Raw genomic sequence first — 110,132 nt, 5'->3', positions numbered from 1 at the left:
TTCGCGAGCTTTCAGCCTCCCTACCACAACCCGCTCGTGCATGAGCTGCGCCGCGCGCCGGACGCGCCTCCGGGGTCGGAGCAGCTGCTGCGCCTGTCGCTGGAGCTGCTGCTGCTCAGCCAGATCCGCAAGAGCGGCGATCCGTTGCGCCAGGGGGGCGCGCCCGCGATCCAGCCGCTGCCGTCGGAAGGCGCGGACGCGATGGAGCGGCTGGAGGCGTTCGTCGCCGAGCGCATCGGGCTCGGCGAGACTCCGACGCTCGACGACCTGTGCCGCGCCGCCCATCTCGGCCGCAGCCGGCTGCGCGAGCTGACGCAGCAGCATGTCGGGACCGGGCCGATGGAGCTCGTGCGCCGGCTGCGGCTCGACGCAGCCAAGTCGATGATCCGCGAGCGGCGCTACAGCCTCACCGAGATCGCCGACCGTCTCGGCTACTCGAGCCTCCACTACTTCTCGCGCGACTTCAAGCGCCTGACCGGCATGGCGCCGTCCGAGTACGGACGCACCGCCCTGGCCGCCGCAGGCCTGCTCGCGCAGCCGGGACCGGCGAAGCTCTGACCTTGGAAAGGAGCAATCGGAATGGGACCTCATTTTTGGAGAGCCTACGGCATCTGGATTTTTCCCGCCTTCGTGCTGATCGTGCTCGCCGCCGGGTGGCTGAACGGAGATAGGGCATCGACAAAAGAAACGTTCGAATGGCTGACCGACTACGCGGCGCCATGGATCATCATCGTGCTGCTGCTCGTGCTCATCCGCCGTCTGCCTCGGCGCTGAGCCATGCTGAAACGAAGCCCGCCTCCAGCTGGAGGCGGGCTTCGTTTTTCAGTTGCGAATGGAACCGGCTCTATTCCGCCGGAGGCGTGAACGAGCGGTTCGCGAACTCGGCGTCCAGCATGTAGAAGGCGTTGCTGTCGGACTCGATCCGCTTGAGCTTTTGGATGATGCCGTCGAAGAGGGCTTCCTCCTCTACCTGCTCGTCGATGAACCACTTCAGGAAGTAGATCGTCGCGTGCTCGCGCTCGTCGAGCGCCAGGTCGGCCAGATGGTAGAAGTTTTTCGTATTCTGCTGCTCGTGCCGGTAGCCGTGCTCGAATACGTCCAGCATCGAATCGTACTCGTTCTTCGGCTCGCGCAGAGCCTGCAGCGTGGCGCGGCGGCCGCGGTCGTTGAGGAACTTGTAGATCTTCATCGCATGGAAGCGCTCCTCCTCGGCCTGAACGAGGAAAAAGTTGGAGAAGCCCTCCAGGCTTTGGCCGGAGCAGTACGCCGCCATGGCGAGATACACATGGGCGGAGTAGAACTCGAAGTTCATCTGGTCGTTGAGCGAAGCGGCTAGCTGGTCATTCATCGGAATTCCTCCTTGGATGCGGATAGGGCTAGTTTCGGCGCTCCTTCTCGACCCGCTCCAGCACGCGCCGGGCCAGCTTCTTGGGCTTGCCGGCCTGCACGACGCGGCCCTTGACGACGGCGAAGCAGCGCTCGCGGCACAGCCGGCAGCTGCCGAGGCAGGGCGACTTGCGCAGCTCGATGCCGGGCTCGTCCTTGAGCCTGCGGTAGGCGGGCTTGGACAGGAGCTTCAGGTTGCGCCGGCAAAACCGGATCTTCACTTGGCTCCGCCGCGGAACTTGCGGCTGTGGACGCGCGCTTCCTCCGGCGTGGTGACCCGATTGCGGCCCCATTCCAGCAGGATGCGGTCGATATAGGTGAAATGCAGCTTGCCCGCGAACACGGCCTCGCGCAGCGCGAAGCGGATCAGCTCGTCGCTGTAGCGGTCCTGGTCCAGCCACATGCTGATGCGCTCGCACTCCATCGGGGAGAGCGGACGGCCGAATTCCTGCTCGAACACCGAGAACAGGTCCGTCGCGGCGGCAGCGGCAGCCGGACGCGGACTCGGCGCCGCCGATGCGGAGACGGACGCGGAACGGTCCGCCTCCGCCGTCCACTCGGCCGCGCGCTCCAGCCAGCCCTGCCAGTTGTAGCGCTCGTAGCGGATGCCGCTGACGCTGTCGAGCGTCTCGTCGATGCGCAGGAAGCCTTCCTTCATGAGGCGGCCGAGCTGCTGCTGCACCGAGCGCGGCGAGATGCCGAGGCGCGTGGCAAGCTCCTCCGGCGTCGGAAAGTCATTGCGCTCCGTATCGCGGAACGCCATCAGCTGCAGCAGCAGCATGAAGTCCGCGTCTCCGAGCCCCAGCTCGCGATAGGAGCGGAGCAGCAGCGCCGGCAGGAAGACGCCTCCCTCGCCCATGACACGGGCGAGCGCCTCGGCATGGGCGCCGCTGCCGCTGACGCTGCTGCCCCGGTCGCCAGGCCGCATCAAGGATACAGCCGGTAGAGCGTGCGCGGGAACGCGATCGTCTCGCGCACATGCTCCAGCCCGCAGATCCAGGCGACCGTCCGCTCCAGGCCGAGGCCGAAGCCGGAATGCGGCACGGTGCCGTACGTGCGCAGGTCCATGTACCATTGGTACGCCTCGAGCGGCAGGTTATGCTCCTCGAAGCGCTGCGCCATCAGCTCCGGGTCGTCGATCCGCTGCGAGCCGCCGATGATCTCGCCATAGCCTTCCGGCGCGATCATGTCGGCGCACAGCACGACCTCCGGACGGTTCGGGTCCGGCTTCATGTAGAACGACTTGATCGAGGCCGGATAATGCGTGATGAACACCGGACGGTCATGCGCCTGGGCGATCGCCGTCTCGTGCGGAGCGCCGAAGTCCTCTCCCCACGGCACTTCGAAGCCGTTGCTGTTGAGGAAGTCGATCGCCTCGTCGTACGTGATGCGAGGGAACGGCGCCTGGATCGCCTCCAGCTTGGAGATGTCGCGCTCCAGCGTCGTCAGCTCCGGACGGCAGTTGTTCACGACGCTCTGGACGACATGGGCGACGAACTGCTCCTGGATGCGCAGCGACTGCTCGAGGTCGACGAACGCCATTTCCGGCTCGATCATCCAGAACTCGATCAGATGGCGGCGCGTCTTGGACTTCTCGGCGCGGAACGTCGGGCCGAAGCTGTACACCTTGCCGAGCGCCATCGCCGCCGCTTCCATGTACAGCTGTCCGCTTTGCGTCAGGTAGGCGTCCTCGTCGAAATATTTCGTATGGAACAGGTTCGTCGTGCCTTCCGCCGACGTCGGCGTGAGGATCGGCGGATCGACCTGCGTGAAGCCGTTCGTATCGAAGTATTCATTGACCGCGCGCTTGATCTCGGCGCGGATCGTCAGCACGGCGCGCTGCTTGGGCGAGCGCAGCCACAGATGGCGGTGGTCCATCAGGAAGTCGACGCCATGCTCCTTGGGCGTGATCGGGTATTCCTGGGTCACCTGGATAATCTCGATGCCTTCGACGACGAGCTCGTAGCCGGACGGGCTGCGCGGCTCCTCCTTGACGAGGCCGGTCACGTACAGGGAGCTTTCCTGCGTCAGCTTGCCCGCCTGCTCCCAGGTGTCCTCGCTCACCTCGGTCTTGGCGACGACGCCCTGGATGAAGCCGGTGCCGTCCCGCAGCTGCAGGAAGGCGATCTTGCCGCTGGAGCGCTTGCGCTGCAGCCATGCGCCGATGCGCACGCTTTGGCCGACATGGCCGGATACTTCTCGGATGGTGACGAGGGAATCATTCATAATGGCGGTTGGCCCCTTTCGTGTGGATGGATCTGAAATGGATCAGGCCTGCTCCGCTCCGCGCTGACGGGCCAGCTTGAACGTGTCGCGGGCGATGAGCAGCTCCTCGTTGGTCGGCACGACCATGACGGCCACGGACGAGTCCGGCGTCGAGATGACCCGCGCCTCCTTGCTGCGCTGGGCGTTGAGCTCCTTGTCCAGCTTGATGCCGAGGAACGTCAGGCCGTCGCACACATGCTCGCGCAGGACGACGGAGTTCTCGCCGACGCCGGCCGTGAACAGCAGCACGTCGATGCCGTTCATCGCCGCCGCATAGGCGCCGATGTACTTTTTGACCCGGTAGGCGTACATCTCGAAGGCGAGCTTCGCGTTTTTGTCGCCGTCGAACATCGCCTCCGTGATCTCGCGCATGTCGCTGCTGAGCCCGGAGATGGCGAGCAGGCCGCTATGCTTGTTGAGCATCGAGTTGACCTCGGAAAGGGTCAGGTCTTCCTTGTTCATCGTGTACGGCACGATCGCCGGATCGAGATCGCCGCTGCGCGTGCCCATCATGAGGCCCTCGAGCGGCGTCATGCCCATGCTCGTGTCGAACGACTTGCCGTGCAGGATCGCCGTCGCGCTCGCGCCGTTGCCGATATGGCAGCTGACGAGCTTGAGCTCCTCCAGCGGACGGCCAAGCACCTCGGCGGCGCGCTCGCTGACGTAGGCGTGGCTCGTCCCGTGGAAGCCGTAGCGGCGGATCGCATGGCGCTTGTACAGCACCATCGGCACCGGATACAGGTACGACTGCTGCGGCATCGTCTGATGGAACGCCGTGTCGAACACGACGGCCTGCGTGACGCCCGGCAGCACCGCCTCGACGGCCGTGATGCCCATCATATGGGCCGGGTTATGCAGCGGCGCCAGGTCGAACAGCTTGCGGATCTCCAGCTTCGTCTCCGGCGTGACGACGGCGGATTCCTTGAACGCCTCGCCGCCGTGCACGACGCGGTGGCCGACGGCGTCGATCTCCTGCACCGAGCTCAGCACGCCGTGCTCGGGATGGGTGAGCATGTCCAGCACGCGCTTGATCGCGCTCGTATGCTCCAGGATCTCGTCGACGATCCGCACCTCGGGACGGCCCTCCGGCTCATGGGTGACGATCGAGGAGTCCATGCCGATCCGCTCGACGCGCCCGCTCGCGAGCACGGACTCGTCCTTCATGTCGTAAAGCTGGTACTTCAGCGAGCTGCTGCCCGCATTGATGACGAGAATGTTCATACGCGGTCACCGTCCTCATCGTAAGTGAAGAAGCCCGCGCCGCTCTTGACGCCGAGCTGTCCGCCCCGCACCATCTTCTTGAGAATGAACGACGGGCGGTATTTCAGCTCGCCGTACTCGCGGAACATCGACTCCAGCGCGGCATGCACGGAGTCGAGGCCGAAGCGGTCGGCCATCTCGAACGGTCCGTGCTGGAACGAGTAGCCGATCCGCATCGCGCTGTCGATGTCGTCGACCGACGCGACGCCCTCCTCGAGGATGTGCAGCGCCTCGTTGATGAACAGGCAGATGAGCCGCGTCGTGATGAAGCCCGGCGACTCGAACACCATGACGCCCTTCTTGTCGATCACCTGCTCGACGAAGCCCTTGGTCGACTTGAACGTCGCGTCCGACGTGCGCAGGCCGCGCACGATCTCAACGAGATCGACCTTGAACACCGGATAGACGAAGTGCATGCCGATGACGCGCTCCGGATGCGCCGCCGCGCTCGCCAGCTCCGTCAGCGACAGCGTCGACGTATTGCTCGCGAGGATGACGTCCGGCGGGCAGGCGCGGTCCGCCGCGGCGATGATCGCCTTCTTGCGCTCCAGGTCCTCGGTGATCGTCTCTATGATGAGCTCGCATTGGGAGAAGTCGCTCATGTCCGACACTCCGTGGATGCGGTTCAGGATCAGCTTCTTCTCCGCCTGCGTCAGCGCCCATTTCTCGATCTGCTTGTCCAGGCTGATCTCGATGCTGCGAAGTCCCTGCTCCAGCTTGGCCGGCGTAAGCTCCATGAGGAATACGTCCATGCCTTTGTACGCAAGCATTTCGGCGATGCTCTGGCCCATCGTGCCGGCACCGATGACACCGATCTTTCTAAAATTCACAGTAGGTCCGCTCCAATCTGAAAAGCCTCTATTCTCTCTAAAGCCGCCCCTTATTATACCTTTCCAAGGGGCTGCTGCACAATGTTCCCGAATCTGTATTTTGCACAATCCGGTGACCGAAAATCCGCGCCGCTGCTGGATTTTTATGCGTCAGCGCGGCGATGGGAAGTCACAGATCCGCCCTAATCGGACCCGGTCTGGCGCATTCCTGGCCGCATCGCTCGGCCGCTGCCCGAGCGCCTCCCCAGACAGCATAAAAGACGGGCCGGCGGCCCGTCTGTGATGGATGTATCCATAGGTCAAGCGACGTTGCCGACGGCTCAGGCGCCGACGAGCTGCTCCTCGCGCAGCAGCTCGCGGAACTGCTCGCCGCCAAGCGTCTCTTTTTCGATCAGGATGGCGAGGCTATGCTCGAACAGAGGGCGGCGCGAGCCGAGCAGCTCCTTGGTGCGCGCCATCAGCCCCTCCAGCACCCCGCCGGTAATCTGCGCCCAGCGGTCCGGCGTCAGCATCCGGTCCTCGACGATGCCGGCCTCGGTGAGCCCGCACTCGACCATCGTGCGCACGATGCTCAGCGCCTGGTCGAAGTCGCCCTTGGAGCCCGTGCTGCGCCCGCCGTAGAACATCTCCTCTGCGGCGGCGCCGGCAAGCGCGATCATGATCTGCGACTCCAGGTAGTCCTTCGTGTAGAGGTAATGGTCCTGCGCGGGATTGTGGCGCACGTAGCCGAGCGCCCCTCCGCGCGGCGAGAGCGCGACCTGCGACACGCTGCCCGGACGCACCAGCTCGGCGGCGATGGCATGTCCGAGCTCGTGGATCGCGACCCGCTCCCGCTCCTCCTTGGTGGACTCGCGGTCCGTCTTCTCGCCCATCATCACCTTGTCGATCGCCATCGACAGATGCTCCTGGCGCACGGACTCGCTGCTCTCGCGCATCGCATAGATCGCCGCCTCGTTCAGCACGCTCTCCAGCTGCGCGCCGGAGAAGCCGAACGACTCCTCGGCGATCTTGTCGAGGCTGACCGCCTCGTCGAGCGGTTTGTTCTTGGCATGGATGGTTAAGATATGAAGACGGCCTTTTTTGTCCGGCAGCTCGACGCCGATATGGCGGTCGAAGCGGCCCGGACGCAGCAAGGCGGAGTCGAGCATCTCCTTGCGGTTAGTCGCCGCCATGATGAGGATGCGCGGGGCGTCGTTCGTATGGATGCCGTCCATCTCGGTCAGCAGCTGGTTGAGCGTCTGGTCGTACTCGCGGTGCTGGCCGCCGTCGCGCTTGCCGCCGATGACGTCGATCTCGTCGATGAAGATGACGGCGTTTTTCTTGCCGGCCTTCTGCGCTTTTTTGCGCGCGTCCTTGAACAGGTCGCGGATGCGGCCCGCGCCGACGCCGACGTACATCTCGACGAACTCGCTGCCCGAGGCGGCGAGATAGACCGAATCCGTATACTGCGCCGCCGCCTTGGCCATCAGCGTCTTGCCGGTGCCCGGAGGGCCGGTGAGCAGGATGCCCTTGAGCGGACGGATGCCGAGCTTGCTGATCTCCTCATGCTTGACCAGAAAGTCGAGCGCCTCGATCAGCTCGACCTTGGCGCGGTCCTGGCCGCCGATATCGTCGAAGGAAAAAGGCTTGGACGTCTTGACCGTCGCGTCCCGCCTGCCGCCTGCCGCCGCGAGCTGCCCCTTGGAGCGCAGCGCGAAGAACAGCACGCCGACGAGCGACAGGGCAAGCAGCAGCGGCACGACATTGACGCCGCGGAACAGCAGAAAGGCCAGCAGAGCGGTCAAAAAGCCGGCGCCGATCTCGGCGCTGTACTTAGGCATTGGGCCATACCCCCATCGTCTCGCCCGCGCGGGGCATAATGACATACTTCGTATCCGTGCCGTACTCCAGCGTCACATAAACGTTCGCCTGATCCATGGAAGACTTCGCCCGAAGTCCTTCATGGCTTTTTTGCATGGCCGCCAGCGCGTCGGGGATGCGGGAGTACTCCCGGTTCTCCATCGCTTCGGCGATCGTGAACAGCTGGCTCGACCAGATCTCCTCCAGCTTCGGACTCGTCGGCCCGTCGACCTGCAGCACCAGCTTGCGGGAGCCGATGACCGAGGCGCCTTGACGCGAGATCTGCTCATATATGGTTCGAAGGTCGGCTCCGCCGTTCAGCGTGAGCTTGACCGTGACGACATCCTGGCTAAGGGAGGGTTGGGCGGATGACACGCCCGGCAGCGCTTGTACGGCTTTGCTGAGCGGACGTTCGACAGCGGTCTGCTGATAGGCGTACCAGCCTCCGAACAGCAGCGCGGCCGACACGGCGACAGTGGCGAGAAAAGGCAGCAGCCTCCATTTGATCAAAGCAAAAAGCCCCCTTTAGGATCGAAGCGGCCAGCGGACTGGCCGTCCTCATGCGTATTCGCGCCTTGTGATGGCTTCTAGTATATCACAATTGCTATACGATGAGTATATCACTTCGACTTTGATAGAGGGCAGGCAAATGTGAACAAATCAGGAAGAACGTTTGGCGGTCAAGGAATACGTGGCTCGCTCGGCGCCGGTCTTGAAGTCGTAGAACTCGTAAAAGTAGCGCAGCTGGTCCGTTGTCCGGGAGTAGTACGCTTCCCATGCCGGCGAGCCCTGATGCCAGGCCGGACGGACATGGAGCAGCTTGGCGTCCGGCTTCGCCGCGAGCAGCTTGGCGCGGATGTCCGCCTCCGTCGCGCTCTCCGCCGCATTCTCGGCATAGGGAGCCCGCTCGGGCAGCAGCCAGACGACGAGCTGGCGGCCTTCGGCGGTGCTGCCGCGCACGATCCAAAGCGGCTCGTCCCACACATACTTCTCGGCGGAGGCGACTTCCGTCAGCCCCGCCTGCTCCTTGGCCAAGCTCGCCGCCTGCGCCTCGCCTTGCCAGACCGGCTGCTGGATGCTCCGCAGCTCGGCATGGATCAGCGCCAGCAGCAGGATCAGCGCCAGCACGGCGATGACCGTCCAGCCCCGGCGGGTAAAGTACCAGCGAGGGCTGCGGCTGCGGGCCATCAGGCCCCGGCGAGCCTGCGGTAGCAGGCTTCGGCTTCAGCCAGGATCTTCTCCTCGTCGAGCAGCAGGCAGACGCCGCCCTGCACGACCTGGCGTCCGTCGACCCAGACGTCGCGCACGTCGCGTCCCGAAGCGGAATAGACGAGATGGGAGACGATGTCCGTGCGCGGGTAGAAATGCGGCTGGTCGGCGTCCAGCGAGATGAAGTCGGCCTTGAGTCCCGCCTTCAGCGCGCCGAGCTCCGGCTGCCGGATCGTCGCCGCGCCGCCGAGCGTCGCGAGCTGAAGCGCCTGCATCGCCGGCACGACGGTCGGGTCGCCGCTGACGCCCTTGTGGACGAGCGCGGCGAGCCGGATCTCGTCGAACAGGTCGAGATTGTTGTTGCTCGCCGCGCTGTCCGTGCCGAGCGAGACGGCGACGCCGGCCTTCAGCAGCTCCGGCACGCGGGCCACGCCGCTCGCGAGCTTCAGGTTGCTGGCCGGATTGTGAGAGACGGCGACGCCGCGCTCGGCGAGCAGCGCGATCTCCTCGTCCGTCAGATGCACCGCATGGGCGACGAAGCTCGGACGGGAGAACAGGCCGAGACGGTCGAGATGCGCCACCGGGCGCAGGCCGTACTCGCGCAAGTTCTGCTCGACCTCGGCGCGCGTCTCCGACATATGCGTATGCATCGGCAGGTCGAGATCATGCGCCGCCTGCACGAACGCTTCGATGAACGCCGGCGGGCATGTATACGGCGCATGCGGGCTCATCATCGTCGCGATGCGGCCGTCCGCCGCGCCGTTCCAGTCCTTGGCGAACTGGACCGCCTCCGCCAGCTTCTCGCGCTGTACCTCTTCCGGGCAAAGGCCGATCGCGCCGCGCATCAGCACGCCGCGCATGCCGGAGCGCTCCACGACCTGGGCGACCTGGTCCATCCGGTCGTACATGTCGACGAATGTCGTCGTGCCGCTTTTGAGCATCTCCAGCACGGCCAGCGAGGTGCCCCACTTTACGTCGACGTCCGTAAATTTCGCTTCCATCGGCCACATGTAGTCCTGCAGCCACGTCTGCAGCGCCTCGTCGTCCGAGAAGCCGCGCAGCAGCGACATCGCCGCGTGGCCATGCGTGTTGATCAGTCCCGGCATGTAGACGCGCCGGCTGCCGTCGATCCGCACGGAGATCGCGTCGGCCTCCTGCGGACGCTCTTCTCCGATATAGACGATGCGGTCGCCGTCGACGACCATATGGCCGCGCACGACCGGCTGGGCTTCGTCCATCGTCACGAACGTCCCGTTTTCAATCCACCATTTGCTCATGTTCATCCGTCCCGTCTTTATCCATATAGTAGGCCAAGCTCAGCAGCTGCGTCGTGAAGTCGGCGTAGTGGATCCGCACCTTGTCCGGAGCCTTGAGCACGACCGGCGCGAAGTTGAGGATGCCCGTCACGCCCGCCTCGATGAAGCGGTCGGCGACGTTTTGCGCCTCCGCGGCCGGCACCGTGATGATGCCGATCTGGATGCCGTCCTCCCGCACCTTGTCCCGCAGCCGCTCGATCGGCAGCACCTCGAGCCGGTTGATCCGCATGCCGATCTTGGCGGGGCTCGCGTCGAACACGGCCGTGATCTTCATGTTGTCCTTGAGGTAGCTGCTGTAGTTGCACAGCGCATGGCCGAGGTTGCCCGCTCCTGCGAGCGCGACCTTCATCGGCTGGTCGAGCTTCAGGATGCCGCGGATCTTCTCGATCAGATAGTTGACGTCGTACCCGACGCCTTTGCGTCCGAACTCCCCGAAGTAAGCCAGATCCTTGCGGATCTGGGCGGGATTGAGATCGAGCTTGCGCCCGAGCTCCTGGCTGCTGACGGTCTGCACGTCGCGCACATGCAGGTCGTTCAGCACCTGCAGATAGACCGGCAGCCGCCGCACGACCGCTTCGGATATCGGTTTGCCCTGCTTGCTCATGGCTGCTCGGCCCCCTTCGCTTCGTCCTGCAGCCATTCCCTCATGCGGGAAGTGAACTGCTCGGCATGCATCGTTTCAATTTTAGGCCCTGGCAGCGAATAGAGGAAGTGCTTTCCATAAAAGGTATCGATGACGCGCGTATCGTACAGCAGCACGATGCCTTTGTCGCGGGACGTGCGGATGAGCCGGCCGAAGCCTTGCTTGAAGCGGATGACCGCCTGCGGCACCGACAGCTTCATGAACGGATTGTGGCCCGCCTCCTGCAGCAGCTCCGCCTTGGCCTCCTGCAGCGGATGGTTCGGCGGCTGGAACGGCAGCCTCACGATCGCCAGGCAGACGAGCGCGTCGCCGGGAATGTCCACGCCTTCCCAGAAGCTGCTCGTGCCGAGCAGCACCGACGCCGGCTGCTGGCGGAACAGCCGCGTCAGCTTGCTGCGGTTGCTGCTGTCCACTCCCTGGCCGAGCACCTGGATGCCCGCTCCGGCTAGCGCTTCCTTGAGCGGCTCGTACACTTCCTTCAGCATCCGGTAGCTGGTGAACAGGACGAGCATCCGTCCGCCCGTCTCGACCGCCGCAGCGGCCAGCGAGCCGAGCAGCTTGTCCATGTAGGCCGGATCGGCAGCCGCTCCCTTTACCTTGGGAAAGTCGCGCGGGATCATGACGAGCGCCTGCGAGCGGTACTGGAACGGCGAAGGCAGCTGCACCGTGCGCGCCTGGCGCTCGTCGCCAAGCTTCAAGCCGAACTGCTCGGCGGCGTACTGGAACGTCTTCTGCACGGTCAGCGTCGCCGACGTGATGACGACGCTTTTTTTGCTGTCGAAAAAATGCTCCCTGATCTGCGAGCTCACGTCCGCCGGCACCGTATGGAGCTGCACGCTTTTGGTGCGCGCGCTCTGATAGGACTCGATCCAGTATACCATCTCCGGCTTGTCCGCCCGCACGAACACCTTGAGCTCGTCGCGGATGCGCCCGGCGTCCTTGACCGCTCCGGCAAGATCGGTGATCATGCCCTGCAGCGACAGGTCGTCCAGCTTGTCCTTCATGTCCGAGCTCATCTTGTCCAGCACCTTGACGACCTGGTTCATCTCCTTGAAGAACAGCGATTCCTCGAACTCGATCGCTTCCCAAGCTTTGGGGAGCGCGCCGGGCTTGAGCCGCAGGATCGTCTGTCCCGCCTCGGCCGCGCCGCCTCCAGCGCTCGGCGAAGCGAGCGCCTGCAGCAGCTCGAACAGCTTTTCCCACGTATCCTTGAGCGAGCCGAAGCGCGGGATGACCTCGTCGAGCTGCTCCGTCCATTTGGCGACCTCGTCGGCATCCTCGCCCTGGATCTGCATCCGCAGCTGGGGCAGCAGGCCGTTCCTCGAATCCTTGGCCAGCCGGTTCGCCAGGTTGAGGAAGCCGTAGAAACCGAGCTGCTGTCCCAGATGCTTGCCGGCCACCTCCTCGAGCTGATGGCCCTCGTCGATGACGAGGTATTCGTAGGACGGCAGCAGCCGGTGGTCAGCGCGGATGTCGGTGAACAGCAGCGAATGGTTCGTGATGACGATGTCGGCGAGGTTCGACTCCTGCTTGGCCCGGTGGTAGAAGCAGCGCTTGAACCACGGACAGGCGCGGTTCAGGCAGGAATCCGCATCGCTTGAGACCGTGTTCCAGAACTCCGCGCCGCGGTTGCCGAAGTTCAGCTCCTCCTGGTCGCCCGTCTCCGTCTCGCCGAGCCAGACGAGCATCTGCGAGGCGGTCTGCCGCTCCTCGCTGCCCGCCGCCAGCTCCAGCGTTTGCAGCCGCGTCTCGAACTTGCGCAGGCACATGTAGTTGCCCCGGCCCTTGAAGACGCTTGCGCGGAACTTGAACGGCAGCACGTCGCGCAGCAGCGGCAGGTCGCGTTGGCGCAGCTGCTCCTGCAGATTGATCGTGTGCGTGCTTATAACGATCTTGCGCTCGTTTTTGATTCCGAAATAGAGCGAAGGAATGAGATAGCCGAGCGATTTGCCCGTGCCGGTGCCGGCTTCGATCAGCAGATGCCGGCTGTTCTCGAAGGCGTCGTTCACTTCGCGGAACATCGTCGTCTGCGCCTCGCGCTCCTCGTAGTCGGGAAACAGCGTCTCGAAGCCGGCCTTGACCATCTCCAGGTAATCCTCGAAGCTGGCGTCCGCAAGCGGGTTGGCCTGCTCCTCCTCGCGGGCAGGCTCCTCCTCGGTCCAGTCCCCGGCCGACATCGCCACGCCGCGATAGTACTTGTGGGAGTCCGTATCGAGCGCGGAGCGGAGCTGCTTGGCTTCAAGCTCGAGCGCCAGCAGCCAGCCGAGATCGCTGTCCCGGATGAAGGAGGCCAGATGCTCGACGGTCAGCAGCGGCAGCGATCGGAGCTTCTTCAAGCACTCCGAGAACAGGATCGCCGTCGCCATCGCATCGCTGTCCGCCCGGTGATGCTGGTCGTGGCGGATGCCGAACTGCTCCGATACGGCTCCGAGCTGATACGACGGCAGCGAAGGGAACAGCATCCGCAGCAGCTCGACCGTGTCAAGCCTGCGGCCGGCGAACGGCGAATAGCCGGCGCGGTCGAGCGCCATATTAAGGAAGCCGGCGTCGAAGCCGACATTATGTCCGACCAGCACGGCATCGTCCAGCAGCGGGATCAGCTCGAGCAGCAGCTCGTCCGGCTCCGGAGCGTCCCGCACCATCTCGTCGTCGATGCCCGTCAGCTGGGTGATGAAGGCAGGGATCCCCCTGCTCGGACGCACGAAAGAGCTCAGTGTCTGTACGACATTGAACTCTTCGTCCATCAGCACGAGGCCGATTTGTATGAGATCATCTTCCGAGGCGTTCGTCCCGGTCGTTTCCACGTCGAGTACCGCATAATTCATTGACAGCCGATCTTCCTCTCCGATCAAGTCAGCTCCGCGCTTCCGAAATAAAGGGATAAGGGCCCATGCGCCTGATGGCATGACTTGAGGTTGATAGCCGGATCCTCGAAGCTCGGATCCATCTTGAGCGCTTGACGGAACAGCCGTTCCGCAAGCTCCATGTTGAGCCGCACCGCCTGGATGCAGCCTAGCGCGTTGAAGCTGATCGCCTGCCAGCGCGGATGCTCCGTCAGCGTGGCGAGCAGCTTAAAGTGCAGCTCCGCGTCGTTCCACTGCTTCGTGTGCATGAGCGACATCGCCAAGTACAGGCGAGCCAGATTGCATTCCGGGGCGAGCCGCACCGCATCCGCGAAATGGCGGATCGCCTGGGGGAACATGAACAGGTTGAAATAGCCTTGGCCCTTGGCGACGCATGCCGCGAGCTCCTCGTCCGACACTGGCTCCGACATGCCGGCAGCCGGGGGCAGCAGTCCCGTGTCGGCCTGCGGCTGCTGCCCCGGGGCTGCGGGCTGCTTTGAGCCGCCAGAGCCCGGAGGCTCCTGCATGAGCGGCAGCTGGGCCTTGGCGAAGCGGGAAGCGGCGGCTTCGCCCCCTCGGCTGCGGCCGGACTGCGGCTCGCTCGCGCGAGACAGGCCGGACAGGCCGCCGCCGAGGCCTGCGGCTGCGGCCTCTTGCGGATAGGCGTCCTGGAAGTCCGCCAGCTTTTCCTCGAAGGCCAGCCATTCCTCGATGAATTGATCGCTTGCCGCGCGAAGGTGGATCAGCTGCTTCAGCAGCTGCTCGCGCTCGTTCGGACTGCAGCCGGGACAGCGAAGCATGATGTCGTCCAGCATCTCGTTCATGACGGCAAACATCGGCTCAAACATCCGTTCACACCGCCTTCGGCTATGGAATGAGGGGAAAGGAATCGTCATAAATGCGCGGCTGCGAAGCCGTACCCTCATTCTGCTTCCGAAGCGCCCCCCCTATACCCGGCGGCGGCAGTTCCCTGAGGCGGACGCATCAGGAAGCTCGCTTATCGAATAACGGCGTGCACCTCGTGATCCATCACCTCGGCCGGCCGGTTGTCCTCGTTCAAAATGACGACGCGCGGCCGATAGGTCCGGGCTTCCGCTTCTTCCATCGAAGCGTAGGAAATGATGATGATCTTGTCGCCGGGCTGCACGAGCCGGGCGGCGGCGCCGTTCAGGCAGATGACCCCGCTGGCTCGCGGTCCCGGAATGACGTAAGTCTCCAGACGGGCGCCGTTGTTGTTGTTGACGATCTGGACCTTTTCGTTGGCCCACAGATCGGCCGCTTCCATCAGGTCCTCGTCGATCGTGATGCTGCCCACATAGTTCAGGTTCGCTTCCGTCACGGTCGCGCGGTGCAGCTTGGATTTCATCATGGTGCGTTGCATCGGGTTCAGGCTCCCTTCTTGGGAAATATCGCGTTGTCGATGAGCCGGGTGCCGCCGAATTTGACCGCGAGCGCCAGCAGCGCTTCCGACTGCCCGAGCGCGGCGCTCAGCGGCTGCTCCGGAGGGATCGCGGCGAGCGACGGGTACAGCCGCAGCTCGGCGTAGTCGATGTCGGCGAGCGGCGAGCGCAAGATCGCTTCGCGCGCGCGGCGCTGCAGCTCGCCGGCCGTCATGCCCGGCTCCGACGCCCACTGCTTCGCCTTGTCCAGCGTGCGCGACAGCACGAGCGCCTCGGCGCGCTGCTCCGGCGACAGGTAGACGTTGCGCGAGCTGAGCGCAAGTCCGTCCGGCTCGCGCAGCGTCGGGCAAGGCACGATCTCGACGTCGAAGTTCAGGTCGTCGGCCATCTGACGCACGACGGCGACCTGCTGCGCGTCCTTGAGGCCGAAATAGGCCTTCGTCGGAGCGACGAGGTGGAACAGCTTGGCGACGACCGTGCCGACGCCGTCGAAGTGGCCCGGCCGGGAGGCGCCGCATAGCGCCTCTGTCACGTCGCTGACGAGCACTCGCGTCAGCGGACGTCGAGGATACATCTCCTCGACGCTCGGCATGAATACGATGTCCGCCCCTTCGCGGCGCGCGACCTCGAGATCGCGGGCCTCGTCGCGCGGATAGCGGTCCAGATCCTCCGTCGGCCCGAACTGCAGCGGGTTGACGAAGATCGACAGCACCGTCAGCCCGTTTTCCGCAGCGCTGCGGCGGATGAGGCTGCCGTGGCCGTCATGCAGATAGCCCATCGTCGGCACGAGGCCCGTCTGCAGGCCGGGCGCGCGCTCGCGGCGCTCGCGCAGCAGCCCTTTCAGCTCGGCTACCGTGCGCGCGACGATCGGCGCCTTCGGCTTCGCTTCCGTCAGCACGCTCATTTGGAGCCTCCTCCATAAACGGCAGCCGGCTGCGCGGCGGACACGCCGAACGTATGCTCCTCCGTCGGGAAGCGGCGAGCCTTCACGTCCTCGACAAAGCCGCCGAGCGCCTCGCGGATCTGCGTGCCGACATCGGCATACGTCTTGACGAACTTCTTGGGCGTATAGGGCGAGGCATATTGAATGACGTCGTGGTAGACGAGCACCTGGCCGTCGCAGCCGGCGCCGGCGCCGATGCCGATCGTCGGGATGTCGAGCCGGCGCGAGATGTCCTCGGCCAGCGGCCCGAGCACGAGCTCCAGCACGACCGCATAAGCGCCGGCCTGCTGCAGCGCGAGCGCGTCGTCCAGCAGCCGGGCCGCTTCAGCCTCGAGCTTGCCTTGAATTTTGTAGCCGCCCATCTGGTGGACCGACTGCGGCGTCAGGCCGATATGGCCGATGACGGGGATGCCGGCATCGACGCAAGCCTTCACATGCTCGGCCACCTCGGCGCCTCCCTCGATCTTGACCGAGTGGGCATGCCCTTCCTGCATGAGCCGCGCCGCTCCCTGCAGCGTATGCTCGCGGCTGATCCGCGCCGTCATGAACGGCATGTCGACGATGCGGAACGTATTCGCCGCCCCGCGGGCGACGGATCGCGCATGATAAATCATATCTTCCAGCGTGACCGGCACGGTCGTGTCGTATCCGAGCACGACATTGCCCAGCGAGTCGCCGACCAGCAATGTGTCGACTCCCGCTTCCTCGGCCAGCTTGGCGGAAGGATAATCGTACGCCGTCAGCATCGTGATCGGCACGCCCTCTCTTTTCATCCGCTGCAGCTTGGTTGTCGTCAACGCTTGTTTCATGTTCGTTTTCCCCTTTCGGAACCTCTTGGCTTAGTGTGAACACAAAAAAACCTTTTAGCCTCTGCTAAAAAGTCCAGCCCGAAAAAGGATGTCCTGCCGGCAGCGCTCCTCTCGCCGTCACGGTCCGTCATGCGGCTCCGCGCGCCGAGCTCTCGCTCCCGCGTTCATGCCTTCTTATGAAGCAGCAGACTTGTGGAGCCGTCTGCCCGGCTGCGCCAGTGCGGTTCCGGCCTATCGGCCCTTGATACCGCCTGGTCACACCCAGTATAGCAGATCGAGCCGCATGCGTAAACGAAGGCCGAAGGCGCTTGCACGGCGATCACGCCCGGATCGGCTCGCCCATCTGGGCCGAGAACAGCGTCCGCTCCGAACCGTCCGCCATCCGGACGATCAGCGCGCCGGACTCATGCAGGCCGAGCGGAGTCGCGACGATGTCGCCCTGCGGCGTGCGGAGCTCCGTCTCGCGATGCAGCGAGACCGACAGCGCCTCCCAGAGCGTCCGCACCAAGCCGAAGCCTTCGGCCAAATAGAGCCGGTACAGCCGCTCCCACTCGAGCAGGAACGCCGCCGCCAGGGCGCCGCGCGAAAAGCTGCGGCCGGCGGCCATGCGCAGCGAGACGGCCTTGTCCAGCAGCTCCGGCGGATAGTCGGCCTCGCTCAGGTTGACGCTGATGCCGATGCCGGCCACGACATGCCGGAGCCGCTCGTCCTCGGCGGCCGACTCCAGCAGGATGCCGCTCAGCTTGCGGCCGTCGACGAGCAGGTCGTTCGGCCACTTGATGCCGATATCGAGCCCGGTCTCCGCGCGCAGCGTCCGGCAGAGCGCGACCGCGGCCAGCAGCGTCAGCTGCGGCGCGCTGCCGACCGGCAGCTGCGGCCGCAGGATCAGGCTCATCCAGAGCCCTTTGCCGTACGGCGACACCCAGCCCCGGCCCATGCGCCCGCGGCCGCTCAGCTGCTGCTCGGCGATGACGAGCGTGCCTTCCTCGGCGCCTTGCTGCGCGAGCTGCTGGGCGACGTTCTGCGTCGAGTCGATCTTGTCCAGCACGACAAGCCTGCGGCCGAAGCTCTCCGTCCGCAGCTGCGCGCCGATCGACTCCGCATCCAGCGGCTCGGGACGGCCGACGAGCCGGTAGCCGAGCTTGCGCGAGGCTTCGAACTCCACGCCCTGGTCCTGCAGCCGGCGGATGCCTTTCCATACCGCGGTCCGGCTGACGCCGAGCTCGCGGCTCACCTCCTCGCCGGAGCGAAAGCGCTCGCCCGATTCCTCGAACAGCTCCAGCAGCCTTTCCAGATCCATGTCCCTACTCTCCTTCCATCCAGGAAACAGCCAGCTTCGCCAGCGCTTCCGTCTCGTTCGGCGCCTCGCCGAGCATGACCGCCTCCAGCAGCCGCTTCAGCAGCGGCCCCAGCCAAGGCCCGGGCCGGCGGCCGAGCTGCCGCTGCAGCAGCCGGCCGTCGATCGCCAGCTCCTTGAGCGTGCGGGCGGGCAGCTGCTCCAGCCAGCCGCTCAGGAGGGCGGCTGGCGGCGCCGCGCCGGCGGGAAACAGCTGCGGCGCCAGGCCGGCCCGCTCCGCCGCGGCAAGAAACGCCAGCCCCTCGCGGACCGGCTCCTCGCCAAGCTCCAGCACGAGCCGCGCCAAGCCGTCCCGCTGCGGATCGCGGCCGAGCCGCTGCACGCCCGCATGGAACGCCAGCACGGCGGCAAGCCGCTCCTGGCGGGCCAAGCTGAACCGCAGCGTCGCAAAGCTCATCTTCGCTTCGTCCGCGAAGCCTTGCATCGCCTGATCTGCCGTCAGTCCCAGCAGCAGATGCAGCGCCGCCCAGCCGTCGTCCGGCCGCTGCAGCCGGCTCGCCGCCTGCAGCGGCGCGGCCAGTCCGCGTCCATGCGCAGAGCAGGCGCCAGCCGCCCGCGCCAGCGCCGGAATCGGTTCCTTGAATCGATCCGCCAGCCCCGACGCGGCCAGCAGCGCCGCCCCGCGGGCAAGCCCGCCGCCGGCCAGCAGCTTGTCCAGCTCGGCGCCGACCCGCTCCATCGCGATCAGCCGCATTCCTTCGCGCCCGGCCTTCAGCCCGCGCCAGGCGGACGGAGCGAAGCTCAGCCCGTAGACGGCGGCGAAGCGGATGCCGCGCAGCAGCCGCAAGGCATCCTCGGCGAAGCGTTCCTCAGCCGCGCCGACCGCTCTCAGCGTCCGGTTCCGCAAATCCGCTTGGCCTCCGAACGGATCGGTCAGCCTTCCGCTCCGATCCATCGCCATCGCGTTGATAGTGAAGTCCCGCCGCCGCAGATCCTCCTCCAGGCTGCGAACGAACCGGACCTCGTCCGGCCGCCTCGCATCGCCGTACTCGCCGTCCGTCCGGAAGGTCGTCAGCTCGTAAAGCCGTCCGCCGTGCCGGACGGTCACCGTCCCGTGCCGCAGTCCCGTCGGAATCGCATCGGGAAACAGCTCCATCGCCTCCTCCGGCGTCGCCGAGGAGGCGATGTCCACGTCATGCAAAGGCAGGCCGAGCAGCAGGTCGCGCACGCACCCGCCGACGAAGACCGCTTGGAAGCCGGCCTCCTCGAGCCGAAGCAGCACCGGCAGCGCCGCTTGCATCTGCGGATCGAGCGGGATGGCTCCGCCTTTCATCCGCGGCAAGCCTGCATCGGGAGCTCCGCCTCGAGTCCGAGCACCCGGTAATAGATCTTTTCGTATTCGAGCGTGATCCGGTCGTTGCAAAATTCCTCGCAGGAGCGCTTGATGCACGCCTCGCGGAACTGCTCATACATCGCCTCGTTCGTCAGCAGGCGGACGGCGTTGCGGGCCATGTCCGCCGTATCTCCGACCGGCGACAGGAATCCGGTCCGCTCATGCGCCACAAGCTCGGGGATGCCGCCTGCGGTCGAGCCGATCGTCGGGACGCCGCATCCCATCGCCTCGAGGGCGACGAGCCCGAAGCTTTCCTTTTCGGACGGCAGCAGCAGCAGGTCGGCGAGCGAGATGATCTGCGCCACATCCTCCTGCTTGCCGAGGAAATGGACGCGGTCCTCCAGCCCCATCTCCTGAATCTGAAACTGGATTCGCGACAGTTCAGGCCCTTCTCCGACCAAAAGCAGCTTCGAGGGGACATGCTCATTGACGCGGCGGAAAATATCAATGACGTCTCCGACGCGCTTGACCGGACGGAAATTGGAAATATGCATGAGGATCTTTTCATGCGGCAAGGCGTAGTCATCCCGCATCGAGCCCGTGTCTCGCGGGTAGTAGACGCGCTTGTCGACGAAGTTGTACGTCAGGTCGATATCACGCGTAATGTCCATCAGCTCGCGCGTCTCGCGGATGAGATCCTTGGATACGGCGGTGACGGCGTCGCTTTCGTTGATCGCGAGGCGGATCAGGCTTTTCAGCGACTCGTCTTGGGCCAGCACCGTAATGTCGGTCCCGTGCAGCGTCGTCACCGTCTTCAGGCCGGAGCCGTTCATCATCTGCTTGGCGAGGAAGGCGCATACGGCATGCGGCACCGCATAATGCACATGCAGCAGATCCAGGTTCTGCATCGCGGCGACCTGGGCCATCTTGCTGGCGAGGCTCAGATCGTACGGCGGATAGCGGAAAACGTAATACTGGTTGACCTCGACCTCGTGATAGAAGATGTTCTTGTGGAACTGGCCGAGGCGGAACGGAATGCTGTGCGTGATGAAATGGATTTCATGCCCTTTTTCCGCGAGCAGCTTGCCGAGCTCGGTCGCCACGACCCCGGATCCGCCGAGGGTCGGATAGCACGTGATGCCGATCTTCAGTTTTCTGGACATGATCGTTCCTCCTAGGTGAAGCCGGAACCGGGTCCGGGTCCGGCTTCGGCGTGGATGCCTGATGCTATCATTGTATTCGCGGCTCGGAGCCATTAATCATCAAGCTTCGAGAAAGCTCGACACCGGATGCGGGCGCTTCAGCGCGAAGCCTTCCGCATAGCGGCAGCCGGCGGCTTGTCCCGTCAAATAATCGCGGTACTCGACCCGCTGCACGTATCCCTGCGTCAGCGGCGTCTCGACGCGGTCGCCGCCGGCAGCTTCGAACTGCGAGCGATAGGCGGCCAGAGCGTCGAGCTTGGTCCCGATCTCCGCCGTGACGTCGACCGTCAGGGCGATATCGCGCTGGTCGTTGATGTAGTAATAGACGAGCCGCTCCACCTGGACCGGAGGCAGCTCCGGCATGCAGCGGCGCAGCTTGGCGTTGAATACGGCTTCCTCGACGATCGCGCTGCATGCGTTGTGGTCGGGGTGGCGGTCCTGCCAGTACGGCGCGAAGACGACGCGCGGCCGGCGGAGCCGAATCTCGCGGACGACGGCGGCGATCTGCTCCGCGTCCCCCGTCAGGCCGCGGTCCGGCAAGCCGAGGCAGCCCCGATAGGCCAAGCCCAGGATGCGGGAAGCCTCCGCCGCCTCCTCGGCGCGCAGCACCGGATCTCCGTTCGAGCTCATCTCGCTGCGCGTCAGGTCGCAGACGCCGACGCGCCACCCTTGCCGGGCATGGAGGGCGATCGTGCCGCCCATGCCGATCTCGGCATCGTCCGCGTGGGCGCCGAATACGAGCAGATCGACTTGACTCTGTTGAGCGTCCATCCGCTTACTCCGGCTTGTACTTGTGCACGAGCTCGCGCCAGGCGAAGTCTCCGCGCATCATCGACTTGACGAGCAGCTCGGCGGTCGCGATGTTCGTCGCCACCGGGATGCCTTGCACGTCGCACAGGCGAAGCAAGGCGGTAATGTCCGGCTCATGCGGCTGAGCCATGAGCGGATCGCGCAGGAAGATGATGAGATCAAGCTCATCCTCCGCGACAAGCGCTCCGATCTGCTGGTCCCCGCCGAGCGGGCCGCTCATGAAGCGCTTGATTTGCAGGCTCGTCTTTTCCATGATGCGGGAGCCCGTCGTCCCGGTGGAATACAGCTTGGCGTTTTTGAACGCCTCCTCGTAGGCGGTGACGAAGTTGACCATTTCGTCCTTTTTGCGGTCATGCGCGATGAATGCGATTTGCAGCATCTATTCCAGCTCCTTTACGGCCTGACAGGCTGAAGTTTTCCAGGAATCGTTCCTTAGTCGTCCATGATATGCTCGAAGCCGTACACCATGCCCTCGTAGGTCATTACTTTGCGGACGGCATGCGCGACGCCCGGCATGTAGCCGGCGCGGTCATAGGAGTCGTGGCGGATTTTGAGCGACTGTCCGAACGCTCCGAAGACGACCTCCTGCTGGGCGAACACGCCCGGAAGACGCACGCTGTGGATGCGGAACCCGTCGTAATAGCCGCCGCGCGAGCCCTCGATCGTCTCCTCCTCGCTCGGATTGCCTTGCCGCAGCTCCTTGCGGGCGGCGGAGATGAGCTCGGCCGTCTTGATCGACGTTCCGGACGGAGCGTCAAGCTTCTGGTCGCCATGATATTCAATGATTTCGAGATGCGGGAAGTATTTAGCCGCCTCGGCGGCGAATTTCATCATCAGGATGGCTCCGATCGAAAAGTTCGGCGCGATCAGCCCGCCGATCTTCTGCTGCTTGCACAGCTCGTCCAGCTCTTCGATCTGGGCTGGCGTGAAGCCGGTGGCGCCGACGACCGGCCGGACGCCGCGCGTGATCGCTTCCAGCGTGTTGGCGTATACGGCCTGCGGCACGGTGAAGTCGACGAGCACGTCGATGTCGGCGGAGGACAGCATCGCCTCGAGCGTAGGCACGACCTTGACGCCGGCCTCGTCCAGGCCGACCAGGCGTCCCGCGTCGACGGCGCCTGCGGATGGAGACATCGCGCCGGCCAGCTGAAGCCCTTCCTCCTGCAGCACCAGCTTGACGGCTTCGCGGCCCATGCGGCCGGATGCGCCGGCCACCGCGACTTTGATTGGGGTTGACATTGATGATCACCTCGGTTCAGAAATAAAAGGCGGCAGGGACGGTCAATCCCTCCCTCGCCGCCTCAGCATCCGCTTGAGCTGACGATTCAGCTGCCTCGCTTCCTCCATCGCCGGCTCCAGGCGGCAAGCCTCTGCCGCGAGCAGCCGCGCTTCCTGCAGCCGGCCGAGCTGCATGCAGCAGACCGCGGCGAGATAGCAGGCCTCGGCCTGAAGCGGGTCGAGGATGCGGGCCTCCTGCAGGAACTCCATCGCTTCCGACGCGGAGCCCGACTCGGAGGCCATGATCAGCTTGGCGTCGGATACGAGCCGCCTCGCCTCGACGACGTCCAGATGATAGCGGTATTCCTCATGGTCCGGCTTCAGCTCGCATGCCTTGGCCGCATGCTGGAGAGCCAGCTCCCACCGTCCGCTCCGAGCGCAGGAGACCGAGCACTTATAATGAAAGGAAGCGTTCCGAGGCTCCAGCTGGATGGCCTGCAGGAACCACTCGATCGCTCCATCGAAATCGCCGTTCAAGATGCATTCATACGCTTTTTTGATGCAGCCTTCCCCGTCCATCCGCCCACCTTCCTTGCGCTAGGGTGATGGTAACAGCATATGCCCGGGGCTTTATTGCGGTTCGCCGTTTTTGCGCGTCCAGCGGTCGGCGTCGCGCGTATTGAATTTGTGCATGACGGCGTCATGCGCCTTCGTCAGGTCGATGTCCAGCGAGTTGGCGAAGCAGTTCAGGATGAACAGAATGTCGCCCAGCTCCATTTCGATGGAGTTGTCCGCCTCGTCCGGCTTTTTCGGCTTCTCGCCGTACGTATGGTTCACTTCTCGCGCCAGCTCGCCGACTTCCTCCGCCAGTCTCGCCACGAGCGACAGCGGGCTGAAGTAGCCTTCTTTGAATTGGCCTATGTAGCGGTCTACCTCGCGCTGGATTTCAGCGAGGGATTTTTCGTCCATGCGGCTGTCCCCTTTTTGCAACGTATCTTTACCTATGTTATCCTAAAGCAGTTTTGAACACAATATAGGGAAAGCCGCATGAGGCTGCCCGCTCAGACCGCTGAAGCCAAGGAGAAAACCGCCATGTCCAATCTTGCCTACCGCTATTTGTACAAGTCCATCCTCCCCGTCCTGCTCGGAACCGCCATCTATGCCTTCGGCCTGCAGTATTTCCTGCTGCCCAACCAGCTCATGGAGGGCGGCGTCACCGGCATCGCCGTCCTGCTCAACTACGCGTTCGGGTGGAAGCTGTCCATTACGACGCTGCTGCTCAACATTCCGCTCTTCTTCGTGGGACTGCGCATCCTCGGACGGCTGCCGATGGTCATGACGATCGTCGGCACCGTCAGCCTCTCGCTGTTCCTGTTCATTTTCGAAAGGGGCATCGAGTCGGGCTGGATCGAGCCGTTCTACGCCGAGCATGACCTCATTCTCGCCGCGCTGTACGCAGGCGTGACGCTCGGCGGCGGCCTCGGCATCGTCTTCCGCTTCGGTGGCACGACCGGCGGCGTCGACATCGCCGCCCGCATCATCAACCGCGCCAAGGGCTGGAGCATGGGCCAGATCATCCTGTCATTCGACGCGATCATCATCGGCATCTCGCTTCTTTACATCCCGAAGCAGAACGTGCTGTACACGCTTGTCGCCGTCTTCATCGCCTCCAAGCTGATCGACTTCATCCAGGAGGGCGCCTATGCCGCCAAGGCATTTTCGATCATCAGCGAAAAAGGCGATGAGATCGCCGAGCGCATTACGGTCGAGCTCGAGCGCGGAGTGACGCTCATTCCCGCCGTCGGCGCCTATTCCAAGGTGCAGCGCAACATGCTCTATTGCGTCGTCTCCCGCAGCGAGATCCGCTCGCTGCGCCTCATCGTGAAGACGATCGACCCGCGCGCCTTCATCGTCATCAGCGACGTCCACGACGTGCTCGGCGAGGGCTTCAAGGAAGAGGCGTAGCCGCTGCGGCTCTCTCCTCCCCTCTAGAGCATCAAGCCAAAAAGCCCTTCCGTCTGCGCAGACGGAAGGGCTTTTTGATGTCGAGCCGTCATTTGCGGACGACTCCGTTGCGGCTCGGACGCTCCGGCCGCGCCGGGAGCACGATGACGCCATGCTGCCCTTGCCGATAGTTCGACCAGCCGACGTACGTGAGCAAGGCGCAGATGAGCGGCACGATCGTATAAATCAGCCATCCTCCGCCAGAGTGCGGGGGCAGCGGATGAGGAAGCGCATCGGCAGCAAGATAGCCGCCCTCCCCGCCGCTCGCCAGGAACAGCCGATCCGCGGCGGCCGACAACGACTCGAACGACTGCACGGCCCAGCCCGTCCGGGTCCCGTCATGCGAGGTCAGCAGCCGCGAGCTGTAGGCGATGCTGTCCCGCATCGCTTCGGTCAACGCCTTGTCCCTCATCAACAGAGCGGAAGGCTCGACCAGCTCCCAATGCTGCTGGAGCGTCTTCATCCGCGCCTCCGCCGTGCCGGTCCCGGACGCGCCCGACGTCGTCCAAGCGATGACGAGCTGGCGCGCGTCCTCCTTGAGAACCGGCCGGTACTGCAGCCAGAGCGCGTCGTCGCCGCCGGTCAGGCTGTCCGCGGCCAGGCGAAGCTTGGATGCCGCCGCCAGCAGCCGATCCGCTTCCGATCGGCGGCTCGCTGCCGCCTCCGCCTCGAGGAGCGCCTCGTCGACGGCGATCCATCCGAGCTCGCCGCCGCTTTGCCGCAGCGTCTTGTCTCCGGCGGCAGCTCCTGCATCCCGCAGCGTATAAAAGATGCCGTTGCGATCCGCGGCCATGACCGAGTCATACAGCCGCTCGGCAGCCGTCTGGAACTTCTCCTGCTTGGCGCGAAGGCGCAGCTCGTCCTCGCTCGCGGCGGAGGTCTGGCTAGCTGCCGCTGCCGCCGCCGCCAGCGCCGCGCCGTGCAGCAGAAGGGCAGCCGCCAAGCCCGCTGTCAGCGCCGCCCACCATCGTCTTGACATGCTTATCCCTCCCTGTCTGTCCTACTCTATGCGAGGACAGGCAGGTTTATGATGGCGGATCGGCGCAGCATGAATTTCGTCAGCGGTCCCGTCCGGCATGCCCCCGCCGCAGCAAGGCCAGTCCGAGCATCGTGACGAGGAAGCTGAACAAGGTCAGGCCGACCGTGAACGTGCGGACCTCGGGCACATGGTCGTAAAGCGGCGCCGGCAAATAAGGGAAGATGCCGAACGTGTAATCGTTGTAGTCGTTGAGCAGCAGCCAGCCGAGCGCGAATGCCGCGGCGGCTCTGCGGAAGCGGAAGAAAGGCAGGTACAGCAGCGCTTCGACCGCCATCCCGAGATGGGATGCCATCAGCATGTAATGCTGCGGCTCCAGCGGCTCGCCTTGGGCTGCGCCGGCCACGATCATCGAGACCGCCCAGATGCCGTACTTGATCGAAGTGACGACGCCGAGCGCCTCGATTCCCGAGCGCAGCAGACGCGCTCCGCGCCCCGGAGATGCAGGCGGAAACAGCAGATAGAGCAGCGCCAGCGTGAAAAACAGGCTGGCGGTCGGACTGTCGGGCACGAAGACGATCTGCCACCACGGGTGTCCATCGCTGACGGTCTGCTCGAGCTGATGGGCGTACCAATAATAGCCGTAGACGGTCCCGAGCGCGTTGACGACGAACAGCGTCCACAGGAACGGCCGATACAGCAAAAGGCTGCGGTCCAGCTTGATTCCCATCGTATGTTCCTCCTTTGATGCCGGAATCGGTACAGAAAAGACCTGACTGCCGTAGGACAGTCAGGTCTCTCGCTCTGCCGAGGCTTATTCGCCGGCAGCCTTTTGCTTCGCCAGCCAGTCGGCCAGCGTGTTGATCTCTTCGGAGGAGAGCTGCTCGCCGAACGGCGGCATGTTGCCTTTGCCGTTCGTGACGATGTCGGCCAGCTCTTCCTTCGTCAGCAGGTCGCCGACGCCATGCAGCGAAGGAATCTTCGCTCCGGCTTGGCCTTTGAGGTCCGTGCCGTGGCATTGGAGGCAGCCTGCCTTTTCCATGATCGCCTTGACGTCCGCGTTGTCCGCGTCGACGAGCGCGACCTCTTCGACCGGCTTCGTCGCCGAAGGCGGCTCCTTGCCGGACATTGCCGCCTCGCGCGCTTCTTCCTCGCGGGTGATGTGCTCCGGCACGGTGCCTGTCACCTCGAGCTCATGCTGGTAGAAGTCCCAGCTCACCTTGGTGAGGTAGAAGCAAGCGACGAGCGAGAGCAGCATGAGCGCGCTCGCGATCGGACGGCGGTAGAAGCGGCGCTCCTTGCCGGTGTCCAGGAACGGCGCCAGCATGAGCGAGCCGAACGCGACGCCGGGAATGCCGACGACGCCCCAAGCGACATAATCGCCGGATACCCAAGGATACTTGAGCAGCTGGTACAGGAACAGGAAGTACCAGTCCGGGATCGGAATGAACGCCGAGTTGGTCGGGTCCGCCGGATAGCCGAGCGGAGCCGGGTGAGCGATCGTCAGGACGAGGAATCCGACCAGGACGACGCAGCCGACCATCCATTCCTTCAGCAGGAAGTTCGGAATGAACGCTTCCGAGCGGCCGGGGAAGGACGTGTAGTCGGGCGGCACCGCTACAGCTCCGGAAGGCTTGCGCACCCGGGAGTCGCCGACATAGACGACTTTTTCGTTTTTGTTTCCGTGCGCCATTTTGGTCCCTCCTATCGGTTATAGAGGACCCGCGATGCCTTGCTTGCGGATCATCAAGAAGTGCGCGGCCAGCAAAGCCAGCAGGGCGCCAGGCAGGAAGAACACGTGAATCGCGAAGAAGCGGGTGAGCGTCGTCGCTCCTACGATCTCTCCGCCCTGCAGGAAGATTTTGATATACTCCCCGATGTAAGGAACGGAGTCCGCGATCTGGATGCCGACCTTGGTTGCGAAGTAAGCCTTGTTGTCCCACGGCAGCAGATAGCCCGTAAAGCCGAGGCCGAGCATGATGAAGAAGATCAGCACGCCTACGACCCAGTTCATCTCGCGAGGCGCCTTGTAGGAGCCCGTAAAGAAGACACGCAGCGTATGTAGGAACATCATGACGATGACGAGGCTCGCGCCCCAGTGGTGCATGCCGCGTACGATGGAGCCGAACGGCACCTTGTGCTGCAGGTAGTCGACGCTGGCATAGGCATTGATGATGTCCGGCACATAATACATCGTCAAGAACATGCCGGAAAGGATCTGGATGACCGTGATGAAGAACGTCAGTCCTCCGAAGCAGTAGACGAAAGCGGAGAAGTGATGCGCCGGGTTGACATGCTCCGGTACTTCATGGTCCGCTACATCCCGCCACAGCGGCGTTACGTCAAGACGCTCGTCGATCCAGTTGTATACGCTTTTAAACATCGGAACTAACGCCTCCCATTAAACCCGCGTGTTGGGGATGATGTCGCCCAAGTAGACGAAACCGTTCTCGATCTTGACCTGGTACTCGTCAAGCGGAGCCGGCGCCACGCTCAGGTTTTTGCCATCTACCGTGTAATGCGCGCCGTGGCAAGGACACACATATTGATTAGCAGTCGTCGTGTTCCAGCCGATCGTGCAGCCGAGATGCTTGCACACCGGCGAAAGGGCGAAAATCTTGCCGTTGTCGTCCTTCATGATCCAGGCCGCCTGCTCGGGATCGCTTACATACCAAGCATCCACCTGATGGATCTTGAACTTGAATTCGGTCGGCTCGCCGACCTTCACCTTGCTCTCTTCCACGACCTTCACGAAACTGCCGCCCGCGCGCTTCTCCAAGAGGGGATCAACGGCGAACCGGATCATCGGCAGCACGGCGCCGCCTGCCATGAAAGCAGTTGCTCCTCCGAGGGTGTACGCGAGAAACTGCCTGCGGGACATTTCCTTGCGTTTTACGGGAGTATGCGCGGTCTCCTGATACTCGTGATTACTCATCTGTTCAACCCCCTTTGCAACCATTTCGGATGCCTTGTCCGCCAGACATTCCGTGTCGAACCAAGCAATTCCTATCATACGTCAGTCGTATAGGAGCGTCAAGAATTTGGAAGTTCAATGTTCAAAAATCGCTCCCATGTTTGTTGCTAATTTGTCACAATTGCCCCTGCTTTCGACACGCGCAGTTAACAATCATTCCCTGAGACATGGTTTCCCCCAAACGCGCCGTCTCTATACGCGCTCGAAGCCCTTCCTTTGCTCTTTGATCAGGCGTTCCAGAGCCGGCGGATCTCGCTGCGGATGCGCTCCGCGTCCGGCAGGCTGCCGTCCTCGCCCGGCCCGATCGTCAGATCGGCTTCAGCCAGCCCGTCCAGCCGCAGCGCCGCCGAAGCCGCCACCACATAGCGGAAGCCCGCCTTCTTCAGGTTCGCGACGAGCGGGCCGAGCGCCGCCGCGCTCTCCTCGCTGCCGTATTGAACGGCCGGATAAGCGATGATCCGTCCTCGGAACGGGACCTCGATCGCATCCATCACGTCGCGCAGCTTTTCGAGCGCGGCCGCGGCCTGCCATGGATTCTCGACTCCGCTCAGCCCCGTCACCGGCAGCAGGCAGGTATCGACAAACGGCTGCAGCTCGGGCCACCGCGAAGGCTCGATTTCGCTGAATTTCATCTTGCACCTCCTTTAGCGCCATAACCTTTACTATGGTACCTTCTAAAGGCGCGTTTGCCAAGCGCACGAACCCCCCGCCGGTCCGGCGTACCGGATCGGCGGGGGCATGGGCGCGCCGACGTCGTCAGCGCTGCAGCGTATTCCATTGGGCAGCCAGCTTCTCAAATCCTTCCTTGTCGCCGGATTCCAAAGCATTGTCGATCGCCGCGTAGATCTTTTCCTTTCGAAACCGGATCATCGCCTCGTCCAGCAGCATCTCCGCGGCCAGCCCGAGCATGACCTCGTAATTCGCCTTCATTTTGTCCATCGGATGCACCTCCGCAAATTTGTGCACCTATACCTTCCTCGCTGCAGTTCGTGCCGGTAGTGCCGCCAGGTATAGAATCGACGCCAACCTATCGCCGCGATCTCCATCTATCGTATTCTTCCTAGCGGCGGCCGGGAGAGGCTGATGACCCGCCAGCTAGAATAATATGCTCTTGCCTGCCCGTGCTAGAGAGGCGGAACGGCGCCGGCTTCGATCCGCAGCACGTCTCCGTGCTCCACGCTCACCCCGGCGACGATCGCCCGGCCGAGCCGAGTCATGCGCAGCACCGTCCCCCGCTGCTCCTCCTCGCCGATCCGCAGCAAGCCGAGATGAAGCATCATCATGAGGATGCGGGAATCCATGACCGCCTCTGCCGTATCGTAGTAGTAAGGCTTCACATACGGAATCAGCACCTCCCGCAAGGAATCCGCCGTCACCCAGCGGTCAGCCAGCTCGTCGACCCAATGGACCATCGGCGCCAGATTGGGAACCGGGCCTTTGTACAGCCGCAGCCAGAACCGATAGAGCTGCTCCGTGCCGAAAGGCTGTGCTCCGAGCAGCGCCGCCTCGCCGAGCGGCGTGAGCAGAAGCTCGCTTTCGGTCTCCTCGAGCCACTTATTATAGAAGCAAAAATCGTAGACGAGCGAGAAGCGCTCCGGATATTCGCGGAAACGGCGGCCGTAGCCGAACCTCCACGCCGCTTTGGCCGGCGGCTCCTCCCGCACGCCGAAGCTCTCCATCGCCTGCAGCATGCTGCGGCGGTGCATGTAGCCCTCCCGCGTCAGCGGCACCTCATGGTGACGCACGTACGAAAGCAGCGCTTTGACGTCGCCCGCGAGCAGCTCCTGCTCGTCCCGGTATACCGGCGGCTCGTCCGTAAACACGAGCCGTTCGGCGAACTTCCGCTTGAGCGTCTGGCGGAAGCGATCCTTGAGATCCTTCGGCACGCGGAACAAATACCGGTCGGGTCCCGATATGCCGTTGAACAGCCATCCGTAATGCTTGAAGCGGACGATCATGTCCCGGGGCCCTTCCGGCTCCGCCGGCGGCTTGCCTTTTTTGGCGCGTCCCTTGGCCCGGCCTTGGGCCGGCTCGCTGGCCGGCTCCAGCCCGTCGCGGCTCGACTGCACTCTGGCGATCAGCTCCTCGAGGCTGAACTGCTCCCGGCTGTCGAAAATCAAGGAGTTGATGAATCTCAGCTCCTCCAGCTTCATGCTGCCGATCTGGGCGTCGAAGCCTTCGCGCGAGCCGGCTTTTGAGAGAATCGCTTGAATCAGCTCATGCTTGGAGTTGCCGTTGCAGCGGCAGTCGTACACTTGCGCGATCCGGCTCAGCTGGGCGATGTCCGCATAGCCCAGCATATCGGAGAAATTCATCTCTCGTCCCTCCTTCTATCGGCCCTGTTCCCTTCTAGCTGCTTTTTGTACTACCATTATGGGACGATTCGGAAGGTTTAAGACGTGCCGGACAACAAAAAAACCCGCCGGTTCGGCGGGTTCTTCGGGTCAAGCCTTTTCTTGCAGATGAAGCGTGCAGTTATGCAGCAGCGACTTCCACCCTGCTTCTCCGTGCTCGAGGACGGAGAAGCACATATTGTTCAGGTAAGGCTGATCGAGCCCTTCGACCATCACTCCGAGCATCTGAGCGAGGAAGCTTCCATGCGTGACGGCGAGCAGTCGGCCCTCGGGCATCCGCGCCGTATAGGCTTGCAGAAATGCCGCCGCCCGCAGGCGGACGCTCTCGTCGCTCTCCACTCCGGCTTCCGGATGCGTCCGCCACTCCGGCCCCCACGCCGCCAAGCGCTCTTCCTCCAGCGTGCCCTCGATCTGGCCGAAGCTGCGCTCGATGAGCAAGGGCTCCGGCTCCAGCAGCGGAATCCCGAGCTTGTCCGCGATGATTCGTCCCGTTTCGGCTGCGCGCGAGAGGCCGCTCGTGACGACGGCGTCCCAGCTCTGCTCCTCGCCTGCCAGCCGGTTCGCGAGCAGCAGCGCCTGGCGCTTGCCTTCGTCGTTCAGCGGAATATCGGTGATGCCTTGAATGCGGCCTAACGCGTTCCAATCGGTACGGCCGTGACGGATCAGACCCAGTTTCATCGTCTTGCCTTCCTTCCTGCTGCAATATCGTCCGGACTGAGTATAACAAAAGTATAACAAAAAAACCGGCCGCGAAGCAGCCGGAGTGCGTCATTTTCGATTGCGGGACAGCCACCCCATCATGAGCATCGTCATGACGAGCCCCAGCATGGATAAGATAATCCAGTATTGGGGCGTGCGGGGAACGAGGCTCAGCAGCAGCGGATCGCTGACCGTGGCGACGGGAATGTCGCCCGAGATCGACGCTTTGAAGACGGGAGAGGAAGAAGCGTTCGCCGTATCCATGATGCCCTTGGTCTCGTCGGACTGTCCTCGGCCGAGAAGCACGTACAGCAGGCTCGTGCAGAACATCGCCAGGCACGCCGCCACGGCGGCGGACAGCCTGGGTCCGAAGGAGCGGCTCAACGAAAACCGTCTTTTCAGCGTCCAATCCATATGGTCCTCGGCGTAGATCCGGTCCATGACCGTCCGATTGACTTCCTCAGCCCTTTCGGACATTTCATGCTCTTCCATATCGGACAGTTCCTGGATGAGCCGCTCGCTCTCCGCCCAAAGCTCGTATTCCTGCCTGCAGGCTATGCAATGCTTCAAATGCAGGTCGACAGACTGCTTCAATGGCTCGCCATCCGGCAAATCCCAATAAAGCGCCAGCGCATCCTGCACTTCTTCGCATTTCATCGCAGCTTCATCCCTTCGAACGCTTCGCTCTCCGTTTCTTCGAAGTAGGGTTCCAGCTGGATCTTGACGCTGCCCCGGGCGCGGAACAACAACGATTTGACCGAACTGACGGTCCCGCCCAGAACATCGGCAATCTCCTGATAGTCCAATCCTTCATATTCGCGCAGGATGAGCGCAGAGCGCTGCTTTTCCGGAAGGGCGTTGATCGCTTCCCGGACAAGAGCCATCCGCTCTCCCTGGAGCAGCCTCTGCTCCGGAGCGGCGTCCAAAGGAGCGGTCGGCATGATGCCGCTCTCCTCCAAAGGAATATGTACGCTGCGCTGCTTGCGAAGCTCGCTCAGCACCGTATTGCGCGCAATCGTGTACAGCCAGGTGGAGAACTGCGCGTCCACCTCGCGGAACGAATGCAGGCTGCGGTAAGCTTTGTAGAAGGTCTCGGAGCAGAGGTCCTCCGCGACGAGCTCCATCTTGGTGCTTCTGAGCATGTGAAGGATAAAGGCCATGATCTTGCGCTGGTAACGCCTCATAAGTTCGGAATAGAGCTCTACATTTCCATGTTTGATTTGCCGGATCAGATCGGAATCATCCATGACAGGCGGCTTTACCTCCTCACCTGCAGCGATTTCCGTCCGGCATTTAATTGTACCGGAACGGATGCAGAAAGTTGCGCTGCCGCGCCAAAAAAGAAAGAAGAATGAACATGCGACGTTAAAGTGTATTTCGGCATCCCGCAAAGCATTCTGAAGACTACTATTTCGCCAGCCGACGCCAAATTCCTGCTGGCTTCGACATCATGGGTGATTACCCAAAACTTGGATGCCCGCAAACTCTTCGTATTGTATCATGGGGGGCGCGAAAGGAATCGAATATGAGGAACTTCTAAGAAAAGGCAAGCTCAAAACAAAAAGCCGCCCGAGAGGACGGCCCGCACAAGACGTGCGATGGAGTTGGATAGGAGTGGAGAGAAACCATACTGTACTTTTATTATATGTATCCGTTTTCAATCTGTCAATAAGCGTTTTCATTTTGTTCGAAAAAAGTTTGAAGCGGTTTCATGATGGCAGCGCGCCTAAAACGAAGCGCCCTCTGCCGGGCGGCAGAAGGCGCTTTCGTATGGAAGGGACGAGGCCGAGAGGCGGCGATTCTCTGGCGTCGCCGCCCGCCCCGGCACGGGCCCACTTGGACCGGTGCTGCCACTTGGACCGGAGGCCGCCGCTTGGACCGGTGCCGCCGCTTGGACCGGTGCCGCCGCTTGGACCGGACGCCGCCGACGGATCAGCTCTTGACCGTATACCCCAGCTGCTCAAGCGCATCGAGCGCCTGGTCGAGATCCCCTTGGGTGCGGAAGCTGAGGCGCAGCACGCCGGGAACATCCATCCGGCTCTCGATAATCTGCAGATTGCTCAGGTTGATCCGGCGGTTGCCGAGCTCCGTCGCGATCTTGCCGATGATGCCGGGATGATCGGGCACGTCCATGTAGCATTCGTAAATGGACTGGAGCACGCCCTTGCGGCGCTCCGGCAGGCTGCTGCGGAATGCTCCCGCGGCGCGGAACGCATCGCTGATCGCCTCGCCGTCCTGCTTGCGCAGGATGTCCGCGAGCCGTTCCAGCTCTTCTCCCCACTCCTGCAGCAGCCGCAGCACGACGCTGCGGTTTGCCAGCAGAATATCCCGCCAGACGACCGGATCGCTTGAGGCGATGCGCGTGATGTCGCGGAAGCCCCCGGCCGCCAGCATCGCGTAAGCCTCGTTGGACTCGTTGTAGCGGCGCACCTGGTTGACGAGGCCGGCCGCGATCAGATGCGGCAGATGGCTGATCGCTCCGACGATCTCGTCATGCTCCGAAGGATTCATATGGACGATTTTGGCACGGGTGTGGCCGAGCAGCTCCGTCAGCCGCTCGACCGCATCGGCCGGCGTGCCGGCCTCCGGGGTGAGCACGTAATAGGCGTTCTCGAACAGGATCGGGCTGGCCGCCTCCACCCCGGCGCGCTCGGACCCGGCCATCGGGTGGCCGCCGATGAACACGGCGCCATGCCAGTCGATGGCGGAGACGGCTTCGGCGACGCCGGACTTCGTGCTGCCGACGTCCGTGACGACGCAGCCCGGCTGCAGCGGCATGAGGCTGATGCGGCGAGCGTAATCGGCGAGCATGCCGACCGGCACGCACAGGAAGATGAAGTGCGCCCCCCGCACCGCATCCTCGAGCGAGGTCGTAGCCTCGTCTACGACGCCCAGCTTGACATACTTGTCGGCCGACTCTTGACGATAGGAATAACCCGTTACGTGCAGGCCGGGCTGTCCTTTGAAGCACAAGGCGAGCGAGCCTCCGATGAGGCCCGCTCCGATAATGGCGATTTTGGTCATCGATTTACTGTTGCACCGTCGCTTCCTTCAGCACTTCCTCCAAGGCGGCGACAAACTTGACGTTGTCGTCCGCCGTGCCGATCGATACGCGCAAGCGGTTCGGATACTTGGACCATCCGGCGCGCGTAATGAAGCCGCGGCGCAGCAGCCGGTCGAACGCCTCGCGGGACGGCATGCCGACGTCGACGAGGACGAAGTTGGCCTGCGTCGGGAAGTAGGCCAGCCCGAGCCGGTCGAACTCGCTCTGAAGGTAGTCGCGCTGGCGGAGATTGTTCTCGCGGCAGCTGTCGACGAACGCCTGGTCGGACAGGGCGGCCTTGGCCGCGGCCTGCGACACGCGCGCCGTATTGAACGGCTCGCGCACGAGGTTGATCGCATGGATGACGTCCGGATGGGCGATGCCGTAGCCGATCCGCAGCGCGGCGAGTCCGTAGATCTTGGAGAACGTGCGCAGCGAGACGAGGTTCGGATAGCGCTCCAGCAGCCGGATGCTGTCCGGATAGTCCGGATCGTCGACGAAGTGGCAGTACGCCTCGTCAAGCACGCAGAGCACGGACGCCGGCAGCGCGTCGAGGAAGGAGACGAGCTCCCGCTCGCTCACGATCGTGCCGGTCGGATTGTTCGGCGAGCAGATCCAGACGATCTTGGTGCGGTCGGTGACCGCGGCCAGCATCGCCGGCAGATCCTGCTTGCCGTCCACGAGCGGCACCTCGACGATGACGGCGTTCTCGACGACCGCGTTGTGCCGGTACTGCGAGAACGTCAGATCGGCCATGACCGTCTCGTCTCCCGGCTCGAGGAACGAACGAGCGAGCATGAGGATGATCTCGTCGGCGCCGTTGCCCCAGATCAGCTGCTCCGGCTGAACGCCGAGATGGGCGGCGGTCGCCGCCGTCAGCTCGACGCTTGCCCCGTCCGGGTAGATGTTGCTGTTTTCGATCTCGGTCAGGATCGCCTGCTTGGCCAGCGGCGAGCTGCCGTAAGGGTTCTCGTTGGAGGCCAGCTTGATGACCTCGCTGAGGCCGAGCTCTCTCTTGACGTCGTCCACCGGCTTGCCCGGCTGGTAGACGGGCAGATCCACGATATGGCGTTTCGTATTCATGGTTCACCTCATAAAAAAGTAAAGTCCGCTTCCCGCGTCATGCCCTCTATTGTCTCACAGTTTCCGGGAAGTTGGAAGCACTTTAAAGCGGTGCACCAAGTCAGCCGCGCAGGGAGGCGACGAAGCGGCCGATCTGCGCGATTCCGTCGCGGTACGTCGACGGCTCGGCAAGCAGCGGCAGCGCCTCTTCGACCTGCCGCACGATCGCGCTCCCGACGATGACGCCGTCGGCATGGCGGCTCATCCGCTCGACCTGGTCGCGGCTGCTGATGCCGAAGCCGACCGCGATCGGCACCGGCGCCGCCTCGCGCACCGACTGCAAAAATTCCTCGATGCCGCTGTGGAATTCGCTGCGCATGCCCGTCACGCCGAGCGAGCTGACGCAGTAGACGAACCCTTGCGCGCTTGCGGCGATCCGCTGCACGCGCGCCTTGGACGTCGGCGCGACAAGCGGAATGAGGTGGATGCCGGCCTCGGCGGCCATTTCCCGCACCTCTCCGTCCTCCTCGATCGGCAGGTCCGGGATGATGAGGCCGCTGATGCCCTTGTCATGGAGGAGCGTGAAGAACCGCTCCAGCCCGTACTGCAGGATCGGGTTGAAATAGCTGAACAGGATGAACGGCATGCGGCAGCCGGCTTCCCGGGCGCGCTCAGCCACCAGGACGCAGCCCTCGAGCGTCACCGGTCCGCGCAGCGCTCGCTCCGATGCCTGCTGAATGACCGGTCCGTCGGCCAGCGGGTCGGAATAGGGAACGCCCAGCTCGACCATGTCGGCGCCGCTGCGCTCCAGCTCGAGCACGATGTCGACCGTCGCGTCCAGGCTCGGATCGCCCGTCGTGACGAACGGAATGAGCGCCGCGCGGCCCTCGGCCTTCAGCGCCGCGAACACTTCGTCAATGCGATTCATTCGGCTTCCCCCCCAGATATCCCATGATGGCTTCTACGTCCTTGTCGCCGCGGCCCGACAGCGAGACGACGATCGTCTTGTCCTTGGGCAGCGTCGGGGCGAGCTTCATGACCTGCGCGATCGCGTGGGCCGACTCCAGCGCCGGGATGATGCCTTCCGTGCGGCTCAGCAGCTGCAGCGCTTCGAGCGCTTCCGCGTCCGTGACCGGAACGTACTCCGCCCGTCCGGAATCCTTGAGGTAGGAGTGCTCCGGTCCGATGCCCGGATAGTCGAGTCCGGCGGAAATCGAGTGGGCCGGCAGCACCTGGCCGCTGTCGTCCTGCAGCACGTAGCTGAGCGAGCCTTGGAACACGCCATGCCGTCCGAGCGTCATCGTCGCCGCATGCTCGTCGGTGTCGACGCCGCGTCCCGCCGCCTCGACGCCGATCAGCTGGACCGATTCGTCGCCGACGAACGGATAGAAGATACCCATCGCGTTGCTGCCCCCTCCGACAGCGGCGACGACGTAATCCGGCAGCCGCCCTTCGTCCCGCAGGACCTGCTCGCGCGCCTCGTCGCCGATGATGCGCTGGAAGTCGCGCACCATCATCGGATATGGATGCGGACCGGTGACGGAGCCGAGGATGTAGTAGGTGTCGTCGACATGGCTCACCCAGTAGCGGAGCGTCTCGTTGCAGGCGTCCTTGAGCGTGCGCGTGCCCGACAGCACCGGCACGACCTCGGCGCCGAGCAGCTGCATGCGGAATACGTTGAGCTGCTGGCGCTTCGTATCCTCCTCGCCCATGAACACCTTGCACTCGAGCCCGAGCAGCGCGGCGATCGTCGCCGATGCGACGCCATGCTGTCCGGCCCCCGTCTCGGCGATGATCTTCTTTTTGCCCATGCGCTTCGCCAGCACGCCTTGGCCGATCGTATTGTTGATCTTATGGGCGCCGGTATGGTTGAGGTCCTCTCGCTTGAGCAGGATCTTCGCGCCTCCGAGATGGCTCGTCAGCCGCTCGGCGTAGTAGAGCGAGGTCGGCCTTCCCGAATATTTATGGAGCAGATAGCGGACCTCTTCCTGGAAGCCGGGGTCCTTGGAGTAGTGCTTGTAGGCTTCCTCCAGCTCGAAGAGCGCGTTCATCAGCGTCTCGGGCACGTACCTCCCCCCGAACTTGCCGAAGCGTCCATTCTCATCAGGTACCTGATTCATCGCTGCTTCACCCTTTCCGTAAATGACCGGATCCGTTCCGGCGACTTCTGTCCATCCTGCTCCACTCCGCTCGAGACGTCAATTCCGTCCGGCGAGTAGCCGTCGATCAGCTCGCGCACATTGTCCGGATGCAGCCCGCCTGCCGCCAGCAGCGGCAAGCCGGCGGCGGCGGCGGCCTCCGCATAGCCGGGGATCATTTCCCAGTCGAACGTGCGGCCGGTGCCGCCCCCTGCCGTATCGAGCAGCAGGCCGCGGACGCCCGCGTCCGCATAACGCGCGACTTCCGCGGCGGCCGCCTCCGGGCCGGCGGCCAGCCGTCCCGCGTGCAGCGCCTTCCAGACGGGAAGCCCGGCGGCCTCCGCGGCGGCGAGGCATGCCTCCGGGCTCTCCGAGCCGTGCAGCTGCACGAGGTCGAGTCCCGCCTCCTTCGCCGCCTCGGCCAGCTCCGACGCCGGCGCGTTCACGAACACGCCGACAGCCAGCGGAGCGGGGCGTCCCGCTTCCTTCGCCGCGGCCTTCATCGCGGCGATGAGCCGCGCCGCCTCCGCCGCAGCGACCTGGCGCCGGCTCGGCGCGAACACGAAGCCGGCGTAATCGACCGGGAGCTGCCCGAGCAGCCTGGCGGTCGCCTCGTCCCGGATGCCGCAAATCTTGAGCAGCGGAGCGGATGAGCCCTGGCCCGGAGCGGCGCCGCAATCGCGCCCTGCAGGAGCGCTCATCGGACGCGCACCGGTCCGAGCAGCCGCTCGACCGCCTCGGCCGGATCCGGCTGGCGCATGAAGTGCTCGCCGACGAGCACGCCGGCCGCGCCGGCCGAGCGTACGTAGGCGACGTCCTCGGGAGCGGAGATCGAGCTCTCGCTGATGACCGGAAGCCCGGCCGGCACCATCCGCATCAGCCGCTCCGTCGTCTCCAGGCTCGTCTCGAACGTATGCAGGTTGCGGTTGTTGATGCCGACCAGCTTCGCGATGCCCGCGTCCAGCACGCCGTCCAGCTCGCGCTCGTCATGCACCTCGACGAGCACGTCCATGCCGAGCGACTCGGCGATCTCATGCAGCTCCTTGAGCCGCGGGCGGTCCAGGATGGCCGCGATGAGCAGCACGGCGTCCGCGCCGATGACGCGGGCCTCGTACACCTGGCGGTAGTCGATGAGGAAGTCCTTGCGCAGCAGCGGCAACGAGACGGCCGCGCGGATCGAGGCGAGGTATTCCGGCGCGCCCTGGAAGTAGTCGCGGTCGGTCAGCACGGAGATGCAGTCCGCTCCGGCCTGCTCGTACGTTTTGGCGAGCTCGACCGGATTGAAGTCGGCGCGGATCAGCCCTTTGGAAGGCGAGGCCTTCTTCACCTCCGCGATCAGGCCGACGTCGCGCCGGCGGCGCGCGGTGACGGCTCCGATGAAGCCGCGGCACGGCTCCATTCCGGAAATTTCTTTCTCATAGGCGGTAAGGCTGAAGCGGCTCGCCAGCGCTTCGACCTCGCTTTTTTTCGTATGGACGATGCGATCAAGAAACATGGGCCAGCTCTCCTGTCTTTTGGATCAATTGCTCCAGCTTGGCGCCGGCGGCGCCGCTGTCGATGGCATGGCGGGCGGCTTCCACGCCGCCGAGCAGCGTCACGGCCGCGCCGGCCGCATAGATGCAGGCTCCGGCGTTGAGCAGCACGATGTCGCGGTAGGCGCCGCGCTCGGAGCCGTCGAAGATGCGGCGGATGATGGCGGCGTTGTCTTCCGCAGATCCGCCCTGGATCGCCGACAGCGGCTGCCGGGCGATGCCCAGCTCCTCCGGCGTCAGGTCGTACGTGCGCACCTGGCCGTCCTCCCCGAGCTCCGATACGGTCGTAGCGGCGCTGATGCTGATCTCGTCGAGGCCGTCATGGCTGGATACGACGAGCGCCCGCTTCAGGCCGAGCGTGCCGAGCACGCTCGCGACCGTCTCGGTGCGGGAGCGGTCGTACAGTCCGAGCAGCTGCCGGTCGGCGCCGGCCGGGTTGGCGAGCGGACCAAGCATGTTGAAGATCGTGCGCACGCCGAGCTCCCGGCGCGGAGCCGCCGCATGGCGGAGGGACGGATGGTAGAGCTGCGCGAACAGGAAGCAGATGCCGATCTCCTGCAGGCACGCCGCCGCTTGACGCTCATCGAGCGAGATCGCCACGCCGAGCGCCTCGAGCACGTCCGCGCTGCCGGCCTTGCCGCTCATCGCGCGGTTGCCGTGCTTGGCGACCCGCACGCCGGACGCGGCTGCGATGATGGACGACGCCGTCGAAATGTTGAACTTGTGGATGCCGGAGCCTCCGGTGCCGCAAGTGTCGAGCAGCCCTTCCTGCGCCGTCTCCACGCGTCGCGAGAAGCCGCGCATCGTCTCGGCGAAGCCGGTGATCTCGTCGATCGTCTCGCCTTTCATCCGCAGCGCCGTCGCGACGCCGGCGATCTGCGCGGGCGTCGCCGCTCCGTCCATGATCAGGCGCATCACGTCTCCCGCTTCCGCTCGGGTCAGATGTCCCCCTCCGATCAGCTTGTCGAGCGCCGTCTGCATCGTCGTCGTACGAACCGCCTCCATCATGCCCGCTCCTCCTTTCCTGCCGGTACGAAATAATCGCTGTTGATCGCCGCGGCTCTGGCCGGCTCGCCGCCGCGCCGCGGGAATGCGGCCTCGGCCGTGCGGATCGCCTTGAGCATGCCCTTGGCCTTGTTGACCGTCTCCTCGTATTCCTTTTCCGGAACGGAGTCCCACACGACGCCTGCGCCGGCCTGCACGTACGCCTTGCCGTTCTTGAAGATGATCGTGCGGATCGTGATGCAGGTATCCATGCTCCGTCCGCTGAAGCCGAAGTAGCCGATCGCTCCCGCGTAAGCCCCCCGCGCCTCCGTCTCGAGCTCGGCGATAATCTCCATCGCCCGCAGCTTCGGCGCGCCCGACACGGTTCCGGCCGGCAGGCAGCTGATGAAGGCGTCGAAGAAATCCTTGTCCTCGCGCATCGTGCCCGTCACGTTGGAGACGATGTGCATGACATGGGAATAGCGCTCGATCTCCATGAACGAATCGCAGCGCACGCTTCCGAATTCGGCCACCCGGCCGATGTCGTTGCGTCCGAGATCGACGAGCATCAGATGCTCGGCGCGCTCCTTTTCGTCCGCGAGCAGGTCGGCCTCGAGCTCGCGGTCCTCCTCCTCGGTGCGGCCGCGCGGCCTCGTGCCGGCGATCGGCCTCGTCTCGACCTTGCCGTCGGACACTTTGACGAGAGCCTCGGGCGAAGTGCCGACGATGACCTCGTCGTCCATTTTCAAATAATACATGTACGGCGAAGGGTTGAGCGTCCTCAGGATCCGGTACACATGGAGCGGATCGACGTCGGTCTCGATATGGAACCGCTGGGACAGCACGACCTGGAAGATGTCGCCCGCGCGGATATAGTCCTTGGCTGCGTCGACGTTGGCGATGAACTGCTCCTTGGACAGGTTGGAGCGGATGTCGCCGAGATCCGGATCGTCGGGCAGCGGGCCCGCCGTCGCCAGCGGCGGCACCGGCTGGCGCAGCTTCTCGAGCGTGCGCTCGATCCGCTCGACCGTCGCCTCGTACGCCTGCTCGATCTCCCGGTCGGTCGCGGCGTCCGGCACATGCACGTTGCCGATGACGCCGATCTGCTGCTTGAAGTGGTCGAATACGATCATCGAGTCGCAGAACATGAACTGCAGGTCGTTCATCTGCAGGTCGTCATGGCGATGCTTCGGCAGGTTCTCGTAGTAGTGCAGCAGATCGTAGCCGAAAAAGCCGACGGCGCCGCCGCTGAAGGACGGGATGCCGGGAAGCTCCGGGCTGCGGTACGCCCGCAGATGGGCTTTCAGCAGCTCCAGCGGACGGCCCTCGTCCAGCTCGATCCGCTCCCCGCGCTTCTCCAGCACCATCCGGCCGTTCTTGCCGTAGAGCATCATGAACGGGTCCATGCCGATGAAGGAGTGGCGGGCCCATTTCGCTCCGCCCTCGACGCTCTCCAGCAGGAAAGCTCTTTTCTCGCGGGCGAAATGCTGGAACAGCCGGATCGGCGTCTCGGTGTCCGCCAGCAGGTAGCGCGCGATCGGGATCAGATTGTACCGTCCCGCGAGGCGGAGCACGGACTGCAGCTCTCGATTCATCTTCATCGTCTCCTTGGCATCAGATGGAAAGGACTTCATGCAAAAAGCTCCCGCCATAGGCGGGAGCTGGATAAGAGCGATGAAAAGAATAGGCTCGAAGAGCAGCCGCTGCATGCCATGCAAGCAATCCCTCCGTCAACGCCGCAAAGGCGATGCGAAGCAGGATCGTCTGCGCGACGCAGGCTCCTCCATCTCAGCTAAGCTCATCTCGACTCGTCTCTCTCAGGCTCCCCGCCACTCCAAGCCCTCTAACCGCCGGACATGATCGGGGACTGCCTGCTCCGCCCTCTACAGGCGATCGCGAAAATCATTATCCCCACTATACAGGGGACCTACCGAGCCGTCAACCCTTGGCGCCGCTCAGATCCGGACGGAGCACGCCGGCGCCGCGCAGGTAGACATGCTTGATCTCTTTTTGCGTCAGCTCCGTGTTGACGGTGACCATCAGCCGGATGCAGCGCTCCAGGCTGCCCTTGACCGGCACCTCGACGGCGCACATGAGCGGCACGAGGTCCCAGCCCTCGAGGCCGCGGATCGCCCGAGCCGGAAACGCCGCGTCCAGATCCGTCGTCACCGTGATGAGCACGCTGCAGATTTCTTCCGGGTCGACCCGGTTCTCCGCGACGATCGCCTGCAGCATCTCCGATGTCGCCTCCAGGATGTCCTGCTCCTCGTTGCGGTCTACCGTGATGGCGCCGCGAATTCCCCTCACGCTCATGGCCAGCTTGCCTCCCGTTTCAGCCGCTCGACGATGTCCCGGACCCACTGCTCGCGGATGTCGCTGCGAATCTCGACTTCTCCGATCGCGGTCGGCACGACGAACACCATTTTGCCTTCGCCGAATTTCTTGTCATGCATCATCGCTTCCATGATCCGGTCCGTATCGAAATGCTCCGGCAGCGAGACGGGCAGACCGGCCTTGCCGAGCGCCTCGCGGGTACGGAGATACACCTCTTGCGGCGCGCCGAGCTGCACGCCGAGCAGCGCCGAGCCGATCATGCCGATCGATATCGCTTCTCCGTGAAGAAGCTCTCCGTAGCCGGCCACCGCCTCGAGCGCATGGCCGATCGTATGGCCGAGATTGAGGATCGCGCGCAGGTCCTGCTCCGTCTCGTCCGCCGACACGACGGCCGCCTTGACCTCGCAGCCTTTGAACAGCGCGTAGCCGAGCGCTTCCGGATCGAGCGAGAGCAGCCGATCGGCGTGCCGGACGCACCAGTCGACAAAAGCGGCGTCGCGAATGAGGCCGTGCTTGACGACCTCCGCCAGCCCCGCGCTCACCTCGCGCCGCGGCAGCGTCTTCAGCGTGTCGAGATCGTACAGCACGAGCGCCGGCTGGTGAAATGCGCCGATGATGTTTTTGGCCATCGGATGGTTCACCGCCACCTTGCCGCCGACGCTGCTGTCATGGGCAAGGATCGTCGTCGGCATCTGCACGAACCGGATGCCGCGCATGTAGGATGCGGCCGCATAACCGGCCAGGTCGCCGACGACGCCGCCGCCGAGCGCGACGATCGCGGACTTGCGGTCAAGCCCTTCCTCGAGCGCCCTCGTCATGATCTCCTCGAAGCGGGCGAGCGACTTGGACGACTCGCCGGCCGGCACGACGCAGGAAGCGGCGCGGAAGCCGGCCGACCGCAGCTGCTCCAGCAGCGGCTCCAAATACAGGGGAGCGACCGAATCGTCGCTGACGACGAGCAGCGGAGACTTGACGCTCAGGCCGGCTTCAAGCAGCTCCTGCCCCGCCTGGCCGAGCAGGCCCTCCCCGATCCGGATCGGATAGGACCGCTCGCCGAGATCCACTCTGAGCTCGCGCATGTCAGTAGCCTCTGACTTGCTCGAGGTAGCCGTCGTAGTTGCGGCGGATCTCCTCCATCGAGTCCCCGCCGAACTTCTCCAGGAACGCCTTCGCCACTTCCCAGGCGACGACATGCTCCATCACGACGCTGGCCGCCGGAACGGCGCAGCTGTCGGAGCGCTCGACCTGCGCCGTGAACGGCTCGCGCGTGTCGATGTCGACGCTCGCAAGCGGCTTGTACAGCGTCGGAATCGGCTTCATGACGCCGCGCACGACGATCGGCTCGCCGGTCGTCATCCCGCCTTCGAAGCCGCCGGCGTTGTTGGAGGCGCGGTGGTAGCCCCGCTCCTCGCTGTATAAGATCGGATCATGCACCTGGGAGCCGCGCAGGATGCCCGCCTCGAAGCCGATGCCGATCTCGCAGCCCTTGAAGGCGTTGATGCTGACGACGGCTCCGGCGATGCGGGAATCGAGCTTGCGGTCCCACTGCACATGGGAGCCGAGGCCGACCGGAACGCCTTCGACGACGCATTCGACGATGCCGCCGATGGAGTCTCCGTCCGCCTTGATCTGGTCGATGTACGCCTCCATCCTGGCTTCGGTCTCTTTGTCCACGACGCGGACCGAGGACTCCTCGGTCAGACGCGCGAGCTCGTCGGCCGGCAGCTGGTTGGGCGGAGCCTCGATGTCTCCGATGCGGATGACCTGGCCGGCGACCTTGATGCCGAAGGCGGCCAGCAGCTGCCGGGCCATCGCGCCTACGGCGACGCGCGCCGCCGTCTCGCGGGCGCTGGAGCGCTCCAGCACGTTGCGCAGATCCTTGAGGTCGTACTTGAGCCCGCCGTTGAGGTCGGCGTGGCCGGGCCGAGGACGATGCACGCGCCGCTTGGCCTCGTCTCCGCCCTCGATCGGCTCGATGTTCATGACCGAGGTCCAATGCTTCCAGTCGTTGTTGGCGACCACGATCGCGACCGGAGCCCCTGTCGTCCGCCCGTGGCGCACGCCGCCGACGATCTGCGCCGTATCCTTCTCGATCTGCATGCGGCGTCCGCGGCCATAGCCCTTCTGGCGGCGATGCAGCTGGAAGTTCAGCTCCTCGAAGTCAAGCTGCAGGTTGCTCGGAAGCCCCTCGATAAGGGCCGTCAGCTGGGGGCCGTGCGTCTCTCCCGCTGTCAAATAACGTAAACTCATGCCAGATCTTCCCCCTCGTATTCAGGCCCGGTTTATCCGATCGCTTTACCACAGCGACGCTTTTAAGAACTCAAGCGCCATGCTGCGGAAAGGAGGACCGGCACCGCTCCGGCGGGGGATGCATCCCTCGCCGGTCGGCGCCCGGCCCTGCTCGGCTCAAGGCCGTCCGTCCCGGTTTCTTTGCCCATTATAGTATATGGCGCGTCCGTTTGACAAGAAAGCAAGCCCGGCCGTTGGAGGGGCCGGGCTTGCGGGCGCTCAGGCTTTGCGCCGATAGAAGAACGTTTCCGCCGACTCCAGCCCGTAGTCGCCCGGAGAGAAGATCTGCTCCGTGCTGCCGACGAACAGGATGCCGCCCGGACGAAGCGCTTCGGCGAACTTGCGGTAGAGGAGCGTCTTAGCCTCCTCGGTGAAATAAATCATGACGTTGCGGCAGATGATGAGATCATAAGGCCCGTCGAAGCGGTCGTCCAGCAGATTGTGCTGGCGGAAGCGGATGATGCGGCGCAGCTCCGGACGCACCGCGAAGCCGCCGGGAATCGCCTTGAAATGCTTGTCCAACAGCGGCTTCGGCACGTCCTTGACGGAACGGGAATGGTACTCGCCCGCCTCCGCCTTGGCGAGCACGCCTCGATCGAGATCGGTCGCCGTAATCTCGGAGCGGGCGGAGGCGCCGAGCTCCTCCAGCAGGATCGAGAGCGTATAGGGCTCCTCCCCGGTCGAGCAGGCGGCGCTCCAGCAGCGCAGGCGCGGGTTGTCCCGCAGCAGCTCCGGCAGGAAGCGGCTGCCCAGCACTTCCCAGCGGCCCGGGTTGCGCCAGAATTCGGAGACGTTGATCGTCATCCGGTCGAGGAATTCGTCCATCAGCTCGGGCGAGCGGCTGAGCGCCTGCCAGTAGGCGTCGAAGGTGGAGAAGCCGTGGCGGAGGCGCAGCGTCGTCAGCCTGCGCTTCATCTGGTTCTCCTTGTATTGCGACAGGTCGATGCGGGTATGGGCGCGAATCTGCTCGACGAAGCGGAGGAAATCGGGATCCGCCCCCGCCGCAGCGGGATCAGATCCAGCGGGCGATAGTCCGGTCATAGCTTACGATCTCCTCCGGTGCGAACCAAAGTGCGATCTCCCTCTCGGCATTTTCGGCGGAATCGGAACCGTGCACGAGGTTGAGGTTCGTATGTATGGCAAAGTCCGAGCGGATCGTGCCGGGCGCCGCCTCGACGGCGTCGGTCTTGCCGATCATCGCGCGCGTCAGGGCGATCGCGTTGTCCGCTTCCCACACCATCGCGAATACGGGACCCGCGGTGATGAACACGATCAGCTTGTCGTAAAAAGGCTTGCCCTTATGCTCGCCGTAGTGGGTTTCCGCGAGCTCCTGGCTCACCATCATGAATTTCGCGGCCGCGAGCTGCAGCCCTTTTTTTTCGAAGCGGGACATGATCTCGCCGATCAGCCCTCTCTGTACGCCATCCGGCTTGACCATGATCAGCGTTCTTTCCATGCGCTTCCCTCCTGGATCGATGCGGCTGCCGACCTTCCTTGCCGCGGGCGGCGAGGCGTCAATAGCTGCGTTTGTTGATGAAATGGGCGATGTCGATCAAATTCTTCTTCGCCGGAAGATCCGGAAGTCCTGCCAGCGCGGACAAAGCTTTTGCCGTAAATGTCTCCGCCATCCGCTCCGCCGTCGCGACGCCGCGGCTGCCGCGGATGAGCTGGATCGCCGCATGCGTGTCGGCGCGCCCGTCGCTTTCGCGGATCGACCGGATCTCCTGCAGCAGCGGCGTCCTGCGCTCCTCCTCCTGGAGGGCCAGCAGCACCGGCAGCGTGATGTTCCCTTGGCGGATGTCCGAGCCCGGCGGCTTGCCGATCTGCTTCTCGGTGCCGAGCAGGTCGAGCAGGTCGTCGCGAATCTGGAACGCCATGCCGGTATTGTAGCCGAACCGGTAGAGCAGGCTGCTCGTCCTGCGGTCCGCTCCCGCCGCGACCGCGCCCATCTCGCAGCTGATGGCGATGAGCAGGGCGGTCTTGCGGCGGATCCGCCTCAGATAGTTGCGCACTGACTGCTCGGTATGGAAGAAGTCGCGCACCTGCTCCATCTCGCCGATGCACATCTGCACCATCGCCCGCGCCAGGATGCGATGCAGCTCCGGCTCGCGGGCCTGCGTCATCAACCCGAGAGCCTTGGCGTAGATGAAGTCTCCGGTGTACATGGCGATGCGGTTGTCCCACTTCGCGCCGACCGTCGGCTGGCCTCTCCGGGTGCGGGCGTTGTCGATGACGTCGTCATGGACGAGGCTCGCGCTGTGGATCAGCTCCAGCGAGACGGCCACGCGCTGCAGCTCCTCCAGCCGGTATTCGCCGAAGCGTCCGGCGAGCAGGACGAACACCGGGCGGATGCGCTTGCCGCCCGCCTGCAGCAGATGCAGGGACGACTCGCCGAGCAGGCTGTCGTCGTCGGCCACGGCCGCTTCGAGCTGGCGCTCGATGCCGCTCAGCTCGCCTTTCATTTTGGCATACAGGTCTAGCAGTTTCATTCGTTCACCTGCCTGTCGATAATTGCGGATCGATGAATGCGAGCGACGCCGGCTCGCCGATAAGTCCGAGCTGATGCGCGTAGCGGTAATACAGCTCCAGGCCCTCGCGCAGCTCCGGACCGAAGTCGTAGCGGATCGCGCTGAAGTATTCCCGCCAATAGGCGGGGGAGCCGCCGATCAGCGCGGCCGCCCGCTGGACGAGCGGCTCGGGATCGGCGACGCTCCGGCGACGGCTGTCGAGCAGGTCGCGATGCAGATGGAGCACTTCTTCCGGACGGGAGGCGAGCGCGTCCCGCCGGGCAGCTACGACGGCATAGGTCATGCCGAGGCCCGTCCACTCATGCCACTCCTGGCCGAGGTCCATGACCTCCAGCCCATGATCGGTCCAGCTGGCGCGGATGGCGCTGTCTCCGATGAGCAGCGCCGCGTCGTTTTCCTCGAGCATCGCTTCGAGATCCGGCTGCATGACCGTGTACTCGGGATTCCCGTCGTACCGGAGCGCGAGGATGATCTTGAGCAGGTTGATCGTCGTCGCCGACGTGTCGGTCAGCGCGATCTTCCCTCTCAGCGCTTCGCGCAGCGGCTTTTTGAGGAACAGCAGGAGCGAGCGCACGCGCCCTACCGTCCCGACGGACAGCCCCGGCAGCAGCGCGTAGCTTTGCGGATCCATGCCGTAAATAAACGAGGAGACGGCCGATACGGCGAGCTTCCCCTCCTGCAGCATGCGGTTCAGTCCCGACGGAACGCGGCGCACGATGCGGTAGTCCTCGGTCTCGTCGGGCACGTAATGGAACAGCGGCCAAGTATTCGTGTAGTCGATTCTGCCGACATCGATCGGTCTGCTGTCAGGCACGCCCATCATCTCCCCAGCGGCGGAACAAGTCATGCTCGAACCCCATCAGATCCAGCAGCTTGCCTACCAGAAAATCGATCAGGTCCTCCATCGAGCGAGGCCCGTAGTAAAAAGCCGGCATCGCCGGCACGATCGAGACGCCGAGGCGCGACAGCTTGAGCATGTTCTCCAGATGGATCGCATGCAGCGGCGTCTCGCGGGGAACGAGCAGCAGCCGTCTCCCCTCCTTGAGCATCACGTCCGCCGCGCGGGTCATCAGATTGTCCGACGAGCCGTGCGCGACGGCCGACAGCGTTCCCATCGAGCACGGCACGATGACCATGCCCTGCATGCGGTACGAGCCGCTGGCGATGTTCGCGCCGATGTCGCCGCTCGGATACAGCCGCAGCCGGCCGTCGTCGGCCGCCTCGCCGAACGCGCGGCGGATCGAGTCCTGCCGCCGCGCGGCGTCCCAGCCGAGCTCCTCCTTGAGCACCCGCCAGCCGGCGTCGCTGATGACGAGGCCGACCTCGCAGCCGGCCTTCAGCAGCTCCTCGATCAGGCGGACGCCGTAGATCGCTCCGCTCGCTCCGGTGATGCCGACTGCCCAGCGCGTAGGGCGGGCCCCCGCCACAGCGCTCATGCCCAAGCCCTCAGCACGATCAGGTCAAGCAGCGTGAAGGCGAGCATCGTGATGCTGAGCCAGCCGTTCATCGTGAAGAAGGCGGTCTGCAGCCGGCTCATGTCGCTGGGCCCGAGGATGAGATGCTCGTAGAACAGGATGCCGATCGACAGGGCGACGCCGGCCAGATAGATCCAGCTCAGGTCCGTCATGAAGAACAGCGCGACGAAGCAGGCGGCCGTGACGAGATGGAACGCCTTGGCCAGTTGCAGCGAGCGGACGACGCCGAAGCGCGCCGGGATGGAATAGACCTTTTCCTTGCGGTCGAAGTCGATGTCCTGCAGCGCGTAGATCGTATCGAAGCCGGCGAGCCAAAAGACGATGCCGATGTAGAATACCCATGCCGCCGGCTCGAACGAGCCGGTGACGGCGACCCAGCCGCCGAGCGGCGCGAGGCCGATCGTCAGGCCAAGGATGATGTGGCACAGCCACGTGAAGCGCTTGGCGTACGAATAGATGACGAGGAAGAATACGGCGATCGGCATCAGCTTCACGCAGATCGGATCGAGCCGGGACGCCGCCCAGAAGAACAGGACGAACGAAAGCACGACGAAAAGCACAACCTCGCCGGTCTTCAGCAGCCCGGCTGGCAGTGCCCTTTTTTCGGTCCGCGGATTTTTGAGGTCGATCGCCTTGTCGATCAGGCGGTTGAGTCCCATGGCCGCGCTGCGCGCTCCGAACATCGCCAGCGTGATCCAGCCCGCCTCGGCCCAGCCCGGCAGGCGTCCTTCCATCGTGACGGAGCCGAGCAGCATGCCGATATAGGCGAAAGGCAAGGCGAAGATCGTATGCTCGAACTTGATCATTTCCAAAAAAATGCGTACTTTGCGAATCATCTTCCGTCCGTCCCCTTCGTCCCGATATGAAGCGCCGCGATGCCGCCCGTAAGCGGATCGGCGCTGACCGATTCCAAGCCGGTCCGGCGGAAGATGTCCGCCAGCTCCTGTCGGCCCGGGAACGACTGAAGCGATTCCGGCAGCCATTTGTACTGCTCGTACGACTTGGCCACCAGCTTGCCGACACAGGGCAGAAGATGCTCGAAGTAGAAATAGTAGAGGCCTTTGAACGGCTGCCAGGTCGGCTTGGACAGCTCGAGGCAGACGACCTTGCCGCCCGGCTTGACGACGCGCTTCATCTCCCGCAGCACCTGCTCCAGATCCGGCACGTTGCGCAGGCCGAAGCCGATCGTGGCGAAGTCGAAGCTGTCGTCCGGGTATGGGAGCTGCATCGCGTTGCCCTGCACGAGCGTGATCTGGCCGCCGAGGCGCTCCTGGTCGACCTTGCGCTGGCCGACCTCGAGCATCGCCGGGCTGAAGTCCAGCCCGACGACCCGGCCGGTGCCGCTCGCCTTGGCGATGGACAGCGTCCAGTCGCAGGTGCCGCAGCACAGGTCGATCGCCGTATCGCCGGGTCGGACCGCCATCTTGCGCATCGTGAATTTCCGCCAAGCCTTATGCTGGCGGAAGCTGAGCAGATCGTTCATCATGTCGTACTTCGGCGCGATCTTCTGGAACACCGAATGGACATGGGATTCCTTGGAGCTTGAGTTCATCTGCGTTGTCACCTCGACTCGCCTGCCGTTCCAGCCGCGGCTGCGGCAGCCGGAGCGAGCAGCGCATGGACGATGGCTGCCGCCTCCTCGGCTAGCGCCGCCGGAACGATGTCGGACGCGAGCCGCCCGAACCGGGCCGCGCTCTCGCCGAGCTTGTCCGCCAATAAGGCGGTCAGGCCGTATTTTTCAATCCATATGCCCGGGTCGCCCTCGCCCGCCTGCTCCAGCAGCCGGCGGTCGCGCTGCTCGCCGTGCTCCAGCACATGCCACCAGCCCCAGCTGCACGCGAACGCGGCAGCGCCTGCGAGCGCCCGCTTCTCCTCCAGGAGCGTCTCCAGCTGCGCGAGCGCGTCCACGAGCCTCGCCCATGCCGGGCGGAGCCGCTCGTCCAGCAAGGACGAATAGCTGTGGAGCAGCACGCCGCGGATGCGGGATTGGCGCTCCACGTATTCCTCCGCCCCGATCCGTCCCCGCTTCATGAGCAGGTAAAGCTCGGTCTTGAGGCGGTTGGACTCGCAGATCGCCTCGCTCAGCCTGCGGATCGTCTCGATCCGCCCGGCGCCGGCAAGCAGCTGGTAGAACCGGCTGCTGAAATAATCTCCGGCAAGGACGCGCAGCTGCCGCTGGCGCATCTGGCGCATGCCGCGGTCGCCGGATTCCGTGTCGACCCGGTCATGGGTGTCGAGACCGAGCTGCACGAGCGAGGATGCGAGCGCATGCAGCTCCTGCGGCTCTCCGTCCGCTCCATGCTTCAGGAAGCAGCTGAGCAGCCGGGCCCGCGCATCGGGAAACGGAGGCAGATCGGCGAAGCGCTCGATCATGTCATGCTTCGTGTACTTGCCGGCTAAATCGGGTATTCGGTAATCTGTCATGAGGGAAGCCTCCGAACCTGACGGCGAATCTTGGGCCGTTCCATAATCTAAATTAGTATACCACAAATGACAGGGAGCCGTACAAACGGCCGCCTCCGCTCAGCGAGCGGGGCGGTCGGCGTCGAAATAGACGAGTCGGAGGCGCGATTGCCACAAACGGTCGCCGCGCAGCGAGATTCCGCTCCAGTCGGCCAGCTCCCGCTCGCCGATCCAGGCGTCCGTGCGGCGCAGGTCGGCCGCCGCGGAAAGGCCGCCGCGCTCCGACTGCAGCCGCGCCAGCAGCCTCGTCACATTGGAGCTGCGGACGAAGCAGAGCTCGGCAAGCCCGCGCAGATCGTCCCGCCAGCGGATGTCGCCGAGCTCCCCCTGCTCCGCCCGCAGGTCGACGCGAAGCACGCTGCCGCTCCATTCGACTCGCTCGAGCCGGCTTCCGAGCCCCAGCGACTGCAGGCTGTCGACCAGATTGGACTGGCCGAGCGCCGCCGGCAGCTCCGTCCGGAACGCCGGCCGGTCGGGCTCCCCCGATCGCCCGGGGCCGATCGGCAGCAGCGCGAGCAGCAGCATCGCTCCCGCCGCGGCCGCGGCCGCGGCCATCCGCATCCATCCTCCCGCTCTCATCGTCCGCGCCTCCCTCCCGGCGGCCTGCCGGACGGCAGGCTGTCCGCCTCTCTTCTAGCCAGTATACGGGAGGGACAGCCGTTTCATGATCGATCCGCGGGGCGGACAAAAGAAAAAGCAGGCTTGCGCCTGCAGCTTGCTGCCAGGCTTACGCCTGCAGCTTGCTGCCAGGCTTACGCCTGCAGCCTGATGCCAGGCTTACGCCTGCAGCCTGATGCCAGGCTTACGCCTGCAGCTAATCCCCCGAGTCCACCGTGCCGTAGCGGGTCATGATCGTCGCCCGTCCCCGGATCTTGATGGCGGAGGTGTGGTCGGTGAACTGCGCCAGCAGCACCTCGCCCTTGTCGAGCTTCTCCGTATGATGAAAGCGCGTATCCGTGCCGCGCGTAAGTCCGATGACCTGCACGCCTTGATCCTTCGCTTTGATGACGATGTATTCTCCATGCAGCTGATCCATCATGCATGCTCCTTTCCGCAGGGGGATGCCCTCTAGAAAAAACTGCTCTCCCGATCGGCGTCAGGAAAGCAGCTGCTCGTTATGTATGGTCGGAGTAACAGGATTTGAACCTGCGACCTCACCCACCCCAAGGGTGCGCGCTACCGGGCTGCGCCATACCCCGATGTCACAAGCCGTGACAAGGAAGAGTCTACCTGAAGGGCGGAGAGGTTGTCAATAACAAAAAACGTCCGAATGCGGTCATTCGGACGGCGGAGCGGTTCAGTTGGAAACCAGATCCTTGAGCGATTTGCCAGGCTTGAACGCCGGCGTCTTGCTGGCGGGAATGTCGATCTCCTCGCCCGTTTGCGGATTCCGTCCCTTGCGGGCTTGGCGTTCGCGCACCTCGAAGTTGCCGAAGCCGACGAGCTGCACCTTGTCGCCCGATTGAAGGGCATCGGAGATGGCTTCGAACACGGCGTCGACCGCTTTCGTCGCATCCTTCTTGGAAAGCTCCGCGACCTCGGATACTTTGTTGATCAGATCGGTCTTGTTCAATGATCTCACCTCCTGTAGTTTCTCACCTTATCACATGGTTTTGCCTTTTCCTGCAAAAATATACCTGCTCAGGCGGAACAAACTTATACTAATACAGCCGCAAGCGGAATACAAGGGTATTTTTGGGCGGTACGAAAGCCCTCTCCGCCCTGCTGCGGCGCGGCATTCACGCCTTGCGGCGGTTCAGGTGGATGAACGTGATGGCAAGCGCGAGCACGAGCACTCCGCCTTTGATGAAGTCGTTGGAATAGTAAGGCACGTTCATCATCGTCAGCCCGTTGAGCAGCACGCCGATGAGCACCGCTCCGAAAAAGGTGCCGATGATGTTGGGCCGTCCCGCGCCGAGCACCGAGTAGCCGACGAACACGGCCGCGACCGCCTCCATCAGGATCGGAGCGCCGGCGCCGGACTGCCCGCTGCCCGTGCGCGCGGCGAACAGCAGGCCGCCGACTGCCGCGAACAGGCCGGACAGAACGTACGCCGTCGTGCGGATGCGGCGGACGCGCACGCCCGAGAGGCGAGCCGCCTCCTCATTGCCTCCGGTCATCTCCATCTGGCGCCCCATGCGCGTATAGGTGAAGAACACGAATACCAGCACGAACGCGACGATCATGAGCGCGACCGGCACCGGCACGCCGAGCAGCTCGCCCTGTCCGAGCCAGAGGAAGGCCGGGGAAATCGTGCCCGGAGCGGAGGAGCCGTCCGGCATGATCATGTTGCTGTAGATCGAGTTTCCTTTGGTGAAGATCTGCTGCAGGCCCGATACGACATACATGATCGCGAGCGTCGCCAGCAGATCGGGGATGCGGATGAGCACGATCAGCAGCGAGTTGACGAGACCGACGGCCGCGCCGATCGCCAGCGAGCCGATGATGACGACCGCGAGCGGCATTTCGTACCAGACCATGAGCGCGGTCGAGAACGCGATGACCATCGAGACGGTCGAGCCGACCGACAGGTCGAAGCCGTCGACCGACAGCGAGAAGGTGACGCCGATGGCGACGAACGCCGTGATCGAGATGGACCTCAGGATCGAGGCCAGATTGTCGTAGGTGAAGAAATGCTCGTCCCAGAGCGAGAAGAACAGGATGACCAGCCCGATGACGATCAACGAGCCGTATTTGAAGATGAAATCGGTCAGCTTGGCATTGGCTCTCATGAGGTCCCTCCCCTTCCTCCGCTGGCGTGGATGAGAAGCTCCTCCTGCGAGGCTTCTCCGCGCCCGAATTCGCGCACGATGGCGCCGTCGTACATGACCAGGATGCGGTCGGCGATGCCGATCGCCTCCTGGAATTCGCAGGTCAGGTACAGCACCGCCTTGCCTTGCTGGGCGAGCGTCCCGATGACCTGGAAAATATCCCGTTTGGCGCCGATATCGACGCCTTTTGTCGGCTCGTCGAACAGATAGACCGAGGCGCCGGTCGGAATCCATTTGCCGATGCTGACCTTCTGCTGGTTGCCTCCGCTGAGCGTGGAGACGGACTGGCCGTAGCCGGACGTCTTGATGCCGAGCCGGGCGATCAGGCCGTCCGCGCTTCGCTGCTCCCGCCGGCGCGACAGCAATCCGCCGCGCAGCAGCTTGCCGAGCGTCGGCAGCGTCAGGTTGCGCAGCACGGTGTCGCTGGCTATGATGCCCTGGCGCCGGCGCTCCTCCGGCACGAGCGCGATGCCGCCGCGCACCGCATCGGCCGGCTGCGCCGTCCGCACCGGCTTGCCCGCGACGCGCACCTCGCCGCCGCTGGAGGCGTCCGCTCCGAAAATCGCGCGCGACAGCTCCGTCTTGCCGGCGCCGACAAGGCCGACGACGGCCGTAATCTCGCCGCTGCGCACGTTCAGGTCGACGCCTTTGACGCGGCTGCCGCTGCGCAGTCCGCTCACCTCCAGCAGCATCTCCCCGATGTCGGCATCCAGCTTCGGATATTCGTCCTCGAAGCGGCGGCCGAGCATGGCGAGCGCGACATCGTCCGCGTTCGTCTCCGCTGCCGGCTTGGTCCAGATGCGGCGCCCGTCGCGCATGACCGTCACGCGGCTGCACAAGCGGAACACCTCCGGCAGCCGATGCGTGATGAAGACGATGCCGATGCCTTCCGCCCGCAGCGCCTCCATGACGCGGAACAGCCGCTCGGCCTCCTCCAGGCTGAGCGGCGCCGTCGGCTCGTCGAGCACGACGAAGCGCGCCTGCTCCGTCAGCAGCCGGGCGATCAGCACGAGCTGCTTCTCAGCGAGCGTCAGCTCGCCCGCGCGCTTGTGCAGCGGAATGTCCGCCCCAAGGCGGCGAAGCGTCTCGGCCGCCTCCAGATGGAGCGATTTCCAGTCGACCCAAAAGCCGGCTCCGGCGGCCGAATGCCGGTCCAGCATGATGTTCTCCGCGACGCTCAGTCCCGGCACAAGCGCGGTGTCCACCTCCTGGTAGACGCAGTGGATGCCGAGCTCCTTGGCCGCTTTGGGACTGTCGATGCGGACGGCGGCGCCGTCCAGCTCGATGACGCCACGGTCCGACGCATAGGCTCCGGAAAGGATCTTGATGAGCGTGCTCTTGCCGGCGCCGTTCGCTCCGAGCAGCGCGTGGATTTCGCCGCCGGCCAGCTCAAGATCGACGCCGTGCAGCGCCGGCACGCCGGAGAACGACTTGGCGATGCCCGACAGCCTCAGCCGTGAAGGCCGATTGTCCATTTCTTTCCCCTTCCTTTCCTGCCGCAGGCGGAAAAGCAGCGAAAGGCGGCCGGCGGCCGCCTTCCCCTTTTGCCTGCGAACGGACGTTTACTTGTCCGAGCGGCCCATCCACTCGGCAATGCCCTGCTCGCTCTTGCCCCAGCCCTCGACGTATTCGCCGAGCTCGGTCGTGTTGATCTTCTTGTCCTTCGGCAGCGCGTCGCGCGTCACCATGACGGCCTGCAGGACGACCTTGTCGTCGGTCGGGTCGCCGTGCAGCTTCTGGTACAGGTAGCGGGCCTGCACGCGTCCGATATCCTTCGGATCGACGGCGATCGAGGCGACCCACGGGGAGTTCTCGTCCTGGATCAGCTGCAGGTCCTCGTCGCTCATGTCGATGCCGTACACCTTGATCTCGTTGCGGCCGGCTTGCTGGATGGCGCGCGTCGCCCCTTTGGCGAACTCGTCCCACGACGCCCACACCGCCGAGATGTCGCCTTTGTTCGGATATTGCTTGAGGATCGCTTCCATTTGGTTCTGCGTGTCGAGCGCCGGCTTGTCCGCCGTGCCGAAATGCGCGATCTCCTTGATGTCCGGATTGGCGTCCATGAACGCCTTATAGGAAATCTGACGGCGCTCCATCGGAGCGAAGCCGGCCACCCATACCTTGACGATATTGCCTTTGCCGCCGATATCCTCTTTCATCTTTTCGAGCAGCTGCTTGGCCATCTCCTCGTCGCTCTGCTGCAGCACCGTCACGCCGGGAACGGTCAGGTTGGCGTCGAATGCCACGACCGGAATGCCCTTGTCGACCGCCTTCTTCACGCCGGCCTCGAGCGCCTCGGCCGTGCCGTGGTCGGTCAGGATGCCGTCGAAGCCGCCGTTGACCGCCGCATCGAGCTGAGAAGACATGTTCGCCAGGTTGTTGCCGGCGGCCTGCACCTGCAGCGTGCCGCCGAGGCTTTCGACCTGCTCCTTCACGCCCGCGACGTACTGAGCCGAGAACGCGCCTTCGTTGAACTGCATGATCAGCGCGATCTTTTTGCCCTTGAGATCGTCATTGCCCTCGCCGAGCGTCGCCAGAATCGCATTGGACGGCTTGACCGCGCCCTCGCCTTCGTTCGCCGGCGCGCCGCCGTTCCCTCCGTTGCCGCCTTTGCTTCCGCATGCCGCCGTCGCCAGCATCGCTGCCGCCGCTGCGACCAGCATCGTTTTTCTGCCCCACTTCATCTCTCTTCTTCTCCTCCTGCACGACCGCGCCGCCACTGGCGGCAAGCCAAGTATTGACCTCATCATAGCATGTTTACCAAGCAAGTCAATCGGAATTTACATCTTTTATGTCGAAAAACATCGAATAAAAGAGCTATGAATAATTATAGAACGGGACGGTCGAGATGCAAGCCCTTTTTTATGAAGCGGTTTCGATTTTCTAGTCGATCATAATAGGAATTATCTATAGATTTATAGATATATCACGAATCTCATCTCCCCGTAAATAGAAGAAGCCGAATGTCGGCTGACATTCGGCTGTTGAAGATGCTGCATATTTATGCGAATCAGAGAATAATCGCGATCAACCCGCCCGAGCCTTCGTTGATGATGCGGCCGAGCGTCTCCTGCAGCTTGTAGCGGGCGTTGTCCGGCATCATGGCGATCTTGCCCTGGATGCCTTCGCGTACGATCGAGTGGAGCGAGCGGCCGAACATGTCGGAATCCCACACCTTGATCGGATCGTTCTCGAAGTCCTGCATCAGATAGCGCACGAGCTCCTCGCTCTGCTTTTCCGTGCCGATGATCGGCGCGAACTCCGACTCGACGTCGACCCGGATCATGTGGATCGACGGCGCGGTCGCCTTCAGCCTCACGCCGAAGCGGGAGCCTTGGCGGATGAGCTCAGGCTCGTCGAGCTGCATCTCGGCCAGCGTCGGAGCGGCGATGCCGTAGCCCGTCGTCTTAACCATTTCCAGCGCCTCGGCGAACCGGTCGTACTCGCGCTTGGCATGGGTGAAGTCCTGCATGAGCTGGAGCAGATGATCCTTGCCGCGGATCTCGACGCCTACGACCTCCATCAGGATCTGGTCGTACAGCTCGTCAGGCGCGTACAGGTCGATCTCGGCCACGCCTTGGCCCATGTTCATATCGCTCAGTCCGGCGCGCGAGATGAAGTCGTATTCCATGAACTGGGCGACCACGCGGTCCACGTCGCGCAGCCTCCGGATGTCCTGGACCGTATCGCGCACCGAGTTCTCGTAGTTGCTGCGGAGCCAGTGGTTCTCGCTGAGCACCATGACCCAGCTCGGCAGGTTGACGTTCACTTCATGCACCGGGAATTCGTAGAGCACCTCACGCAGGACGGAGGTCACTTCCTCCTCGCCCATGCTGGCCGCGCTCAGCGTCATGACCGGGATGTCGTATTTCGCCTGCAGCTCGCCGCGCAGCTGGAGCGCCTCGTCGCTTTTCGGCCGCGTCGAGTTGATGATCAGCACGAACGGCTTGCCGACTTCCTTGAGCTCCGCGATGACGCGCTCTTCCGACTCCACGTACGAGCTGCGGGGGATCTCGGCGATCGTGCCGTCGGTCGTCACGACGACGCCGAGCGTGGAATGCTCCTGGATGACCTTGCGCGTGCCGATCTCGGCCGCTTCCTGGAACGGGATCGGCTCCTCGAACCAAGGCGTCGTGATCATGCGCGGGCCGTTCTCGTCCTCGTAGCCTTTGGCGCCGTCCACCGCGTAGCCGACGCAGTCGACCAGCCGCACGTTCACCTCGAGCCCTTCGGCCACATGGATGCGGACCGCCTGGTTCGGCACGAACTTCGGCTCCGTCGTCATGATCGTCTTGCCTGCCGCGCTTTGGGGCAGCTCATCCACGGCGCGCACGCGGTCGACCTCGCTCGTGATGTTCGGGAGTACGGTCGTTTCCATGAATCGCTTGATGAAGGTCGATTTGCCGGTCCGGACCGCGCCGACGACGCCGAGGTAGATGTCCCCGCCGGTCCGTTCGGCGATGTCCTTGAAAATATCCACTTTTTCCACTTTCAGATCCCCTCCCAATCGATTATCCGGTTCGTCGCCTTCCACCGGTCAAGAGGGCAGGCAAGCGACGCAACTCGTACATGCTGTGGACTAGTAATAGCATATTGTCCATCCTTCCGGATTATGACGGTTGCGCCAACCAATCTTGCATCCCGATCCGGACCGACCCGACCTTTCAAGAATGTATGATATGCCCCGGCCGAATCGAAAAGAACCTCCCTCCTGCAGGATGCCCGGGCATCCTGCAAGAGAGAGGTTCAAAGAGGTCAGGACGGGTCCGGCTGCGGAACCGGCTCCTGATCGATCAGATGATAGACCGGCGATTTGACCGGAACGAAGTCGGTGTCCTCCGCCAGCAGCGAGCGCAGGTCGACATCGGGCCCGATCGTTTCCAGCCCGCGCTTTTGAGCCGCACGCATCAGATCGGGTCCGTAATCGGCGTAGACCTTGCCCCGCTCGTCCGCCATGAGCGACAGCGCGCCGCCGGAATAGACGCTCCGCAGCTTCGGCTCCTTGAGGCCGAGCTTGCCGTAGTCGATCCGGTAGAAGCCTGGATAAAGGCTTTCTCCGAGCGGAACGGCCCCTCCTCCGCGGACGAGACGGGCGATCTCCGCCTGCATGTCGTTCACCGCCTGGAACACGGGCAGCGGCATCAGCTTGACGGTCGGATCGGTCTCCTCGTTCTGGATGAGGAAGTAGTAGCTTCCGCCTTTTTCGAACGAGGCGGCCGGCAGCTCCGACAGATAGCGGCTGCGCTGCAGCTTGCCGAAATCGACGGCGAACTTCTCGTAAGCCGGCGTCTCCGCCGTTGCGTTTTTGAGCGGAAGCAGTCCCGTTTCCTGTTGATACAGATCGACGACCGCCTGCACGCCGGCGACGGCGTCCTTGGCCGGCAGCTGGTTCTGGCCGAGCTGCTCCCGAGGATAGAGGCAGCCCGACAGCAGCGTCGCCATGCTTGCGATCGCCGCCGCCGCCAGCAGCCGCCTGCCTGCAGCTCCGATCCGCGCGGCGCTTGCCGCAGTTGCTTTGTTCATTGGGGTTCCTCCTGATCCTTCATGCGAAAAGAACGCAGCCAGCTGTCGTCGTCCTCTTCGGCTTGACGCTCGAGCTGACGGCGCACCGCCGCCTTGAGCGGGTCTTCCGGCAGCACGGCGTGGCAATCGCCGAGAGCTCGGCATTGGCAGCCGAGCCGCGTTGCGACGCCCTCGCCGAGCTTATGCCGCTCCTGCGGCGTCGGCCGGGACAATCCGGCCTCGCCGTGCTCCGGATGCACGCCGAGCTTGCACATGAGGCAAGCGGCCTTGCCGCCGCAGCGGACCGCGATCGGCCGTCCCGCGAGCCGGGCCGCTTCCAGCAGCGTCGTGCCCGGGCGCACCCGCACCGACCTGCCCTCAGGCCAAAACGTGACTTGGACCACGCTTCCCGACTCTCCTTTAGAAATAAGGCTTGTGGCGCACTTCAATGACCGCTTCGTCGGAGCGGACGACCGCTTGACAGGAAAGGCGGTAGCCCTGATCAAATTCCTCCGGCTCCAGCCTGTCCCACTCGGCGTCGGTGACCGGCTCGAGCTGATCCATGCCGTCCACGATCAGGCAGCGGCAGCGCGCGCAGGTGCCTCTCCGGCAGGAGGAGCCCCACTCCGCCTTCGCCTTCAATGCGAGCTCGAGCAGCGTCGCGCCCTTGACCGCCGGCGTCTCCGTCAGCCGGGTGCGCCCTTGCAGCTTGATCACCTCGAATCGCCTCCCTGTCTACGCAATAATGGAAAATACGCCCAGCAAAAAGCCGATGACGAGCAGCACGAATGCGATCAGCGAGAGCGCTCCCCGCAGGATGCCTCGCGTCTTCGCGCGGGCGAACGTAATCATCAGAGCCGAAATGACCATCATCCCGATTCCGATCAGAGAGATCCACATGACTGTCATCGGATCCATCTTCCGACACTCCCATCCCTGTTCCGACGGAGCTCGGCGGCCTCGCAAAGCTTGTCTGGCAACGGCCGCGCGAAAGGCCGGCACTGCCGCGGCCGCGGCGGTACCGGCCCCAATTCTCTCCGTACGGAATTCCTTTATTTTTTGATCATCATCTTCATCAGCGTCTCCAGGTTCCCCATGCTCATGCCGCTGCTCTTGACCGCCTTGACGATATCGTTCATCGTCTGCTCGGATACCGGAACTTTGGCCATGCTGGCGACCTGCTTCACCAGCTTGCGGAGCTCTTCCTCGCTCTGCATCGTATCCGGCGTGACGCCGCTGGCAAGCTTCTTGACCTGATTTTCGGTAATGTTCTTGCCCGTCTTTTTGTTGACCGCGCTCAGGATGTCCTTCGGCGAGTTCTTGCCCATCGTGTCGCCCTCCCCAGGAATGATGGGGCTATAGACGCCGGGTGGATCCGGCGGCATAACCGCTCTGCCATCATCCTATGAGCGCAGGCGCCGGGAGGTGCGGGCGAGCTGCCCGGAAGGACAGACGCCCGGCCGGGCTAGAGCTCGCCGGTGCGGTCGCGCAGCATCAGGCTCTCTACCGCCTCGCGCGGAGCCTTGTTTTGGAACAGCACCTCATACAGCTGGTCGGTGATCGGCATCTCGACGCCGTAGCGGGCGGCGAGCGAGCGAGCCGATCTCGTCGTGCGCACGCCTTCGACGACCATGCCGACCTTAGCGAGCACCTCGTCCAGCGACAGCCCGCTTGCGAGCAGCGAGCCGGCGCGCCAGTTGCGGCTATGCGGACTCGTGCAGGTCGCGACGAGATCGCCGACGCCGGCGAGGCCGGCGAACGTCATCATGTTCGCCCCCATCGCTTGGCCGAGCCGGCCGATCTCCGCGAGTCCGCGCGTGAGCAGCGCGGCCTTGGCGTTGTCGCCGAAGCCGAGGCCGTCGGACAGTCCCGCTCCGAGCGCGATGATGTTCTTGATCGCGCCGGCGACCTCGACGCCGATCACGTCCCGGTTCGTATAAACGCGGAAGCAGGAGTTGATGAAGGCGTCCTGAGCCTGCTCGGCATAGCCTTCGGCCTCCGAGGCGACGACGACGGTCGTCGGCAGCTGCTTCACCACTTCTTCCGCATGGCTCGGTCCCGACAGCACGACGATCGTCTCCAGCGGGCGTCCAAGCTCCTCCGCCAGCACATGCGACATGCGCTCCAGCGAGTCGATCTCGAAGCCTTTGGCCGCGTGGACGATGACCGCATCCGGATCGAGCAGGGGAGCGGCCGCCGAGGCGACCTGGCGCATCGCCGAGCTCGGAGCCGCGAACAGCACGAGCCGAGCGTCCTTCAGCGCCTCCGCCATGTCGGTCGTCGCCGTCAGATTGTCCGGCAGCGCCGCTCCGGGCAAGTATTTCGTGTTGGCGTGCGAGTCCCGGATTTCTGCGGCCTGCGAGGCGCTCCGGGTCCACATGACGACTTCATGGCCGTTCGCCGCCAGGACGGCGGCCAGGGCCGTGCCCCAGCTGCCGGCGACGAGCACGGCCGCTTTTTTGAGCTCGCGGGGCGAGCCGTCCGTTTGCTTCATAGCGGCCCCCTCATGGCTTTTTTGCGCCAAGCTTGTTCTCCGTGCCCTTGTACAGCTTGACGAGGTTGCTCCGATGCCGGACAAACGCGAACACGCACAGCACGGCCGATGTCCAGAAGATCGGTCCGATGCCGATCAGAAGAAAGATGGATAATGGCGTCAGCAGGGCGAAAACGAGCGAGCCCAGCGAGACATAGCGCGTGATGGCGACGAGCAGGATCGCGATGATGCCGGCATACAGCGAAGGTATGAAAGCAAGCGAGACCATCGCGCCGATCATCGTCGCGATGCCCTTGCCTCCTCGGAAGCGGAAGAAGATCGGCCAGTTGTGCCCGGCGATGACGGCAAGCCCGCAGACGGCGGGCAGCCAGTCGACGTCCGGAGCGGCCAAGCGGCCGATCCATACCGCGGCGACGCCCTTGAGGATGTCGAGGACGAACACCGCGATGCCGGGACCTTTGCCGAGCACGCGCAGCGTGTTCGTCGCCCCGGCGTTGCCGCTGCCGTGATGGCGGATGTCGATGCCCTTGAAGTAGCGGGCGATCAGAATGCTGAACGAGACGGAGCCTAGCGCGTAGCTGGCTGCAATCGCAAGGATGGTTGTCAGCAAGGCCATTCTCTCCTAATCCTCGTCCGACTTCCGGCGGGTGAACAAGCGGACCGGAGTGCCTTCGAAATTGAACGCGGCGCGGATCTTGTTTTCCAGATATCGCTCATAGGAGAAATGCATGATCTCCGGCGCGTTGACGAAGATGACGATCGTCGGCGGCCGCACTGCGACCTGGGTGACGTAGTTGATCCGCAGGCGGCGCCCCTTGTCGGTCGGCGGCGGATTGATCGCGACGGCATCGGAGATGACGTCGTTGAGCAGATGCGTCTGGATGCGCAGCGCATGCTGCTCCGAGACGTGGTTGATGACCGGCAGCAGCTTGTGCAGCCGCGATTTGGTCAAGGCGGACAGGAAGACGATCGGCGCGTACGTCATGAACAGGAAGTGGTCGCGGATGTTCTGGGAGAACAGCTGCATCGTCTTGTCGTCCTTGTCCACCGCGTCCCACTTGTTCACGACGAAGACCGACGCCTTGCCGGCTTCGTGGGCATAACCCGCGATATGCTTGTCCTGCTCGATGATGCCTTCCTCGGCATTGATCAGGATAAGCACGACGTCCGCGCGCTCGATCGCCTTCAGCGACCGCATGACGCTGTACTTCTCGGTCGATTCGTACACCTTGCCGCGCTTGCGCATGCCGGCCGTGTCGATGAGCACGTAGCGCTGTCCGTCCTTTTCGAACGGAGTGTCGATCGCGTCGCGCGTCGTGCCCGCGACATCGCTTACAATGACGCGTTCCTCGCCGAGCAGCGCGTTGACGAGCGACGATTTGCCGACGTTCGGGCGTCCGATGAGGGCCACCTTGATGACATCCTCGTCATACCCGTCTTCCTCGAGCTCCGGCAGCTTGGACACCGCTTCGTCGAGCAGGTCGCCGATGCCGGTGCCGTGCGAGCCGGAGATCGCGATCGGACTGCCGAATCCGAGGCCGAAAAACTCATAGATATCTTCCATTCGGCCATGGTTGTCGACCTTGTTGACTGCGACGACGACCGGCTTGCGGGAGCGGAACAGCATCTGCGCCACTTCCTCGTCGGCCAGCGTCAGTCCGGTCTTGGCGTCCACCATGAAGATGATGACGTCCGCTTCCTCGACCGCGAGCTCCGCCTGCATGCGGACGGATTTCATGATCTCGTCTTCGCCGTCCAATTCAATTCCGCCAGTATCGACGATACTGAAGGATTTTCCATTCCATTCACCGGTTCCATAGATCCGGTCACGCGTGACGCCGGGCTTGTCCTCCACGATCGCCAGGCGGTCGCCTATGACCCGGTTGAAGATCGTGGATTTTCCCACATTCGGCCTGCCCACGATAGCTATTACGGGTCTTGCCATAACATACACCCTCTCAAAAATTCTCACGCCTTCCATCATAGCAAAAAACAGCTGAGTTGGCTAACTTTTCAGGCTCCTCGCCGCAAGACGAAAGACCGGATCAGCCTTTATGGTCGACGAGGATGTAGCTTCCATTCTTGAGGTCATGAGCGTTCGCATCGAGAATCTTCTCCAGCAGAAACGCCGTCTGCTCCGCTTTTTCCGGCTCGTTTTCAATGAATACGGGCGCGCCTCCGCCGAGCGTCGCGTCCGCTTTCGAGCTGACGACCGCCACGATTCTAGCCATTGTCCTTCGCCTCCTGGTTGACGCCGGCCTTGGAAGGCATGCGCACCGCCGTCTCCAGCAGCGGCACCCTTCCCGCGATTTCAAGCGCCTTCGATTCGTCCTTCTCATGCGGCAGGATGAACACGCCGAGCCGGCCGGAGTCCATGTCCAGCTTGGCCATCGGCAGCAGCGCCGGCTCGCCCGTATCGCGATGCACGCCGAGAATCGTCGACAGGTCGTAGAGGATCGCCTGCCGCTGGCCGATGTTGGACAGCGTGACCCGTCCATTGGCGTTGCGCGGAGCCAGCACGAGGCCGAGACCGCGCTCGCGGATGATCTGCTGGTCGCCCTCCAGGCCGACGTTCATGATGTAGATGTCGTCCACGTACAGATCCGGTCCGTCCATCCGCAGCTCGCCGGCCTGCACGTCCGCGATATGGGACACCGACTTGCCGGAGCGCAGCTTCCATACCGCCGCGAGCGCAAGCAGCCCGCCCAGAAGGCCTGCCCAGACGTTGATCGCTACCGAGCCTAAGCTAGCCGTCATCGCCGCCAGGATGACGAGATAGTTTCTTCCCTCGAATACCATCGCTATGCCTTCGATATAGGATGTGCCGCGTGAAACGAGCTCCATCGAATCCATCTTCGAGAGCGTCTCCCGCTCCATGTTGCGGACGTCGCGGAACTGCTGGGCGGCTACGGTCAGGAACGTGATCGCAGTCAGGTTTTTCTGGTACAGCGCCGGCACCGCGACCGCTCCGAGCGCGGACGCGATGAAGCCGAGCGACAGATGGATGATCTGGCCATGCGGGAACGTCGGGTACTGGCGATAGTCGGAGCGCAGCAGCAGCAGCCGGGCAATGACGCCGAAGCCGATGCCGATCAGCACGGAGGCGACCATCTGGTTCGCTTCAAAATAGTCCTGGATCTGGCGAAGCATCGGCTACACCTCTCTTTCGGGTTGTCGTTCGCGCCCCGCCAGCAGGCGAGCGAGCTGGCGGGCGGCCGCTGCGATCGCCAGCGAGGACAGCCTGCAGGCGGCAGCCGCCAGCGCAAGCCGATCCCACCCTGCCGCATCGCCGACGGCGACCGGTCCCTGCCAGCTGTCGGCGAGCAGCGGATAAAGGGAGACGAGCGTCGCCGCTCCCGTCAGAATGACGAGCTGCGCCGGCGCCCGAAGCGACAGCAGCGCGGCCAGGGCGCCGCCGATCAATGCCGCGTCCCAGCCGCTGCGCGCGAGGACGAGCTGCGGCGCAGCCAGAAACAGGCTGTCCAGCCAGATCAGCAGGAAGCCGAGCAAAAACGCGCATCCGAGCAAATAAAGCCGGTCGGATGCGCGGATATGCCGCTGCAGCGTCCAGAGAGCAAAGAGAACGAGAGCGATCGCCGCCCCGTTCACGACGAGCTTGCTCCCCAGCGGAATCCATATGGGCGAGAGCGCGCAAAGCACCGCCAGCGCCGCCGCTCCCTGCCTCGCCTTCAGTCCGCCGGCCGCTTCCTTGTTCCAGCCGCTTGCCAGCAATATGAGCCCGATGAGCGCGACCTGCGCCGCTGCGAATCCATCGCTGATGGCCGCCATTGGCTTCACCTCCACCCGGCTATTATGCGCGTACCGGCGGGGGATTATCAGCCAAAGCCCTGTTTCGCCAGAAGGCGAAACAGGGCTTTTGGAAATGACGATTAGTTTTTGAACTTGCTCAGCTTGTCGCCGAAGCGCTCGCCGAGGTTGAAGCTCATGCTTTGGTTGCTCAGGGAGACGTTCGGATTGTCGATCTTCTCCTTGAAGCCGCCGCGGTCGGAACGCTCGCGAGCAGGACGCTCGGAACGAGGAGCTTGCTCCGGAGCTTCTTCCGTTTCTTTGATGCTCAGGCTGACGCGCTTCTCGGACGGATTGAAGTCGAGGATTTTTGCCTTGACTTCTTGGCCTTCCTTGAGCACTTCCTGCGGCGTAGCCACATGGCGGTGAGCGATCTGCGAAACGTGCACGAGACCTTCGACGCCAGGCGCGATCTCGACGAACGCGCCGAAGTTCACGAGACGGCGAACCGTACCCGTTACGATGTCGCCCGTCTTGAACTGGCCGTTCACGGATTCCCAAGGACCCGGCTGAGCGGCTTTGATGCTGAGGCTGATCTTGCCGACGGAAGGATCCAGCTTAAGCACCTTCACGCGTACCGCTTGGCCTTCGGAGACGACATCCTTCGGATGCGCCACATGCTGCCAGGACATTTCGGATACGTGCACCAGTCCGTCTACTCCGCCGATGTCGACGAATGCGCCGAACGGAGTCAGGCGTTGCACCGTGCCTTCGAGCTCTTGGCCCACTTGCAGGCTGTCCATGACCTTTTGCTTGTTTTGCTCGAATTCCGCTTCCAGAACTTCTTTGGCGGAGAGGATGATTTTGTTGTTCTCGCGGTCGATTTCCTTGATCTTCACTTTCAGGGTACGGCCTTTGTAGTCTTTGAAGTCTTCGACGAAATGACGCTCGACCATCGATGCCGGAATGAATCCGCGTACGCCGACGTCAACGACAAGACCGCCTTTGACTACGTCTGCAACCGTCACTTCGAGAACCTCGCCGGCTTCGAACTGCGCTTGCAGGGAGTCCCAGGACTTTTCTGCGTCCACTGCTTTTTTGGAGAGCAGCAGCTTTTCCTTCTCGTCATCGATCGTGATGACCTTGAGGGTCAGCTCATCGCCGAGCTTGACGGCGTCGTTCGCGCTGTCCAGCTGAACGGAGCTCAGCTCGCGCAGCGGAATGATGCCGTCATATTTATAACCGAGGCTTACCGTAGCCTGGTTGTCTTCGACTTTCACGATGGTGCCGGTTACGATGTCGCCCTTTTTCAGGGTGACGATGTTCTCCAGCTCATCCTGGCTGAGACCTTGCTGAGATTCTTGGACAGAGTCCTGGATTTTTGTTTCTTCTGACATCGAAATTACCTCCTCAGTTCATACCCCAACTTTATTTAAACCCAAATTGCACTGTTGAATCAGGAATAAGGGATTAAAACAATGCTCGTTCGCGAAGCTTTGCGATGTCGCTCATGATCTTGGCTGTGACCTGCTCCAGCGTGTCTCCGGAAGAAGAATGGATGAATTCGGTCAAATCCACCGGAGGACCGTAGATGACGCGGGTTTTGCCGAACAATCGGTAAGAGCCGACGATCGCGACCGGAATGACGGTCGCTCCGCTCCGCATGGCGATCATGGCCGCGCCTTTTTTGGCCGCGTCCCCGCCGCTGTTGCGGGTCCCTTCCGGGAAGATCCCCATCACGCCGCCTTCTTTCAGAAGGGTGATCGCCGTGCGGATCGATTCTTTGCTGACGCCGCCCCGCTTGACGGGAAAAGCGCCGAGACCGTGGATCAGCTTGCCCAGCACCGGCACTTCGAACAGCTCCGCCTTGGCCATGTAGTGGACCTTGCGGTCGAGCTTGATCCCCACCGTAGGCGGATCGAAGTTGCTGATGTGGTTCGAGCACAGGATGACCGGCCCGTCCGCGGGAACATGCTGCAGCCCTTCGGCCTTCAGCCGGAACAGCACGGCATATGCGCCTCTCAGGACGCCTCGGCAAAATTCATAGAGCATCCTGCTTCGCCTCCGCCAGTTTCTCGAGCGCCATCTCCCGGATTCTCGAGACGACCTCGTCCGCCGGAATGCCCGTGCTGTCGAGCAGCACCGCGTCGTCCGCCTGCAGCAGCGGCGATACGGCCCGTCCCATGTCCTTGCGGTCCCGCTCCTCGATCTCCCGCTCCATCTGCTCGAGCGAGATGCCGAGCGCGTCTCCGGCTTCCAGATGGCGCCGGCGGGCGCGCTCCTGCACGCTCGCCGTCAGATACACCTTGAGCTCCGCGTCCGGCAGGACGTGAGAGCCGATGTCGCGGCCGTCCATGACGACGCCCTTGGCGGAGGCGAGCGCCCGCTGCATCTCGACGAGCCGGATGCGGACGCCGTCGATCGCGGCGACCCGGGAAACGTGGAGATTGATGTCTCTGGAGCGGATCCGGCTCGTCACATCCTCGCCGCCCAGCAGGACGACCTGCCCGTCGGGGCCGGGCGCGAGCCGGATGTCGAGCTTGCGGGCATGGGCGGTCACGGCTTCGTCGTTCTCGATATCCAGCCCGGCTTCCCTGGCGCTCCAGGTCACGGCACGATACATGGCTCCCGTGTCGATATAAATATAGCCTAATGCCTCGGCAACGCTCCGTGCAACGGTGCTCTTGCCGGCACCGGCGGGTCCGTCGATCGCGATGTTGATGCGTTCGTCCATCCCGTCGTGATGGATAGTCAAGATCGGTTCCTCCAAGCAGCATCTAGGTTACGTTAGTCATCCAAAATCAGTAAAAAAGCAGGCTTTGCCTGCCCGTCGATTATATCACAGTCAACGGATGGATGCAAAACGGTTAGCGCCCTATCGCAAATCAACTGTCCGAGACGCTCGCCCTCGTCCGCCCTCCAGACGGAGAAGCCAGGGTGCCTGCCCAGCGCATGCAGTCCAGCCTGAGCGAGCACCGCCGCCGCGAGCAGCGCCGCTGCCGCCGCCGCCAGCCAAGCCGTAGGCGCATCGAGCCGCTTCATCCTCTCCCCCTCCCGCCGTCCCGCCGCGTGCCGGGCCGCCGCTGTTAGCTTGTGCCTGAAAAGGAAAACTATGCGGGGAAAGGCGCCGGAGCTTTCCGGCCTATTTGCGCAGCTCGAGCTGCCGCTCGAAGCAGCAGCGGATGATTTTCTGACGGTCTGGCTCGGAGATCGTCGTGAACTTGACCATCGCCTGCTTGCGTCCGTTCTCGAGCATCTTGGCCCGGATCACCTCGCCTTTGAAGAAGGCATGCTCCACGACGCCGTTCTTGAACGGGACGAGCAGCCAGCACTCGAGCTCCATGCCGGTCTCCAGCAGCCGGCTGGCCTCGCAATAGAACGAGATGCCTCCGCCGCCGACGTCGTCGGTGATGCCGATGAAGCGATTCTGTCCGCGCGCGCTCACGGCCAGCTCCAGCTCGGCCGGCACGCGCAGGTAGCTGCGGCGCTGGATGCGGGTCATGCTGCTCTCCTCCGCCTTGCGGATGCGGACGAGGCGCAGCACGTCGTCGCGATAGCCGGTCACGTAGGAATTGAAATAATGCTTGACTCCGTCCGGGCTGATGATGAAGATGGACAGCTCGTCTCCCAGATACAGCTTGCGGAGCTTGCCGCTTGGCTCATGAATCGGAATCTCCATGTACAAGGAATCCGCGTCCTCATCCGCCACCCTGGACTTGTAGACGGACTGGGCTTCCTCTTCGTCGGAGGAAGCGACCTGGATGAACAGGAAATCGTTGATTCTAGGCAGCAAAAAAAGGCCCCCCTCCCCTTGATGCCATGATTATAGCATGTCGGGTGAAAGGGAGCCAGATGGAATGGAGCGGCCGGGCCGGCTGCGGACCCGGCCGCTCGCAAGCGGCGGAACGCGCGCCGCTCAGGCTTCGGGAATCTCCTCGACCGCTTCTTCGGCGCCGGTCTCGGCATTGATGTAGACCCGATAGGTGAAGCCGTTGCTCTTGCCTTTGTACTCGTAGCACAGCACTTCCTCGTTGTCCTCGTTCTTGATCAGCGCCAGACGGCCGGCCTTGCCGCCCATCGCCTCGGTCAAGCCCTTGCGCGCCTCGGTCTCGGCGAGCGCCGGCTTCGCCAGGTCGCGCTTCTTGTGGGCGTAGACGTAATCGCCTGCCTGCAGGCCGACGACTTCGCCGTCGTCCAGCGCGACCTTGACGGTCAGCTTGTCCGGATAAAGCAGCACGCCGTCCTGCTTGGCGACATAGGTGAATACGCCTTCGTTGCCGAACTCGTCGTAGGTGACGGCTTCCATATCCTTGTATCCGTGCTTGTCCAGAAACTTCGCGGCGCCGCTTTTGGCCTCGGCCAGCTTCAGCTTCTTGTCCGCGATGTCGCGAGGCTTGACGAACCAGAGCAGGTCGCCTCCGCGGTAGGTGAAATCCATCGCGATGTCCTTGCCGCTGCCCTTTTCGACGATCGCGGAGTAAGAGGCGTAAGGCGTGCCCTTGCCGTTCTCGGTCACCTTGATCGGAGCGTCCGGGCCGAGGCCGAGGAATTCGGCCGCTTTGCGCTTGATCTCCTCCGGCGTCGCCGGCTTGCCGGAGAGCATGCTGACGGTCCGCTTCTCGTACAGGCTCGTTACCGTCGGCCCCCAGTCAATCGAATCGAACTGGCCGACCTTCGAGTCGACCGTCTTGAAGCCTTCGACGATCGCGTTGCCGGACTGCTGGCGGTCGGCGGCCAGAGCCGTCTCGACGTCCATCCAGCGGAGCTTGTCCTGCAGCACCTTGTTCTGCACCTGCTCGAGGTCGCGGTTGATTTCCGACGACTTGTCGAACAGCGTCTGCATCGTCTTCATCTCCCCGTCCGTCAGCGGCTGCTTGGTCAGGTCGCGCATCGACGCCTTGTAGGCGAAGTTGGAAATATGGGACAGGAAGTCGCCGGTTTTCTGGAACGGCAGCATCCGGACCGGCAGCTGGTTGATCTCGCTTTGCGCCTGGCTCGTCAGCCGCCAGACGTTCACGAGGCTTTTGCGCTGGAAGTTCTGCGAGCCGGCATTGACGGCCAGCGTCGTGCCGAGCTGGTGATGGAGCCGATCCATGTGATAGCTCAGATCGTGGAAAGCTTTCTGGTATTGGTTCTCGGCCTTGATGAGGATCGAATTCTTTTCCTGATGCTCTTGATATCCCCAGTAGGCCGCGCCGATGAGCAGGAGCGTCATGACGGGAAAGAGCACGCTGCTGAGTCGTTGGTACATAAAGCACAAGCTCCTTTCTTCTGCCAAACCTGGGGTTAGTTTGGGTAGAGGAAAGGAGCTTTATGCACCGCTCATATCGGCATTTCTTCGATTTCGAAATCGTCGGTGTTGTTGCACAGGCATTGCTTGAAGCCGGTGTCCACCCTCGCTCCGTCCCTCCTGCCGCGCAGGACGAACTTCTCGCCGCAGATGCGGCAGCGGATGCTCACCTTGACTCTCGCCTCCTCCATGACATGCCTCCTCTCTTTCGCGATCGGTCCTCTCTATTCGCAGTATGGACCGATCCGTCAGAGCTTAACCTCCTCCTCGCGTCCGACGATGCGGAACGGGGAGCGCGCGTTGGCGCGCCCGATCTTGACGAGCCCCCAGATCCAGAGGAACGCCATGAACGGGATGATGCCCCACGCGATCTCGCTGACATCCGAGGTGAGGATCCAGTCGTACAGGCCGTGCCAGACGACCGGGAGCGCGAGCGACAGCGCCAGCAGGCCGCGAACGCTGCGTCGAGGGGCGAATTTGGCCTTGCCGAAATAATAGCCCATCATGATGCCGAACAGCGCATGGCCGGACACCGGCAGCAGCGCGCGCAGCATGAGGGTCGTGAAGGTGGACGGGTAGTACACGGCATAGAGGATGTTCTCGAGCGTCGCGAAGCCGAGCGAGATGCTGGCCGCATAGACGATGCCGTCGTAAGGCTCGTCGAATTCCGTATGGTTGAAGATGATATGGTACAGGACGAACCATTTCGCCAGTTCTTCTACGCCGCCGGACAGGCCGAAGGAGAAGAACACCGGATGGCTGCCGAGCCACAGCTCGAAGCCTCGCTGAATCACCATGACAGGCACGACGATCAGCATGCCGGTCAGGAACAGCTTGAGCACGAGATGGATCGGCTCGCTGTCGTATCGGTCTTTGAGGTAAAGATAGGTCAGCAGCGCGACTCCCGGCGCGATCGCGGCAGTCAGGATGGAGAACAGCAGCAAGCGTCGTCACGCCTCCTTCGGGGGAATCGCTATAGGATCAGCACAAAAAAGGAGCACTCGCTCCGGCAGGCCGGCGAACGCGAATGCTCATTGTCGCTGGGATGGTTAAGAAAAATGATGGCATAGCTCGCGGACCGCGTCGGCGGGCATGATCACTTTGCCGTATTCGTCCAAAACCGCGGAGGTGACGGAGGTCGCCTCGCCGAATTCGGCCAGCACCGCGATCATCGCGTTCTGCACGCCGGCATCCGCCTGGGCGGTGTCGAAGGCGAGAATCCAGCGTCCGTGGTAGGAATGAAGCTTGCCCTCCTCGGTCAATCCGGAAGCCTTCAGCTGCTTGGCGGCAGAGATGACGTCCTCGAAGTCGCGGAACGAATACATGATCGTGTCGCTGGATTCCAGCGTCACTTCCATCTCGTACATTTCCTCGTCCGCTTCGTCCTCGTCCATTCGGCCGTTGCTGCTGACATTGACCTTGCCGCGGGTCACGATGACGACCATGCCTTGAGCGGGCATGGCGATCACCTCGACGGCCAGCGGTCCGTTGGCGTCGAAGCCGAGTTCCGAATAAGCCTGGTCCATCATTTCGCTGAACAGCTCGTGCACTTTCGGTATCTCGCGCCACATGTCGTCCTTCTGGATCCCGCGCTCCAGCAGGTCGTCGAACGTCAGAAAAATGCGAATTTTGTCTTGCCCCAGCCGTTCGATCTTCATGACAGGATCCTCCTCTGCAGCATCGGATATAACAGCGTATGATGCACAAGCCATAAGGTGCGGCATACGTGCCATATGACTATATTACCATTTCCCGCGGAGGAATGCATCCGAACGGCAAAAAAACAGCCGTCCCGCCCATAGGGCGTGGCGGCTGTCGGGAGAGTCAATGCGGCATGGAGGCGCCGGCCTCCGCCAGCAGCTTGTCGGTCTCTTTCTTGACCGCGGGATCGCTGCTTACGAGCGCCGCGATCTGCGCCCACGCCTGGGCGTCGCCGGCATGGGCGGCGGCCGGCTCCGCCCGGCGCTCGGACACGGCCGGCTCCGGCGCGACGGGCTTGGCTGAGCGGCCGATCGTCCCCATCCCTTGACGGAGCGCCCCCGCCATCGACTTCCTCACGACGCCCGACCACAGCTGGCCGGCCGCGACACCGGCCGCCGCCGCCAATCCGGGACGCTTGCGCGCGACATACAGCGCCGCTGCGGCGCCTGCGATTCCACCAGCAATGAAACTTCCCAGCCTCAAGGCCATCTCCTCCTTCGGGTAAGACGCAAGAGCGTCTTCGCTTCGACTTGATGCCGGTAGCTTGTCCATTCCGCAGCCGGTTCATGCCGCTGCCTCTCCGACCGGGTTTCATGCGGCGGCGCGTCGGTTATTATGGTAGAATGAGCATCTTGGGCGTGACCGGCCGAGCTGCCGGCCGCCGCTCCACAATCAGGCATCTGGAGGTAATCTTCTTGACCAACTATCGTCACTACGCGGCGCCGCGGCGCCTTGCCGCCTGCGGCGCGGCAGCCTTGCTGCTGCTGGCCGGATGCTCCGAGGGAAGCGGAGCTCCGGCCTCCAGCCCGGCCGCGTCCCCTGCGGCTTCTGTCGCCAGTCCCGCCGCCTCCGCGGCGACCATAGCGCCGTCGCCTTCCGCATCGCCGAGCGCTTCTCCGTCGCCGTCCGCCTTGCCTTCCCCCGCGCCCGAAACGGCCGAGACGCTGTACCGGATGAGCGACAAGACGTTCCGCTTCGCTCCGATCGGCGACGCTCCGGACAAGGTCGTGCTGCTGAGCTTCGACGACGGTCCGAAGGAAGAGGCCATGCTGACGCAAATGCTGGACGCGCTGGACAAGCACGGCGCCAAGGCGATCTTTTTCGTCAACGGCTATCGGGTCGAGGAGCATCCCGAGCTGCTGAAGCTGATCCACGACCGCGGCCAGACGGTAGGCAACCATTCCTGGGATCATGTCGTGCTGAGCAAAAAAAGCAAAGCCGAGGTGCAGAAGCAGCTCGGCGACGTGCAGGATATCGTGGAGAAGACGATCGGACAGCGTCCGGAGTTTTTCCGGCCGCCGCATGGAGCGGGCGGAGATGTCGGCAAGCAGGTCTCGAAGGAAGAAGGAATGCTGTACATGACCTGGTCGAACGGATCGCTCGACTGGGATCTGAAGGCGACGAAGAAGGATCCTCAGCTCGTCATCGAGCAGGTGCTGTCGCAGCTCCACCCTGGCGCCAACATCCTCATGCATGAGCTCCAGTGGACGGCCGACGGCCTGGACTCCTTGCTGACCAAGCTCGAGGAAAAAGGCTACGGCTTCATCGATCCCGCGACGATCGAGCGCCCCGGCGCACCGGCCGGCCGCTAGCTCCGGGCCGCGGAGCGCGCGAGCCGGAGCAGATGGATCTCCGGCGGGCAGTTCAGCCGCAGCGGCGCCTTGGAGGTGCCGTATCCGGAGCTTACGAGCAGCCGGACCTTTCGAGGTCCGGCTTTTCGCGCGGCGGCCGGCGCCGGCAAGTCGAACCAGCCCGCCCGGAACTTGCGCACGCTGGAGCTGCGCATCGCCGGGCCGAGCAGCGGCAGGATGATCTGGCCTCCGTGCGTATGTCCGGACAGCATCAGGTCGGCCTCGATGCCCTCGTGCCGGCTGCGATGCGCGAGAATCGGATCATGCGCGAGCAGCACGGTGAACGGCATCGATCCGCCGGGCTCGGGGCGAGGCGAGAAGGCCGTCGCCGCCTCATCGGACAGGTCAAGCGCTTCGCGCAGACGGTCGCGCTTCGTCCGGGGATCGTCCGTCCCCGCGAGGCGGAAGGCCGATCGGCCGGGCACGGCGACGTACTCATGCCGGTTGCGGAGCACGCGCACTCCCTCCTGCTCGAGCGCGGCCCGCAGCTCCTCGATCTCGCCGTCGTAATCGTGGTTGCCGTAGACGGCATAGGCCGGGGCGATGCTCCGCAGCAGCGCCATGTTCGACCGCACCTGCTCGAGGCTGACGCCCGTCTCCCGGACGTCGCCGCCGATCAGCACGAGCTCCGCCCCTCCGAGCGCCTCGATCCGCTCCGGCAGATCCGGCTCGAGCTGGCGGCGGTGGATGTCGCTGATGAACAGCAGCCGCAGCCCTTCCAGTTCGGCCGGCAGCCGTTCGAGCGGCACGTCCTCCGGCACGATGTCCGTCCCTTCAGCCTCCTTCAGCATGGTCCGGACGAGAGCTCGACCTCCCAGCGCCGCCGCGGCAGCGAGCGCGGCCGCAAGCACGGCCCCTATCACAATTTTCATGGCGCAGCACCGATACCTTTCCCGATCGCGGCTCCTGCCGGCTCCGAGTGATCGACGAACAGGCTCCTGCCCCAGATGAACAGGCAGCCGGAGAGGACGATGAACAAAAAAAGCAAGGCGCGCAGAAGCAGCCGGGACAGCTTCGGCCGCAGCGATGGATGCCTGCTTTGGCGGGGCGGCAATCCTGCTCCTGGCGCCCCGCTCTCCGCGCGGCTTTCCTCTCGGGCTGACGCCGCCCTGTCGAGCGGCCTCCTGCGCCCGAATTTTTCGATCCGGCTCATGCTTCCCTCCTGAATCGGATGATGAGGCCCATGATGAAGTCGATCGCGAAATGGGCGGCGATCGGCGCCCAGAGCGTATCGGTCTGCAGGTAGATCCATCCGAGGCCGTAGCTGATGCCGAAGACGAGGCCCGTCGGAATCCAATGCTTGAGGTAGCGGACATGGATCGCCGCGAACAGGATGCTGGTCCAGTACGGACCGAAGCTATGCTGGATCGCACCGCGGAACAGCATCTCCTCGCACACCGCCACGACGAGCGAGAGCAGCGCGATATGCCAGACCGGCCGGCAGCGGAAAATGCGCTCGTTGACGCCGCCGTCGTCCGCCGCCTCCTCCGGCACCCAGCGCGAAAGGATCAGGTCGACCGCCAGCACGGCAAGCGCGAATCCGAAGCCCCAGTAGAGGAAGCGCGCGTCGGATGGAAGCCCGAGCAGCGCCAGCGGATTGCGGCCCTGAAAAAAACACCAGGCCAAGCCGATAACAAGGGTAACCGCTTGTGTGACATACAGGTTGAGCAGCAGCATGCGGTCCGACAGCTCGTCGACCGACACGCTGCGGACACGGATGTTGCGGATATCGAATTTTTTCATGAAGTCCCGCCTGTCTTGAAGTAATCACAGCCGACAATCAACCGATCGCAAGGAGAATTCCTATGGACAAACATCTGAACCGCTATCAAATGCTTTTCTCGCTCGGCCTCATCTTCATGCTCGCCCTGGCGGTCGGCGCGTTTTTCGCCGGTGTCGAGGTCGGCTCCGCCCGTACGGAAACCCGCTATGAGGCCAAATCGCTCCAGGCTGCGGCGGCGAAGACGGCAGTCGCCTATACGCAGCAGGATCTCGTGTCCTTTTATCATACCGTATTTTCGCCCTACCGTGAATTTCAGAGCGAATGGCTCAAGATGGAAAGCCGTCTTGAAGCCCGCTCGAGCGCCCCGTCGGTCGGCCAGCTGGAGCAGCTCGGCGAGCTTGCCTCCAAAAAGCGCAAGGAGATCGAGGCGGTCGCCCTGGAGGCGAAAGGAAGCCTGTTGACCGAGGCGCGCGCCGACTACCTGCGCAGCCTCGACCGCTTCGTCGACGCGGCCTCGCATCAGAAATCCGCCGCCGCCGGAAGCACGCCCGAGCGCTTCCTGACCGCCCTGCGCGCGGACAAGGACTACAAGCAGGCGACGGCGGATTCGCTCTCCGGCCAGAACCGCTATTATTCCGCCATGCTCGCCTGGGCGTCCTCCACGCGCTCGGCCATCCCGAGGCAGGCCGAGCTGGCCGGCGTCGTCAGCCTGGACAAGTGGAGCTCGAGCCCGCTCGCGGTCAAGAACAAGCTCGTCGCCGACCTGCTCAGCAAGCGAGGCCGGATGAGGGATTTCCTCCCGCAGGATCTGGCCGGAGCGGTCGACCAGCTGATCGAGTCCGGCGAGGCCGACAAGCTCGGCCTGACGAGCTTCCAGGACGCGGTCGAGCTGCTGAGCGGCACCGGCGCGGTCCGCAGCGGCGACTTCTGGCAGATCAAGTCGCGGCTGTACGGCTCCGAGGTGCTGCCGCAGCTTCCGTTTTTCCTCCCGCCCGAAAGCTGATCCGGGTCTGCAAGAATGATAGCTAAAATTTATAGGGCCAGCAAGTTTTCTCATTGCATTTGGGACAACACCGCTTTAGAATAGTAAAGGTCAGCCTTCGGTTGCAGAATGCGCGGTTTCTCGACAGATCTCGCTGCATTCTGCGTTTGCAGCCGATCGCGCTCTAGCACGGACAAGCATTGAAGCCATACAGAAGCCCCGTCATCAAGGCGGCTTCCGTATGCGATGGACGCGGATGGGACAGCTCGTCCCTGCGCCGCGGAAGAGGAACCCGTCCCGGCTGGTCACGATGACGCCGGGCGTTTTTTCTTCTTGGCTCGCCAGCATACACTTTCCATAGCATGACCCGGCGCGGACGCCCCTACCGGGACGTCCCGCCTGCCGTATGCAACCACCATTCGCTAGGAGGCATTCCCCATGTTCAAAGTGTTAGTATCCGATCCGATCAGCGATCTCGGCATCCAGCAGCTCATGGACGCCGAGGACGTGACGGTCGACAAGAAGCCCGGGCTGAGCGAGGACGAGCTCGTCGCCATCATCGGCGAGTACGACGCGCTGCTCGTGCGCAGCCAGACCCGCGTCACCGCGAGAGTGCTCGAAGCCGGCACGTCCCTCAAAGTCGTCGGACGCGCGGGCGTCGGCGTCGACAACATCGACCTACCGGCCGCGACGAGCAAGGGCGTCATCGTCATCAACGCTCCGGACGGCAACACCATCACGACATGCGAGCATACCTTCGCCATGATGATGGCCGTAGCCCGCCATATCCCGCAAGCGTACGCCAAGACGGTCGGCGGCCAGTGGGACCGCAAGTCGTTCGTCGGCGTCGAGCTGCGCGGCAAGACGCTCGGCGTCGTGGGCATGGGGCGGATCGGCAGCGAGGTCGCGCGGCGCGCCAAGGCTTTCGGCATGGACATCCTCGGCTACGATCCCTTCCTCACGGAAGAAAAGGCGGAGAAGCTCGGCGTCAAGCTCGCGAGCGTGGACGACATCGTGCGCGGCGCCGACTTCATGACCGTGCACACGCCGCTGACGCCGGAGACGCGCCACATGATCGGCGCGGAGCAGTTCAAGGTGATGAAGCGCGGCATGCGCATCGTCAACTGCGCGCGCGGCGGCATCGTCGACGAGTACGCGCTTGTCGACGCGGTCAACGAAGGCATCGTCGCCGGCGCGGCGTTCGACGTCTTCGAGGTGGAGCCTCCGGCAGCGGACCATCCTTTCCTCACGCATCCGAAAATCATCGTGACGCCGCATCTGGGCGCTTCGACGATCGAAGCCCAGGAGAACGTCGCGATCGACGTCTCCGAGCAAGTGCTCCATATCCTGCGCGACGAGCCGTTCCTGAACGCGGTCAACATGCCTCCGGTAGCGGCCGCAGTCATGACCCAGCTCCAGCCGTACTTCGAGCTCGGCGAGAAGCTCGGATCGCTCGCCGCTCAAATCACGGACGGTCCGTTCGGCGAGATTACCGTGGGCTTCTCCGGCGATCTGGCCGAGCTCGATACCCAGCCGCTGACCCGCTACATCGTCAAGGGCATTCTCGCCCATCATCTGGGCAGCGACCAGGTCAACATCATCAACTCGCTTTATTTGGCCAAGGAGCGCGGAGTCAACGTCGTCGTCAACAAGTCCCATACGGCCAAAGACTTCACGAACCTCGTCAGCGTCACGCTGAAAAGCCGCGGCGAGACGACGCATGTCGCCGGCACGCTGCTGACCGGCTACGGCCCGCGCATCGTCCAGGTCAACGGGTATACGGTCGACGTCGCTCCGTCCGGCCATCTCGTCCTCATCTCGCATCATGACCGTCCCGGCATCATCGGCCGCATCGGCACGCTGCTCGGCTCCAACGATGTCAACATCGCGACGATGCAGGTCGGACGCCAGGTCGAGGGCGGCGCCGCGATCATGGTGCTGACCGTCGACAAAGGCGTGCCGAAGGCGGTGCTGGCGGAGATGATCCAGCTCGACGAGCTCAAGACCGCCAAGGAAGTCATCCTTTACTAAGCCGCTCGATCAATGGCTGCGAAGTCCGTCCCTGCGGGGACGGACTTTTTTCGCTTTCATCCGCGGCCATGCGCGCGTTTGTTCCACATGCAACAAGATTTGCCTCTCTGCTTCAACAAAAAAACACCCTTCGAAAAGGGTGTCAAGACAGGATCGGATTCGGTTCGACAGGCAGCAGCAGCGTGAATGTCGTGCCTCGTCCGATTTTGGACTGGACCTGAATGCTGCCCTGATGGGCTTCGACGATGTTGCGGACGATCGCCAGGCCGAGTCCGGTGCCGCCGGAGGAGCCGCGCTTACGGGCCTTGTCCGCCTTGTAGAAGCGCTCGAAGATGAACGGAACGTCCTCCTCCGGGATGCCTTGCCCTTCATCCTCGACCTCCAGTCTCGCTTGCCGCCCCCCCTGCCCTCCGCTCATCCCGAGCGCGAGGCGGATGCGCGAGCCGTCGGGGCTGTGGCGCACGGCGTTGTCGAGCAGATTGGTCAGCACCTGCTCGAGCCGATCCTCGTCCGCCTGCAAAAGCACGATCGGCGCTTCCGGCGCCTCTACCTCCAGGCGGATGCCTCGATCTCCCGTATACACGCTGAATTTGCGCGCGACGCGGCGCAGCAGCGCATCGAGATCGACGACACCGAGGCTGAGCTCCACATGGCCCGCCTCCATGCGGGCCAGATCGAGCAGGTCCTTGACGAGGCGGCCCATCCGCAGCGACTCGTCGTGGATGACCTGGACGAGCTCGCGGCGCTCCTCGGGGGATGCCGCGATGTCGTCCAGCAGCGCCTCGCTGTAGCCTTGGAGCATGGACAGCGGCGTGCGGATCTCATGGGACACGTTGGCGACGAAGTCCCGCCGCAGCTTCTCCAGGCGATGCTCCTCGGTCACGTCGCGAAGCACCGCGACGACTCCGCGCACCGTATCGTCGGACTTGAGCGGCGCCATGACGACGGACCAGACCCCGCCCTGCACCTGCAGCTTTTCGCTGAGGTCGCTGCCTTCCGCGATGACGGTGCGGAACAGCTCCCGCAGCGGCCCCGGCGCGGCATCGGAGCCAGCCGCCCGATCCTCTTCCTCGTCCCAAGCAGCCATGCGCAGCCGTTCGAGCAGCCGTTCTCCGGGCGGATTCGTCAGGACGATGCGCCCGGAGGCATCCATCGTCAGCACCGCGTCGGCCATGCTGCGCAGCACGCTCGACAGATGCTCCTTTTCGTGGTTCAGATCGGTGAAGAACTCCTGCAGATCGGCCCCCATCCGGTTGAACGCGCCCGCCAGCTCGCCGATCTCGTCCGAGGAGCGGATCGGCACGCGGGTGCGGTAGTCGCCCTCCGAGATCAGGTTCGCCGCGTCCTTCAGCTGCAGGAGCGGCTGCGTGATCTTGCTGGAGAGGAAAAACGCGAAGAAGGTGGACAGCAGGAATCCGATGATCCCGATGTAGACGAACAGCAGCTTGACCCGGAACGGCTCGTCAAAAGCGATATCGATATACTGCAGGAGGAACATGCCCAAAATGATCAGCACGACCGCCACGAGCAGCATGATCGTGATCCACAGCTTGCCGACGACGCTTCTCCACAGCCAGCGCATCGGTTACTTCGGCACCTCGAGCTTGTAGCCGACGCCCCATACGGTCGTAATCATGGAAGCCGCTTCCGTCGAGACCTTGTTCAGCTTTTCGCGCAGCCGCTTCACATGGGTGTCGACCGTCCGCAGATCGCCGAAGAACTCGTAGTTCCAGACGTCCTTGAGCAGCTCCTCGCGCGAGAATACCTTGTCCGGGCTGACCGCCAAGTAATGGAGCAGCTCGTATTCCTTGGGCGTCAGGCTGACCTCGTGTCCGCCCGCGGTGACGCGGTGGGCGTCATGCTCGATGACCAGATGAGGGAAGACGATGTTGCTGCTCGCCGCAGTCTCCCGGGTCAGGAACGCGGTCGCGGAGGAGCGGCGCAGGATCGCCTTGACGCGGTAGATGATCTCGCGCGGGCTGAACGGCTTGACGACGTAGTCGTCGGCGCCGACCTCGAAGCCCTGCACGCGGTTCATCTCCTCGCCCTTGGCGGTCAGCATGATGACCGGAGTCGCCTTGATCTGCCGGAGGCGGCTGCATACCTCGATGCCGTCCATGCCGGGAAGCATGACGTCGAGCAGGATCAGATCGAAGTCCTGGCCGGAAGCGAGCCGCAGCGCCTGCTCGCCGTCATCGGCCTCCTCGATCTGATAGCCTTCCTTCTCCAGGTACATTTTCAGCAAGCGGCGGATCCGCTCCTCGTCGTCCACGACGAGGATGCGGTGCACGTATTCACTCATGCGGCACGGCTCCTTTGGTAGTCCTTTATACTCCGGCGTACGAATGCAGGCCGGCGATGACCAGATTGACGCCTATCAGCGTAAACATAATAATAACGAATCCGATGACCGTAAGCCAGGACGAGCGCTTGCCGTGCCAGCCGCGAGAGAGACGCAGATGGAGGTAGGCGCTGTAGAACAGCCAGGTGATGAGCGCCCAGACTTCCTTCGGATCCCAGCCCCAGAAGCGCGACCAGGCGATCTGCGCCCAGATCATCGCGAAGATGAGCGCGCCCAGCGTAAAGATCGGGAAGCCGATCGCGATCGCCCGGTAGCTGATCTCGTCCAGATCGTCGGGATCGATGTCGGTCGTCATCGGATGGATGACGGCGCCGAGCTGCTTGCGGAAAGCGAGCCGCAGCAGGCCGTACAGGATGGCGCCCGCCAGCAGCGACCAGACGACCGTATTGAGCTTGCGGCCAGCGTTGATGCCGTTCATCCAGGACGGCGCCTCGAACAGCGGCTTGTCCACGCCGAGGAACGAATCCGCGTGCAGCAGCTCGCTGTTGAACGGCTGGACGATCGGCGGCATCGTGTAGCGGACCGTCTCGACGTTCGAGACCGCCTCGCCCGCCTGCGTCACGTCCGCCGTCTCCTGGCGGAACTCCGCTTCGTAGCCGGCCATGCGGAAGCTGAACACGCTGATGATGAAGCCGACGGCGACGATCAGCATGAACAGCGTGACCTCGACCCAGAAGCGCTCGCGGCGCGCGCGCTTCTCGCCGCTGCCGTAGTCGACGGTGCGCAGCAGATGCAGCAGGCCGGCGGCGAAGCCGACCGCCAGGAACGCCTCGCCGAGCGCGGCCGTCGTCACATGGATCTTGAGCCAGTAGGAATTGAGCGCCGGGATGAGCGGCTGCGATTCCTGCGGGAAGACGGATGCGTAGGCGATGATGATGATGACGAGCGGCAAGGCGAACATGCCGAGGATCGGCTTGCGGTAGATCAGGAAGATGATGACGAAGGCAAGCATGACCGCCATGCCGAGGAACGTCATGAACTCGTACATGTTGCTGACCGGAATATGCCCTTGTCCGATCCAGCGGGTGAAGAAGAACGTCAGCTGCGCGGCAAGGCCGAGGGCGGAGACGATGAACGCGATCCGTCCCCATTTGCGCTCATGCCCCGCCGGATCGCCGTGGCTCCATTTGCGGCCGGCGATAGCCATCACATAAAAGAGAAAGCCGAAGCAATACAGGAAAAATGCCGCTATGAAAGCGGAGCTGCTGAGATCAAGCCAATTCACGTCCGATTCCCTCCGTTATCCAAGCTCTTCGGATCGGTCTCGCTGCCCGCGGCCTTCAGCGCCGCCGCGAGATCCGCCCGCATGCCGTACCAGTTTTTGTTCGTGTGCGCGCCGATCGTCGCGCGGCTGCCGTCGACGCGCAGCCAGATACGGCGGTGATGCCAGTACGCTCCCATGACGAGGCCCAGCATCGAGATGCCGAGGCCGACCCAGATATACGGCATCGCAAGGTCCTTGCGGACGTTGAGGAACGTCGTATATTCGACGAAGCTCACGTTCTCCATGCCGTTCACCTTGATCTCCAGCCGGTCCGCGATCGCGGCGTTCAGCTTGTCCTGGCTGAAGGCGGCCTTGTCCTTTTGCATCGGGAAGTAGATGTACGGCTCTCCTTGCTCGTCGAGGCCGGGGCCGTAGACGAGGAAGATGAAGGCCGGAGCCTTAGGATCCCGCGACTTGGTGATCGGATTGCCGTCGTCGCCGATCGCGAACTCCATGAAGTTCTGCTTCAGCTCCAGCCGGTACGGCCCGACCTCGAACGTCGTCTCGGGATCGCGCATCTTCAGCGTGAACGGACCGTAGGTCTCGCCCGTCGTCTTGTCGATGACGACCGGCTTGACCTCGCGCAGCACCGCCTTGTTGTCGAAGTCGAACTGGTACAGCTTGAGCCCGTCGTATTCGAGCGGGCTGTTCACTTCGATCGGATGGCGGGCGACTTCCACGAGCTCGGGCTGTCCGGAAGCCGCCGTGCAGCCGCTCCGGCATTCGTACAGGACGGCGTCCGTCCGGTACAGCTTCGCTCTCAGCGTGCCTTTGAGCTCCGCGGGAAGCTCCTCGTCCCCGTAGAACTCGACCGTGAACTTCTCGTTCTTGACGAAGTAGTTCGTATCTTCGATGCGGACGGTGTCGCCCTCGGGTATCGTCACGTACTGGTCCATCTGCCAGGCCGGCACCGCTCTCGCGAGCACGGCGAGGAGAAAGACGATCAGGCCGATATGGTTGATATAAGGCCCCCAGCGGCTGAACCGATGCTTCTCGGCGAGCAGCGCGCCGTCCTTGCGGATGACCTTGTACCGGCGCTTGCGCGCGGCCTGCTCGAAGCGGTCGATCCACGCCTCGGGGTCGCCCTCGATGTCGCCGCGGTATGCGGCCCGCTGCCGCAGCAGGAACGACTCGTGCTTGCGGATCTGCTGCTTGTTCAGCGCGCGGTACAGCGGCAGCACGCGGTCGAGGCTGCAGACGACGAGCGAGGTGCCGATCAGGACGAGCAGCGAGACGAACCACCACGATTCGAACGTGTGGGACAAGCCGAGCGCGTAGTAGATCTCGCCGGACAAGCCGTACGTATCCCGGTAGTAGTCTCCGAGATCCTGCGTCGTCAGGAAGGTGTTCTCCTGCGGATAGATCGTGCCGAGCGAGGCGCCGATCAGCGTGATGACGATCATGTAGACGGCGATCTTGACCGAGGAGAAGAAGTTCCAGACCCGGTCCAGCACGGAAGGATGGCTCTTCTGGGAGCGCCTCGCCGCGCCGTCGTAGCGCATCTCGAGCAGCTCCTCGGCCGCGCCGCCCTCGTCGAGCGAGCGTCCGCACGCCTCGCAGAGCACGGTGCCGGCCGGGTTCTGATGGCCGCATTCGCATTTGGTGTTTTGGAACACCGGTGTAGCCTCCTGTCATGTAGCTTGGATGCGGCGGAGCGATCTGGAGCTGCGTCAGCTCTCTTCGATCAGCTTGAGCACGCGCTCCTCGATGTCCTGCTCCGTCATGCCTCCCTGGTAGACCTCCTCCAGCTTGCCGTCCGGCCGAATGAAGAAGGTTGTCGGATACGAGCGGAGACGATACCTGCGCTCGGTCTCCTTATCGACGTCGCGCAGAATCGGATAGGTCAGGTTCTTGCCCGCCACGAAATTGCGGACGGTCAGGTTGTCCTCGCTCAGATTGACGGCGAGCACCTCCAGCCCCTCGCTTTTCCATTTGTCGTATTGACGCTGGAACTCCGGCATCTCCTTGACGCAGGGCGGGCAGAAGCTGCCCCAGAAATTGAGGACGACGGGCTTGCCCTCGTAATCGGAGAGCGACACCGTGCGCCCGTCCAGCGTCGAAAGGGTGAACTCCGGGGGCTTGTCGCCCGGCATCGGAAGGCCGTCCTTCGACGCAAACAGCGTCTTGCCGATGGCATAACCGCCCAGCAGCAAGACGCCGAGGAAAATGAGGATTTGCACCGGCTTGCGGGCAGCGCCCTTCATCTTCATGCCACCACCTTATGTAAGCGTTTCTTCCTCTTCATTATAACGGCAAGAAGAGACGGAGCAGCGCACGGCCCCGTTACTTTTTGTGACCATTATGTGAAAGCGCCGCGTCGCGCAGCTCCTTGATCTCGGACAGCGTCAGATGGCGGAACTTGCCGCGCTGCATGTTCTCCAGAACGAGATGGCCGAACTTGATCCGCTTGAGCCGCGCCACCGGATGGCCGATCGCGTCGAACATGCGCCGCACCTGGCGGTTGCGTCCCTCGTAGATCGTAATCGCGATCGTCGCGACTCCGGCATCGACGTCGACGTCGTGATAGTCGGCTTCGGCCGGGGCGGTCATGCCGTCCTCGAGCTTGATGCCCTTTTGCAGCCTCTCGAGCGCGCTGCCGTGCGGGACGCCCTTGACCGTCGCCAGATACGTCTTCGGAACGTGATGGCTCGGATGCGTGAGCAGATTGGCGAATTCGCCGTCGTTCGTCAGCAGCAGCAGCCCTTCCGTATCGTAGTCGAGCCGTCCGACCGGGTAGACCCGCTCCTTGATGCCGGGCAGGAAGTCGCTCACGATCTTGCGCCCCTTCGGATCGGATGCGCTCGTGATGACGCCCTTCGGCTTGTTCATCATCAAATAGATCTTTTTCTCGGAGGCGATCGGCTTGCCTTTCACCGTGATCTCGTCCGTCGCCGGATCCGCCTTCGTTCCCAGCTCGCGGACCACTTTGCCGTTCACCTCGACCGCGCCGCTCGCGATCAGCTCCTCGCACTTGCGGCGGGAGGCGACTCCGGCGGCGGCGAGGATTTTTTGTAATCGTTCCAATTAAGTTCACCTCACCCACCATCATACCGATTGTCCCGAAAAAGCACAAGGGAGCCCCCTGCCGTCCCTCCACGGCAAAAAGCCGGCGCCCTCTCCGCAGAGAAGGCGCCGGCCGCGGCAGGACGCACGGTTCAGCCGAATACGTAGAGGCAGATGAAGACGGCGGCCAGGAAGCCGTCTCATCGAAATCAACCGAATACGTAGAGGCAGATGAAGACGGTGGCCAGGAAGCCGTCTCATCGAAATCAGCCGAATACGTAGAGGCAGATGAAGACGGCGGCAAGGAAGCCGACCAGGTCGGAGAACAGCCCGACCTTGAGCGCGTAGCGCGTGCGCCGGATGCCGATCGCGCCGAAGTAGACCGTGAGCACGTACAGCGTCGTGTCCGTGCTCCCTTGGATCGTCGAGGCGATCCTTCCGATCATGCTGTCGGGTCCGTAGGTCGCGATCAGGTCGGAAGTATAGGCGAGCGAGCCCGCCCCGGTCAGCGGCCGCAGCAGCGAGAGCGGCAGCACCTCGCCGGGAACGCCGAGCTGGCGCAGCATCGGCTCCATCGCGCCGGTGACGTAGTCCAGCGCGCCGGAGGCGCGGAACATGCTGATCGCGACCATCATGCCGACCAGATGCGGGATGATGCCGATGGCGGTGCCGAAGCCCTCCTTGGCCCCTTCCGTGAACGTCTCGTACACCGGTACCTTGCGGAACGCGCCGTATAAAGGAATGAAGGCGATGATCGCGGGAATCATCCAAGCCGACAGCAGATTGATGAACGAATGCATGCTCCTCCCCCCTTACGCTTCCGGAGGCAGCTCGCGCCGCCCGCCGAGCCGGCCCGGAGAGCGTGCCGCGCGGCGGGGGCGGCTCGCAGCCCCTCCGGCCGGCGGCGCCAGCGGCGGCTGCTTGCTCCGGCTGCGGTACCAGCGGTCGAGCAGAATCGCCGCGGCCGTGGCGACGGCCGTCGCCGCCAGCGTCGTGCCGACGATCTCCGCCGGATTGGCCGAGCCGTAATTCATGCGGATCGCGATCAGCGTCGTCGGCACGAGCGTGATGCTGGACGTGTTGAGCGCGAGCAGCGTGCACATCGCCGGCGTCGCCGTCGCGGGCTCGGGATTCAGCTTCTGCAGCTCCTGCATCGCCTTGATGCCCATCGGGGTGGCGGCGTTGCCGAGGCCGAGGATGTTGGCGCTCATGTTGCTCATGATGTAGCCGAGCGCAGGATGGCCCTTGGGCACGTCGGGAAAGAGAAGGCGGACGAACGGGCTGAGCAGCCGGGCGAGCCGCGCCAGCAGGCCGGCATCCTCGGCAATCCGCATCAGCCCCATCCAGAACACGAGAATGCTGACCAGGCCGAAGCAGATCGTCACGCCGTTTTTCGCTCCGTCGAAAGCCGCCTGAGTGACCGCATCCATGCGTCCGGTGGCGGCCGCCACGACGACGCTGACGACGATGAAGCCGAGCCAGATCCAGTTGACCATCGGCTCACTCCCCTCCCGTCGCGAACAGCGCCTTCAGGCTCCTCGACAGCGCCGCGCCGAGGCTGGCGGGACGGCTGGAGAACATCCCTCCAGGCCGGAACGATGCCGTCGCGCGGTCCGGCTGGCCGATCCGCGGGCTGCCGGCGTCGTAGACGGGCACCGCTCCGATCGCGCGTCCGTCCAGCGTCCACTCGAGCCTTCCCCGCTCACCGAGCGCATAGGCGAGCGCGTCCTTCTCGCGGCTGAGCAGCACGAGGCGGTTGGACAGGCCGGCCTCCTCGCCCTCCGCCAGCGGATAGCGCAGCTGGCGGCCCGACGCCAGCGAGTATCCCTTGAGCGGCTCGCCTTTCGACGCCAGCGTCTTCAGCTCGTAATGCTCGAAGCCCCAGTCCAGCATCGACGCATGGTCATGCCAGTCGTCCCGGTCGTTCAGCGTCACGGCGGCCAGCTGCTGGCCGTCCCTCGTCGCCGAGCTGACGAGGCAGCGCAGCGCCGTCTTCGTGTAGCCCGTCTTGACGCCGTCGGCGCCGTCGTACAAGGCGAGCATCTTGTTTTTGTTCGCCCAGCTGTAGTCCCAGCTGTCGAACGGATTCGGCGCCTTGTGCACCTTCGTGCCGACGATTTCCGCGAACACGGGATTTTTCAGCGCATAGGCGGTCAGCTTCGCCAGATCGTTCGCCGTCGACAGATGGCCCTCCTGATCCAGCCCGTGCGGGTTCATGAACGTGGACCGCTCGAGCCCGATCCAGGCCGCCTTCTCGTTCATCATCTTCACGAAGCCTTCCTCCGAGCCGCCGACATGCTCCGCGATCGCCGTCGCGGCATCGTTGCCGGAGCGCAGCATGAGGCCGTACAGCATGTCCTTCAGCTTCATCTTCTCGCCCAGCTTCAAATAGATCGACGAGCCTTCCTTGCCGACGGCTCGCAGACCGACCGTGACCGTGCTGTCCAGGTCGCCTTCCTCGATCGCCGTAATGGCCGTCATGATCTTGGTCAGGCTGGCGATCCGCATCGGCTCGTCGGCCGCTTCGCTGCTGTACAGCAGCCGGCCCGACTCGACGTCGATCAGCGCGGCCGCGCGCGCGCTCGTCGTCGGCGGACGGGGAGCGTCCGCCGCCTTTGCCGCCGGCGCCGAGAGCAGGCTCGCGCCGAGCAGCGCGAGACCTGCGGCGGCGGCGGCCGTTCGTTTCCACGCACCTGCAATAGCCACGGTATCCTTCCTCCTCCTGGCATGCGAAAGCCGCTGGCGGCTCCCGTCTCCTGCTGCCATTGTATGTATCTTGTCCGGCCGATATGAACAAGCCGGTCCTGTCCGGCCGGAAACCGCAAAAAAGCTGTCCTCCGGGGAGGACAGCCGCTTGCAGCAGCCGGGACGAGTCCGCGGCGCTAAAGAATCGGATCGCTCGTGATAAGAGTGCTCTCGACGCGCTCGACTCCGTCGTGATGACGGAACATGCCCTGGATCTTCTCGAAGGCTCCCGGCACCGCGTCGATGACGCGCTCGACCAAATGCGTCTGGTTGTCGAGCGGAACGACGCGCACGCCTTGCGTGCCGACGACGAGGAACGCGATTGGCGTGATCGATACGCCGCCGCCGCTGCCGCCCCCGAACGGCAGCGCGACCTGCGCGTTATGCCCGTCGGCATGGGTCGAGCTGCTGCGCGCCCCGCCGTCCATGCGGATGTCGCTGCCGCCGGCCACGAATCCAAAGCCGACTTTGCTGATCGGCATAATGACACTTCCGTCCGGCGTCTGCACGGGGTCACCGACGATCGTGTTGACATCCACCATTTCCTTGATATTCTCCATGGCGGTTTGCATCAGGCCTTGAATAGGATGTTCTGCCACAGTCTGACGCCTCCTTCCGTTCTCATCATCCGGACCAGCAGCTGCAGTCCGGCAAGGATAGCATTGCCCAAGCGGATTTCCGCTATGCAGTCGAAGCTCGTCTCCAGCCGTGCCGAGCGGTAGTCGGGCTGAACGTCCATCTGCGGCTTGGCGGTCAGCCGGCACAGCTGCGACAGCAGGCCGAGCGCGGCCGTCTGCAGCGACCAGACCGCGCCGGTCGACATCGCCGTCCAGACCGCGTCTCCGGTGCCGATCGTCGTCCGCCACGTCCAGCGGCTGATCTCCACCTTGTTCAGCGTGCGCCGCACCAGGCCGGTCAGGTTTTCCGTCCGCCGCAGCAGCTTCCAGGCATCCTGCAGCAGCTCGGCGATGCGCGAGGCGCCGATATCCTTCTTGTCCGCCGATTCGGCATGCAGCAGCGATGGACTGTCGGCCTGCGCGAGCTCCTCCACCTGCAGCCCATTTTTGCCGAGCTTCATCATCGGAATTTCCCACTTGAACTTCAGCAAGCCGAACAGCGTCTTCACCTGAAGGGACAGATTGTCGTCGCCTTCATGCCGCGACAGCTCCGCGCGGGCGCGGACCGGAACGGCCGCGATCGCGGCGGCGAGCAGCAGCGGCACGAGGACGACCGCCAGCCAGCCGAACCATGCTCCCATTCGGATTCGACCCCCTTTCCGTCATTCGGCAGCAAGAGCGCGCGCCGATGGCCGGACCGCTGCCTTTTCCCGGATAGCATGCCCAGAAATGACAAAAAAGACCGGCCCGCAGCCGATCTTTTTCGTAGATGTCGCTTAGGGCTCGGAAGATGAGCCTTGGCGGCCGTCCAGGCGGCCGAACAGCAGCTGCGTCTGCTCCTCGAGCTCCGCCTCGGGCGTCATCGCCGCCGGCTCCGGCAGCGCTTCGAGCGAGCCCAGCTCGAAATGGTCGAGGAAGGAGCGGGTCGTGCCGTACAGGATCGGACGTCCGATCTGCTCGGCGCGCCCTTTTTCCTCGATCAGATCCTTCGCGACGAGCGTCTGGATCGCTTTCTCGCTTTTGACCCCGCGGATCTCCTCGATCTCGACCCTCGTGATCGGCTGGCGGTAGGCGATGATCGCCAGCGTCTCCAGCGCCGCCTGCGACAGTGTCGAACGGGACGGCGAGTAGGCCATCCGCTCGAAATAAGGCGCATGCTCCGGATGGGTCGTGAAACGGAACGCTCCGGCGACCTCGGCGATGCGGATGCCGCGCCCGGCCTGCTCCAGATCGGCCTTGAGCTCGCGCACGAGATCCTCCGACAGGCGCTGGTCGATCTCCACGATCTCGGCGATCTGCCGGATCGTCAAGCCCTCGTCGCCAGCCATGAACAATAATCCCTCAATAATCGATTTCAGCTGCTGAACCATCACGATCCGACGCTTCCCCTCTCCAATGGATGACGATATCATCGAACAGACTGTTCTGGAAGACGCGGACCTGCTTCATCTTCATCAGCTCGAGGATCGCGAGGAACGTCACGACGATCTCGTGGCGCTCCACCGCTTCGCCTACGAGCCGGGAGAACAGCGCGGTCTCATGCTCGCGCAGCAGCTCCGAGATGTCGCGGATGCGGTCCTTGACGGATATCTCGTCCCGATGGATGCGGGCGACATGCGTCCGCCTGGCCGCCTTGCGGAGCGCCCGCCGGAACGCCGCCATGATGTCGCCGAGGTCGAGCCCTTCCAGCGGATGGGTGTCGTCCTCCTTCATGTACGTCGTCAGGTCCTCGGGCTCCTTGCTGTAGACGAGGCTGCGCGCCATCTCGCGGTCGCGCAGATGCTCGGCGATCTGCTTGTAGCGGCGGTATTCCACCAGCTTCTGCACGAGCTCGTCGCGGGGATCGAGCATGCCTTCGTCGTCCCAGGCGTCCTCGTACTCGTCCATGACGGGAGGGCGGGGCAGCAGCTGCCCGCTCTTGATCGCCAGCAGCGTCGCGGCCATCACGAGGAACTCGCTCGTCACGTCCAGCTCGAACTCCTGCATCGCATGCAGGTAGTCCATGTACTGATCCGCGATCCGGCTGATCGGAATGTCGTAGATGTCGATCTCTTCCCTGTCCAGCAAGTGAAGCAGCAGATCCAGCGGCCCTTCGAATGCTTCCAGTTTGTACAATAGGCTCATGCCGCTCCACCTCTTCCTGTCCGCCGGTATCGCGAAGCTAAAGGCCGCTGTCTCGCCTCAGGCCAGGCTCAGCCTTGAATCGCCCGCGTCAGATTCGCCATCTCGATCGCGGCGGCAGCGGCTTCCCAGCCTTTGTTGCCGGCCTTCGTCCCCGCGCGCTCCACCGCCTGCTCGATCGAATCCGTCGTCAGCACGCCGAAGATCGTCGGCACGCCGGTTTTCAGATTGATCGCGGCGACGCCCTTGGCGACCTCGCTGCATACATAGTCGAAATGCGGGGTGGAGCCCCGGATGACGGCGCCGAGGGTGATGACGGCATCGTACTTGCCGCTCTCCGCCATCTTTTGCGCGATCAGCGGAATCTCGAACGCTCCCGGCACCCACGCGACCTCCACCTCGTCCTCGCCCGCGCCATGGCGCTTGAACGCGTCGAGCGCGCCGCTCAGCAGCTTGCCGGTGATGAATTCGTTGAAGCGGCCGACGACGACGCCGTATTTCAGCCCTTGCGATACCAGATGTCCTTCGTAATATTTCGTCATGTTTTCAAACCCATCCTTCTATTCTAATTTATTCGGCTTAAATTTCAAACTCCAACAGATGGCCAAGCTTCGTTTTTTTCGTGTTCAAGTAATTCGTGTTGCTCTCGTTGCGCTCCATCTGGATCGGCACCCGCTCGGCCACGCTCAGTCCGTACCCCTCGAGGCCGCGGATCTTGCGCGGATTGTTCGTCATGAGCCGCATCCGGCGGACGCCGAGATCGCGCAGGATCTGCGCGCCGATGCCGTACTCCCGCAGGTCGGGCCCGAAGCCGAGCTTCAGGTTCGCCTCGACCGTGTCGAGCCCCTGCTCCTGAAGCTGATAGGCTTTGAGCTTGTTGATGAGGCCGATGCCGCGCCCTTCCTGACGCATGTAGAGCAGCACGCCGCTGCCCGCCTCCTCGATCTGGCGCAGCGCCGCCGCCAGCTGCGGACCGCAGTCGCAGCGGCGGGAGTGGAACACGTCGCCGGTAAGGCATTCGGAATGCACCCGCACGAGCGTCGGCTGCTCCGGATCGATCTGTCCTTTGACGAACGCGACATGCTCCTTGTCGTCCACCTCGTTCGTGTAGGCGACCGCGCGGAAGACGCCGAAGTCGGTCGGCATGTTTACCTCGACGACCCGCTGCACCAGCTGCTCGCGGCGGCGCCGATGCTCGATCAGCGACTGGATCGTAATCAGCTTGAGATCATGCTTGCGCTTGAAGTCCGCCAGGTCCGGCAGCCGCGCCATCGTGCCGTCCTCGCGGATGATCTCGCAGATGACCGCGCCGGGCTTGGCGCCGCACAGCTTGGCCAGATCGATCGCCGCTTCCGTATGGCCGGCGCGCCGCAGCACGCCGCCGTCCTTGGCGATCAGCGGGAATATATGGCCCGGGCGGCGGAAATCGTCCGCGCGGGCCGCGCCGTCGACGAGCGCCCGCACCGTCTCGGCGCGCTCATGTGCGGAGATGCCGGTCGTCGTGCTCACATGGTCGACGGAGACGGTGAACGCGGTGCCGTGGTAGTCCGTATTGCGGACGACCATCGGCGGCAGGTCGAGCTCTCGCGCCCGCTCCGCCTCGATCGGCACGCAGACGAGCCCGCGCGCCTCGGTAATCATGAAGTTGATGACGGCCGGCGAGATCGTATCGGCGAGCGCGATCAGATCGCCCTCGTTCTCGCGATCCTCGTCGTCGACGACGATGACCGGCTTGCCGGCCAGCAGATCCTGCACCGCATCCTCGATCGCATCGAATGGCGCCGCCCCGTCTTGATGGTGTAATCGTTCCATGCTTGCTCCTCCTTCGTTGCCTTGGCTCATGCGAATCCGTTCTCCGCCAGGAAAGCGGCCGTCAGCGGGCCGCCGGCCGCGCCTCCCGGCCTGCCGGCGGCTGCGGCGTCCCCTCTGCCGCCGAACCGCAGCAGATGGTCGACATATTTGCCGAGCACGTCGCATTCCAGATTGACGGTCGCTCCCGCCTGCTTGCTCTGCAGCACGGTTTCGGCGAGCGTATGCGGGATGATCGACACCGAAAAGGCGTCCTCGCCCGCCTCCGTCACAGTCAGGCTGATGCCGTCCACGGCAATTGAACCGCGCGGAATGATGTAGCGGCGCAGCCCTTCGTCCGCGGGCCGGATCGTGAACAGCACCGCGTTGGCGTACGCCCTGCGCTCGACGATCCGCCCGATGCCGTCCACATGGCCCTGGACGATATGCCCGCCGAAGCGGCCGTCCGCGCGCATCGCCCGCTCCAGGTTGAGCGGGCTGCCCGCCGGCAGCCCGCCCAGATTCGTATGCCGGTACGTCTCCGGCATGACGTCGGCCTCGAAGCTGTCGGGCCCGCATCCAGTCACGGTCAGACAGACGCCGTTGACGGCGATGCTGTCCCCGAGCCGGACGCCCTCCAGCACTTTGGCGGCGCCGATGCGGAGCACCATCGCCTCTCCTTTTCGCGCCGCGCCGCGCAGCTCTCCGATCTCTTCGATCAATCCGGTGAACATGTCAGCCGATCCCTCCCTTGGCGGCTGGCTTGCCGCTGATGCATATATCGCGTCCATAGCGCTCCACCTCGACGTCGTCCAGCTCGATCGCGTCGGCCATCCGCTCGAAGCCGGCGAACCGGAACGACGACGGCGCGTCCTCGCCGCCGATGATCTTGGGCGCGAGGAACAGGCAGATCCGATCGACCAGCCCCGCCTCCAGCATCGAGCCGTTCAGCCTTCCGCCGCCCTCGAGCAGGATCGAGCCGAGCTCCAGCTCGCCGAGCCGTCTCATCGCCTCGCGCAGATCGACCGAGCTGCCGCTGCCGCAGCGGATGACCTCGACGCCGGCCGCCCTCAGCGCGGCCGCTCGGCCTTCGTCTGCGGCTTCCGACGTCAGGACGATCGTCGGCGCGGCTCCGTCCTGCACGAGCTTCGCGTCCAGCGGCAGCCGCAAGCTCGAGTCGGCGACAATTCTCGCCGGATGCAGGCCCGGCACGGACAGCCGCGTCGTCAAGCTCGGGTCGTCCGCCAGCACCGTGCCGATGCCGACGAGGATGCCCATATGGCGATGCCGCATCGCATGCACGGCCTCGCGCGCCTCCGGCCCCGTCACCCAGCGGCTGTCCCCGCTCGCCGCGGCGATGCGGCCGTCCAGCGTGGAGGCTGTCTTGAGCGTGACATAGGGCAGCCGGGTCGTGATGAACTTGCGGAACGGCTCGCTCCGCCGCCTGGCCTCCGCTTCCATGACGCCCGTTTTCGTCTCGATTCCCGCCGCCTGCAGCTTGGCCATGCCACTGCCCGCGACGAGCGGATTCGGGTCGAGCTCCGCGACGACGACGCGGGCGATTCCGGCCGCGATCAGCCGATCGCTGCAGGGCGGCGTACGGCCATAATGGCTGCACGGCTCCAGCGTGACGTAGGCCGTCGCTCCCCGGGCTTCGTCTCCCGCCATCGCCAGCGCGTGCGGCTCGGCATGCCCTTCGCCCCGCTTGAGATGGGCGCCGAGGCCGACGATGCGGCCATCCTTGACGATGACGCAGCCGACGGCCGGATTGATGCCGGTCTGGCCGGCCGTTTTGGCCGCCATGCCGAGCGCGAGCTCCATGTAATATCGATCATCGATCGTTTCCCGCAATGCAAAAACACCCCCGATTGACGCCTGGAGCGCCCTTCGGGGGTGATGGAATGTCGGAAACGTCGCCGCGCGGCAGGAGCAGGAGCCCGATCGACCGGATAGCCAAAAAAGCCGTCCTGGAAATGCGGGAACAGACCGCCGTCCCGGATCGAATCGGAAGACAGACTCCGGGCGGCAGCGCGGAACCGATCTCGATGTCTGGGCGGCGGACTTGAACAGACTCCTCCAATGATGGAGGAGCTGCCTTCATGCATGCCTGTCTTGCAGCGAGCCTTCTCCCATCCAGACTATACTGTCGGTCCCGGAGTTTCACCAGGTCAGCCGCATGCGCTCGACGCGCCCTCGGTCGAGGGAAGCGCAGAAGCGGTCATGCGGGTCACGGACTGACCGTCCCCGGCGAGCCGCGGCATATGCCGAAGACGCGCCAGGTACGGATCACCGCCGGCCCGGGAATTTCACCCAGCCCCGAAGGTTCGCTTGAATTCAATTGCTTGCATGACTCATCTTACTTGCCTGCACGCTAAAAAGCAAGCGGACGAGTCGGGATTAAACGACAAAAAGGCTCTCGGACGAGAGCCTTCCGCGCGAGGAAGTCAGACTTCGACGACTTCGACTTTGGCCATCTTGTCGCGGCCTTTGAACGCGTCGATGTATTCCATGCCTTTGGAAATCTTGCCGAAGACGGTGTGCTGGCCGTCCAGATGCGGCTGCGGCTGGTAGCAGATGTAGAACTGGCTGCCGCCGGTATTGCGTCCGGCATGAGCCATCGCGAGCGAGCCGCGCTCATGCTTGTTCGGGTTGATCTCGCAGTCGATCGTATAGCCGGGACCGCCGGTGCCGGTGCCGTTCGGGCAGCCGCCCTGAGCGACGAAGCCCGGGATGACGCGATGGAACGTAAGTCCGTTATAGAAGCCTTCGTTCGCCAGCTTTTCAAAGTTCGCGACCGTATTCGGAGCGTCCTTGTCGAACAGGTCCAGAACGACCTCGCCGCCGTTTTCGAGCGTGATTTTCGCTTGTTTTGCCACTTGTCATCACTCCTGCCTTCCAAAATAAAAGCTATGTACGCCTCTTATCATACACCAGCGCCGGTCCCGAACGCAAAGCGAGCCTCCCGAAGGAGGCTCGCCGGCAGCGGCTTACGGCTGAACTTCAGCCTTGCGCAGACGCTCCGGCAGCACGTCGTTGCGGGAGATGTCCTCCAGCGACTCGCGCTTCACGGCGACGTCGGCCTTGCCGTCCTTGACCAGCACGACCGCCGGACGGCGGATGCGGTTGTAGTTGGACGCCATCGCATAGTTGTACGCGCCGGTGCAGAAAACGGCGAGCAGATCGCCCGTCTCGGCCTTCGGCAGCTCCAGGTCCCAGATCAGCATGTCGCCGCTCTCGCAGCATTTGCCTGCGACCGATACCGTCTCGGCGGCCGGCTCGGCGGCGCGGTTCGCCAGCACCGCCTCGTACTTGGACTCGTACAGCGCCGGACGCGGGTTGTCCGTCATGCCGCCGTCGACGGCGATGTACTTGCGGACGCCGGGGATGTCCTTGCTCGTGCCGACCGTATACAGCGTCGTGCCGGCGTCGCCGACGATGCTGCGGCCCGGCTCGACCCAAATCTCCGGCAGCGGATAGCCGGCCGCCGTGAAGTTCGAGCGGATCGCGTCCGTAATCGCGCCGATGTAGTCGCGTACCGGAAGCGGGCTGTCCTCGGACGTGTAGCGGATGCCGAAGCCTCCGCCCAGGTTGATGACGCGGAACGTCTGACCGAGCTCGGCCTTGACGTTGACGGCGAACTCCGCCACCTTGGCGGCCGCCATCCGGAAGCCCTCGACCTCGAAGATCTGGGAGCCGATATGGGAGTGGACGCCGAGCAGGACGAGATGATCGAGGCTCAGCGATTGCCGCACCGCCTCGAAGGCGGCGCCGCCGGCCAGGTCGAAGCCGAACTTGGAGTCCTGCTGGCCGGTCGAGATATAGTCATGCGTATGCGCCTCGACGCCCGGCGTGATGCGCAGCAGGATGTTCGCCTTGCGGCCTTTGGCGCCGGCGATGGCGTTCAGCAGCTGCAGCTCCGAGAAGTTGTCGGCGACGAAGCAGCCGATGCCGGCGTCGAGCGCCATCTCGATCTCGAACGGCGTCTTGTTGTTGCCGTGGAAATGGATGCGCTCCGCCGGGAAGCCCGCCTGCAGCGCCGTGTGCAGCTCGCCGTCGCTGACGACGTCGAGCGACAGCCCTTCCTGCTCGGCGATGGCGCACATCGCCACGGTGCTGAACGCCTTGCTCGCATAGGCGACCTGGAAGCGGAAGCCCGACGCCTTGAACGCCTCCACGTATTCGCGGGCCCGCTGGCGGACGAGCGCCTCGTCGACGACGTACAGCGGGGTGCCGAACTGCTCGGCGAGGTCCTGCGTATCGCAGCCTCCGATCTCCAGACGGCCGTGTTCATTTATTCGGGATGTTCCGTGAAAATGCATGGATTCGCTACCTCTTTCTCCCCGGCTCAGGCAGGCGGGGTTCGTTTGTCCTAATGTGACCTCAGTATAACGAACCTCGGGAGAAGGAGTAATGGATTTTCTGTCGTTTCATTTGCATTTGTTGCATCGGGCAAACGTCCTGGATCAGGCTCCGCCGTGCTCCGGCATCTTGTCGCGCTGCTGCGGACGGAGCAGGTTCGGCCGCTTCCGGTTCATCATCACCGGCATCCGCAGCATCACATTCATCATGCCGCGGGCGTCGAACGGGATGAACGGCCACATGTACGGTCGGTTGAACGAGCGCTGCATGACGAGGATGGCGAAGACGGCCGTCCAGCCGATCACGAGTCCCGGAACGTGGAACAGGGCGACGAGGCAGATGAGCATCAGCCTCACGATCCGATTGGCGAGGCTCAGCTCGTAGCTCGGCGTGGCGAACATGCCGACGGCGGCTACCGCCATGTACAAAATGACCTCGTTGACGAACAGTCCGGTCTGCACGGCGATGTCTCCGACGAGGATCGCCGACACGAGCGAGATCGCCAGCGCGAGCGGCGTCGGCGTATGGATCGCGGCCATGCGCATCAAGTCGATGCCGCCCTCGGCGAGCAGGAACTGCAGCGCCAGCGGAATTTTGCTGGTCTTCGCCGGACCGATGAACGACAGCGCCGCCGGCAGCATCGTCGGGTTGAGCGCGAACAGCAGCCAGATCGGCACGAGGAACAGCGAAGCCAGGATGCCGAGGAAGCGCAGCCAGCGGAGGTAGGTGCCGATGAACGGCGTCTGCCGGTTCTCCTCGGCATGCTGCACGAGATCGAAAAACGTCGTCGGCAGGATCATGACGCTCGGCGACGTGTCGACGAACACCGCGACGTTGCCCTCCAGCAGATGCGCCGCGACGACGTCGGGCCGCTCCGAATAGCGCACGAGCGGATACGGGTTCCAGCCGCGCTTCACCGTCGCCTCCTCGAGCTGCTTGTCGGCGAGCGGCAGCCCGTCGATCTTGACGGCGGATATTTTGTCGCGGATCGACTCCAGCAGCTCCTTGTCCACGATGTCGTCGATATAGGCGATGCACACGTCGCTGCGCGTGCGCTCGCCGACCCGCAGAATCTCGTAGCGCAGCATCGGATCGCGCAGCCGCCTGCGGACGAGCGAGACGTTCATGAGCAGCGTCTCCACGAATCCGTCCCGCGAGCCGCGCACGACCCGCTCGAGCGATGGCTCCTCCGGATTGCGCACCGGGAAGCTGCGGGCATCGAGGATCAGCATCGTGCTCTCGCCGTCGATGTACATGCCGGTCGATCCGCCCAGCACGGCGGTCAGCATCATGTTCCAGTCGTCTTCCTGCTCCACCTGCACCGCGGGCACGTACAGCTTCATGAACGAATGCAGCGCGTCCGCCGACAGGTTGTCCGTCTGCAGGAACGTCAGCCGCTGCAGGATCTCCGTCATGATCAGGCCGCTCGAAAGGCCGTTCATCATGAAAAAGGCCGTCTTCTTGCCGCCGAGCGTCATCTCGCGGACGACGACGTCGAAGCTCGTCTTGTAGCCGACCTCTTCCTTCAGCCGATCGACGAACGTCTCGATCCGCTCCGGAATCGGCTCCAGCGCATCTCCGTCCGTGCCCGGCGCGGAATTCCCGCCCTCGGAGACTCCGCCGCCCCCGCGCCCTTTCCCGGCGCCCCGGCCGCCGGCCTCGCGGCTTTCCTTGCGCTCCTCGCGCCCATGCCCGGCCGCGCGATCCTCCCGCTCCGCATCGCCGCGGCGAGAAGGCGCGCCGGCTTCTGCGCGCAGCTCGCGGCCGGCTTCGTCGCCGCGGCGAGCCTCTCCGGCTTTCCCGCCGCGCCCTTTTTCCTCGCGGGCTCCGGTGCGGACGCCTTCCCCCCGGGCTTCCCCACGACGGTCATCCCCATCGCGGGTGTCCGCATGAAGGTCATCCTCATCGCGGTCGTCCGCATGACGGCTGTCCGCATGACGGTCGTCCGCATGACGGTCGTCCGCATGACGGCTGTCCGCATGACGGCTGTCCGCATGTCGTTCGTCCCCATCGCGGTCGTCTCCATCGCGGTCGTCTCCATCGCGGTCGTCCTCATGGAGGCCGGCCGGCCGGCTCATCTCCCGCTTCTCGCCTTCTCGGCCGCCGTCCGTCCGGTCGTCTCGAAGAGCCGCCGCCCATTCATCCCCACGCTCCTCCTCATCCTCATCCTCATGCTCGTGGTCGCCGCGGGCGCTTCTCTCCCGAACCCGGGACCGCTCCGCCTCCGCCTCGCCGCTTCCGTCCTCGTCGAGCAGCGCCTCCGCAAGGCCGCCCTCCTCGGAACGGGACTCCGCTTCCGGCAATCGGCCCGGCTCTGCCGACGCCTCCAGCAGCAGCGCCTCCATCCAGTCCTCGCGGCCTTCCGGCCTCTCTGCCCTGCGGACCGGCTCCGGCTCATGCCGCCGCTCGGCCTGCTCCAGCCGATCGATCTCCTCCAGCAGCCCTTCCCATCCGTCGCCGGAGCGGCTTTCCCCGCTCGTCTCGCGCGCCTCGACCACCGGCTCTTCCGGATGCTCCAGCCGCTTCACCTTCTGCCATTTCGTCATGGGGTTCCCTCCTTCTGTCCTACCATTGATACACCAGCCAATCGAACAGCGAGCCGGCCGTCTTGCCCAGCACCATCGCCATGACGAGCGCGCCCAGATAGCCGGTCAGGCGCAGCCGCTTCGCCAAAATCGGCAGCACGTTCATCACTTCGGTCAAAGCCGCGGCCAGCATGCCGATGAACATGCCGCACAGCAGGCCGGGCAGCGGCAGCGCCAGCGCCGCGGGCAGCGGCGCGCGCCAGCCGAAGAAGTCCGCCCAGGTCCAGAACAGCGAGCCGCCGACGACCGCCGATTCGAACGCCGCCGACAAGCGGAACGCCCGGGCCAGCTGCGCGAGCCGCGGAATCAGGTCGAACACGATCAGCAGCGCGACCATGCCGCTGCCGACGGCGATGCCTCCGGCCAGTCCAAGCATCGCCATGAACAGCCCCGCCAGCAGGTCAGCCATCGTCCCGTCCCTCCACGCGGTTCGCTTTTTTGCCCATCTCGTCGGCGATGACATAAGCGTTGATGTTCTCCTGGTAGTTGTACATCTCCAGCTCCAGCGGATTCGGCTCCTCGTTCAGCCGCTTGCGGAACAGATGGTTGAAGAACAGCACCATGCCGAGCCCGACTCCGACCGAATACGGGATCTGGAACCAGAGCGGATGCAGCGTTTCCTTGCCGGTCAGCAGGAAGGCGATGCGCTGATGCACCTCCTTCATGCTCACATCCGTGTGGAAGTTCATGATGGCGAGCCCCGCCCCGAAAAAGAGCAGCAGCCACGCTCCCGCCAGCACGGCGAACCGCGGCGAGCGGGTGGACGGAGTCTCGACGAGGATGAGCACCTGCGGATCGCCGAAGGTCTCGATGACCGCGTCGGGGGCCGTCTCGCGCAGCGCCTTCACGATCTGCAGCACGTCGATGACGACACGGTTGCCGTCCTCCGGCCGATGGGTGTAGAGCGGAATCCGCTTCAGCTCCCCGGCGAGCGGCTCGTCGGCCAGCAGCCGGACGACGGAGCCGAGCCGCACCGTCCCTTCCGGAGGGATGGAGATCCGCTTCTTCAGCCGCAAATAAACGGGAATCGGTCCGGCATTCGTTCGTTTGCGCGACATGGCGCCGCCTCCTTCCGCCACCATTTCCGACTCTTGGTTAGTATGGAACGGCTGCGGCGCGGCTACTCCTAGGCAGCCGCCCCCCGCGCAAGCCAAAAAAAGCCAGCCTCGCGGCTGGCTTGATGATGCGATATAGAGGAGCGGGATCGCGATGGACGTCCTTCCTACTGGGCGATCTGCTCCTTGATCGACTGCAGGATCTTCTTTTCCAGCCGGGAAACCTGCACCTGGGAGATGCCGAGCCGGCCCGCCACCTCGGACTGCGTCTGGTCGCGGTAATAGCGCAAGTATACGATCAGCCGCTCGCGCTCGCTGAGGCCGCCGATCGCTTCGTTCAGCGCCAGCTTGTCGAACCAGCGCTCGCCCGACTCGCCTTCGATCTGGTCCATCAGCGTGATCGGGTCGCCGTCGTTCTCGAACACCGTCTCGTGGATCGAGGCGGGCGGCTTGTTCGCCTCCTGGGCGAAGACGACATCCTCGGCCGTGATGCCGAGGAACTCCGCCACCTCGCCGATCGTCGGCAGCCGGCCGAGCGTCTTGGCCAGCTCGTCCTTCGCCTTGCGCACCTTGTTGGCCGTCTCCTTGAGCGAACGGCTCACCTTGAGCGTCCCGTCGTCGCGCAGGAAGCGCTGGATCTCCCCGATGATCATCGGCACGGCATACGTGGAGAACTTGACCTCGTAGCTGAGGTCGAACTTGTCCACCGACTTGAGCAGGCCGATGCAGCCGATCTGGAACAGATCCTCGGGCTCGTAGCCGCGATTCATGAAGCGCTGCACGACCGACCACACCAAGCGGATGTTGCAGCGGGCCAGCGTGTCCCTGGCGAGCGAATCTCCGGACTGGCTCAGCGCGATGAGGCGCTTCACCTCCGCGTCGTCGAGGAACGGACCCGCGTTCTTCTTCAGATCGGCATCCATGTTTCAGCCCCTATGCGCCTAATTGTACAGCGCCTTTTTGGATTCAATGCGCTTGGTCATGGCGATTCGAGTGCCGCGGCCGGGCTCGCTGGCAACCTCGAAGCTGTCCATGAAATTCTCCATGATCGTGAAGCCCATGCCCGAGCGCTCGAGCTCCGGCTTGGACGTGTAGAGAGGCTGGCGGGCCAGCTCGAGATCCTCGATGCCTCCGCCGTCGTCGGATATGACGATCGTGACCGAGTCGCCGCTGATCGTCGCCTCGATCGAGACAAGCTGCGTCTCGTCGCTGTCGTAGCCGTGGATGATCGAGTTCGTCACCGCCTCGGAGATGACGGTCTTCAGGTCGTTCAGCTCTTCCATCGTCGGATCCAGCTGGGAGATGAACGCCGCCACGCTGACGCGCGCGAACGCCTCGTTCTCCGATCGCGCGCTGAAGCTCAGCTTCATCGTATTGGCCGCTGCCGGCTGACGCTCGCTCATAAAGCCACCTCCAGGCTCGAGAGCGCATCGCTCTCGGTGTCGTGTATCGGCATGATCTTGAACAGGCCCGACAGCTCGAACAGGCGGTAGACGCCCGGACTCGCGTCGCAGACGACCATCCTGCCTCCGCGGCTCTTGAGCAGCTTGTAGCGCCCGAGGATGACGCCGAGCCCGGAGCTGTCCATAAAGGCGAGCTCCTTGAGGCTGAGGATAACGTCGGTGCTGCCGCCTCTCAAGATCGCTTCCTCTATCCGGATGCGGACCGAATCGGCTGTGTGGTGGTCAAGCTCGCCCTTCAATCGGACGATCAAGATATGGCGCTGATGCTCCAGATCCACATGAAGACTCATTGCGCGGCTCACTCCTCCCGTTGAATGGAGGAGGATTTCTCCTCCGGCCGTCCTCATTCCTGCCTGCCGACAAAACTAGAAGCTGGCCGTCAGGCCGCGACAGCAATCGGGCCGCGGTCCATCAGGAGAAGAGGCTGCCCGTCGAGCGCTTGAACAGCTTCCACCAGCCCGCCTTCTCGACCGATACCGGCATCTCCAGCGGGAAGTCCTGGATCACCTGATCGCCTTGGTAGACGATCAGCTTGCCGACGGGATCGCCGATCTTGACGGGCGCCTTGATGCCGGCGTTCCACTTGATCTCGTAGCGGATGTCCTTGGCCGCCGCGCCTTTTTTCAGCAGGATGCTGTAGTTGTGCTGAGCCGTGACCGGCAGCTTGCCCTGCACGCCCTTCTCGATCGCCAGCGTGCCCATGCTGTCGCCTTTTTTGAGGATCGGGTAATTGGCGTATTGCGCGAACGAATAGTCGAGCAGGCTCGACACCTCGGCGTTGCGCGTCTTCGTATTGGGCTCGCCCATGACGACCGCCACGACCCTCATGCCGTCGCGCTTCGCCGTCGCGGACAGGCAGTATTTCGCCTCGCTCGTGTATCCGGTCTTCAGTCCGTCGGCGCCGGAGTAAAAGCGCACGAGCTTGTTCGTATTCACGAGCCAGAACGGCTTCTCGCTGTCCTTGCGCAGGTAGTCCTGGTATTGGCCGGTGTACTTCGTGATGAGGCTGTGCTTCAGCAGCTCGCGCGACATGACGGCGATGTCGTGGGCCGACGTGTAGTGGTCCGCGGCGGGCAGCCCGTTCGGATTGGCGAAATGGGTATCCTTCAAGCCGAGCTGCGCCGCCTTCTCGTTCATCATCGAGACGAACTCGGCCTCCGTGCCGCCGATCTTCTCCGCCATCGCGACCGACGCGTCGTTGCCGGACGCCATCGCGATGCCCTTGAGCATGTCGTCGACCGTCATCTGCTCGCCCGGCTCGAGGAAGATCTGCGAGCCGCCCATCGAGGCGGCGTACTCGCTCGTCGACACCTTGTCCGTCAGCTTGAGCTTTCCGTCCTGGATCGCCTCGACGATCAGCAGCATCGTCATGATCTTCGTGATGCTCGCCGGCGGCAGCTTGTCGTGGCTGTTCTTCTCGTAAATGACCGTGCCGCTGTCCGCGTCCATGACGATCGCCGATCGCGCCGATGGGGCGAGATCGCTGGAGGCGGCCGGCGCTCCGGCCGCGCTGCCCGCTTGGAGAGCGTCCGGCAGGAGCGGAAGCGCGGGGCCTGGGCCCGGCTCCGCCGTCGCGTAGGCCGGCATGTCATGAGGGATGGTCGAGCCCGCGCTGGCGGGAGCGGCTGCCGTCAGCGGGGTAAGCGCGATGGCAGCGGCAAGCAAAGCCGTAAGTCGTTTCAACAGAAGTACCTCCTCGAAATGGATCGTCGGCCGCCTGAGTGCAGGACGGCATTCTTCTGCTTTCCATTCTTGCCCATTCCGATGGAGGATATTCCCAAGCGGCCGAAACCCGAGCCCGGGCGCAGCAAAAAAGCAGGCCGGCGCCGGCCGCGGGAAGGCGCATGGATCGCGTCTTCGCCTGCGGCAGGCGCTGCCTGCTTGGCGGAAGCTCCGGCGCTTTCGCCCGGAGCGGTCATTTGCGGAGTCGGGTCAGCCTTTCTTCCTGGACCTGTACGATGAGGAGATCCAAGGACTGGCTGATCTGCAGCACCTCGCCATGCAGCAGCGTATTCTGCAGCGAAGCCGTCTCGACCATTTGTCCTCGCAGTCTTTCGATCTGCTGGTGCAGCTGAGCGTTCTCGATCATTCCATTCCTCTCCAACCTTCGTCTTTGATCACGGCTATTCTACAACAGAGAGGAAGAAAAGGCTGTCAGAACGCGTCGAGCCGAAAGTCTCATTTGAGCGCCGGAAATGGGACTACAGTCTCGAAACGAGCGTCTGCACGAGGCCCAGGAAGCGGGATTTGACGCGTTCTGTCGTTTCGATGACCTCCTCGTGCGAAAGCGGCTGATCCAGAATGCCGGAAGCCATGTTCGTGATGCAGGAGATGCCCACGACCTCGAGGCCGCAGTGGCGCGCCGCGATTACTTCCGTCACGGTCGACATGCCGACCGCGTCCGCTCCGAGCGTCCGCATCATGCGGATCTCCGCCGGCGTCTCGTACGACGGGCCGAGCACGGCCAGATAGACGCCCTCGCGCAGCTCGAAGCCTTGCTCGGAAGCGATCTCCTTGGCGACGGCGCGCAGCCGGCGGCTGTAGGCCTCCGACATGTCCGGGAAGCGGACGCCGACGGCGCTGTCGTTCGGCCCGATGAGCGGATTGCGGCCGGTCAGGTTGATATGGTCGGACAGCAGCATCAGGTCGCCTGCGGAATAGGTGGTGTTGATGCCGCCGGCGGCGTTGGTGACGACGAGCTTGTCCGCTCCGAGCGCTTTCATGACGCGCACGGGGAATGCCGTCAGCTCCGCGCCGTAGCCTTCATACATATGGAAGCGGCCCTTCATCAGAACGACCGGAACGCCGGCCAGCTTGCCGACGAGCAGCTCGCCGGCATGCCCTTCGACCGTGGAGACCGGGAAATGCGGGATGTCCTCGTAGGAAATCGTGACGGCGTCTTCGATCAGATCGGCCAGAATGCCGAGACCCGAGCCCATGATGAGGCCGACCTGCGGCTGGATTGGACTGCGGGACGCGATATAGGCGACCGCTTCTTGAATATGGCTGGCTTGCTGTTGGATGCTCATGCTACTTCTTCCTCTCGTCGTTGGCTTGCTTGTTCGTCATTCGCGCTCCGGATCGAGGACGCGGGTGCCGAAGCCCGCGCGCGGGTGGGACCGCTCATAGACGTCCTTGACCCGCGGCCGGTCTCCGAGCGCGTAGCGCTCCGTGGATACGATGCCCTCGTGGCCCATCATTTCCTGCACGGCGCGCAGGTCGGCTCCCCGCTCCAGCATATGGGCGGCGAACGACGTGCGCAGCGTATGCGGCGTGATCGCCCCGCCGTCCTCGATGCCGGAGCTGCGGGCATGCTTTTTGATCGTCTTCCAAAAGCCTTGGCGCGACAGCGGCTCGCCGGAGACGTTCAGGAACAGCTCCTCCGGCTCCGCCGCCCCCATGCGGGCCGCCGCGCCTCCGATCCGCTGCTCGAGCAGCGCCGGCCGGCCTTCGCGCAAATAAAGGCCGATCCAGCCCGCGGCGATTTGGCCGAGCGGCACGATGCGCTCTTTTTTGCGGGGGGAGCACACTCGGACGTACCCGAGTCCGGGCTGGGGGTCGGACGCTTTCATCGCGAGCAGCTCGGAGACGCGGATGCCGGAGCCGTACAGCAGCTCCAGCATCGCCTTGTCGCGAAGACCGGCCGGGCTGTCCGTCGCCGGAGCGTTCATCAGCTGCTCGACCTGGTCGAGCGTGAGGGCGACGGGCTTCGCCAGCTCGCGGCGCGGCAGCTCCACATGCATCGAGGGATCGCGGTCCGTATAGCCGACGCGGGTCAAAAACCGGTAAAACGAGCGCAGCGAGGCGAGCCGGCGGCTGACCGTCGCGCTGCGCGCCCCGTCGTCCCGGCATGCCTGCAAATACTTGGCCAGATGATGGCGGGTGACGGCGCCGATGGCGCCGATGCCCTGCCGCTCCAGCCAGGCGATCGCATGCTCGAGGTCGCGCTTGTAGGCGTCGTAGGTCGCCGGCGCGACGCGGCGCCCGTTTTCCAGCTCGTCCAGCCAGGCGTACAGGCATTGGCTCAGCTCCATGCAATCGTCCCCCTCGCTCAAAGTATAGTCGCTCCGCGCACGTTCGGCAAACGCATGCGCAAGCGGCCCGGACGCTTCGTCCGGGCCGCTTGCCGCAGGCGTCTGGGAGCGCTCGCCGCCTACTCTCCGTTGTAATAGAACCAGCGCAGCCGGTCGGCGATCGTGCCGCCTTCGGGCGGAGCCTCATGCGGCTCGAACACCTTGAGCGCCTGCCCTCGCGGCGGCGCATACGGATCGAGCGGGCGGACCCAGCTGTCCGCCAGCCGGAAGCCTTCGTAGACGGCAGCCGTCAGGCAGGCGAACAGCAGCGCGAAGACGAGCCTCGACAACCATCTGCGTAAGGAAACGATCATGGCCTGCCCTCCTTCAGTTGCTCTTCCAGCCTATGCGGCGGACGAGCGGAGTATGTCCGCTCCGCCCGGCCGGGGGATCCGCCCGATCCTCTCCGGCTCCGATCCCATACGTTAACGGAAAGGAGGGAATCGAACGTGAAGAAGAACTCGATTGGAAGCTGCCTGCGCGCCTGCGCCTGCAGCGGGCCGGGGCGGCATGCGGCGAGGCGCATCGTCGTGCTGCGGAGCCGCCGCGCTTATGAAGAGGCGGTCCGGGAGCTTGCTCGCGCCGGCATCAAGCCGCTGCGCGCCTGGACATCCAGCCGCATCCTCTGCCTGCGCCTCGACCGGCGGGTCTCCTGGCGGGAGCTGCGCCGCCATCCCGAGCTGCGCAGCCTCGAGAAGGATGCCGTCGTGCGCGCGCTCGGCTCCGGCGGCTGCGCCCGCTGCGGCAGCGGCCGGAGGCTCGGCAGGCCGCTCCGCCGCGGCAAAAGCTGTCGCGGGAAAGGCCATCCATGCGGCAAGCTGCCGTGGAACATCCGCCGCGTCGAGGCGCCTGCGGTCTGGAGGCGCACGCTCGGAAGCGGAGTCCGCCTCGCCGTCATCGACACCGGCGTCGGGCCGCATCCGGATCTGTGCGTGGCCGGCGGCGTCAACGTCAGCGGCGGCAAGTCCAAGTCCTACCGCGACGACAACGGGCACGGCACGCATGTCGCCGGCATCGCCGCCGGACGCGGCAGCGGCGGCGGTCCGCTCGGCGTCGCGCCGGGAGCCTCGCTCTATGCCGTCAAGGCGCTCGACGCCGACGGCTTCGGCAGCCTCAGCAGCATCCTCGACGCGATCGAATGGTGTATCCGCCAGCGAATGGACGTCGTCAACATGAGCCTCGGACTGCCTCCCGGCTCTCGCAGCGCCGCGCTGCGGCGGGTCGTGCGCCGGGCGCGCAAGTCCGGCCTCGTGCTGGTCGCCGCCGCCGGCAACGCAGGCGTGCGCAGCGGCGGCATCGACGTGCCGGCCTCCTATCCGGAGACGATCGCCGTCGCCGCCTCCGACCGCCGGAACCGCATCGCGCCGTTCAGCAGCCGCGGCAAAGGCATCGACCTGACCGCTCCCGGCGACGAGATCTGCTCCTGCTGGCTGAACGGAGGCTACGAGATCGACTCCGGCACGAGCATGAGCGCGCCCCATGTCGCCGGCGGAGCGGCGCTGCTGCTCGCCGCCAATCCCGGCCTGCCGTCCGCGGCGGTCGCGCCCGTGCTGAAGCGATGGGCGAAGCCGCTTGCCGGCGCTTCGCGCCGCGCTCAAGGCGCCGGCCTGCTGCAGCTGGGGCGGATCGGCTCGGTCTTTTATCCCGGGACCCATCCGTTCCTGCGCCGCAGGCGCTGACAACGCCTATGGCCTCTGAACGATCAAACAGCTCCGGCATTCATCGCCCGCTGCTTGCAGGAGCGATGAATTCGGAGCTGTCAGGGTTTCTTGGAATCGTTGGTTTCTCTGCAGCGTCTGCAGATGCCTTGGAAATCAAGGCGGTGGTCCAGCACGGCAAAGCCGTATTCGGCCTCCAGCCGTTCTTCGAGCGGACCGAGCCAGTCATCCTTGATCTCCTCCATCGATCCGCATTGGACGCAGATCAGATGGTGATGATGATGCTTGCTGTTGTCCGTCCTCAGGTCATAGCGGGCGACGCCGTCGCCGAAATTCATCTTCTCTACGACATGCAGCTCGCTGAGAAGCTCCAGCGTGCGGTACACGGTGGCCAAGCCGATCTCGGGAGCCTTGTCCTTGACGAGCATGAACACGTCCTCGGCGCTCAGGTGATCGTCCTCGTTCTCGAGGAGAACGCGCACGGTCGCTTCGCGCTGCGGGGTCAACTTGTAGCCCTGCGACTGGAGCTGCTGCTTGATGGAATCGATCCGGGCTTCCATGACTTCCCCCCTGCCACAAGAAAGCCGGCTAGCCGCCGGCACTTATGACTCTATTATAGTTGCTAGAGGAACGGGAAGTCAATGATTCAGCCCGGGACGAGCCACTGCGCGGCCCATGCCATCAGCGGCGGAGACAGCCAAGCCTCCGCCGCAGCAGCGGCCGCCAGCAGCAGCGCCGCAGCGGCGGCCGTGCCCGAAAGGGACGCCGCGGCAGGCAGCAGCGGCCCTTGACGGCGCATCAGCCGGAAGCGGACCAGATGCAGGGCGAACGCGGCCGCCGCCGCGCTGGCGGCGAGATAAGCCGGCAGCGCGAGCAGGTTGGACGGCGCGACGGCGACGAGCGAAAAGGCGACGCCCCGCCCGCCGTGCTGGATCGCCAGCGTCGCGACGGCGAAGCCGACGAGCACGCCTTTGAGGAAGTCGAGCGCGGCGAGCAGCGGCAGGCCGATGACCGAGACGCCGAGCAGGACGATCAGCAGCAGCCAGCGCCCGTGCAGCCAGTAGACGGTCCAGAACGAAGACGCTCCCTGCGGAACGCCTTCCGTCGAGAGCTTCAGCAGGAACCGGCTCAAGTCGGCCGCGAGCAGATTCCGCTGCTCCTCGCCAAGGCTGCCGGCGAGCAGCGCGCCGCAGACGATGCCCGCCGCGCACAGGAACGCCGCGGCGGCGAACAGCAGCCGCTCTTCCTTGGTCCTTCCCAAACCTACGCCTGCCCGCATCGTCCGTCCCTCCTCGGCCGCCGTGTTGTCCACATGCTAGCCTATGCGCGGACAGGCCGGTTCATGAACGGAGGCGGCACGAGGCGCCCTGCCGAAGCTCAGCCGCGGAGGCCGATCCGGCCGGTCAGCTCGGACAGCCTCCACAAATAGACGGCCATCAGCGTCTTGGCGTCGCCGATGAGGCCTTGCTCGATATACGACAGCGCCTGCTCCATCGTCAGCGCCTCGACATGCAGGTCCTCGTCCTCGTCCGGGGAGCTCGCCCCGTGCTCGAGCCCTTCGGCGACGTACAGGTACAGCTTTTCGTCGGCGAAGCCGGGCGACGTGTAGAAGGCGTCGACGAGCCTCATGCTCGACGCGCTCACGCCCGTCTCCTCCTTCAGCTCGCGCGCCGCGCAGACCGCCGGGTCCTCGCCGGGATCGAGCTTGC

Annotated in this window: 125 protein-coding genes, 1 tRNA gene and 1 riboswitch (2 of these 127 cut by a window edge); of the genes, 7 read left to right on the top strand and 119 right to left on the bottom strand. The window is 64.1% G+C overall.

The window, feature by feature from the left end; all coding sequences use genetic code 11:
• Together GE073_RS11535 and GE073_RS11530 are read left to right on the top strand one after the other, a co-directional pair.
• A protein-coding gene (locus tag GE073_RS11535; protein ID WP_101809071.1) for an AraC family transcriptional regulator crosses the window boundary here: on the top strand, window positions 1-558 show its 3' portion. Its footprint begins 411 nt before the window's first position; only the last 558 of its 969 coding nucleotides appear in the window; its start codon lies beyond the left edge, outside the window; its stop codon occupies window positions 556-558.
• Window positions 559-579: 21 nt separating this feature from the next.
• Window positions 580-774 carry a hypothetical protein gene (locus tag GE073_RS11530; RefSeq protein ID WP_101809070.1) on the top strand — a complete coding sequence of 65 codons (195 nt, stop codon included), beginning with the start codon at window positions 580-582 and terminating at the stop codon, window positions 772-774.
• A 70-nt stretch (window positions 775-844) separates the two neighbouring features.
• Here GE073_RS11530 and GE073_RS11525 read toward each other — a convergent pair whose 3' ends face one another.
• From GE073_RS11525 to GE073_RS11410, 24 genes are all read right to left on the bottom strand, one after another.
• Complete coding sequence (locus GE073_RS11525) at window positions 845-1,348, bottom strand: ferritin (protein ID WP_101809069.1); 504 nt, start codon at window positions 1,346-1,348, stop codon at window positions 845-847.
• A gap of 28 nt (window positions 1,349-1,376) precedes the next feature.
• Window positions 1,377-1,607 (bottom strand): DUF1450 domain-containing protein, encoded by a 231-nt coding sequence (locus GE073_RS11520; RefSeq protein ID WP_101809068.1) that lies wholly within the window; start codon window positions 1,605-1,607, stop codon window positions 1,377-1,379.
• Window positions 1,604-2,314, bottom strand: coding sequence for a DnaD domain-containing protein (locus GE073_RS11515; RefSeq protein WP_101809067.1), 711 nt, complete (start codon window positions 2,312-2,314; stop codon window positions 1,604-1,606). The genes GE073_RS11520 and GE073_RS11515 overlap by 4 nt, the downstream gene beginning before the upstream one ends.
• Entirely contained in the window at window positions 2,314-3,612 is a 1,299-nt protein-coding gene (gene asnS / locus GE073_RS11510) for an asparagine--tRNA ligase (protein ID WP_101809066.1), read from the bottom strand. Before asnS ends, GE073_RS11515 begins: the two co-directional genes overlap by 1 nt.
• A 42-nt stretch (window positions 3,613-3,654) precedes the next feature.
• Complete coding sequence (locus GE073_RS11505; RefSeq protein WP_101809065.1) at window positions 3,655-4,872, bottom strand: acetate kinase; 1,218 nt, start codon at window positions 4,870-4,872, stop codon at window positions 3,655-3,657.
• A complete protein-coding gene (locus GE073_RS11500; RefSeq protein ID WP_028599730.1) occupies window positions 4,869-5,741 on the bottom strand; it encodes a 3-hydroxyacyl-CoA dehydrogenase family protein in 873 nt (290 codons plus the stop codon). Before GE073_RS11500 ends, GE073_RS11505 begins: the two co-directional genes overlap by 4 nt.
• A gap of 320 nt (window positions 5,742-6,061) precedes the next feature.
• On the bottom strand, window positions 6,062-7,561 hold the full coding sequence (locus GE073_RS11495) for an AAA family ATPase (protein ID WP_028599731.1): 1,500 nt from the start codon (window positions 7,559-7,561) through the stop codon (window positions 6,062-6,064).
• Window positions 7,554-8,090: a hypothetical protein gene (locus GE073_RS11490; protein WP_153783481.1), complete on the bottom strand. Its 537-nt coding sequence runs from the start codon at window positions 8,088-8,090 to the stop codon at window positions 7,554-7,556. Before GE073_RS11490 ends, GE073_RS11495 begins: the two co-directional genes overlap by 8 nt.
• 150 nt (window positions 8,091-8,240) lie before the next feature.
• The gene (locus GE073_RS11485; RefSeq protein WP_153783480.1) at window positions 8,241-8,768 is read right to left on the bottom strand and encodes a cell wall elongation regulator TseB-like domain-containing protein; all 528 of its coding nucleotides are present in this window, start codon (window positions 8,766-8,768) and stop codon (window positions 8,241-8,243) included.
• A complete protein-coding gene (locus GE073_RS11480; protein ID WP_153783479.1) occupies window positions 8,768-10,072 on the bottom strand; it encodes an amidohydrolase in 1,305 nt (434 codons plus the stop codon). The genes GE073_RS11485 and GE073_RS11480 overlap by 1 nt, the downstream gene beginning before the upstream one ends.
• Complete coding sequence (locus GE073_RS11475) at window positions 10,047-10,709, bottom strand: redox-sensing transcriptional repressor Rex (RefSeq protein ID WP_101809062.1); 663 nt, start codon at window positions 10,707-10,709, stop codon at window positions 10,047-10,049. The genes GE073_RS11480 and GE073_RS11475 overlap by 26 nt, the downstream gene beginning before the upstream one ends.
• Window positions 10,706-13,573 (bottom strand): ATP-dependent DNA helicase DinG, encoded by a 2,868-nt coding sequence (gene dinG / locus GE073_RS11470; RefSeq protein WP_153783478.1) that lies wholly within the window; start codon window positions 13,571-13,573, stop codon window positions 10,706-10,708. Before dinG ends, GE073_RS11475 begins: the two co-directional genes overlap by 4 nt.
• A 23-nt stretch (window positions 13,574-13,596) precedes the next feature.
• Complete coding sequence (locus GE073_RS11465) at window positions 13,597-14,439, bottom strand: hypothetical protein (protein WP_153783477.1); 843 nt, start codon at window positions 14,437-14,439, stop codon at window positions 13,597-13,599.
• 149 nt (window positions 14,440-14,588) lie between these two features.
• Complete coding sequence (panD, locus tag GE073_RS11460) at window positions 14,589-14,972, bottom strand: aspartate 1-decarboxylase (RefSeq protein ID WP_028599737.1); 384 nt, start codon at window positions 14,970-14,972, stop codon at window positions 14,589-14,591.
• A 5-nt stretch (window positions 14,973-14,977) separates the two neighbouring features.
• Window positions 14,978-15,895, bottom strand: coding sequence for a pantoate--beta-alanine ligase (panC, locus tag GE073_RS11455; protein WP_052333423.1), 918 nt, complete (start codon window positions 15,893-15,895; stop codon window positions 14,978-14,980).
• Window positions 15,892-16,743 carry a 3-methyl-2-oxobutanoate hydroxymethyltransferase gene (gene panB / locus GE073_RS11450; RefSeq protein WP_028599739.1) on the bottom strand — a complete coding sequence of 284 codons (852 nt, stop codon included), beginning with the start codon at window positions 16,741-16,743 and terminating at the stop codon, window positions 15,892-15,894. Before panB ends, panC begins: the two co-directional genes overlap by 4 nt.
• Before the next feature lie 319 nt (window positions 16,744-17,062).
• A complete protein-coding gene (locus GE073_RS11445; RefSeq protein WP_028599740.1) occupies window positions 17,063-18,043 on the bottom strand; it encodes a biotin--[acetyl-CoA-carboxylase] ligase in 981 nt (326 codons plus the stop codon).
• Window positions 18,044-18,047: 4 nt separating this feature from the next.
• Entirely contained in the window at window positions 18,048-19,373 is a 1,326-nt protein-coding gene (locus GE073_RS11440) for a CCA tRNA nucleotidyltransferase (protein WP_043111588.1), read from the bottom strand.
• Window positions 19,370-20,536, bottom strand: a complete 1,167-nt coding sequence (bshA, locus tag GE073_RS11435; protein ID WP_028599742.1) for an N-acetyl-alpha-D-glucosaminyl L-malate synthase BshA — start codon at window positions 20,534-20,536, stop codon at window positions 19,370-19,372. The genes GE073_RS11440 and bshA overlap by 4 nt, the downstream gene beginning before the upstream one ends.
• A gap of 99 nt (window positions 20,537-20,635) precedes the next feature.
• The gene (gene bshB1 / locus GE073_RS11430; RefSeq protein WP_101809058.1) at window positions 20,636-21,346 is read right to left on the bottom strand and encodes a bacillithiol biosynthesis deacetylase BshB1; all 711 of its coding nucleotides are present in this window, start codon (window positions 21,344-21,346) and stop codon (window positions 20,636-20,638) included.
• 4 nt (window positions 21,347-21,350) lie between these two features.
• Complete coding sequence (gene mgsA, locus GE073_RS11425; RefSeq protein ID WP_028599744.1) at window positions 21,351-21,764, bottom strand: methylglyoxal synthase; 414 nt, start codon at window positions 21,762-21,764, stop codon at window positions 21,351-21,353.
• Window positions 21,765-21,817: 53 nt separating this feature from the next.
• Window positions 21,818-22,624 carry a 4-hydroxy-tetrahydrodipicolinate reductase gene (dapB, locus tag GE073_RS11420; RefSeq protein WP_028599745.1) on the bottom strand — a complete coding sequence of 269 codons (807 nt, stop codon included), beginning with the start codon at window positions 22,622-22,624 and terminating at the stop codon, window positions 21,818-21,820.
• Window positions 22,625-22,666: 42 nt separating this feature from the next.
• The gene (locus GE073_RS11415; RefSeq protein WP_101809057.1) at window positions 22,667-23,182 is read right to left on the bottom strand and encodes a tetratricopeptide repeat protein; all 516 of its coding nucleotides are present in this window, start codon (window positions 23,180-23,182) and stop codon (window positions 22,667-22,669) included.
• A gap of 51 nt (window positions 23,183-23,233) precedes the next feature.
• Window positions 23,234-23,572 (bottom strand): nucleotide pyrophosphohydrolase, encoded by a 339-nt coding sequence (locus GE073_RS11410; RefSeq protein ID WP_101809056.1) that lies wholly within the window; start codon window positions 23,570-23,572, stop codon window positions 23,234-23,236.
• Window positions 23,573-23,695: 123 nt separating this feature from the next.
• Between GE073_RS11410 and GE073_RS11405 the strand changes: the two genes are divergently transcribed.
• Window positions 23,696-24,568: a YitT family protein gene (locus GE073_RS11405; RefSeq protein ID WP_101809055.1), complete on the top strand. Its 873-nt coding sequence runs from the start codon at window positions 23,696-23,698 to the stop codon at window positions 24,566-24,568.
• A gap of 88 nt (window positions 24,569-24,656) precedes the next feature.
• Here GE073_RS11405 and GE073_RS11400 read toward each other — a convergent pair whose 3' ends face one another.
• The 60 genes from GE073_RS11400 to GE073_RS25960 all read right to left on the bottom strand — a co-directional run bounded on the left by GE073_RS11400 (window position 24,657) and on the right by GE073_RS25960 (window position 73,927).
• Window positions 24,657-25,586, bottom strand: coding sequence for a sporulation protein YpjB (locus tag GE073_RS11400; RefSeq protein ID WP_153783476.1), 930 nt, complete (start codon window positions 25,584-25,586; stop codon window positions 24,657-24,659).
• Between the two features lie 79 nt (window positions 25,587-25,665).
• Complete coding sequence (locus GE073_RS11395) at window positions 25,666-26,313, bottom strand: DUF1405 domain-containing protein (RefSeq protein WP_153783475.1); 648 nt, start codon at window positions 26,311-26,313, stop codon at window positions 25,666-25,668.
• Window positions 26,314-26,397: 84 nt separating this feature from the next.
• On the bottom strand, window positions 26,398-27,276 hold the full coding sequence (locus tag GE073_RS11390) for a menaquinol-cytochrome c reductase cytochrome b/c subunit (protein WP_153783474.1): 879 nt from the start codon (window positions 27,274-27,276) through the stop codon (window positions 26,398-26,400).
• A gap of 18 nt (window positions 27,277-27,294) precedes the next feature.
• Window positions 27,295-27,966, bottom strand: a complete 672-nt coding sequence (qcrB, locus tag GE073_RS11385; RefSeq protein WP_028599752.1) for a menaquinol-cytochrome c reductase cytochrome b subunit — start codon at window positions 27,964-27,966, stop codon at window positions 27,295-27,297.
• Window positions 27,967-27,984: 18 nt separating this feature from the next.
• On the bottom strand, window positions 27,985-28,518 hold the full coding sequence (locus GE073_RS11380) for a ubiquinol-cytochrome c reductase iron-sulfur subunit (RefSeq protein WP_153783473.1): 534 nt from the start codon (window positions 28,516-28,518) through the stop codon (window positions 27,985-27,987).
• A gap of 266 nt (window positions 28,519-28,784) precedes the next feature.
• Window positions 28,785-29,189, bottom strand: a complete 405-nt coding sequence (locus GE073_RS11375; RefSeq protein WP_153783472.1) for a DUF2487 family protein — start codon at window positions 29,187-29,189, stop codon at window positions 28,785-28,787.
• A gap of 124 nt (window positions 29,190-29,313) precedes the next feature.
• Window positions 29,314-29,496, bottom strand: coding sequence for an IDEAL domain-containing protein (locus GE073_RS11370; protein ID WP_101809463.1), 183 nt, complete (start codon window positions 29,494-29,496; stop codon window positions 29,314-29,316).
• Window positions 29,497-29,681: 185 nt separating this feature from the next.
• Entirely contained in the window at window positions 29,682-30,872 is a 1,191-nt protein-coding gene (locus tag GE073_RS11365) for a hypothetical protein (protein WP_101809051.1), read from the bottom strand.
• 129 nt (window positions 30,873-31,001) lie between these two features.
• Complete coding sequence (locus GE073_RS11360) at window positions 31,002-31,589, bottom strand: histidine phosphatase family protein (RefSeq protein WP_101809050.1); 588 nt, start codon at window positions 31,587-31,589, stop codon at window positions 31,002-31,004.
• Between the two features lie 90 nt (window positions 31,590-31,679).
• Window positions 31,680-32,267, bottom strand: coding sequence for an anti-sigma factor family protein (locus GE073_RS11355; protein WP_101809049.1), 588 nt, complete (start codon window positions 32,265-32,267; stop codon window positions 31,680-31,682).
• Window positions 32,264-32,857, bottom strand: coding sequence for an RNA polymerase sigma factor (locus tag GE073_RS11350; protein ID WP_153784715.1), 594 nt, complete (start codon window positions 32,855-32,857; stop codon window positions 32,264-32,266). The genes GE073_RS11355 and GE073_RS11350 overlap by 4 nt, the downstream gene beginning before the upstream one ends.
• A 685-nt stretch (window positions 32,858-33,542) precedes the next feature.
• Entirely contained in the window at window positions 33,543-34,634 is a 1,092-nt protein-coding gene (locus tag GE073_RS11345) for a prephenate dehydrogenase (protein ID WP_028599760.1), read from the bottom strand.
• A gap of 4 nt (window positions 34,635-34,638) precedes the next feature.
• A complete protein-coding gene (gene hisC / locus GE073_RS11340) occupies window positions 34,639-35,736 on the bottom strand; it encodes a histidinol-phosphate transaminase (RefSeq protein WP_028599761.1) in 1,098 nt (365 codons plus the stop codon).
• A gap of 100 nt (window positions 35,737-35,836) precedes the next feature.
• Window positions 35,837-36,643 (bottom strand): tryptophan synthase subunit alpha, encoded by an 807-nt coding sequence (gene trpA / locus GE073_RS11335; RefSeq protein ID WP_028599762.1) that lies wholly within the window; start codon window positions 36,641-36,643, stop codon window positions 35,837-35,839.
• Complete coding sequence (gene trpB / locus GE073_RS11330; protein ID WP_028599763.1) at window positions 36,630-37,835, bottom strand: tryptophan synthase subunit beta; 1,206 nt, start codon at window positions 37,833-37,835, stop codon at window positions 36,630-36,632. Before trpB ends, trpA begins: the two co-directional genes overlap by 14 nt.
• Complete coding sequence (locus tag GE073_RS11325; protein WP_052333424.1) at window positions 37,832-38,554, bottom strand: phosphoribosylanthranilate isomerase; 723 nt, start codon at window positions 38,552-38,554, stop codon at window positions 37,832-37,834. Before GE073_RS11325 ends, trpB begins: the two co-directional genes overlap by 4 nt.
• Entirely contained in the window at window positions 38,551-39,348 is a 798-nt protein-coding gene (gene trpC, locus GE073_RS11320; RefSeq protein ID WP_101809046.1) for an indole-3-glycerol phosphate synthase TrpC, read from the bottom strand. Before trpC ends, GE073_RS11325 begins: the two co-directional genes overlap by 4 nt.
• Window positions 39,338-40,393 (bottom strand): anthranilate phosphoribosyltransferase, encoded by a 1,056-nt coding sequence (gene trpD / locus GE073_RS11315; protein ID WP_373864111.1) that lies wholly within the window; start codon window positions 40,391-40,393, stop codon window positions 39,338-39,340. Before trpD ends, trpC begins: the two co-directional genes overlap by 11 nt.
• Entirely contained in the window at window positions 40,390-41,964 is a 1,575-nt protein-coding gene (gene trpE, locus GE073_RS11310) for an anthranilate synthase component I (RefSeq protein WP_101809045.1), read from the bottom strand. Before trpE ends, trpD begins: the two co-directional genes overlap by 4 nt.
• Before the next feature lie 343 nt (window positions 41,965-42,307).
• Window positions 42,308-42,682, bottom strand: a complete 375-nt coding sequence (aroH, locus tag GE073_RS11305) for a chorismate mutase (protein ID WP_028599768.1) — start codon at window positions 42,680-42,682, stop codon at window positions 42,308-42,310.
• Entirely contained in the window at window positions 42,679-43,782 is a 1,104-nt protein-coding gene (gene aroB, locus GE073_RS11300) for a 3-dehydroquinate synthase (RefSeq protein WP_101809044.1), read from the bottom strand. Before aroB ends, aroH begins: the two co-directional genes overlap by 4 nt.
• A 1-nt stretch (window position 43,783) precedes the next feature.
• Window positions 43,784-44,953, bottom strand: a complete 1,170-nt coding sequence (gene aroC, locus GE073_RS11295) for a chorismate synthase (RefSeq protein ID WP_028599770.1) — start codon at window positions 44,951-44,953, stop codon at window positions 43,784-43,786.
• Between the two features lie 258 nt (window positions 44,954-45,211).
• On the bottom strand, window positions 45,212-46,033 hold the full coding sequence (locus GE073_RS11290; protein ID WP_101809043.1) for a CheR family methyltransferase: 822 nt from the start codon (window positions 46,031-46,033) through the stop codon (window positions 45,212-45,214).
• Window positions 46,005-46,448, bottom strand: coding sequence for a nucleoside-diphosphate kinase (gene ndk / locus GE073_RS11285; RefSeq protein ID WP_028599771.1), 444 nt, complete (start codon window positions 46,446-46,448; stop codon window positions 46,005-46,007). Before ndk ends, GE073_RS11290 begins: the two co-directional genes overlap by 29 nt.
• 58 nt (window positions 46,449-46,506) lie before the next feature.
• Window positions 46,507-47,481, bottom strand: coding sequence for a polyprenyl synthetase family protein (locus GE073_RS11280; protein ID WP_028599772.1), 975 nt, complete (start codon window positions 47,479-47,481; stop codon window positions 46,507-46,509).
• A 4-nt stretch (window positions 47,482-47,485) separates the two neighbouring features.
• On the bottom strand, window positions 47,486-48,334 hold the full coding sequence (locus GE073_RS11275; RefSeq protein ID WP_228551438.1) for a menaquinone biosynthesis protein: 849 nt from the start codon (window positions 48,332-48,334) through the stop codon (window positions 47,486-47,488).
• Window positions 48,327-48,956 carry a UbiX family flavin prenyltransferase gene (locus GE073_RS11270; RefSeq protein WP_101809041.1) on the bottom strand — a complete coding sequence of 210 codons (630 nt, stop codon included), beginning with the start codon at window positions 48,954-48,956 and terminating at the stop codon, window positions 48,327-48,329. The genes GE073_RS11275 and GE073_RS11270 overlap by 8 nt, the downstream gene beginning before the upstream one ends.
• Entirely contained in the window at window positions 48,953-49,831 is an 879-nt protein-coding gene (locus GE073_RS11265) for a UbiA-like polyprenyltransferase (RefSeq protein ID WP_101809040.1), read from the bottom strand. The genes GE073_RS11270 and GE073_RS11265 overlap by 4 nt, the downstream gene beginning before the upstream one ends.
• A complete protein-coding gene (locus tag GE073_RS11260) occupies window positions 49,828-50,547 on the bottom strand; it encodes a demethylmenaquinone methyltransferase (RefSeq protein WP_101809039.1) in 720 nt (239 codons plus the stop codon). The genes GE073_RS11265 and GE073_RS11260 overlap by 4 nt, the downstream gene beginning before the upstream one ends.
• An 8-nt stretch (window positions 50,548-50,555) precedes the next feature.
• Window positions 50,556-51,419, bottom strand: coding sequence for a heptaprenyl diphosphate synthase component 1 (locus tag GE073_RS11255; RefSeq protein ID WP_153783471.1), 864 nt, complete (start codon window positions 51,417-51,419; stop codon window positions 50,556-50,558).
• Between the two features lie 99 nt (window positions 51,420-51,518).
• Window positions 51,519-52,037 carry a hypothetical protein gene (locus tag GE073_RS11250; protein ID WP_153783470.1) on the bottom strand — a complete coding sequence of 173 codons (519 nt, stop codon included), beginning with the start codon at window positions 52,035-52,037 and terminating at the stop codon, window positions 51,519-51,521.
• A gap of 235 nt (window positions 52,038-52,272) precedes the next feature.
• Complete coding sequence (mtrB, locus tag GE073_RS11245; protein ID WP_028599778.1) at window positions 52,273-52,494, bottom strand: trp RNA-binding attenuation protein MtrB; 222 nt, start codon at window positions 52,492-52,494, stop codon at window positions 52,273-52,275.
• Between the two features lie 86 nt (window positions 52,495-52,580).
• Window positions 52,581-52,657, bottom strand: a tRNA-Pro gene (locus GE073_RS11240).
• A 98-nt stretch (window positions 52,658-52,755) separates the two neighbouring features.
• Entirely contained in the window at window positions 52,756-53,040 is a 285-nt protein-coding gene (locus GE073_RS11235) for an HU family DNA-binding protein (RefSeq protein ID WP_373864112.1), read from the bottom strand.
• 157 nt (window positions 53,041-53,197) lie between these two features.
• Window positions 53,198-54,190, bottom strand: coding sequence for an ABC transporter permease (locus GE073_RS11230; RefSeq protein WP_101809036.1), 993 nt, complete (start codon window positions 54,188-54,190; stop codon window positions 53,198-53,200).
• Window positions 54,187-55,704: a sugar ABC transporter ATP-binding protein gene (locus GE073_RS11225; RefSeq protein ID WP_153783469.1), complete on the bottom strand. Its 1,518-nt coding sequence runs from the start codon at window positions 55,702-55,704 to the stop codon at window positions 54,187-54,189. The genes GE073_RS11230 and GE073_RS11225 overlap by 4 nt, the downstream gene beginning before the upstream one ends.
• Window positions 55,705-55,791: 87 nt before the next feature.
• Window positions 55,792-56,913, bottom strand: a complete 1,122-nt coding sequence (locus GE073_RS11220) for a sugar ABC transporter substrate-binding protein (protein ID WP_028599782.1) — start codon at window positions 56,911-56,913, stop codon at window positions 55,792-55,794.
• Between the two features lie 326 nt (window positions 56,914-57,239).
• The gene (spoIVA, locus tag GE073_RS11215) at window positions 57,240-58,718 is read right to left on the bottom strand and encodes a stage IV sporulation protein A (protein WP_028599783.1); all 1,479 of its coding nucleotides are present in this window, start codon (window positions 58,716-58,718) and stop codon (window positions 57,240-57,242) included.
• A gap of 266 nt (window positions 58,719-58,984) precedes the next feature.
• The gene (locus tag GE073_RS11210) at window positions 58,985-59,752 is read right to left on the bottom strand and encodes a hypothetical protein (protein WP_101809034.1); all 768 of its coding nucleotides are present in this window, start codon (window positions 59,750-59,752) and stop codon (window positions 58,985-58,987) included.
• Window positions 59,749-60,135, bottom strand: coding sequence for a 2Fe-2S iron-sulfur cluster-binding protein (locus GE073_RS11205; protein ID WP_101809033.1), 387 nt, complete (start codon window positions 60,133-60,135; stop codon window positions 59,749-59,751). The genes GE073_RS11210 and GE073_RS11205 overlap by 4 nt, the downstream gene beginning before the upstream one ends.
• A gap of 16 nt (window positions 60,136-60,151) precedes the next feature.
• Complete coding sequence (locus GE073_RS11200) at window positions 60,152-60,448, bottom strand: 2Fe-2S iron-sulfur cluster-binding protein (protein ID WP_028599785.1); 297 nt, start codon at window positions 60,446-60,448, stop codon at window positions 60,152-60,154.
• A gap of 18 nt (window positions 60,449-60,466) precedes the next feature.
• A complete protein-coding gene (locus GE073_RS11195; protein ID WP_028599786.1) occupies window positions 60,467-60,649 on the bottom strand; it encodes a DUF2768 family protein in 183 nt (60 codons plus the stop codon).
• 134 nt (window positions 60,650-60,783) lie between these two features.
• On the bottom strand, window positions 60,784-61,059 hold the full coding sequence (locus tag GE073_RS11190; protein WP_028599787.1) for a stage VI sporulation protein F: 276 nt from the start codon (window positions 61,057-61,059) through the stop codon (window positions 60,784-60,786).
• A 137-nt stretch (window positions 61,060-61,196) separates the two neighbouring features.
• The gene (locus tag GE073_RS11185; RefSeq protein WP_052333428.1) at window positions 61,197-62,225 is read right to left on the bottom strand and encodes an NAD(P)H-dependent glycerol-3-phosphate dehydrogenase; all 1,029 of its coding nucleotides are present in this window, start codon (window positions 62,223-62,225) and stop codon (window positions 61,197-61,199) included.
• Between the two features lie 10 nt (window positions 62,226-62,235).
• Window positions 62,236-62,835, bottom strand: coding sequence for a glycerol-3-phosphate 1-O-acyltransferase PlsY (gene plsY, locus GE073_RS11180; protein WP_028599789.1), 600 nt, complete (start codon window positions 62,833-62,835; stop codon window positions 62,236-62,238).
• Between the two features lie 12 nt (window positions 62,836-62,847).
• Window positions 62,848-64,170: a ribosome biogenesis GTPase Der gene (gene der / locus GE073_RS11175; protein ID WP_028599790.1), complete on the bottom strand. Its 1,323-nt coding sequence runs from the start codon at window positions 64,168-64,170 to the stop codon at window positions 62,848-62,850.
• 100 nt (window positions 64,171-64,270) lie between these two features.
• The gene (locus GE073_RS11170) at window positions 64,271-64,456 is read right to left on the bottom strand and encodes a capping complex subunit for YIEGIA (protein ID WP_028599791.1); all 186 of its coding nucleotides are present in this window, start codon (window positions 64,454-64,456) and stop codon (window positions 64,271-64,273) included.
• Window positions 64,449-65,375 (bottom strand): YIEGIA family protein, encoded by a 927-nt coding sequence (locus GE073_RS11165; RefSeq protein ID WP_153783468.1) that lies wholly within the window; start codon window positions 65,373-65,375, stop codon window positions 64,449-64,451. The genes GE073_RS11170 and GE073_RS11165 overlap by 8 nt, the downstream gene beginning before the upstream one ends.
• A gap of 3 nt (window positions 65,376-65,378) precedes the next feature.
• Window positions 65,379-66,014: a YphA family membrane protein gene (locus GE073_RS11160; protein ID WP_153783467.1), complete on the bottom strand. Its 636-nt coding sequence runs from the start codon at window positions 66,012-66,014 to the stop codon at window positions 65,379-65,381.
• Between the two features lie 101 nt (window positions 66,015-66,115).
• Window positions 66,116-67,369 carry a 30S ribosomal protein S1 gene (gene rpsA / locus GE073_RS11155; RefSeq protein WP_028599794.1) on the bottom strand — a complete coding sequence of 418 codons (1,254 nt, stop codon included), beginning with the start codon at window positions 67,367-67,369 and terminating at the stop codon, window positions 66,116-66,118.
• A 73-nt stretch (window positions 67,370-67,442) separates the two neighbouring features.
• The gene (locus tag GE073_RS11150; protein WP_028599795.1) at window positions 67,443-68,024 is read right to left on the bottom strand and encodes a lysophospholipid acyltransferase family protein; all 582 of its coding nucleotides are present in this window, start codon (window positions 68,022-68,024) and stop codon (window positions 67,443-67,445) included.
• A complete protein-coding gene (cmk, locus tag GE073_RS11145) occupies window positions 68,014-68,727 on the bottom strand; it encodes a (d)CMP kinase (protein WP_028599796.1) in 714 nt (237 codons plus the stop codon). The genes GE073_RS11150 and cmk overlap by 11 nt, the downstream gene beginning before the upstream one ends.
• A gap of 32 nt (window positions 68,728-68,759) precedes the next feature.
• Window positions 68,760-69,014: a hypothetical protein gene (locus tag GE073_RS11140; protein ID WP_028599797.1), complete on the bottom strand. Its 255-nt coding sequence runs from the start codon at window positions 69,012-69,014 to the stop codon at window positions 68,760-68,762.
• Window positions 69,015-69,114: 100 nt separating this feature from the next.
• Window positions 69,115-69,765 carry a flagellar brake protein gene (locus GE073_RS11135; protein WP_028599798.1) on the bottom strand — a complete coding sequence of 217 codons (651 nt, stop codon included), beginning with the start codon at window positions 69,763-69,765 and terminating at the stop codon, window positions 69,115-69,117.
• 123 nt (window positions 69,766-69,888) lie between these two features.
• Window positions 69,889-71,223: a germination protein YpeB gene (gene ypeB, locus GE073_RS11130; protein WP_028599799.1), complete on the bottom strand. Its 1,335-nt coding sequence runs from the start codon at window positions 71,221-71,223 to the stop codon at window positions 69,889-69,891.
• Window positions 71,224-71,294: 71 nt separating this feature from the next.
• On the bottom strand, window positions 71,295-71,453 hold the full coding sequence (locus GE073_RS25050; protein ID WP_164820118.1) for a hypothetical protein: 159 nt from the start codon (window positions 71,451-71,453) through the stop codon (window positions 71,295-71,297).
• A gap of 57 nt (window positions 71,454-71,510) precedes the next feature.
• Window positions 71,511-72,206, bottom strand: coding sequence for a glutamic-type intramembrane protease PrsW (gene prsW / locus GE073_RS11125; RefSeq protein ID WP_028599800.1), 696 nt, complete (start codon window positions 72,204-72,206; stop codon window positions 71,511-71,513).
• A gap of 105 nt (window positions 72,207-72,311) precedes the next feature.
• A complete protein-coding gene (locus GE073_RS11120) occupies window positions 72,312-72,920 on the bottom strand; it encodes a genetic competence negative regulator (RefSeq protein ID WP_028599801.1) in 609 nt (202 codons plus the stop codon).
• Window positions 72,921-73,086: 166 nt separating this feature from the next.
• Window positions 73,087-73,446, bottom strand: a complete 360-nt coding sequence (locus tag GE073_RS11115) for a hypothetical protein (protein ID WP_028599802.1) — start codon at window positions 73,444-73,446, stop codon at window positions 73,087-73,089.
• 229 nt (window positions 73,447-73,675) lie between these two features.
• Entirely contained in the window at window positions 73,676-73,927 is a 252-nt protein-coding gene (locus GE073_RS25960) for a hypothetical protein (protein ID WP_043111593.1), read from the bottom strand.
• Here GE073_RS25960 and GE073_RS11110 point away from each other — a divergent pair.
• Complete coding sequence (locus GE073_RS11110) at window positions 73,917-74,555, top strand: polysaccharide deacetylase family protein (protein ID WP_323744198.1); 639 nt, start codon at window positions 73,917-73,919, stop codon at window positions 74,553-74,555. The genes GE073_RS25960 and GE073_RS11110 overlap by 11 nt on opposite strands.
• Here GE073_RS11110 and GE073_RS11105 read toward each other — a convergent pair.
• Together GE073_RS11105 and GE073_RS11100 are read right to left on the bottom strand one after the other, a co-directional pair.
• A complete protein-coding gene (locus GE073_RS11105; RefSeq protein WP_153783465.1) occupies window positions 74,552-75,466 on the bottom strand; it encodes a metallophosphoesterase in 915 nt (304 codons plus the stop codon). The genes GE073_RS11110 and GE073_RS11105 overlap by 4 nt on opposite strands.
• Before the next feature lie 277 nt (window positions 75,467-75,743).
• The gene (locus GE073_RS11100) at window positions 75,744-76,337 is read right to left on the bottom strand and encodes a CPBP family intramembrane glutamic endopeptidase (protein ID WP_101809029.1); all 594 of its coding nucleotides are present in this window, start codon (window positions 76,335-76,337) and stop codon (window positions 75,744-75,746) included.
• A gap of 62 nt (window positions 76,338-76,399) precedes the next feature.
• On the opposite strand from GE073_RS11100, the gene GE073_RS11095 reads away from it, so the two are divergent.
• Window positions 76,400-77,320 (top strand): hypothetical protein, encoded by a 921-nt coding sequence (locus tag GE073_RS11095; RefSeq protein WP_101809028.1) that lies wholly within the window; start codon window positions 76,400-76,402, stop codon window positions 77,318-77,320.
• A gap of 417 nt (window positions 77,321-77,737) precedes the next feature.
• Window positions 77,738-79,330 carry a phosphoglycerate dehydrogenase gene (gene serA / locus GE073_RS11090; protein WP_028599807.1) on the top strand — a complete coding sequence of 531 codons (1,593 nt, stop codon included), beginning with the start codon at window positions 77,738-77,740 and terminating at the stop codon, window positions 79,328-79,330.
• Between the two features lie 142 nt (window positions 79,331-79,472).
• On the opposite strand, the gene GE073_RS11085 is transcribed toward serA, so the two are convergent.
• From GE073_RS11085 to GE073_RS10940, 30 genes are all read right to left on the bottom strand, one after another.
• Complete coding sequence (locus GE073_RS11085; RefSeq protein WP_101809027.1) at window positions 79,473-80,912, bottom strand: sensor histidine kinase; 1,440 nt, start codon at window positions 80,910-80,912, stop codon at window positions 79,473-79,475.
• 3 nt (window positions 80,913-80,915) lie between these two features.
• Complete coding sequence (locus GE073_RS11080) at window positions 80,916-81,632, bottom strand: response regulator transcription factor (RefSeq protein ID WP_028599809.1); 717 nt, start codon at window positions 81,630-81,632, stop codon at window positions 80,916-80,918.
• 25 nt (window positions 81,633-81,657) lie between these two features.
• Entirely contained in the window at window positions 81,658-82,917 is a 1,260-nt protein-coding gene (ccsA, locus tag GE073_RS11075) for a cytochrome c biogenesis protein CcsA (RefSeq protein ID WP_101809026.1), read from the bottom strand.
• A complete protein-coding gene (resB, locus tag GE073_RS11070) occupies window positions 82,914-84,572 on the bottom strand; it encodes a cytochrome c biogenesis protein ResB (protein WP_101809025.1) in 1,659 nt (552 codons plus the stop codon). The genes ccsA and resB overlap by 4 nt, the downstream gene beginning before the upstream one ends.
• A gap of 54 nt (window positions 84,573-84,626) precedes the next feature.
• Entirely contained in the window at window positions 84,627-85,166 is a 540-nt protein-coding gene (locus tag GE073_RS11065) for a redoxin domain-containing protein (RefSeq protein WP_228551434.1), read from the bottom strand.
• A 73-nt stretch (window positions 85,167-85,239) separates the two neighbouring features.
• Entirely contained in the window at window positions 85,240-85,980 is a 741-nt protein-coding gene (locus tag GE073_RS11060; protein ID WP_028599813.1) for a pseudouridine synthase, read from the bottom strand.
• Window positions 85,981-86,225: 245 nt separating this feature from the next.
• Window positions 86,226-86,759, bottom strand: coding sequence for a spore maturation protein (locus GE073_RS11055; protein ID WP_028599814.1), 534 nt, complete (start codon window positions 86,757-86,759; stop codon window positions 86,226-86,228).
• A gap of 12 nt (window positions 86,760-86,771) precedes the next feature.
• Window positions 86,772-87,455, bottom strand: coding sequence for a nucleoside recognition domain-containing protein (locus tag GE073_RS11050; RefSeq protein WP_101809024.1), 684 nt, complete (start codon window positions 87,453-87,455; stop codon window positions 86,772-86,774).
• 4 nt (window positions 87,456-87,459) lie between these two features.
• Complete coding sequence (locus GE073_RS11045; protein WP_416362088.1) at window positions 87,460-88,665, bottom strand: D-alanyl-D-alanine carboxypeptidase family protein; 1,206 nt, start codon at window positions 88,663-88,665, stop codon at window positions 87,460-87,462.
• A 176-nt stretch (window positions 88,666-88,841) separates the two neighbouring features.
• Window positions 88,842-89,303 (bottom strand): GerW family sporulation protein, encoded by a 462-nt coding sequence (gene ytfJ / locus GE073_RS11040; protein WP_028599815.1) that lies wholly within the window; start codon window positions 89,301-89,303, stop codon window positions 88,842-88,844.
• On the bottom strand, window positions 89,276-89,962 hold the full coding sequence (locus GE073_RS11035) for a DUF2953 domain-containing protein (protein ID WP_101809022.1): 687 nt from the start codon (window positions 89,960-89,962) through the stop codon (window positions 89,276-89,278). Before GE073_RS11035 ends, ytfJ begins: the two co-directional genes overlap by 28 nt.
• Window positions 89,963-90,097: 135 nt before the next feature.
• The gene (scpB, locus tag GE073_RS11030) at window positions 90,098-90,649 is read right to left on the bottom strand and encodes an SMC-Scp complex subunit ScpB (protein ID WP_373864114.1); all 552 of its coding nucleotides are present in this window, start codon (window positions 90,647-90,649) and stop codon (window positions 90,098-90,100) included.
• 13 nt (window positions 90,650-90,662) lie between these two features.
• The gene (locus GE073_RS11025; RefSeq protein ID WP_028599818.1) at window positions 90,663-91,445 is read right to left on the bottom strand and encodes a segregation and condensation protein A; all 783 of its coding nucleotides are present in this window, start codon (window positions 91,443-91,445) and stop codon (window positions 90,663-90,665) included.
• Between the two features lie 68 nt (window positions 91,446-91,513).
• Complete coding sequence (gene ribE / locus GE073_RS11020; protein ID WP_028599819.1) at window positions 91,514-91,984, bottom strand: 6,7-dimethyl-8-ribityllumazine synthase; 471 nt, start codon at window positions 91,982-91,984, stop codon at window positions 91,514-91,516.
• 37 nt (window positions 91,985-92,021) lie between these two features.
• Entirely contained in the window at window positions 92,022-93,254 is a 1,233-nt protein-coding gene (locus tag GE073_RS11015; RefSeq protein WP_228551432.1) for a bifunctional 3,4-dihydroxy-2-butanone-4-phosphate synthase/GTP cyclohydrolase II, read from the bottom strand.
• A gap of 26 nt (window positions 93,255-93,280) precedes the next feature.
• Window positions 93,281-93,964, bottom strand: a complete 684-nt coding sequence (gene ribE / locus GE073_RS11010) for a riboflavin synthase (RefSeq protein WP_101809019.1) — start codon at window positions 93,962-93,964, stop codon at window positions 93,281-93,283.
• A gap of 1 nt (window position 93,965) precedes the next feature.
• Entirely contained in the window at window positions 93,966-95,081 is a 1,116-nt protein-coding gene (ribD, locus tag GE073_RS11005) for a bifunctional diaminohydroxyphosphoribosylaminopyrimidine deaminase/5-amino-6-(5-phosphoribosylamino)uracil reductase RibD (RefSeq protein WP_228551430.1), read from the bottom strand.
• Window positions 95,082-95,347: 266 nt separating this feature from the next.
• Window positions 95,348-95,558: riboswitch (FMN riboswitch) on the bottom strand.
• 116 nt (window positions 95,559-95,674) lie between these two features.
• On the bottom strand, window positions 95,675-96,106 hold the full coding sequence (locus GE073_RS11000; RefSeq protein WP_028599823.1) for a peptidylprolyl isomerase: 432 nt from the start codon (window positions 96,104-96,106) through the stop codon (window positions 95,675-95,677).
• A 111-nt stretch (window positions 96,107-96,217) separates the two neighbouring features.
• Entirely contained in the window at window positions 96,218-97,549 is a 1,332-nt protein-coding gene (gene lysA, locus GE073_RS10995; RefSeq protein ID WP_028599824.1) for a diaminopimelate decarboxylase, read from the bottom strand.
• Between the two features lie 144 nt (window positions 97,550-97,693).
• Window positions 97,694-100,135 carry a spore germination protein gene (locus GE073_RS25955; protein ID WP_323744197.1) on the bottom strand — a complete coding sequence of 814 codons (2,442 nt, stop codon included), beginning with the start codon at window positions 100,133-100,135 and terminating at the stop codon, window positions 97,694-97,696.
• A gap of 19 nt (window positions 100,136-100,154) precedes the next feature.
• Window positions 100,155-100,583, bottom strand: a complete 429-nt coding sequence (locus tag GE073_RS10985; protein ID WP_028599825.1) for a stage V sporulation protein AB — start codon at window positions 100,581-100,583, stop codon at window positions 100,155-100,157.
• Window positions 100,576-101,232, bottom strand: a complete 657-nt coding sequence (locus GE073_RS10980) for a stage V sporulation protein AA (protein WP_101809017.1) — start codon at window positions 101,230-101,232, stop codon at window positions 100,576-100,578. The genes GE073_RS10985 and GE073_RS10980 overlap by 8 nt, the downstream gene beginning before the upstream one ends.
• A 164-nt stretch (window positions 101,233-101,396) precedes the next feature.
• Window positions 101,397-102,152 carry an RNA polymerase sporulation sigma factor SigF gene (gene sigF / locus GE073_RS10975; RefSeq protein WP_028599827.1) on the bottom strand — a complete coding sequence of 252 codons (756 nt, stop codon included), beginning with the start codon at window positions 102,150-102,152 and terminating at the stop codon, window positions 101,397-101,399.
• A gap of 18 nt (window positions 102,153-102,170) precedes the next feature.
• On the bottom strand, window positions 102,171-102,632 hold the full coding sequence (spoIIAB, locus tag GE073_RS10970; RefSeq protein WP_028599828.1) for an anti-sigma F factor: 462 nt from the start codon (window positions 102,630-102,632) through the stop codon (window positions 102,171-102,173).
• On the bottom strand, window positions 102,629-102,982 hold the full coding sequence (gene spoIIAA / locus GE073_RS10965) for an anti-sigma F factor antagonist (RefSeq protein WP_028599829.1): 354 nt from the start codon (window positions 102,980-102,982) through the stop codon (window positions 102,629-102,631). The genes spoIIAB and spoIIAA overlap by 4 nt, the downstream gene beginning before the upstream one ends.
• A gap of 121 nt (window positions 102,983-103,103) precedes the next feature.
• On the bottom strand, window positions 103,104-104,378 hold the full coding sequence (locus tag GE073_RS10960; RefSeq protein WP_028599830.1) for a D-alanyl-D-alanine carboxypeptidase family protein: 1,275 nt from the start codon (window positions 104,376-104,378) through the stop codon (window positions 103,104-103,106).
• 229 nt (window positions 104,379-104,607) lie between these two features.
• Window positions 104,608-104,781 carry an aspartyl-phosphate phosphatase Spo0E family protein gene (locus GE073_RS10955; RefSeq protein ID WP_084137430.1) on the bottom strand — a complete coding sequence of 58 codons (174 nt, stop codon included), beginning with the start codon at window positions 104,779-104,781 and terminating at the stop codon, window positions 104,608-104,610.
• Between the two features lie 112 nt (window positions 104,782-104,893).
• Window positions 104,894-105,721 (bottom strand): purine-nucleoside phosphorylase, encoded by an 828-nt coding sequence (locus tag GE073_RS10950; protein WP_028599831.1) that lies wholly within the window; start codon window positions 105,719-105,721, stop codon window positions 104,894-104,896.
• 36 nt (window positions 105,722-105,757) lie between these two features.
• Window positions 105,758-106,726, bottom strand: a complete 969-nt coding sequence (locus GE073_RS10945) for a tyrosine recombinase (RefSeq protein WP_153783463.1) — start codon at window positions 106,724-106,726, stop codon at window positions 105,758-105,760.
• Window positions 106,727-106,845: 119 nt separating this feature from the next.
• Window positions 106,846-107,079 carry a DUF4227 family protein gene (locus GE073_RS10940; RefSeq protein ID WP_153783462.1) on the bottom strand — a complete coding sequence of 78 codons (234 nt, stop codon included), beginning with the start codon at window positions 107,077-107,079 and terminating at the stop codon, window positions 106,846-106,848.
• A 135-nt stretch (window positions 107,080-107,214) separates the two neighbouring features.
• On the opposite strand from GE073_RS10940, the gene GE073_RS10935 reads away from it, so the two are divergent.
• Window positions 107,215-108,444 (top strand): S8 family peptidase, encoded by a 1,230-nt coding sequence (locus GE073_RS10935; protein ID WP_194843348.1) that lies wholly within the window; start codon window positions 107,215-107,217, stop codon window positions 108,442-108,444.
• An 80-nt stretch (window positions 108,445-108,524) separates the two neighbouring features.
• On the opposite strand, the gene GE073_RS10930 is transcribed toward GE073_RS10935, so the two are convergent.
• The 3 genes from GE073_RS10930 to GE073_RS10920 form a co-directional block, all read right to left on the bottom strand.
• Entirely contained in the window at window positions 108,525-108,983 is a 459-nt protein-coding gene (locus tag GE073_RS10930) for a ferric iron uptake transcriptional regulator (protein WP_028599833.1), read from the bottom strand.
• Between the two features lie 86 nt (window positions 108,984-109,069).
• Window positions 109,070-109,702, bottom strand: coding sequence for a stage II sporulation protein M (gene spoIIM / locus GE073_RS10925; RefSeq protein WP_153783460.1), 633 nt, complete (start codon window positions 109,700-109,702; stop codon window positions 109,070-109,072).
• 98 nt (window positions 109,703-109,800) lie between these two features.
• Window positions 109,801-110,132, bottom strand: partial view of an NUDIX hydrolase gene (locus GE073_RS10920; RefSeq protein WP_028599835.1) — the 3' portion only. 250 nt of this gene lie beyond the right edge of the window; 332 of the gene's 582 nt are visible here — the last part of the coding sequence; its start codon lies off the right edge, out of view; the stop codon is at window positions 109,801-109,803.

Origin of the sequence: Paenibacillus sp. B01 (assembly GCF_009649995.1) — a bacterium.
GTDB lineage: Bacteria > Bacillota > Bacilli > Paenibacillales > Paenibacillaceae > Paenibacillus_O > Paenibacillus_O pasadenensis.
This window is presented reverse-complemented; position numbering and strand designations above follow the sequence as displayed.

What these genes read in the sequence shown, in the direction of transcription:
- GE073_RS11225 (WP_153783469.1), bottom strand. Translation starts at nt 55,704, where the DNA reads ATGGACAATCGGCCTTCACGGCTGAGGCTGTCGGGCATCGCCAAGTCG.
- lysA (WP_028599824.1), bottom strand. Translation starts at nt 97,549, where the DNA reads ATGCATTTTCACGGAACATCCCGAATAAATGAACACGGCCGTCTGGAG.
- GE073_RS11395 (WP_153783475.1), bottom strand. Translation starts at nt 26,313, where the DNA reads ATGGGAATCAAGCTGGACCGCAGCCTTTTGCTGTATCGGCCGTTCCTG.
- GE073_RS11325 (WP_052333424.1), bottom strand. Translation starts at nt 38,554, where the DNA reads ATGAGCGCTCCTGCAGGGCGCGATTGCGGCGCCGCTCCGGGCCAGGGC.
- GE073_RS11495 (WP_028599731.1), bottom strand. Translation starts at nt 7,561, where the DNA reads ATGCCTAAGTACAGCGCCGAGATCGGCGCCGGCTTTTTGACCGCTCTG.
- GE073_RS11400 (WP_153783476.1), bottom strand. Translation starts at nt 25,586, where the DNA reads ATGTCAAGACGATGGTGGGCGGCGCTGACAGCGGGCTTGGCGGCTGCC.
- GE073_RS10955 (WP_084137430.1), bottom strand. Translation starts at nt 104,781, where the DNA reads ATGATCGAGAACGCTCAGCTGCACCAGCAGATCGAAAGACTGCGAGGA.
- GE073_RS11525 (WP_101809069.1), bottom strand. Translation starts at nt 1,348, where the DNA reads ATGAATGACCAGCTAGCCGCTTCGCTCAACGACCAGATGAACTTCGAG.
- spoIIAA (WP_028599829.1), bottom strand. Translation starts at nt 102,982, where the DNA reads ATGAGTCTTCATGTGGATCTGGAGCATCAGCGCCATATCTTGATCGTC.
- GE073_RS11355 (WP_101809049.1), bottom strand. Translation starts at nt 32,267, where the DNA reads ATGAAATGCGAAGAAGTGCAGGATGCGCTGGCGCTTTATTGGGATTTG.
- GE073_RS11410 (WP_101809056.1), bottom strand. Translation starts at nt 23,572, where the DNA reads ATGGACGAAAAATCCCTCGCTGAAATCCAGCGCGAGGTAGACCGCTAC.
- GE073_RS11380 (WP_153783473.1), bottom strand. Translation starts at nt 28,518, where the DNA reads ATGAGTAATCACGAGTATCAGGAGACCGCGCATACTCCCGTAAAACGC.
- GE073_RS11465 (WP_153783477.1), bottom strand. Translation starts at nt 14,439, where the DNA reads ATGTTTGAGCCGATGTTTGCCGTCATGAACGAGATGCTGGACGACATC.
- panC (WP_052333423.1), bottom strand. Translation starts at nt 15,895, where the DNA reads ATGAGCGTGCTGACGGAAGCGAAGCCGAAGGCGCCGATCGTCGCGCGC.
- ndk (WP_028599771.1), bottom strand. Translation starts at nt 46,448, where the DNA reads ATGGAAAGAACGCTGATCATGGTCAAGCCGGATGGCGTACAGAGAGGG.
- GE073_RS11105 (WP_153783465.1), bottom strand. Translation starts at nt 75,466, where the DNA reads ATGAAAATTGTGATAGGGGCCGTGCTTGCGGCCGCGCTCGCTGCCGCG.
- GE073_RS11290 (WP_101809043.1), bottom strand. Translation starts at nt 46,033, where the DNA reads ATGACCGGACTATCGCCCGCTGGATCTGATCCCGCTGCGGCGGGGGCG.
- GE073_RS11370 (WP_101809463.1), bottom strand. Translation starts at nt 29,496, where the DNA reads ATGGACAAAATGAAGGCGAATTACGAGGTCATGCTCGGGCTGGCCGCG.
- GE073_RS11015 (WP_228551432.1), bottom strand. Translation starts at nt 93,254, where the DNA reads ATGGAACGATTACACCATCAAGACGGGGCGGCGCCATTCGATGCGATC.
- GE073_RS11210 (WP_101809034.1), bottom strand. Translation starts at nt 59,752, where the DNA reads ATGAACAAAGCAACTGCGGCAAGCGCCGCGCGGATCGGAGCTGCAGGC.
- GE073_RS11345 (WP_028599760.1), bottom strand. Translation starts at nt 34,634, where the DNA reads ATGACCAAAATCGCCATTATCGGAGCGGGCCTCATCGGAGGCTCGCTC.
- GE073_RS11185 (WP_052333428.1), bottom strand. Translation starts at nt 62,225, where the DNA reads ATGAAGCAAACGGACGGCTCGCCCCGCGAGCTCAAAAAAGCGGCCGTG.
- GE073_RS11475 (WP_101809062.1), bottom strand. Translation starts at nt 10,709, where the DNA reads ATGAGCAAGCAGGGCAAACCGATATCCGAAGCGGTCGTGCGGCGGCTG.
- der (WP_028599790.1), bottom strand. Translation starts at nt 64,170, where the DNA reads ATGGCAAGACCCGTAATAGCTATCGTGGGCAGGCCGAATGTGGGAAAA.
- GE073_RS11230 (WP_101809036.1), bottom strand. Translation starts at nt 54,190, where the DNA reads ATGAGAGCCAATGCCAAGCTGACCGATTTCATCTTCAAATACGGCTCG.
- trpC (WP_101809046.1), bottom strand. Translation starts at nt 39,348, where the DNA reads ATGTTTCTTGATCGCATCGTCCATACGAAAAAAAGCGAGGTCGAAGCG.
- GE073_RS11065 (WP_228551434.1), bottom strand. Translation starts at nt 85,166, where the DNA reads ATGAAGATGAAGGGCGCTGCCCGCAAGCCGGTGCAAATCCTCATTTTC.
- GE073_RS11140 (WP_028599797.1), bottom strand. Translation starts at nt 69,014, where the DNA reads ATGAAGCGGCTCGATGCGCCTACGGCTTGGCTGGCGGCGGCGGCAGCG.
- GE073_RS11445 (WP_028599740.1), bottom strand. Translation starts at nt 18,043, where the DNA reads ATGGATCTGGAAAGGCTGCTGGAGCTGTTCGAGGAATCGGGCGAGCGC.
- ribE (WP_101809019.1), bottom strand. Translation starts at nt 93,964, where the DNA reads ATGTTCACCGGATTGATCGAAGAGATCGGAGAGCTGCGCGGCGCGGCG.
- GE073_RS11485 (WP_153783480.1), bottom strand. Translation starts at nt 8,768, where the DNA reads ATGGCCCGCAGCCGCAGCCCTCGCTGGTACTTTACCCGCCGGGGCTGG.
- rpsA (WP_028599794.1), bottom strand. Translation starts at nt 67,369, where the DNA reads ATGTCAGAAGAAACAAAAATCCAGGACTCTGTCCAAGAATCTCAGCAA.
- GE073_RS11195 (WP_028599786.1), bottom strand. Translation starts at nt 60,649, where the DNA reads ATGGATCCGATGACAGTCATGTGGATCTCTCTGATCGGAATCGGGATG.
- GE073_RS11350 (WP_153784715.1), bottom strand. Translation starts at nt 32,857, where the DNA reads ATGGATGATTCCGATCTGATCCGGCAAATCAAACATGGAAATGTAGAG.
- ypeB (WP_028599799.1), bottom strand. Translation starts at nt 71,223, where the DNA reads ATGTACCAACGACTCAGCAGCGTGCTCTTTCCCGTCATGACGCTCCTG.
- qcrB (WP_028599752.1), bottom strand. Translation starts at nt 27,966, where the DNA reads ATGTTTAAAAGCGTATACAACTGGATCGACGAGCGTCTTGACGTAACG.
- trpB (WP_028599763.1), bottom strand. Translation starts at nt 37,835, where the DNA reads ATGAATCAGGTACCTGATGAGAATGGACGCTTCGGCAAGTTCGGGGGG.
- GE073_RS10945 (WP_153783463.1), bottom strand. Translation starts at nt 106,726, where the DNA reads ATGGAGCTGAGCCAATGCCTGTACGCCTGGCTGGACGAGCTGGAAAAC.
- mtrB (WP_028599778.1), bottom strand. Translation starts at nt 52,494, where the DNA reads ATGGATCAGCTGCATGGAGAATACATCGTCATCAAAGCGAAGGATCAA.
- GE073_RS10950 (WP_028599831.1), bottom strand. Translation starts at nt 105,721, where the DNA reads ATGAGCATCCAACAGCAAGCCAGCCATATTCAAGAAGCGGTCGCCTAT.
- spoIIM (WP_153783460.1), bottom strand. Translation starts at nt 109,702, where the DNA reads ATGCGGGCAGGCGTAGGTTTGGGAAGGACCAAGGAAGAGCGGCTGCTG.
- mgsA (WP_028599744.1), bottom strand. Translation starts at nt 21,764, where the DNA reads ATGCTGCAAATCGCATTCATCGCGCATGACCGCAAAAAGGACGAAATG.
- GE073_RS11260 (WP_101809039.1), bottom strand. Translation starts at nt 50,547, where the DNA reads ATGAACTCAAGCTCCAAGGAATCCCATGTCCATTCGGTGTTCCAGAAG.
- GE073_RS11095 (WP_101809028.1), top strand. Translation starts at nt 76,400, where the DNA reads ATGGACAAACATCTGAACCGCTATCAAATGCTTTTCTCGCTCGGCCTC.
- GE073_RS11515 (WP_101809067.1), bottom strand. Translation starts at nt 2,314, where the DNA reads ATGCGGCCTGGCGACCGGGGCAGCAGCGTCAGCGGCAGCGGCGCCCAT.
- GE073_RS11270 (WP_101809041.1), bottom strand. Translation starts at nt 48,956, where the DNA reads ATGAGCGCTGTGGCGGGGGCCCGCCCTACGCGCTGGGCAGTCGGCATC.
- GE073_RS11170 (WP_028599791.1), bottom strand. Translation starts at nt 64,456, where the DNA reads ATGGCTAGAATCGTGGCGGTCGTCAGCTCGAAAGCGGACGCGACGCTC.
- GE073_RS11035 (WP_101809022.1), bottom strand. Translation starts at nt 89,962, where the DNA reads ATGGGAGCATGGTTCGGCTGGCTGGCGGTCGTCCTCGTGCCGCTGCTG.
- GE073_RS11025 (WP_028599818.1), bottom strand. Translation starts at nt 91,445, where the DNA reads ATGAGCCTATTGTACAAACTGGAAGCATTCGAAGGGCCGCTGGATCTG.
- GE073_RS11390 (WP_153783474.1), bottom strand. Translation starts at nt 27,276, where the DNA reads ATGGCGCACGGAAACAAAAACGAAAAAGTCGTCTATGTCGGCGACTCC.
- scpB (WP_373864114.1), bottom strand. Translation starts at nt 90,649, where the DNA reads ATGGCTGGCGACGAGGGCTTGACGATCCGGCAGATCGCCGAGATCGTG.
- panB (WP_028599739.1), bottom strand. Translation starts at nt 16,743, where the DNA reads ATGAAACAAGCGTTGACGACAACCAAGCTGCAGCGGATGAAAAGAGAG.
- trpA (WP_028599762.1), bottom strand. Translation starts at nt 36,643, where the DNA reads ATGAATCGCATTGACGAAGTGTTCGCGGCGCTGAAGGCCGAGGGCCGC.
- GE073_RS11250 (WP_153783470.1), bottom strand. Translation starts at nt 52,037, where the DNA reads ATGAGAGCGGGAGGATGGATGCGGATGGCCGCGGCCGCGGCCGCGGCG.
- GE073_RS11375 (WP_153783472.1), bottom strand. Translation starts at nt 29,189, where the DNA reads ATGAAATTCAGCGAAATCGAGCCTTCGCGGTGGCCCGAGCTGCAGCCG.
- panD (WP_028599737.1), bottom strand. Translation starts at nt 14,972, where the DNA reads ATGCAACGCACCATGATGAAATCCAAGCTGCACCGCGCGACCGTGACG.
- GE073_RS11050 (WP_101809024.1), bottom strand. Translation starts at nt 87,455, where the DNA reads ATGGTCAACTGGATCTGGCTCGGCTTCATCGTCGTCAGCGTCGTCGTG.
- GE073_RS11360 (WP_101809050.1), bottom strand. Translation starts at nt 31,589, where the DNA reads ATGAAACTGGGTCTGATCCGTCACGGCCGTACCGATTGGAACGCGTTA.
- GE073_RS11415 (WP_101809057.1), bottom strand. Translation starts at nt 23,182, where the DNA reads ATGGACGGGGAAGGCTGCATCAAAAAAGCGTATGAATGCATCTTGAAC.
- GE073_RS11405 (WP_101809055.1), top strand. Translation starts at nt 23,696, where the DNA reads ATGTCCAATCTTGCCTACCGCTATTTGTACAAGTCCATCCTCCCCGTC.
- ribE (WP_028599819.1), bottom strand. Translation starts at nt 91,984, where the DNA reads ATGACGAAATATTACGAAGGACATCTGGTATCGCAAGGGCTGAAATAC.
- bshA (WP_028599742.1), bottom strand. Translation starts at nt 20,536, where the DNA reads ATGTCCAGAAAACTGAAGATCGGCATCACGTGCTATCCGACCCTCGGC.
- GE073_RS10985 (WP_028599825.1), bottom strand. Translation starts at nt 100,583, where the DNA reads ATGGCTGACCTGCTGGCGGGGCTGTTCATGGCGATGCTTGGACTGGCC.
- GE073_RS10930 (WP_028599833.1), bottom strand. Translation starts at nt 108,983, where the DNA reads ATGGAAGCCCGGATCGATTCCATCAAGCAGCAGCTCCAGTCGCAGGGC.
- GE073_RS11120 (WP_028599801.1), bottom strand. Translation starts at nt 72,920, where the DNA reads ATGAAGATCGAACGGCTGGGGCAAGACAAAATTCGCATTTTTCTGACG.
- GE073_RS11190 (WP_028599787.1), bottom strand. Translation starts at nt 61,059, where the DNA reads ATGGGCAAGAACTCGCCGAAGGACATCCTGAGCGCGGTCAACAAAAAG.
- GE073_RS11085 (WP_101809027.1), bottom strand. Translation starts at nt 80,912, where the DNA reads ATGCGCTGGCTGTGGAGAAGCGTCGTCGGCAAGCTGTGGATCACGATC.
- GE073_RS11505 (WP_101809065.1), bottom strand. Translation starts at nt 4,872, where the DNA reads ATGAACATTCTCGTCATCAATGCGGGCAGCAGCTCGCTGAAGTACCAG.
- serA (WP_028599807.1), top strand. Translation starts at nt 77,738, where the DNA reads ATGTTCAAAGTGTTAGTATCCGATCCGATCAGCGATCTCGGCATCCAG.
- GE073_RS11255 (WP_153783471.1), bottom strand. Translation starts at nt 51,419, where the DNA reads ATGACAGATTACCGAATACCCGATTTAGCCGGCAAGTACACGAAGCAT.
- GE073_RS11165 (WP_153783468.1), bottom strand. Translation starts at nt 65,375, where the DNA reads ATGCTTCGCCAGATCCAGGACTATTTTGAAGCGAACCAGATGGTCGCC.
- GE073_RS11265 (WP_101809040.1), bottom strand. Translation starts at nt 49,831, where the DNA reads ATGATTCGCAAAGTACGCATTTTTTTGGAAATGATCAAGTTCGAGCAT.
- GE073_RS25050 (WP_164820118.1), bottom strand. Translation starts at nt 71,453, where the DNA reads ATGGAGGAGGCGAGAGTCAAGGTGAGCATCCGCTGCCGCATCTGCGGC.
- GE073_RS11530 (WP_101809070.1), top strand. Translation starts at nt 580, where the DNA reads ATGGGACCTCATTTTTGGAGAGCCTACGGCATCTGGATTTTTCCCGCC.
- bshB1 (WP_101809058.1), bottom strand. Translation starts at nt 21,346, where the DNA reads ATGGACGCTCAACAGAGTCAAGTCGATCTGCTCGTATTCGGCGCCCAC.
- GE073_RS10980 (WP_101809017.1), bottom strand. Translation starts at nt 101,232, where the DNA reads ATGTCGCGCAAACGAACGAATGCCGGACCGATTCCCGTTTATTTGCGG.
- hisC (WP_028599761.1), bottom strand. Translation starts at nt 35,736, where the DNA reads ATGAATACGAAACGCCATATCGTGGATCTGCCCGTCTACCAGCCGGGC.
- GE073_RS11220 (WP_028599782.1), bottom strand. Translation starts at nt 56,913, where the DNA reads ATGAAGTGGGGCAGAAAAACGATGCTGGTCGCAGCGGCGGCAGCGATG.
- spoIIAB (WP_028599828.1), bottom strand. Translation starts at nt 102,632, where the DNA reads ATGAGCGAGCGTCAGCCGGCAGCGGCCAATACGATGAAGCTGAGCTTC.
- trpD (WP_373864111.1), bottom strand. Translation starts at nt 40,393, where the DNA reads ATGATGGAGGCGGTTCGTACGACGACGATGCAGACGGCGCTCGACAAG.
- asnS (WP_101809066.1), bottom strand. Translation starts at nt 3,612, where the DNA reads ATGAATGATTCCCTCGTCACCATCCGAGAAGTATCCGGCCATGTCGGC.
- GE073_RS25955 (WP_323744197.1), bottom strand. Translation starts at nt 100,135, where the DNA reads ATGACGAAATGGCAGAAGGTGAAGCGGCTGGAGCATCCGGAAGAGCCG.
- trpE (WP_101809045.1), bottom strand. Translation starts at nt 41,964, where the DNA reads ATGAATCGAGAGCTGCAGTCCGTGCTCCGCCTCGCGGGACGGTACAAT.
- GE073_RS11480 (WP_153783479.1), bottom strand. Translation starts at nt 10,072, where the DNA reads ATGAACATGAGCAAATGGTGGATTGAAAACGGGACGTTCGTGACGATG.
- dapB (WP_028599745.1), bottom strand. Translation starts at nt 22,624, where the DNA reads ATGTCAACCCCAATCAAAGTCGCGGTGGCCGGCGCATCCGGCCGCATG.
- GE073_RS10940 (WP_153783462.1), bottom strand. Translation starts at nt 107,079, where the DNA reads ATGATCGTTTCCTTACGCAGATGGTTGTCGAGGCTCGTCTTCGCGCTG.
- GE073_RS11080 (WP_028599809.1), bottom strand. Translation starts at nt 81,632, where the DNA reads ATGAGTGAATACGTGCACCGCATCCTCGTCGTGGACGACGAGGAGCGG.
- dinG (WP_153783478.1), bottom strand. Translation starts at nt 13,573, where the DNA reads ATGAATTATGCGGTACTCGACGTGGAAACGACCGGGACGAACGCCTCG.
- GE073_RS11280 (WP_028599772.1), bottom strand. Translation starts at nt 47,481, where the DNA reads ATGAAACTGCTAGACCTGTATGCCAAAATGAAAGGCGAGCTGAGCGGC.
- GE073_RS11160 (WP_153783467.1), bottom strand. Translation starts at nt 66,014, where the DNA reads ATGGCGGCCATCAGCGATGGATTCGCAGCGGCGCAGGTCGCGCTCATC.
- aroC (WP_028599770.1), bottom strand. Translation starts at nt 44,953, where the DNA reads ATGAGTTTACGTTATTTGACAGCGGGAGAGACGCACGGCCCCCAGCTG.
- aroH (WP_028599768.1), bottom strand. Translation starts at nt 42,682, where the DNA reads ATGAGCGTGAGGGGAATTCGCGGCGCCATCACGGTAGACCGCAACGAG.
- GE073_RS11100 (WP_101809029.1), bottom strand. Translation starts at nt 76,337, where the DNA reads ATGAAAAAATTCGATATCCGCAACATCCGTGTCCGCAGCGTGTCGGTC.
- sigF (WP_028599827.1), bottom strand. Translation starts at nt 102,152, where the DNA reads ATGGATGCCGATCTGAAGAAGAACGCGGGTCCGTTCCTCGACGACGCG.
- GE073_RS11440 (WP_043111588.1), bottom strand. Translation starts at nt 19,373, where the DNA reads ATGAAAGGCGGAGCCATCCCGCTCGATCCGCAGATGCAAGCGGCGCTG.
- GE073_RS11110 (WP_323744198.1), top strand. Translation starts at nt 73,917, where the DNA reads ATGAGCGACAAGACGTTCCGCTTCGCTCCGATCGGCGACGCTCCGGAC.
- aroB (WP_101809044.1), bottom strand. Translation starts at nt 43,782, where the DNA reads ATGCGCGAGCTCAGAGTGGATCTCGGCGAGCGGTCCTATCCGATCCGG.
- GE073_RS11365 (WP_101809051.1), bottom strand. Translation starts at nt 30,872, where the DNA reads ATGAATTTCTCCGATATGCTGGGCTATGCGGACATCGCCCAGCTGAGC.
- GE073_RS11150 (WP_028599795.1), bottom strand. Translation starts at nt 68,024, where the DNA reads ATGCTCTATGAATTTTGCCGAGGCGTCCTGAGAGGCGCATATGCCGTG.
- GE073_RS11055 (WP_028599814.1), bottom strand. Translation starts at nt 86,759, where the DNA reads ATGCATTCGTTCATCAATCTGCTGTCGGCTTGGATGATTCCCGCGATC.